General features: G+C 67.0%; 99 protein-coding genes, 3 tRNA genes and 3 pseudogenes (2 of these 105 running past the window's edge). 52 read left to right on the top strand and 53 right to left on the bottom strand.

What is annotated here, in order from left to right:
* The 3 genes in view from ACIUM1_RS14425 to ACIUM1_RS14415 are tightly spaced (at most 48 nt apart) and all read right to left on the bottom strand, a layout consistent with a single transcriptional unit that may run on beyond the window.
* On the bottom strand, positions 1-326 hold the 5' portion of the coding sequence (locus tag ACIUM1_RS14425; RefSeq protein ID WP_406813366.1) for a DUF4226 domain-containing protein. 37 nt of this gene lie to the left of the window's left edge; only the first 326 of its 363 coding nucleotides appear in the window; its start codon is at positions 324-326; the stop codon falls past the left edge of the window.
* A gap of 48 nt (positions 327-374) precedes the next feature.
* Positions 375-1,196, bottom strand: coding sequence for a C40 family peptidase (locus ACIUM1_RS14420; RefSeq protein ID WP_406813365.1), 822 nt, complete (start codon positions 1,194-1,196; stop codon positions 375-377).
* Positions 1,193-1,975 carry a helix-turn-helix domain-containing protein gene (locus tag ACIUM1_RS14415; RefSeq protein WP_406813364.1) on the bottom strand — a complete coding sequence of 261 codons (783 nt, stop codon included), beginning with the start codon at positions 1,973-1,975 and terminating at the stop codon, positions 1,193-1,195. The genes ACIUM1_RS14420 and ACIUM1_RS14415 overlap by 4 nt, the downstream gene beginning before the upstream one ends.
* A gap of 143 nt (positions 1,976-2,118) precedes the next feature.
* On the opposite strand from ACIUM1_RS14415, the gene ACIUM1_RS14410 reads away from it, so the two are divergent.
* The 4 genes from ACIUM1_RS14410 (at position 2,119) to ACIUM1_RS14395 (ending at position 5,384) form a co-directional block, all read left to right on the top strand.
* Entirely contained in the window at positions 2,119-2,535 is a 417-nt protein-coding gene (locus tag ACIUM1_RS14410) for a WhiB family transcriptional regulator (RefSeq protein ID WP_406813363.1), read from the top strand.
* 92 nt (positions 2,536-2,627) lie between these two features.
* Positions 2,628-4,010 (top strand): acyl-CoA dehydrogenase family protein, encoded by a 1,383-nt coding sequence (locus tag ACIUM1_RS14405; RefSeq protein ID WP_406813362.1) that lies wholly within the window; start codon positions 2,628-2,630, stop codon positions 4,008-4,010.
* 62 nt (positions 4,011-4,072) lie between these two features.
* A complete protein-coding gene (locus tag ACIUM1_RS14400; RefSeq protein ID WP_406813361.1) occupies positions 4,073-5,068 on the top strand; it encodes a pirin family protein in 996 nt (331 codons plus the stop codon).
* Complete coding sequence (locus ACIUM1_RS14395) at positions 5,055-5,384, top strand: GNAT family N-acetyltransferase (RefSeq protein ID WP_406813360.1); 330 nt, start codon at positions 5,055-5,057, stop codon at positions 5,382-5,384. The genes ACIUM1_RS14400 and ACIUM1_RS14395 overlap by 14 nt, the downstream gene beginning before the upstream one ends.
* A gap of 98 nt (positions 5,385-5,482) precedes the next feature.
* Here the strand turns inward: ACIUM1_RS14395 and ACIUM1_RS14390 are convergent, their stop codons facing one another.
* Positions 5,483-5,944, bottom strand: a complete 462-nt coding sequence (locus tag ACIUM1_RS14390) for a hypothetical protein (protein WP_406813359.1) — start codon at positions 5,942-5,944, stop codon at positions 5,483-5,485.
* Between the two features lie 19 nt (positions 5,945-5,963).
* Positions 5,964-7,880, bottom strand: coding sequence for a TNT domain-containing protein (locus ACIUM1_RS14385; protein ID WP_406813358.1), 1,917 nt, complete (start codon positions 7,878-7,880; stop codon positions 5,964-5,966).
* Positions 7,881-8,172: 292 nt separating this feature from the next.
* Between ACIUM1_RS14385 and ACIUM1_RS14380 the strand changes: the two genes are divergently transcribed.
* Together ACIUM1_RS14380 and ACIUM1_RS14375 are read left to right on the top strand one after the other, a co-directional pair.
* Positions 8,173-8,670: a DinB family protein gene (locus tag ACIUM1_RS14380; RefSeq protein WP_406813357.1), complete on the top strand. Its 498-nt coding sequence runs from the start codon at positions 8,173-8,175 to the stop codon at positions 8,668-8,670.
* Between the two features lie 54 nt (positions 8,671-8,724).
* Positions 8,725-9,054, top strand: a pseudogene (locus ACIUM1_RS14375) (nuclear transport factor 2 family protein); the annotation flags it as partial.
* Positions 9,055-9,182: 128 nt separating this feature from the next.
* Here ACIUM1_RS14375 and ACIUM1_RS14370 read toward each other — a convergent pair.
* A tRNA-Leu gene (locus ACIUM1_RS14370) sits at positions 9,183-9,265 on the bottom strand.
* 252 nt (positions 9,266-9,517) lie between these two features.
* Here ACIUM1_RS14370 and ACIUM1_RS14365 point away from each other — a divergent pair.
* The 7 genes from ACIUM1_RS14365 (at position 9,518) to pknB (ending at position 19,285) form a co-directional block, all read left to right on the top strand.
* Positions 9,518-11,149: a DUF3662 and FHA domain-containing protein gene (locus ACIUM1_RS14365; RefSeq protein ID WP_406813356.1), complete on the top strand. Its 1,632-nt coding sequence runs from the start codon at positions 9,518-9,520 to the stop codon at positions 11,147-11,149.
* A 125-nt stretch (positions 11,150-11,274) separates the two neighbouring features.
* Positions 11,275-11,742 carry an FHA domain-containing protein gene (locus ACIUM1_RS14360; protein ID WP_007771646.1) on the top strand — a complete coding sequence of 156 codons (468 nt, stop codon included), beginning with the start codon at positions 11,275-11,277 and terminating at the stop codon, positions 11,740-11,742.
* Positions 11,739-13,247, top strand: a complete 1,509-nt coding sequence (locus tag ACIUM1_RS14355) for a PP2C family protein-serine/threonine phosphatase (RefSeq protein WP_406813355.1) — start codon at positions 11,739-11,741, stop codon at positions 13,245-13,247. Before ACIUM1_RS14360 ends, ACIUM1_RS14355 begins: the two co-directional genes overlap by 4 nt.
* Positions 13,244-14,653 carry an FtsW/RodA/SpoVE family cell cycle protein gene (locus ACIUM1_RS14350; RefSeq protein WP_406813354.1) on the top strand — a complete coding sequence of 470 codons (1,410 nt, stop codon included), beginning with the start codon at positions 13,244-13,246 and terminating at the stop codon, positions 14,651-14,653. The genes ACIUM1_RS14355 and ACIUM1_RS14350 overlap by 4 nt, the downstream gene beginning before the upstream one ends.
* A complete protein-coding gene (pbpA, locus tag ACIUM1_RS14345) occupies positions 14,650-16,128 on the top strand; it encodes a D,D-transpeptidase PbpA (RefSeq protein ID WP_406813353.1) in 1,479 nt (492 codons plus the stop codon). The genes ACIUM1_RS14350 and pbpA overlap by 4 nt, the downstream gene beginning before the upstream one ends.
* The gene (locus ACIUM1_RS14340) at positions 16,125-17,408 is read left to right on the top strand and encodes a serine/threonine-protein kinase (protein WP_406813352.1); all 1,284 of its coding nucleotides are present in this window, start codon (positions 16,125-16,127) and stop codon (positions 17,406-17,408) included. The genes pbpA and ACIUM1_RS14340 overlap by 4 nt, the downstream gene beginning before the upstream one ends.
* Positions 17,405-19,285, top strand: a complete 1,881-nt coding sequence (gene pknB / locus ACIUM1_RS14335) for a Stk1 family PASTA domain-containing Ser/Thr kinase (protein WP_406813351.1) — start codon at positions 17,405-17,407, stop codon at positions 19,283-19,285. The genes ACIUM1_RS14340 and pknB overlap by 4 nt, the downstream gene beginning before the upstream one ends.
* Here the strand turns inward: pknB and ACIUM1_RS14330 are convergent.
* Together ACIUM1_RS14330 and ACIUM1_RS14325 are read right to left on the bottom strand one after the other, a co-directional pair.
* The gene (locus ACIUM1_RS14330; protein ID WP_406813350.1) at positions 19,263-19,949 is read right to left on the bottom strand and encodes an aminodeoxychorismate/anthranilate synthase component II; all 687 of its coding nucleotides are present in this window, start codon (positions 19,947-19,949) and stop codon (positions 19,263-19,265) included. The two genes, pknB and ACIUM1_RS14330, sit on opposite strands and share 23 nt — an antisense overlap.
* Positions 19,950-19,996: 47 nt before the next feature.
* Complete coding sequence (locus tag ACIUM1_RS14325; RefSeq protein ID WP_406813349.1) at positions 19,997-20,740, bottom strand: DUF881 domain-containing protein; 744 nt, start codon at positions 20,738-20,740, stop codon at positions 19,997-19,999.
* A gap of 129 nt (positions 20,741-20,869) precedes the next feature.
* Between ACIUM1_RS14325 and crgA the strand changes: the two genes are divergently transcribed.
* Together crgA and ACIUM1_RS14315 are read left to right on the top strand one after the other, a co-directional pair.
* A complete protein-coding gene (gene crgA / locus ACIUM1_RS14320) occupies positions 20,870-21,151 on the top strand; it encodes a cell division protein CrgA (protein WP_225329889.1) in 282 nt (93 codons plus the stop codon).
* 155 nt (positions 21,152-21,306) lie between these two features.
* Positions 21,307-21,732 carry a PH domain-containing protein gene (locus ACIUM1_RS14315; RefSeq protein ID WP_406813348.1) on the top strand — a complete coding sequence of 142 codons (426 nt, stop codon included), beginning with the start codon at positions 21,307-21,309 and terminating at the stop codon, positions 21,730-21,732.
* A 24-nt stretch (positions 21,733-21,756) separates the two neighbouring features.
* Here ACIUM1_RS14315 and ACIUM1_RS14310 read toward each other — a convergent pair whose 3' ends face one another.
* Entirely contained in the window at positions 21,757-22,305 is a 549-nt protein-coding gene (locus tag ACIUM1_RS14310) for a peptidylprolyl isomerase (RefSeq protein ID WP_406813347.1), read from the bottom strand.
* A gap of 171 nt (positions 22,306-22,476) precedes the next feature.
* Between ACIUM1_RS14310 and cwsA the strand changes: the two genes are divergently transcribed.
* Positions 22,477-22,911 carry a cell wall synthesis protein CwsA gene (cwsA, locus tag ACIUM1_RS14305; RefSeq protein ID WP_406813346.1) on the top strand — a complete coding sequence of 145 codons (435 nt, stop codon included), beginning with the start codon at positions 22,477-22,479 and terminating at the stop codon, positions 22,909-22,911.
* A 26-nt stretch (positions 22,912-22,937) separates the two neighbouring features.
* On the opposite strand, the gene ACIUM1_RS14300 is transcribed toward cwsA, so the two are convergent.
* From ACIUM1_RS14300 to dnaA, 9 genes are all read right to left on the bottom strand, one after another.
* Positions 22,938-23,010, bottom strand: a tRNA-Ala gene (locus ACIUM1_RS14300).
* A 148-nt stretch (positions 23,011-23,158) separates the two neighbouring features.
* Positions 23,159-23,232 (bottom strand) — tRNA-Ile (locus tag ACIUM1_RS14295).
* 70 nt (positions 23,233-23,302) lie between these two features.
* Complete coding sequence (locus ACIUM1_RS14290) at positions 23,303-24,169, bottom strand: DUF3566 domain-containing protein (RefSeq protein WP_406813345.1); 867 nt, start codon at positions 24,167-24,169, stop codon at positions 23,303-23,305.
* A 146-nt stretch (positions 24,170-24,315) separates the two neighbouring features.
* The gene (gene gyrA, locus ACIUM1_RS14285) at positions 24,316-26,835 is read right to left on the bottom strand and encodes a DNA gyrase subunit A (protein WP_406813344.1); all 2,520 of its coding nucleotides are present in this window, start codon (positions 26,833-26,835) and stop codon (positions 24,316-24,318) included.
* Between the two features lie 42 nt (positions 26,836-26,877).
* Positions 26,878-28,911, bottom strand: a complete 2,034-nt coding sequence (gene gyrB, locus ACIUM1_RS14280; RefSeq protein WP_406813343.1) for a DNA topoisomerase (ATP-hydrolyzing) subunit B — start codon at positions 28,909-28,911, stop codon at positions 26,878-26,880.
* Positions 28,912-29,168: 257 nt separating this feature from the next.
* Complete coding sequence (locus ACIUM1_RS14275; RefSeq protein ID WP_406813342.1) at positions 29,169-29,726, bottom strand: DUF721 family protein; 558 nt, start codon at positions 29,724-29,726, stop codon at positions 29,169-29,171.
* Entirely contained in the window at positions 29,723-30,880 is a 1,158-nt protein-coding gene (gene recF / locus ACIUM1_RS14270) for a DNA replication/repair protein RecF (protein ID WP_406813341.1), read from the bottom strand. Before recF ends, ACIUM1_RS14275 begins: the two co-directional genes overlap by 4 nt.
* On the bottom strand, positions 30,881-32,080 hold the full coding sequence (gene dnaN, locus ACIUM1_RS14265) for a DNA polymerase III subunit beta (RefSeq protein ID WP_406813340.1): 1,200 nt from the start codon (positions 32,078-32,080) through the stop codon (positions 30,881-30,883). It lies immediately after the preceding gene.
* A gap of 569 nt (positions 32,081-32,649) precedes the next feature.
* Positions 32,650-34,185: a chromosomal replication initiator protein DnaA gene (dnaA, locus tag ACIUM1_RS14260; RefSeq protein ID WP_406813339.1), complete on the bottom strand. Its 1,536-nt coding sequence runs from the start codon at positions 34,183-34,185 to the stop codon at positions 32,650-32,652.
* Positions 34,186-34,781: 596 nt separating this feature from the next.
* On the opposite strand from dnaA, the gene rpmH reads away from it, so the two are divergent.
* From rpmH to ACIUM1_RS14215, 9 genes and pseudogenes are all read left to right on the top strand, one after another.
* Positions 34,782-34,925 carry a 50S ribosomal protein L34 gene (gene rpmH, locus ACIUM1_RS14255; RefSeq protein WP_003874369.1) on the top strand — a complete coding sequence of 48 codons (144 nt, stop codon included), beginning with the start codon at positions 34,782-34,784 and terminating at the stop codon, positions 34,923-34,925.
* A 23-nt stretch (positions 34,926-34,948) separates the two neighbouring features.
* Positions 34,949-35,308 (top strand): ribonuclease P protein component, encoded by a 360-nt coding sequence (rnpA, locus tag ACIUM1_RS14250; RefSeq protein ID WP_406813338.1) that lies wholly within the window; start codon positions 34,949-34,951, stop codon positions 35,306-35,308.
* Complete coding sequence (yidD, locus tag ACIUM1_RS14245) at positions 35,305-35,640, top strand: membrane protein insertion efficiency factor YidD (protein WP_406813337.1); 336 nt, start codon at positions 35,305-35,307, stop codon at positions 35,638-35,640. The genes rnpA and yidD overlap by 4 nt, the downstream gene beginning before the upstream one ends.
* Positions 35,582-36,718, top strand: coding sequence for a membrane protein insertase YidC (gene yidC / locus ACIUM1_RS14240; RefSeq protein ID WP_406813336.1), 1,137 nt, complete (start codon positions 35,582-35,584; stop codon positions 36,716-36,718). The genes yidD and yidC overlap by 59 nt, the downstream gene beginning before the upstream one ends.
* Before the next feature lie 81 nt (positions 36,719-36,799).
* On the top strand, positions 36,800-37,366 hold the full coding sequence (locus ACIUM1_RS14235; RefSeq protein WP_406813335.1) for a protein jag: 567 nt from the start codon (positions 36,800-36,802) through the stop codon (positions 37,364-37,366).
* 81 nt (positions 37,367-37,447) lie between these two features.
* Positions 37,448-38,188, top strand: coding sequence for a 16S rRNA (guanine(527)-N(7))-methyltransferase RsmG (rsmG, locus tag ACIUM1_RS14230; protein ID WP_406813334.1), 741 nt, complete (start codon positions 37,448-37,450; stop codon positions 38,186-38,188).
* 12 nt (positions 38,189-38,200) lie between these two features.
* Positions 38,201-39,186 (top strand): annotated as a pseudogene (locus ACIUM1_RS14225) (ParA family protein).
* A gap of 23 nt (positions 39,187-39,209) precedes the next feature.
* Positions 39,210-40,196: a ParB/RepB/Spo0J family partition protein gene (locus ACIUM1_RS14220; protein WP_406813333.1), complete on the top strand. Its 987-nt coding sequence runs from the start codon at positions 39,210-39,212 to the stop codon at positions 40,194-40,196.
* A 265-nt stretch (positions 40,197-40,461) separates the two neighbouring features.
* On the top strand, positions 40,462-41,226 hold the full coding sequence (locus tag ACIUM1_RS14215; protein WP_406813332.1) for an acetyltransferase: 765 nt from the start codon (positions 40,462-40,464) through the stop codon (positions 41,224-41,226).
* Here the strand turns inward: ACIUM1_RS14215 and ACIUM1_RS14210 are convergent.
* The 8 genes from ACIUM1_RS14210 to ACIUM1_RS14175 all read right to left on the bottom strand — a co-directional run bounded on the left by ACIUM1_RS14210 (position 41,223) and on the right by ACIUM1_RS14175 (position 52,309).
* Positions 41,223-42,443 (bottom strand): N-acetylmuramoyl-L-alanine amidase, encoded by a 1,221-nt coding sequence (locus ACIUM1_RS14210; RefSeq protein ID WP_406813331.1) that lies wholly within the window; start codon positions 42,441-42,443, stop codon positions 41,223-41,225. The two genes, ACIUM1_RS14215 and ACIUM1_RS14210, sit on opposite strands and share 4 nt — an antisense overlap.
* Before the next feature lie 125 nt (positions 42,444-42,568).
* Entirely contained in the window at positions 42,569-42,922 is a 354-nt protein-coding gene (gene trxA / locus ACIUM1_RS14205) for a thioredoxin (RefSeq protein ID WP_406813330.1), read from the bottom strand.
* Positions 42,919-43,929, bottom strand: coding sequence for a thioredoxin-disulfide reductase (gene trxB / locus ACIUM1_RS14200; protein ID WP_406813329.1), 1,011 nt, complete (start codon positions 43,927-43,929; stop codon positions 42,919-42,921). Before trxB ends, trxA begins: the two co-directional genes overlap by 4 nt.
* 93 nt (positions 43,930-44,022) lie before the next feature.
* Entirely contained in the window at positions 44,023-44,793 is a 771-nt protein-coding gene (locus ACIUM1_RS14195; protein ID WP_406813328.1) for a hypothetical protein, read from the bottom strand.
* A 71-nt stretch (positions 44,794-44,864) separates the two neighbouring features.
* Positions 44,865-45,452, bottom strand: coding sequence for an RNA polymerase sigma factor SigM (sigM, locus tag ACIUM1_RS14190; RefSeq protein WP_406813327.1), 588 nt, complete (start codon positions 45,450-45,452; stop codon positions 44,865-44,867).
* Between the two features lie 79 nt (positions 45,453-45,531).
* On the bottom strand, positions 45,532-49,173 hold the full coding sequence (locus tag ACIUM1_RS14185) for a lipid II flippase MurJ (protein ID WP_406813326.1): 3,642 nt from the start codon (positions 49,171-49,173) through the stop codon (positions 45,532-45,534).
* Positions 49,170-51,578 carry a hypothetical protein gene (locus tag ACIUM1_RS14180; protein ID WP_406813325.1) on the bottom strand — a complete coding sequence of 803 codons (2,409 nt, stop codon included), beginning with the start codon at positions 51,576-51,578 and terminating at the stop codon, positions 49,170-49,172. Before ACIUM1_RS14180 ends, ACIUM1_RS14185 begins: the two co-directional genes overlap by 4 nt.
* The gene (locus ACIUM1_RS14175) at positions 51,575-52,309 is read right to left on the bottom strand and encodes an NUDIX hydrolase (RefSeq protein WP_406813324.1); all 735 of its coding nucleotides are present in this window, start codon (positions 52,307-52,309) and stop codon (positions 51,575-51,577) included. Before ACIUM1_RS14175 ends, ACIUM1_RS14180 begins: the two co-directional genes overlap by 4 nt.
* Positions 52,310-52,550: 241 nt before the next feature.
* On the opposite strand from ACIUM1_RS14175, the gene ACIUM1_RS14170 reads away from it, so the two are divergent.
* From ACIUM1_RS14170 to eccCa, 10 genes are all read left to right on the top strand, one after another.
* Positions 52,551-53,993: a CCA tRNA nucleotidyltransferase gene (locus tag ACIUM1_RS14170; protein ID WP_406813323.1), complete on the top strand. Its 1,443-nt coding sequence runs from the start codon at positions 52,551-52,553 to the stop codon at positions 53,991-53,993.
* 24 nt (positions 53,994-54,017) lie between these two features.
* The gene (locus ACIUM1_RS14165; protein WP_406813322.1) at positions 54,018-54,527 is read left to right on the top strand and encodes a pullulanase; all 510 of its coding nucleotides are present in this window, start codon (positions 54,018-54,020) and stop codon (positions 54,525-54,527) included.
* A gap of 42 nt (positions 54,528-54,569) precedes the next feature.
* The gene (locus tag ACIUM1_RS14160) at positions 54,570-56,537 is read left to right on the top strand and encodes an alpha/beta hydrolase (protein ID WP_406813321.1); all 1,968 of its coding nucleotides are present in this window, start codon (positions 54,570-54,572) and stop codon (positions 56,535-56,537) included.
* A 127-nt stretch (positions 56,538-56,664) separates the two neighbouring features.
* Complete coding sequence (locus tag ACIUM1_RS14155) at positions 56,665-56,994, top strand: DUF2563 family protein (protein ID WP_406817677.1); 330 nt, start codon at positions 56,665-56,667, stop codon at positions 56,992-56,994.
* Positions 56,995-57,578: 584 nt separating this feature from the next.
* Complete coding sequence (locus tag ACIUM1_RS14150) at positions 57,579-58,130, top strand: hypothetical protein (RefSeq protein WP_406813320.1); 552 nt, start codon at positions 57,579-57,581, stop codon at positions 58,128-58,130.
* Positions 58,131-59,532: 1,402 nt separating this feature from the next.
* Positions 59,533-60,264 (top strand): DUF5631 domain-containing protein, encoded by a 732-nt coding sequence (locus ACIUM1_RS14145; protein ID WP_406813319.1) that lies wholly within the window; start codon positions 59,533-59,535, stop codon positions 60,262-60,264.
* Between the two features lie 175 nt (positions 60,265-60,439).
* A complete protein-coding gene (locus ACIUM1_RS14140; protein WP_406813318.1) occupies positions 60,440-61,291 on the top strand; it encodes a hypothetical protein in 852 nt (283 codons plus the stop codon).
* A 263-nt stretch (positions 61,292-61,554) separates the two neighbouring features.
* Positions 61,555-62,421, top strand: a complete 867-nt coding sequence (locus tag ACIUM1_RS14135; RefSeq protein WP_406813317.1) for a transglycosylase — start codon at positions 61,555-61,557, stop codon at positions 62,419-62,421.
* Between the two features lie 2 nt (positions 62,422-62,423).
* Positions 62,424-63,911 (top strand): type VII secretion protein EccB, encoded by a 1,488-nt coding sequence (gene eccB, locus ACIUM1_RS14130; protein ID WP_406813316.1) that lies wholly within the window; start codon positions 62,424-62,426, stop codon positions 63,909-63,911.
* A 3-nt stretch (positions 63,912-63,914) separates the two neighbouring features.
* On the top strand, positions 63,915-68,138 hold the full coding sequence (gene eccCa, locus ACIUM1_RS14125; protein WP_406813315.1) for a type VII secretion protein EccCa: 4,224 nt from the start codon (positions 63,915-63,917) through the stop codon (positions 68,136-68,138).
* Positions 68,139-68,179: 41 nt separating this feature from the next.
* Here eccCa and ACIUM1_RS14120 read toward each other — a convergent pair whose 3' ends face one another.
* From ACIUM1_RS14120 to ACIUM1_RS14090, 7 genes and pseudogenes are all read right to left on the bottom strand, one after another.
* Complete coding sequence (locus tag ACIUM1_RS14120; protein ID WP_406813314.1) at positions 68,180-68,440, bottom strand: hypothetical protein; 261 nt, start codon at positions 68,438-68,440, stop codon at positions 68,180-68,182.
* 184 nt (positions 68,441-68,624) lie between these two features.
* A pseudogene (locus ACIUM1_RS14115) lies at positions 68,625-68,779 on the bottom strand (aromatic ring-hydroxylating dioxygenase subunit alpha); the annotation flags it as partial.
* Positions 68,780-68,812: 33 nt separating this feature from the next.
* The gene (locus ACIUM1_RS14110) at positions 68,813-70,573 is read right to left on the bottom strand and encodes an amidohydrolase family protein (RefSeq protein ID WP_406813313.1); all 1,761 of its coding nucleotides are present in this window, start codon (positions 70,571-70,573) and stop codon (positions 68,813-68,815) included.
* A 134-nt stretch (positions 70,574-70,707) separates the two neighbouring features.
* Positions 70,708-71,844 (bottom strand): phosphotransferase, encoded by a 1,137-nt coding sequence (locus tag ACIUM1_RS14105; protein WP_406813312.1) that lies wholly within the window; start codon positions 71,842-71,844, stop codon positions 70,708-70,710.
* Between the two features lie 102 nt (positions 71,845-71,946).
* The gene (locus tag ACIUM1_RS14100; protein WP_406813311.1) at positions 71,947-72,567 is read right to left on the bottom strand and encodes a TetR/AcrR family transcriptional regulator; all 621 of its coding nucleotides are present in this window, start codon (positions 72,565-72,567) and stop codon (positions 71,947-71,949) included.
* A 135-nt stretch (positions 72,568-72,702) separates the two neighbouring features.
* On the bottom strand, positions 72,703-73,173 hold the full coding sequence (locus tag ACIUM1_RS14095; protein ID WP_406813310.1) for an ATP-binding protein: 471 nt from the start codon (positions 73,171-73,173) through the stop codon (positions 72,703-72,705).
* A 32-nt stretch (positions 73,174-73,205) separates the two neighbouring features.
* Entirely contained in the window at positions 73,206-73,583 is a 378-nt protein-coding gene (locus ACIUM1_RS14090) for an STAS domain-containing protein (protein ID WP_406813309.1), read from the bottom strand.
* Positions 73,584-74,059: 476 nt separating this feature from the next.
* On the opposite strand from ACIUM1_RS14090, the gene ACIUM1_RS14085 reads away from it, so the two are divergent.
* Positions 74,060-75,091: a catalase family peroxidase gene (locus ACIUM1_RS14085; RefSeq protein ID WP_406813308.1), complete on the top strand. Its 1,032-nt coding sequence runs from the start codon at positions 74,060-74,062 to the stop codon at positions 75,089-75,091.
* Positions 75,088-75,660 (top strand): cytochrome b, encoded by a 573-nt coding sequence (locus tag ACIUM1_RS14080; protein ID WP_406813307.1) that lies wholly within the window; start codon positions 75,088-75,090, stop codon positions 75,658-75,660. The genes ACIUM1_RS14085 and ACIUM1_RS14080 overlap by 4 nt, the downstream gene beginning before the upstream one ends.
* A 94-nt stretch (positions 75,661-75,754) precedes the next feature.
* Here the strand turns inward: ACIUM1_RS14080 and ACIUM1_RS14075 are convergent, their stop codons facing one another.
* Both ACIUM1_RS14075 and ACIUM1_RS14070 read right to left on the bottom strand, forming a co-directional pair.
* The gene (locus ACIUM1_RS14075; RefSeq protein ID WP_406813306.1) at positions 75,755-77,125 is read right to left on the bottom strand and encodes a PPE family protein, SVP subgroup; all 1,371 of its coding nucleotides are present in this window, start codon (positions 77,123-77,125) and stop codon (positions 75,755-75,757) included.
* Between the two features lie 56 nt (positions 77,126-77,181).
* Positions 77,182-78,582, bottom strand: coding sequence for a PPE family protein, SVP subgroup (locus tag ACIUM1_RS14070; RefSeq protein WP_406813305.1), 1,401 nt, complete (start codon positions 78,580-78,582; stop codon positions 77,182-77,184).
* Between the two features lie 835 nt (positions 78,583-79,417).
* On the opposite strand from ACIUM1_RS14070, the gene ACIUM1_RS14065 reads away from it, so the two are divergent.
* Positions 79,418-80,311, top strand: a complete 894-nt coding sequence (locus ACIUM1_RS14065) for a fructose bisphosphate aldolase (RefSeq protein WP_406813304.1) — start codon at positions 79,418-79,420, stop codon at positions 80,309-80,311.
* Position 80,312: 1 nt separating this feature from the next.
* Here ACIUM1_RS14065 and ACIUM1_RS14060 read toward each other — a convergent pair whose 3' ends face one another.
* Both ACIUM1_RS14060 and ACIUM1_RS14055 read right to left on the bottom strand, forming a co-directional pair.
* The gene (locus tag ACIUM1_RS14060) at positions 80,313-81,386 is read right to left on the bottom strand and encodes a DUF190 domain-containing protein (RefSeq protein ID WP_406813303.1); all 1,074 of its coding nucleotides are present in this window, start codon (positions 81,384-81,386) and stop codon (positions 80,313-80,315) included.
* 115 nt (positions 81,387-81,501) lie between these two features.
* Positions 81,502-82,098, bottom strand: a complete 597-nt coding sequence (locus ACIUM1_RS14055) for a TetR/AcrR family transcriptional regulator (RefSeq protein WP_406813302.1) — start codon at positions 82,096-82,098, stop codon at positions 81,502-81,504.
* A gap of 171 nt (positions 82,099-82,269) precedes the next feature.
* On the opposite strand from ACIUM1_RS14055, the gene ACIUM1_RS14050 reads away from it, so the two are divergent.
* The gene (locus tag ACIUM1_RS14050; protein WP_406813301.1) at positions 82,270-84,495 is read left to right on the top strand and encodes an acyl-CoA dehydrogenase; all 2,226 of its coding nucleotides are present in this window, start codon (positions 82,270-82,272) and stop codon (positions 84,493-84,495) included.
* A gap of 298 nt (positions 84,496-84,793) precedes the next feature.
* Positions 84,794-85,639 (top strand): DUF4436 domain-containing protein, encoded by an 846-nt coding sequence (locus tag ACIUM1_RS14045; protein ID WP_406817676.1) that lies wholly within the window; start codon positions 84,794-84,796, stop codon positions 85,637-85,639.
* On the opposite strand, the gene ACIUM1_RS14040 is transcribed toward ACIUM1_RS14045, so the two are convergent.
* From ACIUM1_RS14040 to ACIUM1_RS14025, 4 genes are all read right to left on the bottom strand, one after another.
* Positions 85,636-86,646 (bottom strand): LacI family DNA-binding transcriptional regulator, encoded by a 1,011-nt coding sequence (locus tag ACIUM1_RS14040; protein WP_406813300.1) that lies wholly within the window; start codon positions 86,644-86,646, stop codon positions 85,636-85,638. The genes ACIUM1_RS14045 and ACIUM1_RS14040 overlap by 4 nt on opposite strands.
* A 14-nt stretch (positions 86,647-86,660) precedes the next feature.
* On the bottom strand, positions 86,661-88,292 hold the full coding sequence (gene fadD1 / locus ACIUM1_RS14035) for a fatty-acid--CoA ligase FadD1 (RefSeq protein ID WP_406813299.1): 1,632 nt from the start codon (positions 88,290-88,292) through the stop codon (positions 86,661-86,663).
* 401 nt (positions 88,293-88,693) lie between these two features.
* The gene (locus ACIUM1_RS14030; RefSeq protein ID WP_406813298.1) at positions 88,694-89,464 is read right to left on the bottom strand and encodes an SDR family NAD(P)-dependent oxidoreductase; all 771 of its coding nucleotides are present in this window, start codon (positions 89,462-89,464) and stop codon (positions 88,694-88,696) included.
* 59 nt (positions 89,465-89,523) lie between these two features.
* Positions 89,524-90,354 carry an alpha/beta fold hydrolase gene (locus tag ACIUM1_RS14025; protein WP_406813297.1) on the bottom strand — a complete coding sequence of 277 codons (831 nt, stop codon included), beginning with the start codon at positions 90,352-90,354 and terminating at the stop codon, positions 89,524-89,526.
* 67 nt (positions 90,355-90,421) lie between these two features.
* On the opposite strand from ACIUM1_RS14025, the gene ACIUM1_RS14020 reads away from it, so the two are divergent.
* Positions 90,422-91,030: a TetR/AcrR family transcriptional regulator gene (locus ACIUM1_RS14020; protein WP_406813296.1), complete on the top strand. Its 609-nt coding sequence runs from the start codon at positions 90,422-90,424 to the stop codon at positions 91,028-91,030.
* Between the two features lie 50 nt (positions 91,031-91,080).
* Here the strand turns inward: ACIUM1_RS14020 and ACIUM1_RS14015 are convergent, their stop codons facing one another.
* The 4 genes from ACIUM1_RS14015 to ACIUM1_RS14000 form a co-directional block, all read right to left on the bottom strand.
* Entirely contained in the window at positions 91,081-91,890 is an 810-nt protein-coding gene (locus ACIUM1_RS14015; RefSeq protein ID WP_406813295.1) for a polysaccharide deacetylase family protein, read from the bottom strand.
* A gap of 260 nt (positions 91,891-92,150) precedes the next feature.
* A complete protein-coding gene (locus tag ACIUM1_RS14010) occupies positions 92,151-93,551 on the bottom strand; it encodes an alpha/beta hydrolase (protein WP_406813294.1) in 1,401 nt (466 codons plus the stop codon).
* A gap of 174 nt (positions 93,552-93,725) precedes the next feature.
* Positions 93,726-96,017, bottom strand: a complete 2,292-nt coding sequence (locus ACIUM1_RS14005; protein WP_406813293.1) for a heavy metal translocating P-type ATPase — start codon at positions 96,015-96,017, stop codon at positions 93,726-93,728.
* A complete protein-coding gene (locus tag ACIUM1_RS14000; protein ID WP_406813292.1) occupies positions 96,014-96,226 on the bottom strand; it encodes a heavy-metal-associated domain-containing protein in 213 nt (70 codons plus the stop codon). Before ACIUM1_RS14000 ends, ACIUM1_RS14005 begins: the two co-directional genes overlap by 4 nt.
* A gap of 169 nt (positions 96,227-96,395) precedes the next feature.
* On the opposite strand from ACIUM1_RS14000, the gene ACIUM1_RS13995 reads away from it, so the two are divergent.
* A complete protein-coding gene (locus ACIUM1_RS13995) occupies positions 96,396-96,866 on the top strand; it encodes an SRPBCC family protein (protein WP_406813290.1) in 471 nt (156 codons plus the stop codon).
* On the opposite strand, the gene ACIUM1_RS13990 is transcribed toward ACIUM1_RS13995, so the two are convergent.
* A complete protein-coding gene (locus ACIUM1_RS13990) occupies positions 96,867-97,424 on the bottom strand; it encodes a pyridoxamine 5'-phosphate oxidase family protein (protein ID WP_406813289.1) in 558 nt (185 codons plus the stop codon).
* Positions 97,425-97,589: 165 nt separating this feature from the next.
* Here ACIUM1_RS13990 and ACIUM1_RS13985 point away from each other — a divergent pair, with 165 nt between their 5' ends.
* Complete coding sequence (locus tag ACIUM1_RS13985) at positions 97,590-98,204, top strand: TetR/AcrR family transcriptional regulator (protein ID WP_406817675.1); 615 nt, start codon at positions 97,590-97,592, stop codon at positions 98,202-98,204.
* A 70-nt stretch (positions 98,205-98,274) separates the two neighbouring features.
* Entirely contained in the window at positions 98,275-98,760 is a 486-nt protein-coding gene (locus ACIUM1_RS13980) for a DUF417 family protein (RefSeq protein WP_406813288.1), read from the top strand.
* Here ACIUM1_RS13980 and ACIUM1_RS13975 read toward each other — a convergent pair.
* Positions 98,722-99,354 carry a TetR/AcrR family transcriptional regulator gene (locus ACIUM1_RS13975; protein WP_406813287.1) on the bottom strand — a complete coding sequence of 211 codons (633 nt, stop codon included), beginning with the start codon at positions 99,352-99,354 and terminating at the stop codon, positions 98,722-98,724. The genes ACIUM1_RS13980 and ACIUM1_RS13975 overlap by 39 nt on opposite strands.
* A gap of 127 nt (positions 99,355-99,481) precedes the next feature.
* Between ACIUM1_RS13975 and ACIUM1_RS13970 the strand changes: the two genes are divergently transcribed.
* Genes ACIUM1_RS13970 through ACIUM1_RS13960 form a run of 3 tightly spaced genes read left to right on the top strand, consistent with a single transcriptional unit; the run spans position 99,482 to position 103,531 of the window.
* Positions 99,482-100,099, top strand: a complete 618-nt coding sequence (locus tag ACIUM1_RS13970; protein ID WP_406813286.1) for a TetR/AcrR family transcriptional regulator — start codon at positions 99,482-99,484, stop codon at positions 100,097-100,099.
* Between the two features lie 52 nt (positions 100,100-100,151).
* A complete protein-coding gene (locus ACIUM1_RS13965) occupies positions 100,152-101,951 on the top strand; it encodes a flavin-containing monooxygenase (protein ID WP_406813285.1) in 1,800 nt (599 codons plus the stop codon).
* A 38-nt stretch (positions 101,952-101,989) separates the two neighbouring features.
* On the top strand, positions 101,990-103,531 hold the full coding sequence (locus ACIUM1_RS13960; protein WP_406817674.1) for a flavin-containing monooxygenase: 1,542 nt from the start codon (positions 101,990-101,992) through the stop codon (positions 103,529-103,531).
* A 60-nt stretch (positions 103,532-103,591) separates the two neighbouring features.
* Here ACIUM1_RS13960 and ACIUM1_RS13955 read toward each other — a convergent pair whose 3' ends face one another.
* On the bottom strand, positions 103,592-105,094 hold the full coding sequence (locus ACIUM1_RS13955; protein WP_406813284.1) for a DUF2252 domain-containing protein: 1,503 nt from the start codon (positions 105,092-105,094) through the stop codon (positions 103,592-103,594).
* Positions 105,095-105,141: 47 nt separating this feature from the next.
* Here ACIUM1_RS13955 and ACIUM1_RS13950 point away from each other — a divergent pair, with 47 nt between their 5' ends.
* From ACIUM1_RS13950 to ACIUM1_RS13940, 3 genes are read left to right on the top strand one after another with little or no spacing between them, the layout of a single operon-like run.
* Positions 105,142-106,215, top strand: coding sequence for a sulfate ABC transporter substrate-binding protein (locus ACIUM1_RS13950; RefSeq protein WP_406813283.1), 1,074 nt, complete (start codon positions 105,142-105,144; stop codon positions 106,213-106,215).
* An 18-nt stretch (positions 106,216-106,233) separates the two neighbouring features.
* Positions 106,234-108,009: a SulP family inorganic anion transporter gene (locus tag ACIUM1_RS13945; protein ID WP_406813281.1), complete on the top strand. Its 1,776-nt coding sequence runs from the start codon at positions 106,234-106,236 to the stop codon at positions 108,007-108,009.
* Positions 108,010-108,052: 43 nt separating this feature from the next.
* Entirely contained in the window at positions 108,053-109,138 is a 1,086-nt protein-coding gene (locus ACIUM1_RS13940; RefSeq protein ID WP_406813280.1) for an IS630 family transposase, read from the top strand.
* On the opposite strand, the gene ACIUM1_RS13935 is transcribed toward ACIUM1_RS13940, so the two are convergent.
* The 4 genes from ACIUM1_RS13935 to ACIUM1_RS13920 form a co-directional block, all read right to left on the bottom strand.
* Positions 109,135-109,971 (bottom strand): SDR family oxidoreductase, encoded by an 837-nt coding sequence (locus tag ACIUM1_RS13935; protein WP_406813279.1) that lies wholly within the window; start codon positions 109,969-109,971, stop codon positions 109,135-109,137. The two genes, ACIUM1_RS13940 and ACIUM1_RS13935, sit on opposite strands and share 4 nt — an antisense overlap.
* Before the next feature lie 66 nt (positions 109,972-110,037).
* Complete coding sequence (locus ACIUM1_RS13930) at positions 110,038-111,342, bottom strand: sodium/calcium exchanger protein (protein ID WP_406813277.1); 1,305 nt, start codon at positions 111,340-111,342, stop codon at positions 110,038-110,040.
* Between the two features lie 249 nt (positions 111,343-111,591).
* A complete protein-coding gene (locus tag ACIUM1_RS13925) occupies positions 111,592-112,410 on the bottom strand; it encodes an SDR family NAD(P)-dependent oxidoreductase (RefSeq protein ID WP_406813276.1) in 819 nt (272 codons plus the stop codon).
* Positions 112,411-112,824: a nuclear transport factor 2 family protein gene (locus ACIUM1_RS13920; protein ID WP_406813275.1), complete on the bottom strand. Its 414-nt coding sequence runs from the start codon at positions 112,822-112,824 to the stop codon at positions 112,411-112,413. It abuts the gene before it with no gap.
* Positions 112,825-113,029: 205 nt separating this feature from the next.
* On the opposite strand from ACIUM1_RS13920, the gene ACIUM1_RS13915 reads away from it, so the two are divergent.
* Positions 113,030-113,908 carry a helix-turn-helix domain-containing protein gene (locus ACIUM1_RS13915; protein WP_406813274.1) on the top strand — a complete coding sequence of 293 codons (879 nt, stop codon included), beginning with the start codon at positions 113,030-113,032 and terminating at the stop codon, positions 113,906-113,908.
* A 59-nt stretch (positions 113,909-113,967) separates the two neighbouring features.
* On the opposite strand, the gene ACIUM1_RS13910 is transcribed toward ACIUM1_RS13915, so the two are convergent.
* Positions 113,968-114,540: a carboxymuconolactone decarboxylase family protein gene (locus ACIUM1_RS13910; RefSeq protein WP_406813273.1), complete on the bottom strand. Its 573-nt coding sequence runs from the start codon at positions 114,538-114,540 to the stop codon at positions 113,968-113,970.
* A 130-nt stretch (positions 114,541-114,670) separates the two neighbouring features.
* On the opposite strand from ACIUM1_RS13910, the gene ACIUM1_RS13905 reads away from it, so the two are divergent.
* Positions 114,671-115,343: the 5' portion of a LysR family transcriptional regulator gene (locus tag ACIUM1_RS13905; protein ID WP_406813272.1), read on the top strand. 284 nt of this gene lie beyond the right edge of the window; the window shows 673 of its 957 coding nt (coding positions 1-673); the start codon lies at positions 114,671-114,673; its stop codon lies off the right edge, out of view.

Below are 115,343 nucleotides of genomic sequence, written 5' to 3'. Positions count from 1 at the left end.
TCCAATACAGCCCTTTTCGCGTGACCGATTTCGCGGGCGTCGGCCACCACCGACGCGATCTCACGTTGCTTGGCCATCAAGAACTTCTGAAACTCGCGCGCGCCCAAGGGTGTATCAAGCGCGAGGTCCGCCTGGTTCGCGGTCGCGTGGTCGATCTGTTCGGCGATGGAGTCCAGCCGCCGGACACTCTCACGCGCTGCGTCGTGAGCGCTGCTCAGCACCTCGTTGAGCACCCGATCGGCTTCGGCCGAGGCGCCGTGCTGACTCGCCAGCGCCGACCGCCGCGCCTCGACGGCTTCTAACGAGGGTCCGGGTTGTTCCGGCATCGGCTCACCTCATTCGTTGTGCCCGTGGCACCGGGCGGTGTCGGCTTGTCATATCGGTCGGCGGATCGCTACGTTGTTGCCCAGCCGGCTTATTCGCACGGTGGCACCCGAGTAGGGCGCCTCCACAACGAGGTTGTTGCCGATGGCCAGCTGCACATGTCCGGCGTGCGGGAACACCAGATCACCGGGCCGCACCAGGGCACGGGGCACCGGGATGCCGTCGTTGATCTGCTGATAGGTGGTGCGGTTCAGGTGAATACCGGCCTGCGCGTAGCTCCATTGGACCAGCCCGGAACAGTCGAACTGGTCGGGTCCTGTTGCGCCCCAGACATACGGTCGGCCCAATCGAGACAGCGCGGCGCGCACCGCCAGGCCCGCGCGGTCGCTCGACAGTCCTGGCGTCCAGAGCCGACGGTCGTGCCGCAGCCGGTAGCGCAGGGCCAGCAGTTCCGCGTAGCGGCGTCGCGCGCGCAAGCGCGCCGACACGACGTGCGCCCGCTGCGTCCGCAGGCGAATCACCCGCCGCCGCAACGCCTCCCGCTGGGCCAGGGGCGTCGTGGGTGTAGCGGCATCCGCACGGGCCGCGTTTAGGACACTTCGGGTCAGGTCGCCGGCCTGTGCTCGGTCGCGGTGCGCCCCGGCGATGATGTCGGTCGCCGCGGCGTCGGTGCCTGCCGCCGCCGTCAGGCTTTGCCGGCTGTGGTCCACCGCGAGTTGGTAACCGCCGTGCGCCATCTTGTCGCTCAGCCGGCTGGACCGCTGCAACAGGCTGCGGTAGTGCTCGGTGCCCGCGTCTATGGACGACGGCGGTGTGCTGCCCGCGAAAAGTCGATGGGCGCGGCTCAGCGCCTCTACTTCGGCTTGATTCACGGCGCCCCCTCGTCGTCTTGGCTTGCCTCGTCGTGCCCCGATTCGACCGCGTCGGTGAACGCGCGGACGCGGGGCAAAGCACCAGGCGGGATCACCCCGCGATTACGGATGTCCCACATCTCGTCGACATCGACGCCGACCAATGCGGCGATGACGGTCTCCGGTAACGACGACTGCGCGCATGCCCGGTCGAAACGGGCGCTCAGGCTGTTGGGCATCCGCTTCAGCAGCGCCGCTCGCGTCGCCTCCAGGGCTTGCAGATGCTCCATCAGCCGGCCGGTCGAGTCGGCGCCGGCGTTCACCGCCACCCGCCAGGAACTGGCGGCGAGCATCTCTGCCTTCACGCACTGCGCGATCACAGACAGAATATACGTCTCATATTCGTTTGATGTTGTCGCAGGCAGTCGATCGATGACGGATTTGAGGGCGTCGAGCTGCGCTTCGGCATACCCTTCCAGCACGTCTGTGTCGCTGTGACGGTCGACCACCACCGGTCCGCTGCGTCGCGCCGGCACGGGGTCCGGCGGTGGCGCGGCCATCAATCGCGCCAGTTCGGCATCGGGATCGGCGGCCACCAACAGCCGCGAATAGGTGCCTGGCGGCAGGCCGAGGCCATTTTCGATCTTCTGAACTGTGCTTTTGTGTGGCTTGCGGGCACCCCGCTCCAGAAAGCTGAGTCCCATGATGCTGACCCCGGTCGCGGCTGCGAGGTCGGCTAGCGACCAATCGCGTGATTCACGCAACGCGCGGATGGCCGCACCGGCCGATTCACGGGTCACCGCACGCTCCGGCCATGGGCCGGATATTACACAGCCCGCGACTTCCCTAACGGAATATACGTTTCTGTCACGTTTCTCTTGCGCTGCGCGGTTACTTCCGTATACGCTTCCGTCTACGTTTCGCGTTCGACAAGGAGACCGACATGGGACACCCCTGCGCAGCCAACCCGGAACTTTGGTTCGGCTACCCCGACGACGACGGCGGTGACGGCGCCGCGAAGGCGCGCGCATACGAGCGGTCGGCCACCGAGGCGCGGATCCAATGCCTGCGCCGCTGCCCGCTGGCGCAACAGCGCCGCTGCGCCGCGCACGCCATCGCGCACCGCGAGGAGTACGGCGTGTGGGCCGGCGTGAAGCTGCCGGGCGGCCAATACCGCAAGCGCGATCAGCTCGCTCACGCCCACGACGTCCTGCGGCGTATCGCCTCCGGGGAGATCAATGCCCGCCAGCTGCCCGAGAACGCGGCGCTGCTGGCACGCCACGAACACGAGGCGGTCGCGGTGCCCGCGGTGGTGCTGCACCTGCCGCTGGCGCAAGTCAAACCCCGTTCGGCCGCCTGACATTTCGTTCGAAAACCGGACCGGCAGTTTGCTGTGCCGGTCAACGGGGTAGTCCGGGTCGGCAACCAGTCTGTCGACCTGAAGGCGCACCCATGACGTTCGACCTGACCCCGACGGCAGCACAACACGACCTTGCCCGGCGCACCCACGAGTTCGCCGAATCCGTAATACGGCCAGTCGCGCTCCATTACGACCAGAGGCAGGAGTTTCCCTGGGCCGTGCTCGAGGAGGCGGCCCAGCGCGGTTTCTACAGCCCCCTGTTCTACCGCGATCTGATCGGTGACCCGACGGGCATCTCCCTACCGATGTTCATGGAGGAGCTGTTTTGGGGCTGCGCGGGGATCGGGTTGGCCATCGTCATGCCGGCGCTGGCCCTGTCCGCGATCGGCCAGGCCGCCTCCCCGGAGCAAATGCTGGAGTGGGCGCCCGAATGTTTCGGCACACCGGGAGATCTCAAGCTCGCCGCGCTTGCCATCTCCGAGCCCGAGGGCGGTAGCGACGTGCGTAACCTACGCACCCACGCGCGCCGCGACGGCGACGACTGGATCATCGACGGCCACAAGATGTGGATCGGCAACGGCGGCATCGCGAACGTGCACGTCGTCAACGCGGTGGTCGACGAGGAACTCGGCCATCGGGGGCAGGCGCTGTTCGTGGTGCCCGGCGGCACCCCCGGGCTGAAGCTGGTGCGAAAGCTGGACAAGCTGGGCTGCCGGGCCTCCCACACCGCCGAGTTGCTCTTTGAAGGCGTGCGCGTTCCGGGGTCCAATCTGCTTGGCGGACAAGACAAGCTCGAACACAAGCTCGCCAAAGCGCGGGAGGTGGTGGCGGGCGGAAAGCGTTCGGGGTCGGCGACGCTGGGCACCTTCGAGCAGACCAGGCCGATGGTCGCCGCTCAGGCCATCGGCATCGCACGCGCGGCGCTCGAGTACGCCACGGCGTACGCCACCGAGCGCGAAGCGTTCGGCGGACCCATCATCGATAACCAGGGCATCGCCTTCCCGCTGGCCGAACTGGCCACCCAGATCGACGCGGCTCGGCTGCTTACCTGGCGTGCGTCGTGGATGGCGGCCAATAACGTTCCCTTCGACCGTGGCGAGGGTTCGATGTCGAAGATGGCCGCCAGCGAGGTCGCGGTCAAGGCCACCGAGCGCGCTATCCAAACCCTAGGTGGCTGGGGCTACATCACCGATCATCCGGTCGAGAAATGGTATCGGGACGCCAAGCTGTACACCATCTTTGAGGGAACCAGCGAGATCCAGCGGATGGTCATTTCCAACGCGCTGGGCGCCGCCGTCGACACCCCACCGCTGCATGTGGTGCTCGAGCCGTCCGGCGGACCGCTGAACCGGGTATTCGGGCGCGGCACCCCGCTGCGATCCCGTGCCGCCGAAAGCGCTCTGTCGATGAAAGATCGGGTGCCCGAGCCCGTCATGCGGCTGGCCATGAAGGCGCTGCGGCCCCCGCGCAAGTAGGCACACCGGGTACGGTCGCGAAGGACGGTGCTGCAAGGAGGCCTCGCGACGGAGGGTGAACGATGAGCAACCTTGAGGCCGCGCCGGCCGAAGTAGCCTGCGCTGCTTCGCAACACCCAAGCGCGTCACCGACCGTGGAAGTGCTGCAACCGCGCGAGGTTCCGTTGGGCGGGCCCCGGGCGATCCGCGTGCAGCGTACCCTTCCGCAGCGCCAGCGCTCGCTCATCGGGGCGTGGTGCTTCATCGACCATTACGGCCCGGTCGCCGCGCGAATGGACGTCCCACCGCACCCCCATACAGGACTACAAACCGTCAGCTGGTTGTTCAGTGGGGGAGTGGAGCACCGCGACAGCGCCGGCGTGCACGCGGCAGTCCGGCCCGGCGAGCTGAATCTGATGACCGCTGGGGCCGGCATCTGCCATTCGGAAGTCTCCGTCGATTCCGGCGCCCTCCTGCATGGCGTCCAGCTCTGGGTTGCGCTGCCCGCATCGGAAAGTGGCACCGGGCGCGACTTCGCCCATTACGTCCCGGCGCCCCTGGCGCTCCCCGGCGCGACGGCGCGCGTCTTTCTCGGCGAGCTGGCCGGCAGCAGTTCACCGGTGCCGACGTTCACGCCGTTGCTGGGGGTCCAGCTCGACTTGGCCGCCGGGGCCACACTGGACCTCGATGTGGACCCGGCCTTCGAGCATGGGGTGCTGTGTGATTCCGGGGTCGTGCACGTCGACGGGACGGCCCTGACGGTCGCCCAATTGGGATACCGAAGCCCCGGCCGGTCCCGGCTACAGCTACACAATGCGGGGGAGGCACCCTCGCGGGTGCTGCTGCTCGGCGGTCCGCCGTTCACCGAAGAGCTGGTGATGTGGTGGAACTTCGTGGGGCGAAGTCACGAGGACATCGTCACCTACCGACAACTGTGGGAGGACGCCGACGACCGATTCGGCGCCGTCCAGGGATACCGGGGAGCGCTCGCGCGACTGCCCGCCCCGCCGCTGCCGACCGCTCGGCTGCGGCCCCGCCCTACACCGCAGAGAAAGGAAAGCACAGATGGCAACCGATAAAACCGGCGCCGAAGCCACGGTCAGCCTGCAGGATGGCAAGTACACGATCGCCGTCGAGGGTAAGACGGTGGGGCTGGCCGATTTCGCCGACCGCGGCGACCAGCGCGTCTTCTACCACACCGAAGTCGATCCGGCGTATGGCGGACGCGGACTGGCCACCATCCTGGTCGAGGAGGCGCTCAACGAGGCGCGGGACGAGGGCAAGCGCATCGTTCCGGTGTGCTCGATGATCGCCACGGTGCTCAAGAAGCACCCCGAATTCGACGACATCACTGACCCGGTCACCCCGGAGATTACGCAGTGGGTGCGCTCGTAGGGTCGGAGCACCTTCGGACATCGATTCGGAAGTTAGCAAGCGGAACGCCTTTTGACGCGCACCTAAGCGACCAAACTAGTTTGATCCGTTAGGCGCATTCAAAGGCCTGCCTGTCTAGCGATCTTTAAAAGCTCCTCCACCGACATTTGCATGACGTGGCTGAAAATTGTGGCATCACCAACAACCAGCACGGCACATTCGCCATGCTGGCACAACTTTATATTTCCTTCCTCCAGCTCGGAAACTTCGATGCCGGCGGCGTACCCCAACTTATAAAGGTTGGTGCCTAATGGACCAGACGCCAAGCCCGAACGAGCGAGCGTTGCCCAATCCCAAATTAGATACTTCTCAACCAGGTCAAAGCTCGAAAATCTGGCCACATCATTGCGTCTGTGTCCCCGGTCGTCGATCAGATCGATCGACCAGCAATTACGGTCATGGCGAACATGCACCGAGTAGTCGCTGGCCTGGAATATAACTTTGCAATCAACGCATTCTGACGAAACAGACGCGCCAGTCAGTCCGGCTTTAGGTGCCCACTCCAACCAAATGCTTGCCAAGCGTGAAAAATTTACCATTTCACCGTATCCGCCGTACTACGCCAAAACGTTCCAGCTGTTCTACAGTACCATTTGTGCCATCCGGTCTGATGATTCGGTATTGCTGACCTCCACCAGGCTGATGGAACCACGGCGCCACCGTCGATTCTTCTATATGCCAGCCGGGCGGAAGCAAGGAAGGATCTTCCACAACATATTGGTAGAAGGGCTTGGCAGCACTTTCCGGGGGCAGTGAAAGTTGAGCAAAAGGCGTCCCTTCAGGAGCCATATACGCACCTCCCGGATGGCCGAATCGGCTAAGAACGGAGCCTGGGGAGAGATGAGCGTCCGGGACGACCGTACCGGGTACTGCGTACGGCTTCGTCGGCAGCATGTCGTCGGGATAGAACAGACTTCCATCGGCATTTGTGAACTGCGGACCAGGGTCAACCGGGTGGTAGCCGTGAAATACGGGGTGATCCGACGGAAGCGGTGGAGGCGGCGGCTGATCCGGCGGTAGAGGCGCCGGGCTATCGGGCAGCGCAGGTACGTGGGGTTCACCCGGAGCATGTTCGACGGGCGCGCCGGCGTGCGGTGCGTGCTCAACAGGAGGCGGCTCAAGCGGATGGGTGCCCGGAACAGGTTCCCCGCCCGCGGGCAGCGGGGCATGTGAGGTGAGGTTGCGCTCGGCGGCCTGGAAGTGCTCTTCGGCTCCGGCGAGTGCGCGGGGGAGCACGTTGTCGGCTGTCACGCCCTCCAGCGCTTCACGGCTGAAAAGCGTCTTCAAACCTTGCCAAGCCGCTGCGCCGCCCGCTTTGAGCTCTGCTCCCCCCACCGCCAGCGTGACGGCGGTGAACAGCGGTTCGGAGGTAGCTTCGACCTTCCCGGGATCCGGTGTGCGCATGCCGGTCAACTTGCCGCCGTTGAACGTGTAATACGTGCCAGTGGCCTGGTCGAAGAATTCGCCGGTGCCGTTCTTGAGTTGGCCCATGACCTGGACGGGCTGTCCGTTGAGGTCGTAGGTGAACATGAAGTGCCCGTCGGGGGTGGTGCTCACCGAAGCGGGGTCGATGCTGTTGTAGTCGGGGATCTTGCCCAGATCGTCAAGAGCATGGGCGAGATCGGCCTTGAGCTTGGGCAACTTGGCACTGGCGGCCTCGCCTTCCGGCGAGCCCGGGCCGTGGGTATAGAGGTCGGCCATGGCCTTATCCAGCGCCTGCTGCGCTGCTCGCACCTTAGCCATTTGGTCCACGACGGCCTGGTTGGTGGCTTGGCGAATGTCAGCCAACGCGGCCTGTTGGGCAGCAGACGGCGGAGCGACACCGTCAGCGTCGGCGCCGTGGAGCGGCGCGCCGTCATACCCTTCGGCGTGCAGGCTATTCAGCGATTTCTGCAGGCCGTCGGAATAGCCGTTGCGAATCGCTTCCAGGTCAGCGAGCGCGGCCTTGGTGTCGCGCAGGGCGTCGCCTTCGAGCGTGTCGACGAGGGCATGCAACGCCTGTTGGTCCGCCGGACTGAGGCTCTTGTCCTGGTTCAACATGTCGACGGCCTCGGTAACCAAGTCCGAAACGTTCTTCAACTGCGCATCTAAGGTGGCGATCCGCGCGGCTCCGGCCCTTTGCGCGTCGGCCAACGCCGCCGCGATGCCCTCCAGGTCCGCGGCGATCTTGGGCAGTTGCAAGGACTGCGCCCCCAACGCTTTCGTCACCCGCTGCACTTCGTCGGAGTCGTTGATCGGGTGACCGCCGTCCTGGTGATTCCAGGCCGCTTGGAAGCGGCTGCGGGCTTGCTCGAAGGCGTCGTTGGCCTCCTGAGTGCATCGGCCCGCCCGATGAAACGCTTCGGCCAGATTAGAAATCTGCAACGGGCTGCCCGCCTGCAAACTTGCGTTGATCGCCCACGGGTCACCACCGGCTTCGGCGATCAGCGCCTGCTCATCTATATAGGGAAGACCCACGGCTCCGCCTCTGGCGGCACATCCGCAACCGTCCGCGCCGCGGATCGCGTCCCGAGCATTCTCAACCCTTCCTGAGCTGGTCATCAGGGTACTGACGCCGACACTCCCGTCAATTCACTTTCGCCGTACCCGGCCGCCCGGGAAATCGGACACTACAGAGATGGAGCCGGCACGGTGTCCGTCGAATGAAGCGATCTGCCATCTGTCACGTTCCGTTGCGCCACAACCAGATCCGGCCCAGTCGCGCGCCGTCGCCTTCCGCACAGCTATCAGAATTTGAGAAGATGGTCCGGTGACAGATCCGTGTGCGGGTTGCGGCTTCGTCTATGACCTGCGTCGAGCCGAGACCGCGGGTGATGACATCTGCGCCCGAGCGGCGGCGGTCGTTGAAGTACTGCGCGACAACGTAATTGATGTCCGGTGCCGCCCATGTCCCGACGTGTGGTCTCCACTGGAGTACGCCTGCCATCTGCGAGATGTGCTGCTGGTGCAGCGGGAGAGGGTGCTGGCGGCTCGGCGGGCGAATGGGGCCGACTGCGCGAGCATGGGTCGCGAGGAGCGCGCCGAGCATGACGGATACAACGAACAGGATCCCACCGACGTCGCGCGCCAACTTAGCGATGCGGCAGCACTATTCAGCAATGTACTGGCTCGACTGTCCCCGGAGGACTGGGACCGCACCGTCATCTATCACTACCCGGAGACCTGCGAGCGACCGTTGCGCTGGGTTGCGGTGCATACCGCACACGAGTTGCGTCACCACCTTCGCGACATTCGCGGCCAACTGTGAGCGGGCGCGGCGAGCGGCCGGGCCGCTGAATCCGCCTGCGCTACTGTGCCGACCATGAACGTCGACGCCGTCGCCTTCTCCCAACGATGGGAGCGGAACTGGAACGCGCACGACGTCGATGCCGTTCTCGACGACTTCCATGACGACGTCGTCTTCACGTCGCCGGTGGCCGCCAAACTCCTCCCGGAAACCCAGGGCGTGGTTCGCGGCAAGGCGGCGTTGCGGCGGTATTGGACCGAGGCCGTCGCGCGCATTCCGGATCTGCGGTTCACCGTTGACGGCGTCTACCAAGGCATCGACACGCTCGTGATCGCGTACCGCAACCAGAACGATGATGCGGTCAGCGAGGTCCTGACCTTTCGCGACGGCGCGGTCATCGAGGGCCGCGTTCTCAGCGGCCCGATCAGCCGTTTCGTTCGGGGATGTCTGGCAACAGCCCGACATCTGCCTCGGCCCAAACAAAAAGTCACGACCCCTCTCAAGGTCGTGACTTTTTGTAGAACCGCTCAGTGTGGGCGAAGGGGGACTTGAACCCCCACGTCCCGAAGGACACTGGCACCTGAAGCCAGCGCGTCTGCCATTCCGCCACTCGCCCGGAAAAACAACCGATGGACCATATCACTCTAATGGCCGGATCCCCGAACCGCCGAGGTGGGCCCCGAAGCCGCACCGCGCCGTCTGCCCATCGGCCCACACAGGTTGAGCTGGGCGGATGCAATTCTCACCATTTCGAAAGTGCCACGGCGACGCAACGTCCCGATACCATGCGAGAGTGGGCCAGCACCCGTGTGATTCGTTTGCCGTCCAGCGGCAATACCTCATGGCAACTGCACGCGAACGGTAGGACATGAGTAGCCAACGGGGGCTGGTTGCGCGGATCGAGCGCAAACTCGAGGCGACGGTGGACAACGCCTTCGCCCGGGTATTCGGTGGATCGATCGTCCCGCAAGAGGTTGAGGCCCTGTTATGCCGCGAAGCGCGTAGCGGTGTTCAGAAGCTTCAGGGAAATCGCCTTTTGGCCCCCAACGAATACATCATTACCCTCGGTATGCACGACTTCGAGAAGGTGGGCGCCGATTCCGATCTCACGTCGGGCGCCTTCGCGAGGTACTTGGCTGACTACATCCACGAACAGGAGTGGCAAACGTATGGTGAGGTGGTCGTTCGGTTCGAGCAATCGTCGGACCTGCGCACCGGCCAGTACCGCGCCCACGGTGCTGTCAACCCCGATGTCCAGCCCCGCCCGACGGTCAACCACCCCGTCCGGCCACAATCAAATAATGCGTTCGGCGAAGAACGAGGAGTAGCACCAATGACTGACAATTCTGGCTACCGCGGGGCTCAGGGGCCGGGCCGATCCGGCGACGAGTACTACGACGACCGCTACGGGCATCCGCAGGACGACGCGCGCGGTGGCCCGGACCCGCAGGGAGCGCCCGACCAGCGTGGTGGCTATCCACCCGAGCAGCACGGCTACCCGCCCCAGCAGGGCTACCCGCCGCCCCGCCAACCCGAGCAGGGTGGTTACCCCGAGCCGGGACACGGCGGCTACCCCCAGCAGGGCTACCCGGAACAGGGTGGTTACCCCGAGCAGCGCGGCTACCCCGACCAGCAGGGACAGGGCGGCTACCCGCCTGCGCAGGGCTACCAGGACCAGCGCGGTTACCCCGAGCAGGGACAGGGCGGCTATCCGCAGTCGTATGAGCAGCGCCCGCCCGCGGCCGGCGGCTACGGCGGCCAAGGCTACGACCAGGGCTACCGCCAGGGCGGCGGCTACGGCCCGCCCGGTGGTCAGCCGGGCGGCGGCCAGCAGGGTTACGGCGGATACGGCGATTACGGTCGCGGTCCGGCCCGCCAGGACGAGGGCGGCTACGCCCCGCCCGAACAACGACCCGGCTACCCCGAGCAGGGTGGTGGCTACGACCAGGGCTACCCGCAGGGCGGGGGATACGGACGCCAGGACTACGGCTCCCCCGAGTACACCCAGTACTCCGAGCACGTGCAGGGCGGAACGTACGGCGGTCCAGCCGGCGGCTACCCCGACGCGGCCAGCCCCGAGTACGAGTACGGCCAGCAGCCCGAGTACGGGCAGCAACCGGAATACGGGCAACCCGCCGACTACGGCCAGCCCGCCGACTACGGGCAGCAGGGTGGTTACGGCGGCTACGGCCAGGGCGGCTACGGCGCCGGCGGAACCACGATCACCCTGCAGCTTGACGACGGCAGCGGCCGCACCTACCAGCTGCGCGAGGGCTCCAACATCATCGGGCGTGGACAAGACGCCCAGTTCCGGTTGCCCGACACGGGCGTGTCTCGGCGTCATCTCGAGATCCGCTGGGATGGACAGGTCGCGCTGCTGTCGGATCTGAACTCGACCAACGGCACCACGGTGAACAACGCACCGATCCAGGAGTGGCAGCTGGCCGACGGCGACGTGATCCGCTTGGGCCACTCGGAGATCATCGTCCGGATCCACTAAAGCCACTGGGCTTAACGCTGCCGTGCTTCGCCCCGTGTCGTCCGCCGTCCAAGTATCGTGACGTAGCCGATGTGCTCGGAGTCACGGGCGCGAGGAATGCGACGCTAGGACGGAAAGGACGCCAGATGCAGGGACTGGTACTGCAGCTGACGCGCGCCGGCTTTTTAATGCTGTTGTGGGTATTCATCTGGTCCGTTCTTCGAATCCTTCGGACCGACATCTACGCGCCCACCGGTGCAGTCATGGTGCGACGTGGTTTGGCCCTGCGCAGTACGCTGCTGCCTTCGCGCCAGCGCCGGCATGCGGCCCGCTATCTGGTGGTCACCGAGGGCGCACTCGCCGGCGGACGCATCACCCTCAGCGGACAGCCGGTGTTGATCGGGAGAGCCGACGACTCCACGCTGGTGCTCACCGACGACTACGCCTCGACGCGGCACGCCCGGCTGTCTCAGCGGGGCTCGGAGTGGTACGTCGAGGATCTAGGATCGACCAACGGTACTTACCTTGACAGGGCGAAGGTGACGACTGCGGTACGAGTTCCAATAGGAACGCCGATTCGAATCGGTAAAACGGCGATTGAGTTGCGCCCGTGACCCTGGTTTTGCGATACGCCGCCCGGAGTGATCGTGGCCTGGTACGCGCCAACAACGAAGATTCTGTCTATGCCGGCGCACGACTGCTCGCGCTGGCCGACGGCATGGGCGGTCACGCCGCCGGCGAGGTGGCATCCCAGCTGGTGATCGCCGCGCTGGCCCACCTCGATGACGACGAGCCGGGCGGCGACCTGCTGGCCAAGCTCGACAACGCGGTGCGCTCCGGCAACGCCGCCATCGCCGCACAGGTGGAAGCCGAGCCCGAGCTGGAGGGGATGGGCACCACTCTCACGGCGATCCTGTTCGCGGGCGACCGCATCGGGCTGGTGCACATCGGCGACTCGCGCGGCTACCTGCTGCGCGACGGAGAGCTGACTCAGATCACCAAGGACGACACGTTCGTCCAGACCTTGGTCGACGAGGGCCGGATCACCCGGGAAGAGGCGCACAGTCACCCGCAGCGGTCGTTGATCATGCGGGCGCTCACCGGTCACGAGGTCGAGCCGACGTTGACCATGCGCGAGGCCCGTGCCGGCGACCGTTATCTGCTGTGCTCCGACGGGCTGTCGGATCCGGTGAGCGACGAGACCATCCTCGAAGCCCTGCAGATCCCGGACGTCGCCGAGGCCGCCTACCGCCTCATCGAGTTGGCGCTGCGCGGCGGCGGCCCGGACAACGTGACCGTCGTGGTGGCCGACGTGGTCGACTACGACTACGGGCAGACCCAGCCGATTCTCGCCGGCGCGGTGTCGGGTGACGAGGATCAAATGACCCTGCCCAACACCTCCGCCGGACGTGCCTCGGCGATTCGACCCCGCAATGAGTCCGCCAAACGTGTTGCGCCGCAACCAGAACCGACGCATCGGCCGCGCTGGTCGCGGCAAAGGATGTTCGTTGCCGTCGGCCTGGCGGTGCTGTTGTTGTTCGCGGGCCTCACCGTCGGATGGTGGGTGATCCAACGCAACTACTACGTCGCGGAATACAGCGGCCGGGTCTCCATAGTCCGCGGAATCCAGGGCACCCTGCTGGGTATCCCGTTGCAGGAGCCCTATCTGGTGGGCTGCGTCAACACCCGCAACGAGCTGTCCCTGATCAGTTACGGGCAATCCAGTGGCCACCCGAATTGTCAGTTGATGACCGTGCAAGACCTGCGCCGCCCCGGGCAAGTTCAAGTGCAAACCGGACTGCCGGGCGGCAGTCTGGACCAGGCCGAGTCGCAGCTGCGACAACTGCTGGCCGAGTATCTGTTGCCGATCTGTCCGCCGCCGCGCGCCACGTCTCCGCCGGGCGCACCGAGCACCCGCAGCGGAACACCGGAATCCGGCTCCCCAGCACCGCCAGCACCACCGACCACCAGCTCTCCGAGCGCCAGCCCCATACCGGGCACCAGCGCCAACGGCCCCGCGAACTCTGCGCCGGCAGGTCCGACAACCACGTCGCAGACAGTGACCGCGCTTCCCGGGCCGCCACTTCAACCGGGCATCGATTGCCGGACGGTGGCATGACGACACAGCTTCAGCCGCCGGTCGCGGTCACGCCCCCGTTGCCCACCCGGCGCAATGCCGAGTTGTTGCTGCTGGGCTGCGCCGCACTGATCACCGTCGCCGCGCTGCTGATAGTCGAAGCCAACCAAGAGCGCGATCTGCACTGGACCGCGATCAGCTACGGGCTGGTCTTCCTGGTGGTCTTCGGGTCGGCGCACATGGCCATCCGGCGCTTCGCGCCCTACACCGATCCGCTGCTGTTGCCGATCGTGGCGTTGCTCAACGGCCTTGGCCTGGTGATGATTCACCGGCTCGACCTGGTGACCAATCAGCTCAGTGGCCGGCATCACCCCAGCGCGACCCAGCAGATGCTGTGGACCCTGATCGGTGTGGTGACCTTCTCCCTGGTCGTCACGTTCCTCAAAGACCATCGGCAACTGGCGCGCTACGGCTACATCTGCGGACTGGTCGGGCTGATCTTCCTGGTGATTCCCGCGCTGTTGCCGGCATCGCTGTCCGAACAGAATGGCGCCAAGATCTGGATTCGCCTTCCCGGCTTCTCCATTCAGCCCGCCGAATTCTCCAAAATTCTGCTGCTGATCTTCTTCTCCGCGGTGCTGATCGCCAAGCGGGGCCTGTTCACCAGCGTCGGCAAGCATTTCATGGGGTTGACCCTGCCGCGTCCCCGCGACCTCGCACCCCTGTTGGCGGCGTGGGTGATCTCGGTCGGCGTGATGGCCTTCGAAAAGGACCTGGGCACTTCACTTTTGCTGTACGCGTCGTTTCTGGTGGTGGTCTACCTCGCCACCCAACGCTTCAGTTGGGTGGGCATCGGCCTGGTGTTGTTCGTCGCGGGAAGCGTTGTCGCGTATTACATTTTCCCCCACGTCCGGGTTCGGGTGCAGATGTGGTGGGACCCGTTCTCCGACCCCGATGGCAGCGGTTACCAGATCGTCCAGTCGCTGTTCAGCTTTGCCACCGGCGGGATCTTCGGGACCGGCCTGGGTAACGGTCAGCCCGACACCGTGCCAGCCGCCTCGACCGACTTCATCATCGCCGCGTTCGGCGAAGAATTGGGGTTGGTCGGCCTGGCCAGCATCTTGATGCTCTACACCATCGTGATCGTGCGGGGCCTGCGCACGGCTATCGCCACCCGCGACAGCTTCGGCAAGCTGCTGGCCGCCGGGCTGGCGTCGACGCTGGCCGTTCAGCTGTTCATCGTTGTCGGCGGGGTCACCCAGCTGATTCCGTTGACCGGGCTGACCACTCCGTGGATGTCATACGGCGGCTCGTCTCTGCTGGCGAACTACGTGCTGCTGGCCATCCTGGTGCGCATTTCGCACAGCGCCCGTCGTCCCCTGCGCAGCCGCGCACGCAGCCAGCCGCCGATCGCGGCGGCCGGCACCGAGGTGATCGAGAAAGTATGAACGCCTCCCTGCGCCGGATCTCGGTGACCGTGATGGCGTTGATCGTGCTGCTGTTGATCAACGCCACCATGACGCAGGTCTTCGCCGCGGACTCGCTGCGCGCGGACCCGCGCAACCAGCGGGTCCTGCTCGACGAGTATTCGCGGCAGCGCGGCCAGATCGTGGCCGGCGGCCAACTGTTGGCCTATTCGGTCGCCACCGACAACCGCTACCGCTTCCTGCGTGTCTACCCCAACCCCGCGGAATACGCGCCCGTCACCGGCTTCTACTCGCTGCGCTATTCCAGCACCGGTCTGGAACGCGCCGAGGACCCGTTGTTGAACGGCTCCGACGAGCGGCTGTTCGGGCGCAGACTGGCCGACTTCTTCACCGGCCGCGACCCGCGCGGCGCCAACGTCGACACCACGATCAAGCCGCGGGTCCAGCGCGCCGCGTGGGACGCGATGCAGCAGGGCTGCGGCGGACCGCCGTGCAAGGGCGCCGTCGTGGCCCTCGAGCCGTCGACCGGCAAGATCCTGGCGATGGTGTCATCTCCGTCCTATGACCCCAACCTGCTGTCGTCACACGATCCCGAGGTGCAGGCGCAAGCCTGGCAGAAGCTGCGCGACGATCCCAACAACCCGTTGACCAACCGTGCGATCTCGGAGACGTACCCACCCGGGTCCACCTTCAAGGTGATCACCACCGCGGCTGCGCTGCAGGCCGGCGCCTCCGACACCGAGCAGCTGACCGCAGCTCCCACCATCCCGCTGCCCAACAGCACCGCAACTTTGGAGAACTACGGTGGGGAATCGTGTGGAAACGAGCCGACGGTGTCGTTGCGGGAGGCCTTCGCCCTGTCATGCAACACCGCATTCGTCCAACTCGGCATCCTCACCGGCTCCGACGCGCTGCGCAACATGGCGCACGCGTTCGGGCTGGACAGCACACCCAGCGTCATCCCGCTGCAGGTCGCGGAGTCAACCGTGGGGATCATCCCGGACGCCGCGGCGCTGGGAATGTCGAGCATCGGCCAAAAGGACGTCGCTATGACACCCCTGCAAAACGCCGAGATCGCCGCGACCATCGCGAACGACGGCGTCACCATGCAGCCCTATCTGATCGACAGCCTCAAGGGGCCCGACCTGACCACGATCAGCACCACCGCACCCTATGAGCAGCGGCGCGCCGTGTCGCCGCAGGTCGCCGCTAAGCTAACAGAGCTGATGGTCGGCGCCGAGAAGGTCGCACAGCAGAAAGGGGCCATTCCCGGCGTGCAGATCGCATCGAAGACTGGTACTGCAGAGCATGGCAGCGACCCGCGGCACACACCGCCGCACGCCTGGTACATCGCTTTTGCGCCCGCACAGACCCCGAAGGTCGCTGTGGCGGTGTTGGTGGAGAATGGCGCCGACCGCCTGTCCGCGACGGGAGGTGCACTCGCCGCGCCGATCGGACGGGCTGTGATCCAGGCAGCGCTACAGGGAGGACCATGAGCCCGCGAGTTGGTGTGACGCTGTCTGGCAGATACCGCCTGCAGCGCCTGATTGCCACCGGCGGCATGGGTCAGGTGTGGGAGGCGGTAGACAGCCGGCTGGGCCGGCGTGTCGCGGTCAAGGTGCTCAAGCAGGAGTTCTCCCAGGACCCCGAGTTCATCGAGCGGTTCCGCGCCGAGGCGCGGACCACCGCCATGCTGAACCACCCCGGCATCGCCCAGGTGCACGACTACGGCGAGAGCCAGCTCGACGGGGAAGGCCGGACCGCCTACCTGGTGATGGAGCTGGTCAACGGCGAGCCGCTCAACTCGGTGCTCAAGCGCACCGGGCGGCTGTCGCTGCGGCACGCGCTGGACATGCTCGAGCAGACCGGCCGCGCGCTCCAGGTGGCGCACGCCGCCGGCCTGGTCCACCGCGACGTCAAACCCGGCAACATCTTGATCACCCCGACCGGCCAGGTGAAGATCACCGACTTCGGTATCGCCAAGGCCGTCGACGCCGCGCCGGTGACCCAGACCGGAATGGTGATGGGCACCGCCCAATACATCGCACCCGAACAGGCCCTGGGCCACGACGCCACTCCGTCCAGCGACGTCTACTCGCTGGGAGTCGTTGGCTACGAGGTTGTTTCGGGCAAGCGACCGTTCACCGGTGATGGCGCCCTGACGGTGGCGATGAAGCACATCAAAGAGCCGCCGCCGCCGCTGCCGGCCGAGCTGCCGCCCAACGTCCGCGAGCTCATCGAGATCACGCTGGTGAAGAACCCTGCGATGCGGTACCGCAGCGGCGGACCGTTCGCCGACGCCGTGGCCGCGGTGCGCGCCGGGCGTCGGCCGCCGCGGCCCAGTCAGTCGCCGCCTCCGGGCCGCGCATCACCGGCAGCAATCCCGTCCAGCCCGACCACCCGCGCCGCCGCGGTGTCGCCGAGCCGAAGCGCGCCGCCCCGCCGGTCCCGGCCGACCACCGGCGGGCACCGTCCGCCGCCGGCCCGTCGCACCTTCTCGTCGGGTCAGCGCGCGCTGTTGTGGGCAGCCGGCGTGCTCGGCGCCCTGGCGATCATCATCGCGGTGCTCATCGTCATCAATTCGAAGGCCGATCAGCAGCAACAGCCACCGACGGTGACCGACACCGGGACCCCACCAGCGTCGGCGCCGCCGCCGAGCAAGACGCCGAGCGGTTTGGGCGCCCGGCCCGAAACGCGACTCGATTGGCCAGATGACGGGACAATAGGGACCTCCGGCTTCTACAAAGTGCCGGTCCGACACGGAACACCGCAATGACCACGCCGCAGCACCTGTCCGACCGCTATGAACTCGGCGAGATCCTCGGCTTCGGGGGTATGTCCGAGGTTCACCTGGCCCGCGACGTCCGCTTGCATCGCGACGTCGCGGTCAAGGTGCTGCGCGCGGACCTGGCCCGCGACCCCAGCTTTTACCTACGCTTCCGGCGCGAGGCGCAAAACGCCGCCGCCTTGAATCACCCGTCCATCGTCGCGGTTTATGACACCGGCGAGGCCGAGACACCGACCGGGCCGCTGCCCTACATCGTCATGGAGTACGTCGACGGCGTCACCCTGCGCGACATCGTGCACACCGACGGCCCGCTGCCGCCGCGCCGGGCCATCGAAATCATCGCCGACGCCTGCCAGGCCCTGAACTTCAGCCACCAGAACGGCATCATCCACCGCGACGTCAAGCCGGCCAACATCATGATCAGCACCACCAATGCGGTCAAAGTGATGGATTTCGGTATCGCGCGCGCGATCGCGGACAGCGGTAACAGCGTCACCCAGACCGCCGCGGTGATCGGAACGGCGCAGTACCTCTCGCCCGAGCAGGCGCGCGGCGACGCGGTCGACGCCCGTTCCGACGTGTATTCGTTGGGTTGCGTTCTCTACGAAGTCCTCACGGGCGAACCACCTTTCACCGGTGACTCGCCGGTTGCCGTTGCCTACCAACATGTTCGGGAAGACCCCGTGCCGCCATCGCAGCGGCACGAAGGGATTTCCGCCGACCTCGATGCCGTCGTGCTCAAAGCGCTGGCGAAAAATCCCGACAACCGCTATCAGACGGCGGCGGAGATGCGCGCCGACCTGATCCGGGTGCACAACGGCGAGAGGCCCGAAGCGCCCAAGGTGCTCACCGACGCCGACCGCAGCTCGCTGCTGTCTTCCGGCAGCGGCGGCGCGGGTCCGTCACGCACCGATCCGCTGCCGCGGCAGGTTCTCGCCGACGCGGGCGAGGACCGCAGCGTCGGTTCGGTCGGTCGCTGGATCGTCGCGGTGGCGGCGCTGGCAGTCCTGACGATCGTTGTCGTCATTGCGTTCAACTCATTCGGCGGCGGTGCCCGCGATGTGCAGGTGCCCGACGTGCGCGGGCAGGTGTCCGCCGACGCCATCGCGGCGCTGCAGAACCGCGGCTTCAAGACCCGCACCCTGCAAAAGCCGGATTCGACGATCCCACCCGACCACGTCATCGGTACCGACCCCGCCGCCAACGCGTCGGTCAATGCGGGCGATGAGATCACCATCAACGTCTCCACCGGGCCCGAACAGCGCGAGGTGCCCGACGTGTCCTCGCTCAGTTACTCCGACGCGGTCACCAAGCTCAAGGCCGCGGGATTCAGCAAGTTCAAGCAGGCCAACTCGCCGTCGACCCCGGAACTGCTGGGCAAGGTGATCGGGACCAACCCGCCGGCCAATCAAACGTCTGCGATCACCAACGTCGTCACCCTCATCGTCGGGTCCGGGCCGGAAACCAAGCAGGTTCCCGACATCGCCGGCCAGACCGTCGACATCGCACAGAAGAACCTGGCCGTCTACGGCTTCAACAAGGTCACCCAGGTACAGGTGGACAGCACCCGGCCTGCTGGTGAGGTGATCGGCACCAATCCGCCTAAGGGACAGACGATTCCGGTCGATTCCGTGATCGAGCTGCAGGTGTCCAAGGGCAACCAGTTCCTGATGCCCGACCTGTCCGGCATGTTCTGGACCGACGCCGAACCCCGGCTACGCGCACTGGGGTGGACGGGGATCTTGGACAAGGGTGCCGACGTCGACGCCGGTAGCTCCCAGTCCCATCGGGTGGTGTATCAGAACCCTCCGGCCGGCTCTGGCGTCAACCGGGACGGCATCATCACGCTGAAGTTCGGTCAGTAGCTTCCGGGTCGGCCGGGAAATACGGTCGCACCGCGGCGTGCACGTCATTCTCGAGCCGGCGCACCAACGTGTCGTCGCGCTCCCACCCGCAGTCGGCGAGCCAGTTGGCCAGCATTCGGTGGCCTCCCTCGGTGAGGATGGACTCTGGGTGGAACTGGACACCGTGGATCGGCAATTCGGTGTGCCGCACACCCATGATCACGCCGCTTTGGGTGTGGGCCGTGACCTGAAGCACCGGCGGCAGCGATTCGGGCAAGATGGTCAGCGAGTGGTAGCGGGTTGCGGTGAAAGGATCCGGAAGACCTTGCAGCACACCGATATTGCCGTGATGGACGCTGCTCGTCTTGCCATGCAGCAGTTCGGGAGCGCGGTCCACGACGGCGCCGAAGGCGACGCCTATGGCCTGGTGTCCCAGGCAGACCCCGAGCAGCGGGGTCCGCTCGGCGGCACACGCGCGCACCATCGGTATGGACGCGCCTGCGCGTTCCGGGGTGCCCGGACCCGGGCTGAGCAGCACCCCGTCGAACTGGCGGGCGACGGCGGCCTCGTCGGCGAGCCGGGTGTCGTCATTGCGCCAGACTTCGGCGTCCACACCCAGCTGACCGAGGTACTGCACCAGGTTGAACACGAAGCTGTCGTAGTTGTCGACAACCAGGATGCGCATCGTGTCAGGTTACCGTCGCCGGCGGTCGCGCTGCTGGTCAGTAGGCGTCAGTAGCCGATCGGGCCGTTGGGCTGCGCGAAATGCAGCCGGTCGGGCTCGAAATGACCCACCAGCTGCACGTCGGGCTTGACCTCTTCCTGGTAGCCGAGGCCGAACCGAACGACGTACTGCTTGTAGAGGATCACCAGGGGGGCCGCGGCGAGGGCGGCCTGCATGGCCGTCGCGTTGCCGATCGCGGTGATCGTGTACGGCGGGCTGTAGGTGCGCCCGTTCAGCAGCAAAGTGTTGCCGACGCAGCGGGGCACCGAGGTGGCGATGATCCGCTGGTCTTGCATCTGAATCGCCTCGGCCCCGGCGCTCCACAGCGCGTTGAGCACGGCCTGGATGTCTTGTTGGTGCACCACCAAGTCGTCGGGGGATGCATCGCGGGGGAAACGGCCATTGGCGTCACGCTGCGCATCCGCGAGGGTGACCGTCAGGCCCGGCCCGTGCACCGGGCTCATCCCCGCCTCCCCGGCGAGCTGGCTGGAGCGGCGCAGCATGGCCGCCAGCGCGGCGTCCGACGACCGCCCGTGTGCGGCGTCGATCTTGCCCGCCAGCTGCTCGCGCTGGGCGTTGAGACGGTTCACCGAGGCCTGGGTTTCGCGGACCAGGTCCACCAGCCGGGGGGCGTCGCTGCGCCGGATTTCCGCGCCGCCGGAGACTCCGTGGGTGGCGGCGAGCAACAGTCCGGCCAGCAGGCACACGACCGGGACGCCCAAGCGCCATGGCGACCGGCGCGTCTGGCTCATCGCCTCTCCATTTCCTGGTCATCGCCCCGAGTGAGTTAGTCTCGTAGCCAAGCTATGGGTGCAGCTGCAGTGTTTATCGTTGCACCCCGTCCCGCTCACCGTGTCGTTGAGGTAATCCGCGAGGTAATCATGCCCAAGTCCAAGGTCCGTAAGAAGAACGACTTCACCGTCAGTGCGGTCAGCCGCACTCCGGTGAAAGTCAAGGTCGGACCCTCGAGCGTGTGGTTCGTCGCGCTGTTCATCGGTCTCATGCTGATCGGCCTGGTGTGGCTGATGGTGTTTCAATTGGCCGCCGTCGGGACCCAGGCACCGACCGCCCTTAATTGGATGGCGCAGTTGGGTCCGTGGAACTACGCCATCGCGTTCGCTTTCATGATTACCGGCTTGTTGCTCACGATGCGCTGGCACTGAGCAGGACGGTCAACGAAATGAATTCATTTTTGGCCCGGTTCGTCGCTGCGTCAGCAACTTTGTAACCACCCAATCACACGCGTGTGATTTATCCCCACTGTTGATAGCTGATGTGGATAACTGCATAGGCCGTGGTGGGAGGGGCTAAGGAGCTCATGCAGCAAACACAATGGGAACCGCACACGGCCGGAATCGCTGGTTGTGGCGCCGCGGGCCTTTTGATGGCTATCGCCGCTGTGACGGTGGTCACAGATGCGCCGGGGCGGATTCTGGCCGGCGTTGCCGCGGCGGGTCTGATCGTGTTTGCCGGCGTGTCGTGGCGGGCGCGTCCCAAGCTGGCAATCACACCCGGCGGCCTGCTGCTCCGCGGCTGGTTTCGGACGCAGGTATTGCAGCATTCCGAGATCAAGATCATCCGCATCATCGAGTTCCGCCGCTATGCACGCAAGGTGCGGATGCTCGAGGTCGAGACGGCCGACGGCGATCTGGTGCTCTTGTCCCGCTGGGACCTTGGGACGGATCCGTTGGAGGTACTCGACGCGCTCACGGCTGCGGGCTACGCCGGCCGTCAGCAGGGCTGATCTGACCGCGACGTCCCGCCGGGGTCAGGAGATGGTGATCGACTCGATCACGACGGGCTCGGTGGGCCGGTCGTTGCCGTCGGTGCCCGTCGTGGCGATCGCGTCGACGACCTTCTGCGACTCCGGGTCGGTCACCTCGCCGAAGATCGTGTGGCGCCGGTTCAGGTGCGGGGTCTGGCCGACCGTGATGAAGAACTGGGAGCCGTTGGTCCCCGGGCCCGCGTTCGCCATGGCCAGCAGGTAGGGCTTGTCGAATTGCAGTTCGGGGTGGAACTCGTCGGCGAACTTGTAGCCCGGGCCGCCGCGACCGGTTCCGGTCGGGTCACCGCCCTGGATCATGAAGCCCCGGATCACCCGGTGAAAGACCGCGCCATCGTAGAAGGGGCCGGAAGAGCCTCCCGATGCGTTCTGCGTCGAGTACTCCTTGGTGCCCTGCGCGAGGCCAACGAAGTTGGCGACGGTCTTGGGCGCGTGGTTACCGAATAGCGCAACCTTGATGTCGCCGCGGTTGGTGTGGAGCGTCGCGGTCGCAGTCTGAAAGGGGCTGTTAGTCACGGCATCAAAGTGTGCCACTACGCGCGGGCGTCCCCGCACCCGGTGTCACCCAAGACGAACGCCCATGGAAAACGCGGCGGGCGCACCCGCCGGACCCCGACGTCCCTATGCTGGCAGTCTGTTCGGATACCGGATTAGTCGTGGGCCGGCTTCGCGGCGGGCTCTACCAGCGGGACAGAAAGGCGACAGATGCGCGCAAAGACCGAACCCCGGCTAACCCCGCGGCAGCGGCTGACCCGCGGCCTGAGCTATTCGGCGCAGGGACCGGTGGACGTCACCCGCGGAGTGGTCGGTCTCGGCGTCCAGTCCGCACAGTCGACCGCCTCGCAGCTGCGTCGCCACTACCAAGAGGGGCGCCTGGCCCGAGACTTGGCCGCGGCCCAGGAAACCCTGGCCCAGGAGCTGGCCGCCGCGCAGGAAGTGGTCACCAGCCTGCCCCAGGCGCTGCAGGACGCGCGCCGGGCCCAGCGCCGCAACAAGCGGCCGTTGGTCTTTGCCGGGGTCGCCGTCGCGGTCCTCGCGGGGGGCGCCGTCGCGTTCAGCCTCGTCCGGCGTTCGGTGCGGGCGAAGCCGCAGGAGCCTCAGTCGCGGCCACCCAGCGTCGACGTGCAGCCGCGCCCGTAACCTCAGCGCACAGCTAACCGCATTTGTGGAGCCTAGGGGAATCGAACCCCTGACACCCGCCTTGCAAAGGCGGTGCTCTACCAACTGAGCTAAGGCCCCTCATCGTGACTGAGTGGTTGACCTTGGTCATCCACGGCCACGTGCCAGACCTCGACTCCACGTCGTGACCACGCCACCGCTGCCAATACGGCGATAAGTCCCAGCGGCAGTGCGAGTCTTACGCAACGTCTTGACGGGCACATGGTTGTGGGCCTAGGAGGACTCGAACCTCCGACCTCTTCGTTATCAGCGAAGCGCTCTAACCGCCTGAGCTATAGGCCCGTACTCGCGTACGGCCGAGCGACGAGATTACCGCAATCCTCGCCCGACTCCCAAAAGCGCAGCATCGACGCTAGTCGCGGTCCGCCAATGTCACCTCGACGCCGCCGATCAGGTCGGTCGTCAGGTTGTAGACGAACGCGGCGATGGTGGCCATCGCGGTCAGCAGCACGATGTTGACCAAGCCGATCAGGACGGCGCCGCCGAAAATCGTGCCGCTGGATACCAGTTCGCCGCTGCTGCCGCTGGTGTTGTTCAACAAGTCGCCGACGTTGCTGTTCAGCTTCGACCACACCCCCATGCCGCCGAGCACCAGGTAGAGAAACGCGACGGCGATCATCCAGACGAAGAACAACGCCACCGAGAGCAGCAGCGACACCTTCAACGTGCTCCACGGGTCGATGCGGCGGATCTGCATGCTCGCGCGCACCGGGCCCCGCGTGCGCCGGGACACCTGCACCCGGTTGTCGCGGCCGTCGCGGCTTTCGGCCGCACGCCCGGCTCCCGACGCGCCCGACGACTCCGCGGGCCGGTCCGGGGCGGGCTTGCGGTGCGGGCCGCGCGGCGAGGGACCGGACAGATCCGGCAGCTCGCTCGCGTAGGCCTCCGTCGTCGATCCTTCGCCACGCCCGGGCTCCGGCTCCTTGGCATGTGCCGGCGAGCCCGGCGCCGCGGTGCCGGAGATGAACCGGTTCAGCCGGGCTTCGACGCCGCCGGCCTGGCCGGATGGCCGCTTCTCGGTCGGCGGTTCATGCTGTCGAGGGCCCGGCGGCTGGGGCCGGGCACCGCCGCGCTGCCAGGGTGGTCCGTCGCCGCCCTCCTGGGTGCGGCCACCCTGTGCGGGCGGCGCCGCGCGGCGCACACCGGCACGCTCGACCGAACCATCCCCGTTGGGGCCGTCCCCCTTGTTGGGGGCGCCCGGCTCGTTCGGTGAGGTCACCCCGACTCCTTCAGTCTCCTACCATGGCCGCAAACGCGGTGGCAGTCGCATTATGTCTGGTCGGGCTGAGTCTAATTGCCCGGCTCCTTCGCGGGCCGCGCAGCGGCCCGCATCGTCATCGGGCTGAGTCTAGTGGCTCGGCGCCACTAGCTGTCCGACTCCGCGGAGCCGGCGCTTTCCTCGACGACTTCGTCCGCGTTTTCCTCGGCGTTGCGCGCGATAGCCAACAGTGTGTTCTCCTCACCCAGGTTCATCAGGCGCACGCCCTTGGTCTGCCGTCCCGCCTTGCGGACCTGGCCCGCTGTGGTGCGGATGACGCCGCCCCCCGAGGTGATTGCGTACAGCTCGCTGTCCTCATCGACGATCAACGCACCAACCAGCCTGCCACGCCGGCGGTCGTACATCACCGTCAGGACGCCCTTGCCGCCGCGGCCCTGCACCGGATACTCCTCGATCGCGGTGCGTTTGGCGTATCCACCCGACGTCGCGACCAGGAGGTAGGTGCCCTCGCGGACGACGTTGAGCGACAACAGGTAGTCGTCGGCGTTGAACCGCATGCCCTGCACGCCCGAGGTGGCGCGGCCCATCGGTCGCAGCGCTTCGTCGGTCGCCGAGAACCGGATGGACTGGCCGTTGGCCGAAACCAGCAGCAGATCCTCGTCGGCGGAGCAGAGCACCGCGCCGACGAGCTCGTCGTTGTCGCGCAGGTTGATCGCCACGATTCCGCCCGAGCGGTTGGAGTCGAAGTCGGTCAACTTGGTCTTTTTCACCAGACCGTTACGGGTCGCCAGCACCAGGTAGGGGGCGTCCTCGTAGCTGCGGATCTGGATGACCTGCGCGATGCGCTCCTCGGGCTGGAACGCCAGCAGGTTGGCGACGTGCTGACCGCGAGCGGTTCTCGATGCCTCCGGCAGTTCGTATGCCTTGGCGCGGTAGACGCGGCCCTGCGTGGTGAAGAACAGGATCCAATCGTGCGTGGAGCACACGAAGAAGTGCCGCACGATGTCGTCCTGCTTGAGACCCGCGCCCTGTACGCCCTTGCCGCCGCGTTTCTGACTGCGGTACAGGTCGGTCTTGGTGCGCTTGGCGTAGCCCGTTTCGGTAATGGTGACGACGACGTCCTCGCGGGCGATCAGGTCCTCGTCGTTGACGTCACCGTCCGCGGCGATGATCCGGGTACGACGCTCGTCACCGTGCTTGTCGACGATCTCGGACAACTCGTCGTGCACGATCCGGCGCTGCCGCTCCGGCTTGGCCAGGATGTCTTCCAGGTCCGCGATCTCGGCTTCGATCTTGGCCAGGTCGTCGATGATGCGCTGGCGTTCCAGGGCCGCCAACCGGCGCAGCTGCATGTCCAGGATCGCCTGGGCCTGGATTTCGTCGATATCCAGCAGCTCGATCAGGCCTGCGCGGGCGATCTCGACGGTCTCCGACGCGCGAATCAGGGCGATGACCTCGTCGAGCGCGTCGAGCGCTTTGACCAGACCGCGCAAGATGTGCGCGCGTTCGTTGGCCTTGCGCAACCGGTAGGTGGTGCGCCGGACGATGACGTCCAATTGGTGCGCGACGTAGTAGCGGATCATCTGGTCGAGCCGCAGCGTGCGCGGCACCCCGTCGACGATCGAGAGCATGTTCGCGCCGAAACTGGTCTGCAGCTGGGTGTGCTTGTAGAGGTTGTTGAGCACCACCTTGGCGACGGCGTCGCGTTTGATCTCCACCACGATGCGCAGACCAACGCGGTCGCTGGACTGGTCTTCGATGTTGGAGATGCCGGCCAGCTTGCCGTCGCGGACCTGTTCGGCGATCGAGGTGATGAAGTTGTCGTGGTTCACCTGGTACGGCAGTTCGGTGATCACCAGCGAGGTGCGACCGCGTGAATCTTCCTCCACCTCAACGACTCCGCGCATCCGGATGGACCCGCGGCCGGTGGTGTAGGCGTCGTGGATGCCTTGCGAACCGACGATCAGGCCGTGAGTTGGGAAGTCCGGACCCTTGACCCGCTCGCAGACCGCGGCCAGGGTGGCCTCTTCGTCGGCCTCGTGATTGTCCAGGCACCAGTACACGGCCTCGGCCAGCTCGCGCAGGTTGTGCGGTGGGATGTTGGTCGCCATGCCGACCGCGATGCCGCCCGACCCGTTCGCCAGCAGGTTGGGGAACCGGCTGGGCAGCACGGTCGGCTCTTGCACACGACCGTCATAGTTAGGAATGAAATCGACTGTCTCCTCGTCGATTTCACGCAGCATCTCCATCGCGAGCGGCGTCAGCCGCGCCTCGGTGTACCGCATGGCTGCTGGCGGGTCGTTCCCGGGGGAGCCGAAGTTGCCCTGCCCGTCGACCAGTGGGTAGCGCAGCGACCAGGGCTGCGCCATCCGCACCAGGGTGTCGTAGATCGATGCGTCGCCGTGCGGGTGGTAGTTACCCATCGTCTCGGCGACCGAGCGCGCCGACTTGGCGTGGCTGCGGTCCGGGCGGAACCCGGAGTCATACATCGCATAGAGCACCCGGCGGTGCACCGGCTTGAGACCGTCGCGCACCTCGGGCAGCGCGCGGCCGACGATGACGCTCATGGCGTAATCGATGTAGCTGCGCTGCATCTCCTGCTGGATGTCGACAGGCTGGATCCGGTCGACGGAGTCGTCACCTGGCGGCAGCGTGGTGTCAGTCATGTATTCCTCGTTGGTTGGTCAGCTCCTGGCCGGTCTGATCGCTCAGACGTCCAGGAAGCGAACGTCCTTGGCATTACGGGTGATAAAGCTGCGGCGCGCATCGACGTCCTCGCCCATCAGGATGGAGAACAACTCGTCGGCGGCGGCGGCGTCGTCCAGTGTCACCTGGCGGAGCACCCGGACGGTGGGATCCATGGTGGTTTCCCACAGTTCCTTGGCGTCCATCTCGCCGAGACCTTTGTAGCGCTGGATCCCGTCGTCCTTATTGATCTTCTTGCCGGCCTTCTGCCCGGCCTCCAGCAGACCGTCGCGTTCGCGGTCGGAGTAGGCGAATTCGGGATCGCTGCGCTGCCACTTCAGCTTGTACAGCGGCGGTTGCGCCAAGAACACGTGCCCGTGTTCGATCAGCGGCCGCATGAAGCGGAACAGCAACGTCAACAACAACGTCGAAATGTGCTGGCCGTCAACGTCGGCGTCGGCCATCAGCACGATCTTGTGATAGCGCAGCTTGGTGATGTCGAACTCGTCGTGAATGCCGGTGCCCAGCGCGGTGATGATCGCCTGGACTTCGGTGTTCTTCAGAACGCGGTCGATGCGCGCCTTTTCGACGTTGATGATCTTGCCGCGCAACGGCAGGATGGCCTGGAACATCGAGTCGCGGCCGCTCTTGGCCGAGCCGCCGGCCGAGTCGCCCTCCACCACATACAGTTCGGACTTACGGGGATCGGTGGAACGGCAGTCGGCGAGCTTGCCCGGCAGCCCGCCGAGATCCGTGGCGCTCTTGCGGCGCACCAACTCTCGCGCCTTGCGCGCGGCGATACGGGCCTGCGCCGACGACACCGCCTTGTTGACCACAACCTTCGCGTCGGCGGGGTTGGCCTCGAACCAGTGCGTCAGTTGTTCGTTGCAGACCTTCTGCACGAACGACTTCACTTCGGTGTTGCCCAGTTTGGTCTTGGTCTGGCCCTCGAACTGCGGTTCGCTGACCTTCACCGAGATCACCGCGGCCAGGCCCTCGCGGATGTCGTCTCCGGTGAGGTTCGGATCCTTGTCCTTCAGCAGCTTCTTGTCTTTGGCGTACTTGTTGACCACCGTGGTCAGCGCGCTGCGGAATCCCTCTTCGTGGGTGCCACCCTCGTGGGTGTTGATGGTGTTGGCGAAGGTGTGCACCGATTCCGAGTAGCCACCGTTCCACTGCATCGCGATCTCGACCTCGTGGCCCGGACCCTTGCCGTCGAAGTCGATGATGCTCTGCTGAATTGGGCTCTTGGTCCGGTTGATGTGCTTGACGAAGTCGACGAGCCCACCGGGGTAGTGGAAGGTGCGGTGCTTAACCTTATGCGGCGCAGTGGATTCCGCGGCTTTCTCCTCCGCAGTCTTGGGAGCCTCGGCGGTGTCGCTGACCACCTCGTCGACGACCTCTTCGTTACTCACCCGCTCGTCGGTGAGGTTGATCGTCAACCCCTTGTTCAAAAACGCCATCTCTTGCAGCCGGCGCGCGACCGTCTCGAAGTCGTACTCAGTGGTCTCGAAGATCTCGGGATCGGCCCAGAACCGGATCGTGGTGCCGGTGCGCTTGGTGGCCTCACCCTGCTTGAGGGTCCCGGGCACGGCGCGGTCGTAATACTGCGACCACTCGTGGCCGTCGCGGGCGATGTCCACCTCCAACCGGGTCGACAGCGCGTTGACCACCGACACACCGACGCCGTGCAGACCACCACTGACGTTGTAACCACTGTTCTCGCCACCGAACTTGCCGCCGGCGTGAAGCTGCGTCATCACCACGTCGACAGTGGGGGCGCCGGTCGCGTGCATCGCCACCGGGATGCCGCGCCCGTTGTCGGAGACCTCGACGCTGCCGTCGCCGAGAATGCGGACGTCGACCCTGTCGGCGTAACCGGCCATCGCCTCGTCGACCGAGTTGTCGACCACCTCCCAGATGAGGTGGTGCAGACCACGCTCACCGGTAGACCCGATGTACATACCGGGGCGTTTGCGGACGGCCTCCAGGCCTTCAAGCACGGTGATCGCTGAAGCGCCGTATTCGTCTTGCGCCTTCTTCTTCTGGGCAGCCACGGTCGGAATGCTCTCCTTGGGGTTTCATGCGGGCGGTTCCAGTCACCGCTACAGTCGCATACTGCCAGTCTAGCGTGACCAGCGCTCCGCACCGATTTTCTGGGCGCGTTTCTACCCAGCTAACCGCGCCGTGCGCACGATTTCTTTATTCTGGCCGCGTCCCGACGTGCGTCGAGGGGGTCCGCGTCGTCCTGGCCGATTTCAGGGGCTGTGGATGAACCGCTGGCCGGGGGTATCGGCAGCGGGCATCGAACTCCCTACCCGTAGGTGTCGCGGGGGCCCCGTCCAGCGATATGACGCGGCCCTTTGCGCCAGGACGGCGCAGCCGGGCCGGTGATTTTCAGCGACGTCACCACTCCGTTGCCGACGGCGGCGGCGATCTTGGCCAGTAACTGCGACTGAATCATCCGCAACTGGGTGGCCCACGCCGTCGATTCAGCGGCCACACTCAGCACGCCGTCGTTCAGCGCGGTCGGAGAGGCATGATCGGCGATCTGATGGCCGACGACCGTCGCCCAATTACCCAGCACCGTACCCTCGGCGACCTGCGCGGACCATCCCCGTTTTTTCGCCAGGTCACGCGCCAGGCTCCCGAGGGGCTGCGGGTCGCGCATGTCGGGCCCTGGCCCCGACCAACTGCGCCGCTGGCCGGCCACACGGCGCGGGGCGGGAGCCGCCGCGCGGCCACGACCGGCGTCTTTCCCCTGCGCCCGGGCGGCCGCACGCGCCTCCTCGAGGGTGCGCCTGACCAGATCGATCCCACTCAACGAGCTCGTCGCCTCGATCGGACGTGGGTTGTCATCCGTGCCGGTCACGAGCTCATCTCCGATACCCGGCCGGAGTCACTGTCGCGTAAGTCGACGTGAACCTGACGGGCTTCCCATCCGGTCGGAATATCTTCGAGCACCGCCGCGGTGACCAACACTTGTTCGGCCGACTCGGCCACCGTGGCCAGGGCGCGGCGCCGGGCGGTGTCCAGTTCGGCGAACACGTCGTCGAGCAACAACACGGGTTCGCTTTCTTCGGCCCGCAACAGTTCGTAGGCGGCCAGCCGCAGCGACAGCGCGAACGACCACGACTCCCCATGGCTGGCAAAGCCTTTCGCAGGCTGGTCGCCGAGCCACAGCTCCAAGTCGTCGCGGTGCGGGCCGACCAGGCACATGCCGCGTTCCAACTCCGCATCGCGGCGCGCCGACGATGCCGCCAGCAAGGCGGCTTCCAGAAATTCGCGATCGGCGCCGGCGAGCTGAGCCGCGACCTCAGCGCCCAGGCTGGATCGATAACTGATGGAGGCGGCCCGTGACCCCGGCGCCAGCAGCTGATAGGCCTTCTCCACCTGCGGTGCCAACTGATTCACCAAATCGATACGGGCGGCCATCAATTGGGCGCCGTGTTCGGCCAGACGGCTGTCCCACACGTCCAGCGTGTCCAGCGCGCTGCGGTCGCCGCGGTAGCGGGCACCGGACAGGGATTTCAGCAGCGCCGTGCGCTGCCGCAGGACTTTGTCGTAGTCCGCGCGCACCGCGGCCACCGCCGGGCGGCGCACCGTCGCCAAATCGTCGAGGTAGCGGCGCCGGTCGGACGGATCACCCCGCACCAGGGACAGGTCTTCGGGAGCAAACAACACCGCGCGCAACACGCCGATCACTTCGCGCGTACTGCGCACCGGTGAGCGGTTCAGCCGCGCCTTGTTGGCCCGGCCGGCGGCGATCTCCAGATCGACCGCGCACTCCCTGCCCTCATTGACCACGATCGTGGAGACCACCGCGCGGTCAGCTCCGTTGCGGATCAGCGGCGCATCCGTTCCCACCCGATGCGAACTCAATGTGCTCGAATACCACAGCGCCTCAAGCAGATTCGTCTTCCCGAACCCGTTTGATCCGATGAACACCGTCCGACCAGGCTGCAACTCGAGGTCGGCGTGTGCCCAGGACCGGAAATCGCGCAGTCCCAAATGACGGACGTACACCTAGCCAGGCAACCGGACGGGCATCAACAGGTAGACGTAATCGGTCGGCAGGGCGCTGTAGGGGCCCGCGCCGGTCGGGTGGCTGTCGTCATTGAGCGCCGGGCGCAGCAACGCCGGCTTGCCCGGAGTGGTGAAGCCGAACGACACTCGCTCGGAATGGACCGATCCCAATCCGTCGGTCAAATAGGTCGGGTTGAAGGCGATCGTCAACGGCTCGCCGACAAAGTCGACCGCCAGGTCTTCCTCGGCCCGGCCGACATCATCGGCGCCGGCCGACAGCCGCAGCGACCCCTCGCTGAATTCCATCCGCACCTGGGCACCCCGGTCGGCTACCAGCGCGACCAGTTTGATGGCCTCGGTCAGCTCCGCCACGTTGATGGTCGCGACCGCGGTGTGCTCGGCGGGCAACAGCTGGCGGAACTTCGGGAATTCCGCGTCGAGCAGACGCGTGGTGCTGCGCTTGCCGTTCCCGCTGATGCCGAGCAACCCGTCTTTTCCGACGCCCGAACCCGCGCCCAATGACAACCGGACCTCGGAGCCGTCGGCGCCGGTCCGGGCGGCTTCGGCCAGCGTCTTGGCCGGGACCAAGACCGCGGCTTCGATGTCGGGCGAGGCCGCCGACCAGGTCAGCTCGCGGACCGCCAAGCGGAACCTGTCGGTCGCGGCCAAAACCACCGTGTCACCCGAAATCTCAACCCTGATCCCGGTCAGCATCGGCAACGTGTCATCACGCCCGGCCGCGATGGCGACCTGGCTGATCGCCTCGGCGAACAGATCGGCGGGCAGGGTCCCGGTTTCTTCCGGCAGCGCCGGCAACGTCGGGTAATCCTCGACCGCCATCGTCGGCAACGAGAACCGGGCGTTCCCGCAGTGCAGCGCCACCCGGTTACCGTCGACGTAGAAGTCGATCGGCTTGTTCGGCAGTGCCCGCACGATGTCCGACAGCAATCGACCGGATACCAAAACGCTTCCCGGAGAAGCTATTTCGGCTGCAACCTGCGCTTCGGCGGAAACCTCGTAATCGAATCCCGAGATGGTCAGGCCTTCATCGGTTCCGGACAACAGGACACCGGAAAGCACCGGCACCGCAGGCCTGGACGGCAGGTTCTTCGCCACCCATGACACCGCATCCGCGAAAGACTCCCGCACCAAACGAAATTTCAAGTCGCTGAGGCCAGCCGTTGTCGTCGCCGCGTCCATAGCGTCCCTTCACCTACTCAGCGTTTTCGAATCCCTTGGCTAGCCTCCCCCCGCTAGCACGGGGCTCCGCTACGAGACGCCGATGACAGGTGATGCCAACGACGACCGCAACGGCAGTCGAAGAACAACCGTAGATCCTCCGACGCCATCTTGAAAGCTAATCGCAAACCCCGACAACCCGGGCTGACCGTGGCTGAGACCACGGGTGTGCACCGCGCGTCCCCAAGCCTGTATTTCAAAGAAGAACCGATGAAGAGATCTCAGTACCAGTATTAAGGCCTGTGCATTCTGGGGACAGCACCGTCTCGGCGCAGCTAGCGGCGCGATCGGGCTGTGCATCGCGGGGTGAATGCCTGTGGGTGATGTGTTGGGCGGGTGGGGACGAATGACGCTTGTGCACGCAAACCGTGTTACTGCACCGGCGTTTGATTGCGTTGTGCACAGTCCTGCACACATGCCATCGGTGTGGCGGATGTGACAGGTGGGCGCGAAGTTTTTCGAAAAAAATTGCAAGCCGGGCCGGCGAAAGCCCGAAAAACGGCGCTCGAGCGTTGCGGGAGCAGCTGAACTCAGCGCTTGGAGCGCTGGCGGATGCGAGTGGTGAGTTCCTTGACGTGATCAAAAACCTCACGGCGCTCGGCCATCTCGGAGAGGATCTTGCGCTGCGCATACATGACCGTGGTGTGGTCGCGGCCGAATGCCTGCCCGATCTTGGGCAGTGAAAGGTCGGTGAGTTCGCGGCACAGATACATGGCGATCTGGCGCGACTGGGCCAGCGCCCGGGTCTTGCCCGGGCCGCGAAGCTCTTCCACGGTGGTGTCGAAGTACTCGGCGGTGGCCGCCATGATGGTCGCCGCGCTGATCTGCATGGTGCTGGCGTCGGCGATCAGGTCGCGCAACACGATCTCGGCCAGCGACTTGTCGATCGGCGTTTTGTTCAGCGAGGCGAACGCGGTCACCCGGATCAGGGCGCCTTCGAGCTCGCGAATGTTGCGTTCGATGCTGCTGGCGATCAGCTCGAGGACGTCGTCGGGGACGGCCAGCCGCTCCATCTGGGCTTTTTTCCGCAAGATGGCGATGCGGGTTTCCAGCTCCGGGGGCTGCACATCGGTGATCAAGCCCCACTCGAACCGCGTTCTGAGCCGGTCTTCCAGCGTGGCCAGCTGTTTGGGCGGGCGGTCCGAGGAGATGACGATCTGCTTGTTGGCGTTATGCAGCGTGTTGAAGGTGTGGAAGAACTCTTCCTGGATGCCTTCCTTGCCCTCGATGAACTGAATGTCATCGACCAGCAGCACGTCGACATCGCGATAGCTGCGTTTGAACGCGACCTTGCGGTCGTCGCGAAGCGAGTTGATGAAATCGTTGGTGAATTCCTCGGTGGAGACGTACTTGACCCGCATCCCGGGGAAGAGCCGCTGCGCGTAATTGCCGGCGGCGTGCAACAGGTGCGTCTTGCCGAGACCCGACTCGCCCCAGATGAACAACGGGTTGTAAGCCCGGGCCGGCGCTTCGGCAATGGCCAGCGCGGCGGCGTGGGCGAACCGGTTGGAGGCGCCGATGACAAACGTGTCGAAGGTGTAGCGCCGGTTGAGGCTCGTGCCGGCGGCGACGGCCGGATCGATCGCGTGTGGCCGCTCGGTGAAGTAGTTGGGCCAGCCCGGCTGGTTGTCGCTGACGGTCTCGCTGTTCTCGAAAGCTTCCTCGGTGTCGACGGACGCGGCGTCGACGGGGAAGGAGGAGTCGGTTCCGGGAAAGGGTTCCGCCGGCGGGATGAGTGCGTCGTCAACGTCGTCGGGCGGGGGAGCGATGCGCACGCCGAGTTGGATCTGCTGCCCGAGCCGGCGGCTGAGCGCATCGGTGATCGGGGCCCGCAGGTGTCGTTCGATCTCGTTTTGCACGAAACTGCTCGGCACCGACAGCAGAGCAAATCCCTCGACGATGGTCAGCGGGCGGACCAGATTCAGCCAGGCCCTTTGCTGCGGCGTGAGGGGAGTGACCAGAGTCGTGCGGTTGGCGGCCATACCGTCCGCGGTGGTCTCCCCGTTGAGCTCGGAAACGACCGCATTCCACACTGTCGTGAAACTGGAACCGGGGTCATCGGTCAACGACGCATCTCCCTGGTTCTCGAACGTCCCGACCCGAGTCACACACACTTGGCGACAAAGCAACTGTCCACATAGTTATACACAGGTGTGGACAGGATGATCTTCGGTGAGCCACAACCTACCGGCGACGGCTCGCGATCTGCGGGCTGGAAGAGAACCTCGAGAGGTTGTCTAGGCAGCTAGTAGATCCACCATCCTCGCTTCGTTGTCGAGCGCTGCTTCAGTCTAAAACGACTTCGCAGAAGCTAACAGTTTTCCGTTCGGCTGCCAACAGTTCTGCTGCATTCCAATCGGGTCGTTTGGGGTACATAGGGCTTGCTTCGGCTCGTTATGGTAGCCACGTCCGCGGCGTGTGTGACCGAAACGGAAATCTTCGTGATGGCTCTGCGGGGCTTCGTTGCGCCAGGCCAGGTTTGACCAGGCGAAGCCTCGTCAGTACCCTCAAACAGTCGCCCGAAAGTCGGCGATACGGCTGCGACCCGAAACACCTGGGGACCGCGCCGGCCAGCAGCACCAAGACCACCTCCGGTCGAACCGCAGACGAGCCCGATGCGAAACGTCTGAGCGGCCGGTGGCAACACAACGAGGAGAACGTCGTGGCCAAGGGCAAGCGGACCTTCCAGCCGAATAACCGGCGCCGAGCCCGCGTGCATGGCTTCCGCCTGCGGATGCGCACTCGTGCCGGACGCGCGATCGTGTCCGGCCGGCGCCGCAAGGGCCGCCGCGCGCTCTCTGCCTGATCGCAACGTCAGGTCTGTCGGCGGTGCTTCCCGCACGCAACCGCATGACGCGGTCAATTGACTTTGACGCGACGGTGAAGCACGGGATTCGTCTGGCACAGCCCGACGTCGTCGTGCACCTTCGCCGCGGAGAGGAACACGGCGAGCACAGCGCGCCGCGCGTCGGATTGGTGGTGGGCAAGCCCGTCGGATCCGCGGTGGAACGCCACCGGGTCTCGCGTCGGCTGCGGCATGTGGCCCGCGCCCTGCTCAGTGACCTGGGCGAATCCGATCAGTTGGTGATCCGCGCACTGCCCAGCAGCCGCACCGCGTCCTCGGCCCGGCTCGAACAGGAACTGCGCCGGTGCTTGCGCCGCGCGGCCGCGGCCGGGAGGAAGTCGTGACGGCACCAGCGTTCACCCGGACGGCTGGAAGAACCGCGGCGCAGGGCGTGATTTTCCTGATCCAGCTGTACCGGCATATGGTGTCGCCGCTACGTCCGGCGACGTGTCGCTTCGTTCCAACCTGCAGCCAGTACGCGGTCGACGCGCTCACCGAGTACGGCTTGATTCGGGGGAGCTGGCTGGCTGTCGCCAGACTCGCCAAATGCGGACCATGGCATGACGGCGGATGGGATCCGATACCGGACCGCCCCGAAAGCCACGTGAATTGCCAAGATGCCAGCGGCGCCCGGACTGTCCGGACGGCGCGAGGGGAGAGTGTATCTTTTGTTTGATTTTTTCAGCCTCGACTTCGTCTACTACCCGGTGTCGTGGATCATGTGGGTTTGGTACAAGTTGTTCGCCGCCATGCTGGGGCCGTCCAACTTCTTCGCCTGGGCGCTGTCGGTGATGTTCTTGGTCTTCAGCCTGCGCGCCCTGCTCTACAAGCCGTTCGTCCGGCAGATCCGCACCACACGGCAGATGCAGGAGCTGCAACCGCAGATCAAGGCCCTGCAGAAAAAGTACGGCAAGGATCGCCAGCGCATGGCGCTCGAGATGCAGAAGCTTCAGCGCGAACACGGCTTCAACCCCATCCTTGGCTGCCTGCCGATGTTGGCGCAGATCCCGGTGTTCATCGGCCTGTACCACGTGCTGCGCTCGTTCAACCGAACCACCGGCGGCTTCGGTCAGCCCCACCTGTCGGTGGCACAGAACCGCCTCACCGGAAACTACGTCTTCACCCCGACCGATGTCGGGCACTTCCTGGACGCCAACTTGTTCGGCGCACCGATCGGCGCCTTCATGACCCAGCGCACCGGGTTGGACGCGTTCACCCACTTCAGCCGGCCGGCCGTGATCGCGGTGGGCCTGCCGGTGATGATCCTGGCCGGGGTCGCCACGTACTTCAACAGCCGGGCATCGGTGGCGCGGCAAAGCCCGGAGGCGGCGGCGAACCCGCAGACCGCGATGATGAACAAGCTCGCGCTGTACGTGTTCCCGCTCGGCGTGGTGGTCGGTGGGCCGTTCCTTCCGCTGGCGATCATCCTGTACTGGTTTGCGAACAACATCTGGACCTTCGGGCAGCAGCATTACGTCTTCGGGATGATCGAAAAAGAGGACGAAGCCAAGAAGCAGGAAGCGATCCAGCGCCGGGCCGCGAACGCTCCGGCACCGGGAGTCAAACCCAAGCGCAACCCCAAGGCGGCATCACCGGGCGGAAATGGTTCCGCCACGGCCGGCGGCGGCACCGACTCAATTGGTTCCGCGACGACGGAGTCCGATGCGGAGGCCGGACCGGCGGGCGGCGCCAGCGACGGCCCGACCAACCGGACACCGCGGCCCGGGGCGCGACCGAAAAAGCGCAAACGCTGATACGGCGGGGAATAGCTATCGGGGCCGCCCGGACCGGGTGACCCCATTTGGGCTGGGGCCCATGGAATGAGGGAGAAAAGCATGGCAGACGCTGACACCACCGAGCGCGACGTTGACACAGACCTGGACCCGCAATCGAGCGCGGAAGATGCTGCGGACTCCGGCACGGAGGAAATCGACGACCTGGAGGAGAGGTTGGTCGCAGAGGGCGAGATAGCCGGCGACTACCTCGAAGAGTTGTTGGATCTGTTGGACTTCGACGGCGACATCGACTTGGACGTCGAGGGCAGCCGCGCCATCGTGAGCATCGATGGCAGTGACGACTTGAACAAGTTGGTGGGCCGCGGCGGCGAGGTGCTCGACGCGCTGCAGGAACTCACCCGACTGGCGGTGCACCAGAAGACCGGAGTGCGGAGCCGGTTGATGCTCGACATCGCGAGCTGGCGCCGGCGGCGCCGGGAGGAACTGGCCGCGCTGGGCGACAAGGTCGCGCGCCGGGTGCTGGAATCCGGCGAACGCGAAGAGCTCGCGCCCATGACCCCGTTCGAACGCAAGATCGTCCACGATGCCGTCGCCGCGGTGTCGGGTGTGCACAGCGAGAGCGAAGGCGTCGAGCCCGCGCGCCGCGTCGTCGTCCTGCGCGACTGACCGCAGCCCAGAGTTACAGCCGTGTAGTTCCTGTCGTCCGCCCGGCCTCCGAAGGTTGAAAGTGCACGCTCCAACTAGAGGATGTTTCACGTGAAACATGTCCGTCCTCTCGATGCCGAGGTGGGCCCGCCAGGAGAGGCTGCCCGGCTCGGCGCCGCCCCGGGCCCCCCGGCCGGTGTCTTCGCGGAGCGGCTCGGAACCGCGCAGCGGTATGCGGAGCTGCTCGCCACGGCCGGGGTGGAGCGAGGGCTGCTCGGCCCACGGGAAGCCGACCGCATTTGGGAGCGTCACGTACTCAATAGCGCCGCGCTCGCCGAGCTGCTTGGACGGGGCGAGCGCATCATCGACATCGGCAGTGGGGCGGGCCTGCCAGGGATTCCGTTGGCGATCGCGCGGCCCGACCTCGACGTCGTCTTGCTCGAACCCCTGCTGCGGCGTAGCGAATTTCTCAACGAGGTCGTCGACGAACTAGGGTTAGCCGTCGAGGTGGTCCGAGGCCGGGCGGAAGAACCGGCGGTGCGCAACCGGTTCGGGGAGCGGGATGCTGCGGTGTCGCGAGCGGTTGCGTCATTGGACAAGCTGACGAAGTGGAGCTTGCCGTTACTTCGGCCCGACGGGCGGATGCTTGCCATCAAGGGGGAGCGGGCAATCGACGAAGTTGAACAGTATCGGCGTGTGATGGCAGCATCGGGCGCCACTGATGTCAGGGTGGTGACATGTGGCGCGAACTATTTGCGTCCCCCCGCAACCGTAGTTTCAGCGCGCCGCGGAAAGCCGCCGCACCACAAGCCGGCACGGACCGGGAAGGCCCGAACCCGATGACTTCTTCAGGAGATTGGCCGGTGGCTCCCCAGGCACCGGCGAACGTCGACCGAGCGGCAGCGCCGGCGAGTCCAGACACCTCCGGCGCGCCGCCGATCGAGTCCGCGCCCACCGATCTGCCGAATGTTTCACGTGAAACATCAGACTTTGACACGCCGATCGGGGCGGCCGCCGAGCGGGCGATGCGGGTGCTGCACACCACCTACCCACCGCTGCGCCGGCCGTCTCATCGCCGCGTCTTCACCGTCGCGAATCAGAAGGGCGGGGTCGGCAAGACGACCACCGCCGTCAACCTCGCCGCCGCGCTCGCGCTGCAAGGACTCAAGACCCTCGTCATCGACCTCGACCCTCAGGGCAACGCGAGCACGGCGCTCGGCATCACCGACCGCCAATCCGGCACACCCTCCTCGTACGAGGTCTTGCTGGGCGAGGTTGCGGTGCACGACGCGGTGCGGCAGAGCCCGCACAACCAGCGGCTGTTCTGCGTCCCGGCGACGATCGATCTGGCGGGTGCGGAAATCGAATTGGTCAGCATGGTGGCCCGCGAGAACAGGTTGCGCACCGCGCTGGCCGACCTCGAGAGTCTTGACTTCGACTGCGTGTTCATCGACTGCCCGCCATCGCTCGGGCTGCTGACCATTAATGCTCTCGTCGCGGCGCCGGAAGTCATGATCCCGATCCAGTGCGAGTACTACGCGCTCGAGGGTGTCTCGCAGTTGATGCGCAACATCGAGATGGTGAAGGCCCATCTCAATCCGCAGCTTGAGGTCACCACCGTGGTGCTGACCATGTACGACGGCCGCACCAAGCTCGCGGACCAGGTCGCCGAGGAAGTACGTCGATACTTTGGAAGCAAGGTGCTGCGCACGGTGATCCCGCGCAGCGTCAAGGTTTCCGAGGCGCCGGGCTACAGCATGACCATCATCGATTACGACCCCGGATCACGCGGGGCGATGAGCTATCTCGATGCGAGCCGCGAACTCGCCGAGCGCGATTGACCACCATCCGCGAAGGGACGACCATGACGCAGCCGTTACGCAAGAAGGGTGGCCTCGGCCGGGGCCTGGCATCGCTTATTCCGACCGGCCCCGCGGAGGGTGACTCCGGACCGGCAACGCTCGGCCCGCGGATGGGCGCCGCCGCCGCCGACGTCTTGATCGGGGGACCGCCGGCGCAGGACGCGTCCTCGGTGGGCGCGGTCTATCGCGAGATCGCGCCCGCCGACATCGAACGCAATCCGCGTCAGCCACGGCAGGTCTTCGACGAGGAAGCGCTGTCGGAATTGGTGCACTCCATCCGCGAGTTCGGCCTCCTGCAGCCGATCGTGGTGCGAGCCGTCAAAGATTCGTCGAGCAGCGCGCGTTACCAGATCGTGATGGGGGAGCGGCGTTGGCGCGCGGCTCAGGAAGCCGGCATGGCGACCATCCCCGCCATCGTGCGCGAGACGGGTGACGACGACCTACTGCGCGACGCCCTGTTGGAGAACATCCACCGGGTGCAGCTGAACCCGTTGGAAGAGGCGGCCGCCTACCAACAGCTGCTCGACGAATTCGGTGTCACCCACGATGAACTGGCGGCGCGGATCGGCCGGTCCCGCCCGTTGATCACCAACATGATCCGGTTGCTCAAGTTGCCGATCGCAGTGCAGCGGCGGGTGGCCGCCGGCGTGCTGTCCGCCGGCCATGCGCGAGCACTGCTGTCGCTCGAAGCCGGCCCCGAAGCGCAGGAGGAGCTGGCCACCCGGATCGTCGCCGAGGGACTGTCCGTGCGGGCCACCGAGGAAGCGGTCACGTTGGCCAATCGGGGCGGCGCGGCCACGCCGACGGCCCCGCGGCGCAAGCCGATCCAGATGCCGGGTCTGCAAGACGTTGCCGACAAGCTGTCCACCGCCTTCGATACCCGGGTGACGGTCAGTCTGGGCAAACGCAAGGGCAAGATTGTGGTCGAGTTCGGTTCGGTGGACGACCTTCAGCGGATCATCGACGTAATGTCCCCGCCGAAGGCATGAACTGGGACACCGTGTAATTACGTCACTGTGACATCAGCGACGTTTTTGCCGGAGACCCGGGTTTCGCGGATGCTCCGCCTCGACGAAACAAGATGCGCATCAACAACTTTCGATAACAGGGACGGCGCGGCCGCCGACCGGCGGCCGTGCGGGCGCGTCAAGCCCGGTGGCCAGGTTAAAGCTGGCTTGATCGCGACCACCTCTCCTATCCTGGAGGGGTTGCCGGTGCAGATGGCTGCAGTACCGCACAGGAGCCAGGAGGCTAGTGTCCGCTCGAATCATGCCGCTACGGCTCGAGGCATTCGAGCAGCTTCCCAAGCACGCACGCCGGTGCGTCTATTGGGAGGTCGATCCGGCGACCCTCGGTAATCAGGATCACCTTGCCGACCCCGAATTCGAAAAAGAAGCCTGGCTGTCGATGGTGATGCTGGAGTGGGGGTCCTGCGGACAAGTTGCCACCGCAGTCCCCGACGAGCGAAGCCAAGCCGAGCCGCCGTGCCTGGGCTACGTCTTCTACGCCCCGCCGCGGGCGGTGCCGCGCGCGCAGCGGTTCCCGACCGGGCCGGTGTCTGCCGATGCCGTGATGTTGACGTCGATGGGCATCGAACCCGGGCCAACCGCCGAGGACCTGCCGCACGGCTTGATCGCCCGGGTCATCGACGAACTGGTGCGGCGCGGTGTGCGCGCGCTCGAAGCGTTCGGCCGCACCCCGGCGGCTTCGGAATTGCAGGACCCCCACCTGGTCGGCCCCGATGTGCGCCCGGTACTGGAAGCCGTCGGCGATTGCTCGGTGGACCATTGCGTGATGGACGCGGAATTTCTGAAAGACGCGGGATTCGTTGTGGTGGCGCCACATACGTACTTCCCGCGGCTGCGACTGGAGCTCGACAAGGGCCTCGGGTGGAAGGCCGAAGTGGAAGCGGCCCTGGAGCGCCTGCTGGAGAACGCGCATCTGGAGCAGCCGGTCGGCGCCGGGTCTACGACAGCGAATGCGTTGAAAACCACCCGGGGTGGTCAGGCGAGTGGCTAGGAGCCGCCGAGTTGGCTGGTGCGCTCCACCGACAGTTCGTGGGCCAGCAACTCAGCGAAAGTGAATGTCCCAGTGGGCCGGTCGTTCTTGCCCAGCAAGTAGAGCCGCTTGACCGCGGCGAGGATTCCCTCGGCGATGGCGTCACGGGTCTGGGTCGAGACCAGCATCGAGCGGTCCCGCGGGTTGGTGATGTAGCCGACATCGACCTGGACCGTGGGCATCCGGGTCAGACGCAGCAGATCCCACGTCCGGCCGTGTGTGCGGCAGTCCCGTAAACCAGTGCGTGCCACCACTTCTCGCTGAATGAAGTCGGCAAGATTACGCCCGATGGTGGAGACCGAACCGTGCGAGTTTCCAAAGTGGAAGGAGGCCACCCCATTGGCGGCGGGGCTGGCCTGGCTTTCGCAGCGCAGGCTGATCATCAGGTCAGCGCCGACGTTGTTGGCGGTGGCGGCGCGTTCGGCGTCGAGGGGGCTGCGGTTGACCGGTCGCGACAGGAAGGTTTCCATGCCGATCGCGGCCATTCGCCCTTCGAGCCGGCTGGCCAAGTCCCACAACACATCTGCTTCGCTGACCGGTCCCGAGGGCCCCTGCATGATCGCGCCGTGGTCCGGGCCGCCGCGGCCCGGATCGATGATGATCCGCTTGCCCGACAACTTTGGACCGGATGAGCGAACCAGCTCTTCCTCGCGCAGCGCGTGCGGAGACCCGCCGGTCACCCGAGAACTCAGGAAGTGAAAGGAGCGCAACGTTTCCGGGCCACAGATACCGTCGGCGGACAGCCCGTACTCGCGCTGATACGACATCAACGCGTTGTGGGTCTGCAGCCCGAAGTATCCGTCGACCAAGCCGGTGTAGAACCCGAGATCCTGCAGCCGCGCCTGCAACGTGGCAACGTCATCGCCGAACAGCGGGGCACCGAATTGGTGATAGAGCGTGCGGGCACCCAGCCGGTAGGACGCCTCTTTGAGCGCCCGATAGGTGGCCTCGCCGACGATGCCGTCCACCAGTAGACCGCGATATTGCTGGAAGGCACGCACCGCCTGGTCGAGTTCGGCGTCGAAAACTTCGAGCGCCACCTGCCGCCCGGTGTTGAGATCTTCCTCGGAGCCGGCCAGCAGGCCTAATGTGGCCAGCGTTGCCCGGATCTCGGTCACAGCTGCGCTGCGGTCACCACAGCGCAGCGCGTCGCCGTATTCGCGGCGCGGACTCGACATACCAAGGGCCCTCCGGGACTAACTGACAAGCTGGGCAACAGCTAACCGTATTGTCGCAGACGCTTCGCGAATTCGGGAAAACCCCAGGCCATGCGCGGGGCGTGGTGCGGTGCTGTTATTGACGATCAGCTGAGGTTGGGAACCGCATCCGAGAGCTCGCGCAGTAGCGCCGCCTTGCCCTTCGCGCCGACAATCCGCTTCACCGGCTGCCCGTCTTTGAACAAGATCAGGGTGGGGATGGAGACAACCTGGAAGTTCTGCGCGGTTTCGGGGTTGGCATCCACGTCGAGCTTGGCGACCGTGAGTTGTTCGCCTCGCTCGCTGGCGATCTCCTCGAGGACCGGCGCCACCATCTTGCAGGGACCGCACCACGTCGCCCAAAAGTCAACCAGCACAGGCTTATTGCTGGACAACACGTCGGTGGAGAAGGACGCGTCGGAGACTTCTATTGTGGCACCGGCTTTTTCGGCGTCGGTCATTGTGGTGCTCCAATCAATGTGTCGGTACTGCCCGGAAATTCGGTGGCATCGCCCTGTGCGGCGGCGCTGGAGTCTTCGTTGTCGGTGAGCCAGCGTTCGGCGTCGATGGCGGCCGCGCAACCGCTGCCGGCGGCGGTGACGGCTTGGCGGTAGGTGCGATCCACCAAATCCCCGGCGGCAAACACCCCATCGATCGAGGTGGCCGTGGTGCGGCCCTGGACCAGCACATAACCGTCGGGATCGGTCTCAAGCACGTCACGCACCAACTCCGAGCGCGGATCATGCCCGATCGCCACGAACACCCCGGTCACCGGCAACGTCGAGACCTCACCGGTGCGCGTGTCACGCAACCGCAAACCCGTCACCGTCTGCTCACCCTCGACCGCCTCGACCGCCTTATTAGTCAAAATCGTGATCTTGTCGTTGGCCTTCGCACGCTCCAGCATGATCCGCGACGCCCGAAACTCGTCTCGCCGATGCACCAAGGTCACGCTGCGGGCAAACCGGGTCAAAAACGTGGCCTCCTCCATCGCCGAGTCCCCACCACCGACCACCGCGATGTCTTGATCCTTGAAAAAGAACCCATCACAGGTCGCACACGACGACACCCCCCGGCCCAGCAACTCCTGCTCCCCAGGCACCCCCAAATACCGCGCCGCCGCACCCATCGCCAAGATCACCGCCCGCGCCCGCACCGTGGAACCCTCGGCCGTGGTCACCGACTTGACCGGACCCTGCAGCGACACCGCTTCGACGTCTTCCATCCGCAGATCCGCACCAAACCGCAACGCCTGCTCACGCATCTGATCCATCAACTCCGGACCCGTGATCCCATCACGAAAACCCGGGAAATTCTCCACCTCGGTGGTCGTCATCAACGCCCCACCAAACGCCGTCCCCTCAAACACCACCGGCGCCAACTGCGCCCGCGCCGCATACAACGCCGCGGTATACCCCGCAGGACCCGAACCAATAACGATCACATCGTGAACCGTGTCGGCGGTCATGAAAACCTTTCAAGCGATTCGTCTCTGGATCTGTGTAAACGCCAGCGTAGGCACCGCTGTTCCCGGCTGTGTCGCACCACCCATGGCACCACATCAGGGGCGGTTGACCTGGGTATTGGCCAACAGTCCGGTATCGGCGGCGCTGCAGTTGGGGGAGACCGCGAACACATCCAGGACGTGGGGGCTGTCGCCGGGTATGACCAGAACGACGCCGGGGCGGGCATTGATTTCGACCTGGCGCGCTCCCAGGACCTGCGTGGACGCGGGATAGCCGAGGCCGGTCAGGCAGGAGGCGCGCCGGGCCGGGTCGCTCAGCGCGCCGTAATCGGGACTGCGGCCCAGCAGGCCAAGGATTTCGTGCTGCGAAAGCGGGATCCGCATCGGCGGCGTCGACACGGTGATGTGCTCAACGTCGCCGGGGGTGTCCGGGGTGGGTTGGGGGGCATGCAAAAGCGCGACCGTGCCGAACCCGATCGCGGCCAGCACCGCGCCCAGACCGGCGATCGCGGCGATGGTGCGGGCGGGACGGGTGTGTGGGCGGGCGGAGTGATCGGCCGTTCGGGCCGCATCCACGGAAGGGGGATCCGCCGAGCGCAGCGCCGCAACAATTCGGCCGGTCAGCTCCGGGGGAGGCTCGGGTGCCGCGTTCGGGTCGGCGCCGACGGCGGCGACGTCGCGGCGAACCCGGTTCAAGGCATTCAGCACGCCGGCGGCGTGCGGGTCGGCGCGGACTTGGCTGCGGACGCGGGCGGCGGCCTCGTCGTCGAGGATGCCGGCTTGCAGGTCGGCCAGCAGTTCGACGGTCAGCGGTGGGTCTGATCCCGCGGGGCGGTCGTCCGCCGCATCCTTGTCCGCTGCACTCATCGGACCCAGTGTCCGTCATGCACGCACGGATGGCCACGCACGGCCTGCGGGCGCGCCTGCCTGTCGGGCGGTCAGGCCGGGCCGGCGGCGCCGTCGGGCAGGGCGTGCGCGCCGGCGTTGAGGTAGCCCAGCAGCTCGGCGAGCCGAACCCGGCCGCGCGCACAGCGGCTTTTGATCGTGCCTTCGGCGACGCCGAGCAGGCGGGCGGTGTCAGCCACCGAGTAACCCTGCATGTCGACGGCCACCACCGCGGCCCGTTGCTCGACGGGAAGCCGCATCAAGGCGCGCTGCACCGCCATCGTGGTCTCCACCTGAGCCGTGCGATCGGCCACCGGATAGATGTCTTCCAGCGGCACGGTCGGGTGGGCCTTGGTGCGGCGTAGCCGGTCCAGGCAGGCGTTGACGACGATGCGGTGCAGCCAGCTGCCGACGGCGGCGTCATGCCGAAACGCCCCGGCGCCGCGGTGCGCCGACAGCATGGCGTCTTGCAGCGCGTCTTCTGCATCCTCGGGGGTGCGGGTGGTAAGCCGGGCAAGTCGGTGCAGATGCCGCTGGTGACGACGAAACAGCTCGCCGAAGGCGTAACGGTCGCCGGCCACATGCGCTGCCAGCAGCTCGGCGTCGCTGCGCTCGTACTCGGCGTTTGTCCCGAAGCCCACGGCCGGACATTAACCAATCGCGTATGGCGCGGCACTTCACTCCGAATGCCTTATGTGAGTGTGTGAAACGGGTCGTAGATCAGGACGCGGCCTGGACGGTGATCTCCGAAAAGCCCGCTTGGCTCTTGCCGTTGGTGGATCCCAGCGTGGAGATCCACACCAGCAGATTCGACGTCGGCGAGCCGGCTTTGACCGGGATCACGTTGTGGCCGGGCTTCAATGTGAAGGCGGGGGCCAGCACCGTGGTGTCGTTGAGGCTGGACGGCGTCGGCGAGGATGCCGCGCGGATCTCGACCTTGGTTCCGCTGCTGGGGGTGTCGATGCTGACCTGGCCCACCACGGTCGGGCTGGGCAGCTGCAAGATCAACCCCTCGCCCTGCTTGAAACTGGGGAAGGGGACGGCGTCGGTGTACACCTCGGTGGCCCAGGCCGTCGAGGGATCGCCGTCGATGGCCTGTCCGGCCGTGCCCGCGTTGTCGGGGTCGCCGTCGGGGGAGAAGACCGTCGCCTTGGTGGGTTTGACGACGCTGCCCGCGGCCGCGGGCGGGGCGCTCGACTCCGCCGACGCGGACGACGACGACGAGGGGCCGTTCAGCCCGAGCTCATCCTTGTTGAGACCACCGCCGACGTTGCCGAAGATCTTGCTCACGATCGACGCCAGCACCAGCAGGGCGACCACGATGACGGCAAGGCCGGCGCCGACGCCGATGAGCACGTTGCGCCGGCGGCGCGCGAAGGTTTCCTGTTCCTGACCGGGCGAGAGCAGGGCCGCCGACGGCGAGGGCGAGTCGTCGATCGGACCGAGCACCTCGGTGCGGTCAGCGACCGCGGTGGCCTGCTGGAGCAGGTTCAAAAGCGTTGAGGCGCTGCGTATTCCGCCGTCTTCCTGAACCGCTCGGACGGCGACCGCGGAGATCTGGAAGGGGATGTCGCGGTCCACCGACATGGGCTCGACCGGGTTGCCCGAGGCGTCGCGTTCGGCCGCCGCGAGGCCGCTGCGCACCCCGCTTTCCAGGATCGGCCACCGATTGACCAGCAGCGCGTACAGCGCGGCGCCGATGCCACGGATGTCGTCTTGGGGATTGGCGTCGGGCATGGTCGCCGGGTAGGCCAGGACGACGTCGCCTTCGATGCTGACCCGGACCCGGCTGGGGTGGTCGATCGACAGGGCGACGCCGGCGCGGTGGGCCGCGTCGGCGGCGGCGGCCAGCGACTGCATGGCCCGCACGGCGCCCACCGGCGAGGGTGCGGTGTCCGCCACCTCCTGCAACGAACCGCCCCGGATCCACTCGGAGACCACCAGGCCGCCGGAGCCGGTGTGCACGACGTCGAGCACCCGGGCGATGCCGGGTTTGTCGATGCGGCTCAGCCGCAGGGTGCGCGACAGGATCTCCTGAAGAACCTCTTCCGGCAGGGCACCGTCGGGGTCGACGAAGGTCAGCGCCACCTGCCGGTCCAGCGCGGTGTCCAGCGCCTGCCAGAACTGCAGCGGTGGGGCGCCGCCATGGAACACCAGCAGGCGGTACCGGCCGCCGGCGATACGGGCGCCCGGCACCAGGTGCACGTCGTCGCCGCCGGAGTCCGCGGGACGCTCGCGCGGCGCCTCGAACGGGGTCGTGGTGCGGCGGGGGTCACCCGCGGGGTCGCCGTCGGCCTGGTCGGACGGCCGAGGGGCGGACCGCCGTGCGGCGTCGGCGGGAATGTCGGGCTGGAAGTCGTCGGCGACCGGCCGCGGCTGCGGAGTACCGGAGCCTGCGTTAGGCCCAGCGCTGGGGGCTGCGCTCTCCATCGGGCGGTCGGTCACCTCCGGTCCTTTCGCTAGCCGGGCTCGGTTTGCCCGCTCCGGAGGCCTGCGCCGGATCGGCTCCTGGACCGCACTTACCCCAGGCGGGGACGAATTCCTCTGCTCAGGGTACGTGACCGGGCGCCGGTGGGACGATCCATCCTTGGCACGCGGTTGGCGCGGGCGCGGTCCGCGGCCCGTGATGCGGTAGCGGAGGGCGTCCAGCGCGGCCCGCGCCTCGGGTACCTGAGCGCGCAGCATGACGGCGGCCGTGATCGGCAGCATGATCAGCCCCAGCACGAACAGGCGGAGCAGGGAACCGGCGCCACCGTGCTCGGTGAGTCCGTCCAGCCCGAGCAGCCGGTCGACCACGTGGGCGATCAAGCCGGCCAGCATGGACGCGGTGAGCGTCACCAGGATCGTTCGGATCTCGCCGACACCGACCAGGTGGCCGCCGGCGGGCAGCAGGGTGCGGCGCAGCAGCACGTAGCCGATGACCGCGCCGGCCAGAAATCCGGCCCCGTTGGCCAGCCCCAGATAGCCCGCCACCAGCTTGGGGTCGCCGGTGAGGTGCGGGGCCAGCACCGAGCCCAGGATCTTGACGGCCGTGATGACGAGGATGATGACGATCGGCGTCCACGGCTGCTCACGTGCGTAGAACACCCGCAGCTGCAGGAGCACCAGGCCGTAGGGGATCAGCGTGAAGGCCGAGAGGGTGATCGCGGCACCCAGATATCCGGCGTCGACGTTCCCGAAATGGCCGTAGGCGAACAGGGCGCTGCCCATCGCGGGACCGCCGACCGTCATGAAGGCCACGATCGGGATCAGCGTGATCAAGGTCAACCGGGTGGCCAGCGACAGGTCGCCGAGCACGGCCGCGGTGTCGTCGGCGGCGGCGTTGCGGCTCAGCCGCGGCATCACCACGGTCAGCACCGTCACGCCGATCATGCCGAACGGCAGCATCAGGACCAGCCAGGTGTAGTTGTAGATCGCGGGGCCGGACGCCGCCGCGCTGCTGGCGATCTGGTTGCCGACCACCAGGCCGAGCTGGCTGATCAGCACGTAGAGCACCATTGCGGCGGCCATGGTGCCGAAACGCTTGAGCCGCTGGTCGATTCCCCACAGGGGGCGCAGGTCGACGCGCTGGCGTCGCAGCGCCACCAGCAGCAGCCCGGTTTGGGCGAACACACCCAGCGTGGTGCCGACGGCGAGCACCAGCAGCTTGGCGTTGCCCATCCGGACGGGATCGACCGACAGCTCACCGGGAACCAGCGCGTAGACCGCCAGCGTGACCAGTGCGACGACATTGTTGAGGACCGGCGCCCACGCCGTGGGGCCAAATACGTTGCGGGTGTTCAGGATTGCCATGAACACCGACGTCAGCCCGTAGGCGAGGACCTGGGGGAGTAGCAGGTAGGCGAACGCGATGGTCAGCGGCTCGTTGACCTGTGGGTGGCGGCCCAGCATCAGCCGCACCAGCAGCGGGGCGGCTACGACCGACAGCGCGGTGGCGAAGACCAGCAGCGCCGTGGTCAAGGTGACCAGGCGACGCACGAACGCCGCGCCGCCGTCGGGATCGCTCTGCTCGGCGCGCGCCAGCACCGGCACGAAGATCGCGGTGAAGGTCGCCTCCAGCACCAGCGCCGCCACGAGGTTGGGCAACTGGTTGGCCACCGAGAACGCGCTGGACAACGCGGCCCCCAGGATTGCGGCCAGCAGCACCACGCGGGCGAAGCCGGTCAGCCGGCTGATCAACGTGGCGAACGCCATCCCCCACGACCGGGATACCAGCGCGGCGTCGGACAGCTCGGGTCGTCGACGGTCGATCTCGGCCGCGACGGGCGGCAGCGGACCGGTGGGCGGTGAGCCCGTCACCCGGGGATGCCGCGGCGTGGGCGGGCGGTGGTGTGGTTGGGCCTGCCGATAGGCGGGGGTCATACGCTGTGCTCTTGTTCGACCGGCTGGTCGGCGTCCTCGCCCCGGCGGGCTTCAGCGGCATGCCGGGCATCGGGCGGGTCGGGGCGATCCAGGTCGGCGGGGTCGGGCTGGCCGCGGAATCGGTGCCAGAGCCGGCGGCCGGCCAGTAGGACCAGCACAGCGGCGGCCGACAGCGTGATCGCGAACAGGACTTTGCCGTAGGCGTTGGAATGCACCGAGAGCCGCACCGGCTCGCCCAGCCGCAGACCATCCGGGGTGCGCAGGGTGACGTCGACGGCGACGCGTTGGGTGAAGTTCACCTCGATCGGGATACGCAACGGCAGGTAACCCGGCGGCAGTTCGATCTGACCGACGTCGGTGACGTTCATGCCCGGCGGCGCGTCGACATGCAGCCGCACCCGGATCGGGACGGCCAGCCCGTTGTGCAGCGCCAGCGGCAGCGGGCTGTGCTCGGTGGCCAGAGTGTAGGAGCCGCCCGGGTTGACGATCGTCACGGCGCCGAACAGGTCGTTGATTGTCTTTCCGACCACCGCCAGCCGCTGCTGGGCTAACCCGTTGCGGGTGTCCGGCGATTCGGACTGGCTCAGCGCGCGCAGCATGTCTTCGCGCAGCGGCGCGGTGTACTGGACGCCGGTCAGGCCGGTGCGGTCGTCGGTCATCAACGATGACGTCAACCCCCACAGCCGGCCGACCTGCCCGGCGATGCCGGCGGTGACGTCGTCGCTGAACTGGCCGCGAGCGGAGCTGTAGGACCGGACGCCTTCCGAAGGGTCTGTGCGGGCTGGCGGAGCCTGGTTGGCCTCGGCAATGACCGCCGGCAGCGGGCGCGGTACCGCCAAACCGGAGCGGATGGTGGTGGTCAGCGCGGTCAAGATGACTTGCGCATCGTCGGCTTGGAGGCTCCACGTCGTCGGGGGGACCAGGACCTGGGTGCGCGGGTCGTCACGGCGGAGCGCATGCCAGAAGATCGAACCCAGGGCGTCCTGGCGGCGCGCGGTCGCCGAATCGTGTCCCAGTCGAACCGTCAGCGACGGATCCAGGTAGGTCGGTGCCTCGGGGGTCGCTCCCGCTCCGGCCAGCGCGGCGCCGACGGCCGGGTCGAACGGCGCGACCGTCACCTGTGGGGATAACCGCCGGGGCGCGGTGTCGACGGCGGTCTCAGAGGAGTCCTGCGCCTCGGCGGCCGACAGGTTGGCCGCGGCGATCGCGACCGTGTTGTCGTTGGCGTTGAGCAACTTGACCGCGCGGCTGGTCAGCGGGCCGTCGGGCAGCAGCGTGGCGCCGCGGACAGAGGAGACGTCCAGGATCTTGTCGATGATGCCGTTGGCGCTCGTGGTGGCGATGGCGCTCAGGCCGGGATCGTTGACGCGCTGCAGGGCATCGAGGTCGGCTTGCGCGTAGGGGAGCGGGGCCACGCAGGTGCGGTGCGCCAGCGCCCGCAGGCGGTTCAGCCATTCGACCGCGGTGGCCTGCCCGGCGCCGGGGTGGGTGGGGGTGCCGGGCAGCTGCGCCGGGCCGTCGGGGGAGTTGGACACGACATAGCCGGCGGTCATCGCGTTGACGGTGACCAGCAGATCCGGGTCGATGGCAAGACACAGCGCGCGGCCGATGGCACCGTCCGGGTCGACGTCGTGACTGGTGGCGACTTCGGCCGAGGCCAGCAGGATGTCGAGCCGTCCGCCGCTGGCCAGTGAGGTGGCCAGGTCGTCGTCCACCAGCCGCACCGGAATGGTTCCCCCCGGCACGCCGGGAGCGAGCCTGGGCCGGTCGGCCAGCGGCCACAGCATGGTGATCAGCACCGGTTTAGAGGTGTCGGGTGCGACGGTGGAGCCGATGTCGTCGGCGCGGTCGGGCGGCACCCCGATGACGGGCAGCAGGAATCGCGCATTGTCCAGCCGGGCGGGCGCGCCGTAGTCGGGGGTGCCGTTCACGTTGACCAGGACGGGGTAGATGCCGGGTTTTTCCACGCCCAGCGAGGGCTTGGCCAATGCCCGCAGCGGGGCCGACAGGGTGAAGCCGACTTCCTGCCCGCGCTGCAGTTCGGGCGCCACCGTGAGGAAGTCCGCGGCGGCCTGGTACCCGTCGGTGTCGCCGTCCAGCGTGGTGCGCAACCCCGCGGAGGCGGTGACCGCGCCGGCGTGCTCGAGGCGGACCATGACATCGCGGACCGGACGGTCGCCGATGTTGGTCACCATGCCGCTGACGGTCACGACGGGCGGACTGGTCGTGGTGACGACGTCCGGGGTGACTTGATCGATGCGGACCCGGACAAACGGCGTCACCCCGGGCTCGCCCGCGGCCGCGGGCGGCATCACCGGCCCGGTGAGTACCGCGAGTACGGCCACGATGGCAAGCACGGCGGCGATGCGCGCCGGGCCGGCCCAACGCAGACGCGGAGCTGTCACGGCCCCGGTCCGTGGCCGTTCTTCCGGCTGGCGGCCGGTTTGTCAGAATGCCGAGTCCGCGAGTGCGTCTGCGGGCGGCGGCGCGGCGAGGTGGGCGGCAGCGGCGGAAGCGCGGCCGGACCGTCGCTTTGCAGCTTGTCGATGAGCTCGTCGGCCACCCGGGCCAGGCGGCGCTCGTCGGCGTAGGCAAGCCGGGACGGTAATTCCTTCATCGGCACCCAGGCCACCTCGGCGACCTCGAGGTCGTCGTCGGATAGTTCGCCCCCGGAGAAACGCATCAGATAGTGGTGCACGGTCTTGTGCACCCGACGGCCGTCGGTGACAAACCAATAGTCGATGCGGCCCAATGCGGCCAGCACGCTGCCCCGGATGCCGGTCTCTTCGGCTACTTCTCTAATGGCGGTCTGCTCGGCGGTCTCACCGAGTTCGATGTGTCCTTTGGGCAGCGACCACAGCATCCGCCCGCGCCGGTCAATGCGTCCGATCAGGCCGGCGACCTGCGATTCGCGCGGTCCGTCGAGACCGTCGATGACCAACCCGCCGGCCGAGGTCTCGTGGACGGTGCGCAGCTGGTCCGGCTCGCGGCGAGACGCGCGGGACCGGCGCGATTTGGTGGCCGTCGAGTCACCGGTCACTTGACCGGCGGTCTGGTTCTCGGACGGAGACGCGGCGCCACGGCCCCGGCGCCGTCCCCGGCGCCGACGCGGTTTGCCTTGTTCGCCGTCCGACACCCAAGCGATAGTAGCTGGCACGGCATGTTCTCCCGGAGATACTCGCCGCTGGGTGAGTGCTCGACGTCGCGGCGGAATGCGTCGCTTCAGAGCGGGCCGACCGCCCGGGCGATGACGAAGCCGGGGATGAAGATGAGCAATGAGAGTGGACCCGACAGGGTGCCCAGCAGCATTCCCCGGCGATGACGTGCGGGGCTCCTCACGGGGGCTTTTCGTCTACGGCCGACTAGGCTGATCGAACGTGCCAGACGTCGCCCAGGATGCCGAACTGCTGACCGCCGCCGCGGTCGCCCTGAATCGCCATGCACCCATGCTGGCCGAGCTCGGCTCCGCGTTCGACGCCGCCGGCCACGAGCTCTACCTCGTCGGCGGTTCGGTACGGGATGCATTGTTGGGCAGATTGAGTCCCGACCTGGATTTCACCACCGACGCGCGCCCCGAGCAGGTGCAACAAATCCTGCGGCGGTGGGCCGACAACCTGTGGGACACCGGGATCGAATTCGGCACCGTGGGCGTCGGCAAGGGCGATCACCGCCTCGAGATCACCACCTTTCGCGCCGACACCTACGACCAGGTGTCCCGCAACCCCGAAGTGCGCTTCGGCGATCGCCTCGAAGACGATCTGGTGCGCCGGGACTTCACGGCCAACGCGATGGCCGTGCGCATCACGCCGGAGGGCCCGGGCGAATTCCTCGACCCCCTGGGCGGCCTGGCGGCACTACGCGCGCGGGTGCTGGACACTCCCGCCGCGCCCGAGGTGTCCTTCGGCGACGACCCGTTACGGATGCTGCGCGCGGCGCGGTTCGTTTCGCAGCTCGGCTTCGGTGTCGCGCCGCGGGTGCGCGAGGCGATCGACCGGATGGCCCCGCAGCTGTCCCGAATCAGCGCCGAACGGGTGGCCACCGAGCTGGACAAACTGCTGCTCGGCGACGACCCGACGGCCGGCATCGATCTGTTGGTGCAGACCGGCATGGGCGATGTGGTGCTGCCCGAGGTCGGCGGCATGCAGATGGCCATCGACGAACACCACCAACACAAGGACGTCTATCAACATTCGCTGACCGTGCTCCGCCAGGCGATCGCCTTGGAAGACGACGGCCCGGACCTGGTGCTGCGCTGGGCCGCGCTGCTGCACGACATCGGCAAGCCCGCCACGCGCCGCCACGAACCCAACGGCGGGGTGAGTTTTCACCACCACGAGGTCGTCGGCGCCAAGATGGCCCGAAAGCGGTTGCGGGCGTTGAAGTATTCCAAGCAAATGGTCGAGGACATCTCGCAACTGGTGTATTTGCATCTGCGGTTTCACGGCTACGGCGACGGCAAGTGGACGGATTCCGCGGTGCGCCGCTACGTCACCGATGCCGGCCCGCTGCTGCCCCGGCTGCACAAGCTGGTGCGAGCCGACTGCACCACCCGCAACAAGCGGCGGGCCGCGCGGCTGCAGGCCAGCTATGACCGGCTGGAGGAGCGCATCGCCGAACTGGCCGCCCAAGAAGACCTCGCCCGCGTGCGCCCCGATTTGGACGGCAACCAGATCATGCAGCTGCTCGGCATCCCGGCCGGCCCGCAAGTCGGTGAGGCGTGGCGATTCCTCAAGGAGCTGCGGTTGGAGCGCGGCCCGCTGGACCGCGACGAGGCGACCGCGGAGTTGTTGGCGTGGTGGGAATCTCGGGGGAACGAGTAGCGGTAGGCACGCGTCCGAATACGCATGGATTACTGTTTGGCCGGCGACGACGGTGCGGCCGCCATGTGGCATGGGCAACCCGATCTCGACTTGGACCACGACGGCCGCTTCGAATCGATCGGGCTCGATTTCGACCACGACGGGCTGCGTGACGACGCACTCGCGGATCTCGACGGCGACGGTCTCGTCGACCACGTCGTGCTGGACCTCGACAACGACGGCAGTCCCGAGGCGTATTTCACCGACGACGGTTCCGGAACGTGGGCGGTGGCGACGGACCGGGGCGGCCAACTGCGCTGGTTCGGCCTGGATGGCGTCGAGCACACCGGCGGTCCGTTGGTCGACTTCGACGGCCATGGGCGCGCGGATGCCCGTCTTGTCGATACCGATGGCAACGGGCTGGCCGACCGGGTGCTGCGCTCTGACGAAAACGGTGTGACCGGATACGTCGACACTGACGGCGACGGCAAATGGGATGTCCGGCTGACCGATTCGGACGGCGACGGCCTGGCTGACGGCGCGAGCGCGCTCTGAGGACGGGTTGGTGATGTAACTTCGCGTGTCACCGCGAACGCGATGCAACTTCGCTACCTGAGCGTTTCGTTTCTCGTTGCCGAGGCCGGTGGCGATCCCTGGTCTGTCGACGCCGGCCTGCAGGCCGGACGGCCGGCGCAGATCTCCGCTCTGGCGAGAGCTTTCCGCGACGCCGGCGTGAGCACCGCCGAGGCGGCCATCGCCTTCGAGGCCGCCCGACGGCGTTTCGAGGCATCGTGGAATCACCGCGACGGCGAGCACCCGATCAACGGCGCCGACGAGGTGCAGCGCGTGACGCGGTCGCTGGGGTTGCAGGCTGCGCAATTACCAGTGATCGCAATCGATTTGGAGAACATCGCGGCGGTGCTGGCCGAGGCGCAACGAACCTCCGCGGGGTACCTGGCGGCATTGGAGTACGACCTGGAGGACATCGACGACGAGATTTGCGAGATGCTCGCCGACGACGATATGTGTCGTGCCGACGCTCTACGCGGGGACGCAGTCACCGAAACGCAGGCAGTCGTATTCGCGGTCCGCCAGATACGCGACCAGTATTCCGGCGCGCTGGCCGCTGGCTTATCTGCTCTGCGTGTGGAGGGGGCCGACCCGGCGGAGATCCAAGGCGTCGACGAGCTGTCGATTCCGCTGCCGGACAGCGATCCTGGGCGGGTCGCACGATGGTGGGAATCGTTGAGCGCCAGTCAAAAACAGCTACTGATCGAGCAGCACCCTATCGAGCTGGGAAACCTCAACGGCATACCGGCCGACGTCCGTGACCCGGTCAATCAGGCGGTGATGAAAGACGATCTGCGCAGGGTCGAAGATGTCGCCGGTCGGCGTGCGCTGGTTCCCTCGGCGCTTCGGGACAGCGCGCTGAACAACCGGGACGTCGACATCTTCACCCATCCCGGCGATTACGGGCTGTGCGCTACGGACATCACCCGGTACCAGAACGCGGTGAAAACCAACGACTTCCTCCAGCGCGACAAGGGGCCTGATGGGCTCCGCGTCATGCTGTGGGCGTACGACCCGCTGGCGTTCACCGGCAAGGGCAGGGCGGCCATCGCGATCGGCAACCCGGACAAGTCCCGCAACACGGCCGTCATCGTCCCGGGCACCAATAGCAGCGTCAGGGGAGGATGGATGTCCGACGGGACGGACGACGCCATCAACCTCTACCAGCAGGCTGCGAGGGCCGACCCCCAGCATTCCACCGCGGTGGTGGCCTGGATGGGTTATGACGCACCCGAATTCGAGACACGTTGGCAGCAGGCCATCACCGACCCGTCGAACCTGGAACAGGTCGGTACCCCATGGCGAGCGCGACAGGCGGGGGCGTTGCTGGCCGCCGACGTCAACGGCCTTGCCGCCACGCACGACACGTCGACGCCGAAGCATGTCACCGTTCTCGGGCATTCCTACGGTTCCACGACCGTGGCCGACGCATTCGCCCACAGCGGCATGCATGCCGATGACGCCGTGCTAACCGGTTGCCCGGGAACCGATTTGGCGCGCACCGCGGCAGACTTTCATCTTGACGGCGGCAGGTTGTACGTGGGCGCCGCTTCGACCGATGCGATCAGCTGGATAGGCGCGTCGGGCAGTGGCCTTCCGAACGGACTGAACGCGGCGCTGCACCAGCCGCTGGGCCCGCTGGCCGGGCTCGGCACAGACCCGGTTCATTCGGGATTCGGGTCGGTGCGGTTTCACGCCGAAGTCGCCGGCTCACGCAGCGTCATGCCGTGGTTCACCGACCACTCGCATTACTACGACGTGGGCAGCGAATCACTGCACAACATCACCGAGATCGTGACCGGGCGCGGTGATCAGCTGGCCGGGGAAGGCATGCTGGCGCCCCAACGAGCCGCGGCGCGTGTCGCCATTCCGCTCCAGTTGCACACGCCATTGGGGACGGTTTCGTTACCGCATGTCGGGGTCCAGCTGCCCGTCACTGTCGATCCAGAATGGGATCGGCCGGCGCGGTCGGTCACCACTGGTCATGGGTTTTAAGCGGCGCCAGCCGGGACAGCAATGGTGAATTGACCGCCCGGTATTCCGCATTTAGCCTGATCAAAGCGACTGTGCGCTGAAGACTATGTAGGCAACGCGCATGGATTGAAATTTGGAAGGAGTGCCGATGTTCGTCGATACGGATCTTTTGCACTCCGGGGGTGACCAGTCACACCGCGCGGGCGGGCACGCCCAGGACGGGGCGGATCAGCTGGCTGGCGGAACCGTGGCATCGGGGATGTTCGGTGATTTCGCCGCGGCCGACGCCTTTCACAGTGCGGTCGCCGCCGCACATGACCAGCACGTGAAAACGCTTCAGGGACATAGCGAGACGCTCACGGGAGTGGGCACCAAGGCGCACACCGCGGCCAACGGGTTCACCAATATGGATAAAAACAACGCCGCCGAAATGCACGCGCTGCGACCGAGTTCCGGTCCTTCAACACAGAAGTTCTAAGGAACGCCCGTGACGGAGGGCTGACACGAGCGGCAGTGACCAAGCCTTGGCTCGGGTCGCACACACGGATGGCGCTGCAATGCTCTACAACGCAGCTGCCGAGCCGCCTCTTGAAGCGTAGTACCGGGATGCAGTTCGCGCGTTAGCAATCGCCTACGAAAGCCTGTCGCCCATGGGAAGCAAAGGAGTAACCAGCGATCAGAATCGCGCGCTGTTCTTGACGACGCCAACGCGCGGGACGCGTCCATGAAGCAGCTACGCAACGGTGGCTGAGTGCAGTGCTGCGGCACAAGATTCGCGCGACCTACAAGCTTCACCGGAGTAACGGTTATAGGGGGCAGGCGCGCAACGCCTACCCGAACGGCTGCGGCGGTAGCCCTGTCGCCCGCTTGCCGATCTGCTCCTCAGGACGACTTAATCACTGCGTCCGGAGCAGGTTCATTGTGTTCGGATGCGGCGAAATCGCGGCGCGCGGTGAATTGCTTGCTGTCTGATCGCCTGCTCCACTATTGATTAGGGAGCGGGACACCGGAAAGGTTTGGAAGGTGTCGTGTAACGGGGTTTGCGGGACATGAGGAGGACCTGTGGTGGGAGATCTGCCTTCGAGCCATCGTGAGGGGCAAGCTGGCCCACCACCCGCGGGCAGTTGGCCGCCACCGCATTTCCCGCAACCAGTGTCTCGTCCACGCCCATGGTTGGCGATCGCGGTAGTCGTTACCGCCGCAGTGGCTGTCGCCGCGTTAGTCGTAGCACTGATGCGACCGACCACTGTGCACTCGTCAGCGACCACCACTGCGACGCCTACCCACACGCCAGCGGAGACCGCCGCAGCTCAGCAGCAGTTGTGTGACACATACAACCTGGCGGCGCGCGCCGTGCAAGTTGACACCAATGGCAGCGATAAAGCATTGGCGCGCATCGCACTTACGAATTCGGCCAGCCTGCTGTTCAACGTATCGAAGGATCCAGCCCTCGACGAGCAACACCGTAGCGCTGCTCAGGCTCTAGCGATGGCATACCTGACGGACACGGCGAAAAGCAGCGAGGGAGCCGCTACCGCGGCGGAATTTCAAGAGGCGGTTGCCGATGTGAACGCTAAAGACGCCGCAATGAAAAAGGTCTGCGGTGGCGGTTGATCTCCCTCCTGGCACGTGGACTGCGGCGCTGATCGGGCCATGGTGGCCAGCACCGTCGACAGCTCTTCGGGCTGGCGCCCAGCACTGGAGCCAAGAGTGCGGAGAGCAGCAGCTGTATGCGCAGAACCTGCGCACTCAGTGGACAGCTTTCGCCGCAAATAATAAAGGGCATACAGCAGACGACCTGATATCCAGATTTCAGCAAGGAGAAAAGCTTCATCTGGATCTCGCCGAGAAGTACCAGACCAAGGCGTCGGCGTTTAATTCCGGTGCCGACGCCATTGACTATGCGCGAAGTCGCTTATCGGACATAGCGAATGCGGGAAACAAAGAGATCAATGACATCCTGGCATCAAAAAAGCTTCCCCCGGAGAAGTTAGCGGAGATACAGGCTGTTCAGGCACGCTGCAACGCCGACGCCGCGAATGCCAGTCGGGACGCGACTGACAAGATGATGGCGGCCACGCAAAAGATTCTCGATGCTGAAGGCATTGGCGGTAACGCCCGCAGCTGGGCGCAAGCAAACGGATTCGATGTTGGGGATGCCAAAGCGCCGAACCCGATAAGTCAGCAGGACTTGAATCCGGGGGGCGGCGGTGTGGGCGGTGCCAATCGCGGTGGCGGCGGTGGTGCCGAGGGGCCTCAACGAGCGCCGGCGGCGGGCGTCGTCAATAGGGGAGGGGCTGGAACCAAACCAGGCGGCGTCCACGGTGCGGGCGGCCAGCAGGCGGTTCCCGCAGCAGGCACTTCTAACTGGAATGGTGGCGCACCCCTGCCAGGCGCACAACCAGTGGCTCCGACGGGCCCGTCACTGCCAAGCGGCGGCGGACCAGTATCGCCCGCAATGCCAGGCGTACACGGCGGCGGAATGCCAATGTCGCCGGCCGCTCTGGGTCAAAGCGGCCAACCTGGACTAGGGCAAGCCTTCACGTCCGGCCTCGCGACCGGGCAGGCGACGGGGCCTGGCGGGCAAGCGTTTACGGCGGGCCCGATACAAGCGATGGAGGCCGGGGGACCTCAAACGCCTCAGGCGGTACCAGCGGGGACGCCGACCATCCCCAGCGCGGGGGCATTCATCCCGACAGGCACGCCAGTAGACGCACCCCCAGCCGCGGCCCCCGCGGCGACGACCATCGGGGCAGGCACCTCAGTTGCGCCGGTGATGACCGGTGGCTCATGGTCGTCGCCCGCGCCGACCCTGGGCGGCGGATCTTCCATTCCCTCAGGGTCGTTGCCCGCCTACGGTTCCGACCTGCGCCCGCCGGTGGTTGCGCCTCCATCCGTGCCTTCTGTACCGGCCGGCCCCGTCTCGGGTGCACCGGTAGTTTCTTCGCCGGCATCATCCCCATCCGCGGGCGGACCGCTTGTTTCTCCGGTAGAGCGGACGGCCTCCGGGACCGCCGTGGGCCAGGCCGGTGCGGGTTCGTCGACGATGGCCGGCGCATCGGCAGCGTCTGCGGCTACCGGTGCGACCGCCGGCGCGGCGTCCGCTAGGACGGCCGAACAACAGCGGCTCCAGCGTTTCGTCGACGCGGTGGCCCGGCAGGAGCCGCGGCTGTCGTGGGCGGCGGGGCTGCGCGACGACGGCGCCACGACGCTGCTTGTCACCGACCTCGCTGGCGGCTGGATTCCCCCGCACGTCCGGTTGCCCGCCCACGTCACCCTCCTCGAGCCGTCGGCACGACGCCACGATGCCAACGTGGTGGATCTGCTCGGCGCCATCACGGTCGCCGCTGCCCATCACGCCAACACATATGTTGGTGAGCCCGGCCCCGACGAGCCCGCACTCAGCGGTGATCGACCTGCCCGCTCGGCCGCGCCCGAAATCGATGAGCTTGGGCCCACCCTGGTGGATGCCGTGCGCCGCCGGGACGGCCTTCCGCGTATCGCGCAGGCTTTGGCCGCGCCGGCGGTGCGAAAAACGGGTGTCCTCGACAGCGAAACGGCGCTGCTGCGCGAATTCGTCGCCGATATTCAGCACTCGGTGCTGAGCGCATACCCTCATCACGACCCAGCTGTCGTCGGCGATTGGATGCTTTTGGCGGCCATCGAGGCGCTGATCGACGAGCATGAATACCTTGCGAATTACCACCTGGCTTGGTTTGAGGCGATCAGTCATAGGAGCGGTTCGTAGTTACCCGCAGTAGTTGGGTGAATAGCTTTGCCGAAGTTTTGTGCCAAAATTGCCGTACCAGCGCTCGACCGCACCAGCATGAAGCGTTCGGGGGCTTTGCGACCGGGGTGGAGGTGAGATTGTGAATCAGCCGATCAGTCACGACTTTGCGACTACTACCGGGTTGACCAGTGGAATGCCATTTCCACCCCCGCAGCCGGGCCCCGGTCACCCACCCGGCGCGTCGCCTGTGGACGGCGCCGGCGGCGCATTAACCGGAGTCGGCAACGCCGGTGTCCCAAAAGACGCAGCAGATGCTGCGGAAGCCGACGCTGACCGCCGCGCCCACGCCGCCGACGCCGCGGCGAAGTTCCCGGCCAATGAGGCGAACGGGCAGCAGGAAATGCAGATGATCCAGCAGATGCTGCAGAGCGTTACCGGAGCGCTCGGCGGCGCGATAGGTGGCGTCATGGGTCCCATGACGCAGCTCCCGCAGCAGGCGATGCAGGCGGGTCAGAGCGCGCTTCAGCCGCTGATGAGCGCGGTGCAGGGCGGCGCCCACGGTGTCGGGCTGGCCAGCGACGCGCACCTGGTCGACAGCGTCGGCAGCGGCGGCGGCTCCGGACTGGGGACCGGCGCCGGCGGCGGCGGTGGTCTTGGCGGTGGCGGCACGACCCCGGCCAGCTCGCTGGGCCCGCCGCCCGTGCCGACGTCGTCCCCGCCGACCACACCCGCGGGCGCCAAGGCGGCGATGATGCCGCCGATTGGTGGAACGCCCGCCGCGACCGGGCAATCCGGTATGACCGGCATGCCGATGATGCCGCCGGGCGCGATGGGCCACGGCGGCGAGGGCGGCACTAAGGACAAACCGGTCGAGAAGCGGGTCACGGCCCCCGGCGTGCCCAACGGCCAGCCGGTCAAGGGCCGCTTGACCATCCCGCCCAGCGCCCCGGGCAGCAAGTCCGGCGAGGCGAAGCCGACCGTGGTCACCAATAGGCCCAACCGCCGGATCGTGATCATGCCGTCCGAGGACGAGCCGAAAGAATAACTTCTCACCCCATCGAAAGGTGAGTGGTAGGGCAGTTCGCGCGGCAGTAGTGTCGCTACGTAAATCGCGGCCGACCGGTGCCAGTGTGCGGGTCAATTGGGTTGCTCGTTATTGACAGCAGAACCGTCGATGCGGGCATGCTATTGGTACGTCTGCAGCGACCGCGGAATACGCGGCCAGAAGGGTGTGGGAGTACTAGCGCGAGTGTCCGGCAAGGATGCGGCGCCGCGAGGGCGCATAAGTGGATCAGGGCGGGGAGGCCGGTGACCGATCCCCTCAAAGTCCAAGCGGTCACGGCGTTGTCTCGCGCCCACAATCTGTTCGCGGGAGCCGTCACGGGCGACGGCATCGTTGACACACCGGCGCAGGTGCAGGCTCAGGCGGAGGCGGCAACGCGCCGCACCGGTGACCTGCCGGGCGCGGCGGCGACGCGGTCGGCCGCCTCGATAGCGCAGTTGGCGCGGTTGGCGCATTCCGACCGTGCGCTAGGACAGCTCATCGCCGCCGCGAGGGCCGACCATGCGCAGGGCCACGCGGCGACGCGGACGGTACTCGACTCGGCCTTGACGGACATGACGCCGGCCGCCGATACGCCGATGGGCCGCCGCGAGGCGGGCGCCCGCATGGCGGCCCGACTGCGGGCCCAACATCGTCATGTCGCGGGATCGCGTCGGCGGGCAAGGCTGCTCGCGCGCAGGTTCCGACGCTTGCACTACCTACGAGGGCGGTCGATGCACAGCAACCAGGCCGGCGGCCGCCCGGCGGTGTTGGCGGCTATCCGTAAAGCCTTGGATATCAAGGGAATTAATGATCCGGCGGCACGCGCTCGCTGGGAACGCGGCATGGACCTGGTGGCCCGCCGCGAATCCAGCTACGACGCAACCGCGGTCAACGGCTGGGATTCCAACGCGGCTCGGGGCACGCCGAGTAAGGGTGCCTGGCAATTCATCGCGCCGACGTTCGCGGCGTATCACCAGCCGGGGACCTCGCGCGATATCCACAATCTGGTGGCCCAGGCGTGCGCGTTCATCAACTATGCGATGGGCCGCTACGGCGTGGCCGTCGACGCGTCGAATTTGGCTGATCGGATTCAGCAGGCCGATCCTCACCGAGCTCCCAAGGGGTACTGAGCATGCCGCTGAGTTTGTCTAACCGCGACCAGAACTCTGGGCACCTGTTCTACAACCGGCGGCTGCGCGCGGCGACCACTCGCTTTTCGGTGCGCATGAAACACGACGACCGCAAGCAGACCGCCGCCTTGGTGTTGTCGGTGCTGCTGGTAGCCATCGCCTGCGGCTGGATGCTGCTGCTGAACGTACTGAAACCCACTGGCATTGTGGGAGATTCGGCGATCATCGGCGACCGCGATTCCGGGGCGCTCTATGCCAAGATCGACGGCAGGCTCTACCCGGTGCTGAATTTGACATCCGCGCGGCTGGCGACGGGCACGGCGAATCAGCCGACGTGGGTGAAACCCGCCGAGATAGCGAAGTATCCGACGGGGCCGCTGGTCGGCATCCCGGGCGCGCCGGCGGCGATGCCGGTACATCGGGGTGCGACGTCGGCGTGGGCGGTGTGCGACACGGCGGGACGGCCGCGCAGCCCGGAACGACCGGTGGTGACCTCGATCGCCGGCGTACTCGACGGGTTCGACCGCGCGACCCCGCTGAGTGACGACGCCGGAATTCTGGTCACGTTCGAGGGCAACACCTTTGTGATCTGGGGCGGCAAGCGCTCGCAGATCGATCCGTCGAACAGGGCTATCACGCTGAGCCTGGGGCTCGACCCGGGAGTGACGCTGCCGGTAGAGATTTCGCGGGCCCTCTATGACGCGCTGCCCGCGACCGAACCGCTCGGCATACCCGCGGTGCCCCTGGCGGGCACGCCGTCGACGTGGGTTTCGGGATCACAGGTCGGCGCGGTGTTGCAGGCCCAGACCGCCAGCGGCGGCAAGCAGTTCTACGTGCTGTTGCCCGACGGGGTGCAAAAGGTCACCAGCTTCGTCGCCGACCTGTTGCGCAGCGCCAACTCCTACGGCTCGACCGCACCCCGCGTGGTGGCGCCCGACGTGCTGGTCAACATCCCCGAGGTGTCCTCGCTGGCGGTGGACTACTACCCGACCAAGCGTCTGAATTTCGTTGACACCGCGGCCGATCCGACCACCTGCGTGGGCTGGCAGAAGGGCTCGACGGATCCGCAGGCGCGGGTTGTGGTCTACAACGGACGGGGACTTCCCACGCCGTCGTACCTGGACAACCGCATTGTCCATCTGGTGCGTGATGACCGGGACCCGGCGTCGGTGGTCGCCAACCAGGTGCTGGTGCTGCCGGGGGCGGCGAACTTCGTGACGTCGACCAGCGGCGTGGCGACCTCGGACTCCCGGGAGTCGCTGTTCTGGGTTTCCGACAACGGGGTGCGGTTCGGCATCAACAACGACGACACGACGTTACGCGCGCTCGGGCTCGACGCGGGTTCGGCGGTGCAGGCGCCGTGGCCGCTGCTGCGAACCTTCGCCGCGGGCCCGGCACTGTCAAGGGACGCGGCGCTTTTGGCGCGGGACACCGTGCCGGCGCTCGGCCAGGTGGCTGTGGTGACGACATCGGCGAAGCCGGGAGGCTAGAGAATGTCCAAGAAAGCGTTCCCCATCAACCGCGTCAAAATCGAGCCGCCGAAACCGGTTCGGGTAGCACCGAGCGCGCCGATCGCGTTGCCGGAACGCGAGCCGCGCAACATCTGGGTGATGATCGGTGTGCCGGCGCTGATCGTCGCGCTCATCGGCACCATCGTCATGCTCTATGTGTCCGGTGTGCGCAGCCTGACCACCGGCTTCTTCCCGCTGATGGGCATCGGCGCCTTTAGCATGCTGGCCTTCTCCGGCCGCTTCGGCCGCGCCCGCAAAATCACCTGGGGCGAAATGGAAAAGGGCCGTCGACGCTATCTGCGTGACCTCGACGGCAACCGCGACGAGATCCAGACCGCCGTGTGCGCCCAACGGGAATGGCAGAACTTCGTGCACGCCGACCCGCGCGGGCTCGGCGCCATCATCGGCGGCCCCCGGATGTGGGAACGCGGCCGCGGCGACGCGGACTTCCTCGAGGTGCGGCTCGGCACCGGCGTGCAGCACGCTCCGGACTCGGTGCTGTCGGTGACCTGGCCCGACATCGCCTCGGATGAGGAGCTCGAACCCGTCACCGGGCAGGCGCTGCGCGATTTCATCTTGGAACAGCGCAAGATTCGCGACATCGCCAAGGTGGTCAACCTGCGCTCGGCGCCCGGCTTCAGCTTCGTCGGCGAGGACCTGGACCGGCTCCGGTCGCTGATGCGCTCGGTGCTGTGCTCCCTGGCGGTCTTCCACAACCCGCGCGACGTCAAGCTGTTGGTGGTGACCCGCAATCCGGAGGTGTGGTCGTGGATCGTGTGGCTGCCGCACAACCTGCACGACGAACTGTTCGATGCGTGCGGGTTTAGGCGCCTGGTCTTCGCGACGCCCGAGGAACTCGAAGAGACCCTCGGTGCCGAGCTGCACATGAAGGGCAAGCGCGGCGCATGGACACCGCTGGCTGCGGCCAGCCCCACCGCCATGGGTTCTGCCCTGGAAACCGGCACGGACACAGTCGATCTGGGCCCGCACCTGGTGATCGTCGACGACAACACCGGCAGCCCTGACGCGTGGGAGAGCGTGGTCGGTCAGGTCGGCAAGGCGGGGATTACGCTGCTGCGCATCGCTTCCCGGATCGGCACCGGCGTGGGCTTCGCCCCCGACCAGGTATTCGACCTCAGCGAACGCCACAGCTCACCCAACGGCTCGACCAATGGCGAAATCGCCCTGCACCGCAACGGCTCCGACGCCGACGGTGAAGACGACCGCCCGGCGCCCCTGCTGCGGGTACGCAACAAGTTCTTCGCCCACGCCGACCAGCTATCCGTGCACCGCGCCTACCGCTACGCGCGGGCGATGGCCCGGTGGTCGCCGACCAGCCGCAGCGAGATCGACGACTCGGTCAGTGGCGCAACCGAATTGCTGCGAGCCCTGGGCATCAACGACCCGCGCGAATTGGACGTCGATCGACTGTGGGCCGAGCGGCGGGGACGCGGCGACGAGCGCTGGTGCGAGGTCCCGGTCGGCGCCAAACCCAACGGCGAGCTGCAGAACATCATCATCCGCGCGAAAGACTTCGGCGGCTTCGGGTTTCACTCCGTGGTGATCGGTACCAGTGGCTCGGGTAAGTCGGAGTTCTTCCTGTCGTTGGTCTACGGCATCGCGCTGACCCACTCCCCGGAGACCTTCAACGTCATCTTCGTCGACATGAAGTTCGAGTCGGCGGCACAAGACATCCTGGGCATCCCGCACGTGGTGGCCGCGCTGTCGAACCTCGGCAAAGACGAACGACACCTGGCCGAGCGGATGCGCAGGGTCATCGACGGCGAGATCAAGCAGCGCTACGAGCTGTTCACCTCGGTGGGCGCCCGTGACGCCAACGACTACGAGGAGATCCGGCTCGCCGGGCGCGATCTGCCGCCGGTGCCGGTGCTGCTCGTCATCGTCGACGAGTACCTGGAGCTGTTCGCCAACCACGAGAAGTGGATCAACCTCATCATCCACATCGGCCAGGAGGGCCGCGGCGCCAACGTCTTCTTCATGCTGGGCGGGCAGCGCCTGGATCTGTCTTCGCTGCAAAAGGTCAAGTCCAACATCGCCTTCCGCATCGCCCTGCGCGCCGAGTCCGGTGACGACAGCCGCGAGGTGATCGGCTCCGACGCCGCCTACCACCTGCCGTCGAAGGAAAACGGTTTCGGTCTGCTGAAGGTGGGACCGCGCGATCTCGAACCGTTCCGCTGCTTCTATCTGTCCGCTCCGTTCGTGGTACCGAAGACCAAGGAGGTCGCTACCACTGTCGACATGACGTTGACCAAGCCGCGGTTGTACAACTGGCAGTTCCAGCCGCTGGACGCCTCCGACGCCACGGCACTGGAGGCCGCCGCCGCAGTCGACGCCGAGCCCGACGAATTCCTTTATTACGACGACGGTTTCAAGCGGAAGAAGATCGTCGACGTCCTGCGGGAGTCGCTGCACAACGTGCCGCACCGCTCGCCGCGCCGTCCGTGGCTGGAGCCGCTGGAGGAGCCGGAGACCATCGACGCCCTGGTCGCGGGCTACCGGGGCAAGCCCTGGCACGTCGACTACGGCCGCAATCCCGGGCTGATGTTCCCGGTGGGTGTCATGGACATCCCCGAAGAGTCCAAGCAGGTCGTGCATGCGGTGGATGCATTGCGCAGCAACGTGATCGTGGTGGGGGCCAAGCAGCGCGGCAAGACCACCACGCTGATGACGCTGATGTGCTCGGCCGCAACGATGTACAGCCCGTCGCGCGTGACGTTCTTCTGCATCGGCGGGGCGACTCTCGCCCAGGCCGCCTCGCTGCCGCACGTCACCGACATCGTGTCGCCGAAAGACGCCGAGGGCATCGAGCGGATCTTGAGCAGCATGGACGCCCTGATCGACGCCCGCGAGGATTCGTTCCGGCGCCTCAAGATCGATCTCGACGGTTTCCGCGAACGCCGGTTCGGTCCGGGCAGCGACGGCCTGGGCGGCACCGACGCCAACGACCCGTTCGGTGACGTGTTCGTGGTGGTCGACGACTACGACGACCTGTACTCGAAAGACACCGTGCTCGGCGATCGCATCATCTCGTTGAGCAGCCGCGGCCCCGAATACGGGGTGCACGTGATGTGCAGCGCCGGTGGCTGGATTCACGGGCAGCGGCAGAGCCTGCTGCAAAACGCCACCGCCCGAATCCAATTGCGACTGGCCGACCCGAGTGAAAGCCAGATGGGCCACTCGTCGCTCGAGTCGCGGGACGCGGCACGGCGGACGCTGAACCGGCCCGGCTTCGGCCTGACGGACAGCTTGCACGAGCTGCGGGTGGGTGTGCCGGCACTGACCGATCCCGCCACCGGCGCCGTGGTCAGCATCGTCGACGTGGGCGCCCGCATCGCGGACGTCGCCGGGGTCACCAAGCACGCCACCCTGCAGCGACTGCCGCAGCGGGTGGCGCTCAGGGCGATTCTGGACTACGAGGCCGCCCACCCCAGCGCCCTTCCATCCCAAGACCTCTCGATCAGCTTCGCCATCGGCGAGCGTCACGAACTGGGCCCGGTCCCGATCAAGCTGCGCGAGAGCCCCGGATTGATGATCCTGGGACGGCAAGGGTGCGGAAAGACCATGTCGCTGGTGGCCATTGGCGAAGCCATCATGAACCGATTCAGCCCCGAAGAGGCGCAGCTGACGCTGATCGACCCCAAGACCGCACCGCATGGACTGCGCGATCTGCACGGACCCGGATACGTCAGCGCGTACGCCTACGACCAGGACGAGATCGACGAGGTGATCACCGCCCTGGCGCAGCAGGTACTGCTGCCCCGGCTGCCCCCGAAAGGCCTGAGCCAGGAGGAGTTACGGGCGCTCAAGCCGTGGGAAGGTCCGCGGCACTTCGTCCTCATCGACGACATCCAGGACCTGCGCCCCGACCAGAGCTACCCACCCAAGCCGCCGGTGGGCGCGGCGCTGTGGAAGCTGATGGAACGCGCACGGCAGATCGGCTTGCACGTCTTCACCACCCGCAACAGCGCGAACTGGGCGACGCTGCAGATGGATCCGTGGATGCGCTTCCAGAACTCGGCGAAAGTGGCCCAGCTCTACATGGACAACGACCCACAGAACCGGATCAACCGGAACGTCCGGGCTCAGACGCTGCCGCCGGGACGTGGCTTGCTGGTCGGCGTCGACGGCGACGTCGAAGGTGTACTGGTCGGGCTGCCCTCGTCGGTCCTACCGCCGCAGCAGTAAGCAACTGCGCCACGATGCGCCGCGCTGACGATCGAGTGGCCCTATAAAGGCGCTGCCTGCTCCGTCAGGTTCAGCAGAACGTAGGCCATGCACATCAGGAAGTTGATCACCACCATGATCAGGCCCGCGAACATCAGCGAACGGGTGCCGCGTTGCTTGAGCCGCTTATAGCGCGCGGCGCGCGATTCGCGGTCGAGCCGGATCGCGATCAACGCGAAGTTCACGTTGATCAATTCGTGAGCGGCCAGCGGCGCGCCCTCCAGCATCTGCCGCAGCCGCTCCGGTGCCGTTCGAACACCCACCCGTTCGAAACTGTGGCACAGACGTAGCGCCCGCCGTCGGCGGAGCGCGTCGGATGGCAGCCGAAGCCGCCGCGCAAGTTGCCCTCGATCGTCCCCCCAGGGGTAAGACGGGGTCATCACAAGCGGGATTCTAAATCGCCCGGCGCGATCTTCGCGCTGCGGACACCGATGATGTCGGGAGGTATCACGTCGGCGCTCCGCCGCTCATTTGCTGAGACGTGGGCAGCTCGAAATTGTGATGCATGTTGATCACTCGGCGTTCTTCGCTGGACGACACCAGGTGGGTGAACCGGGTTGGTGCATGCCGCGCTGCAAGCCGGGAAGCACCGCGATGTCCTGGGGGCGGGCCGCCGTTGCCATGGACCGAAGCCCTTAACGCGCCCCGCGGACCAGGCGGCCGGGGCGGGCCCCGGTGTCCACGTCATTGCGGCGGGTCACCGTCCCACTGACGATGGTCGCGGCATAACCAGTGGCGCCCTGCAGGATCCGGTTCCCACCGGCGGGCAGGTCGAACGCCATCGCCGCCGGGTGCAGGGTCAGGGCGTCCATGTCGATGACGTTGATGTCGGCCTTCTTGCCCGGCTCGATGGTGCCGCGGTCGGTGAGGCCGAACAGATGCGCGGTGTCGCGGGACTGCTTGCGGATCACGTACTCCAGCGACAACTTCTCGCCCCGCCGCCGGTCCCGCGCCCAGTGCGTGAGCAGGAACGTCGGGTAGGAGGCGTCGCAGATCATCCCGCAATGGGCACCGCCGTCGGACAGCCCGAGCACGCCGGCGGGGTGCAGCAGCATTTCCCGGATCGCGTCGCAGTTGCCGTCTGCGTAGTTGAACAACGGCAGCATCAACATGTTGGTCGCGTCGGACTCGAGCATGAGGTCGTACAGCGTGGACAGCGGGTCCTCGCCGCGGTCCTCGGCGATGGCGGCGACGGTGCGGTCCGGGGTCGGCTCGTAGTCCGGCGGATTGCCGAGCGCATACAGCCTGCCGAGCGAGTGCTGCACCAGGGCGAACATCCCGTCGAACAACAAGGTGGGGTCGACCGGCAGGTCGTCCTCGGACAGGATCGCCGCCTTTACCGCGGGGTCGGCCAACCGCTGCGCCAGCTCGTCGCGGGCGCACTCGGCCTTCAGCCGGCGGTAGGTGGGCCGGTGGCTGAACCCATGGTGGCCTTGGAAGCCGATCATCATGCCGAATGGGCGCGCGGCGATCTGCGGGTACAGGCGAGCGCCCGCGGCGTGCGCGTCCGCCGAAAGGTCGAGCATCTCGCGCCACAATTTCGGGTCGGCGTCCACCTGGATCAGCGCGAAGGACACCGGCCGGTCGATCTCGGCGCTGAGCCGCCGCATCCAGTCCAGTTCCTTTTTGGGACCGATGATGTCCTCGCCCGCGGCCCCCTGGGGGGCCAGTTCGAACACCGCTTGACCGCCGGCCGCCATGGCGCGCCCGAGGCCGAACAGTTCTTCCTCGGCCGCGAACGTGCCGGGAACCGGTTCGCCGTCCATGGCGCGGTGGCCCATCGTGCGGGATGTGGAGAAGCCGAGCGCGCCGGCCTCGATCGCCTCGCGCACCAGTCGGCCCATCGCCTCGATGTCCTCGGGGGTCGCCGGTTCGTTGCGCGCGCCGCGCTCGCCCATCGCGTAGGCGCGGATGGCGCCGTGCGCGACCTGGCTACCCACGTCGATGGCGAACTTCTGCTTGCCGACCGCGTCGAGATACTCGGGATAGGTCTCCCAGCCCCAGGTGATGCCCTCGGTCAGGGCGGTACCGGGGATGTCCTCGACGCCCTCCATCAACTCGATCAGCCACTGCTCGGTGCCGGGCCGCACGGGCGCGAAGCCGACGCCGCAGTTGCCGGTGACGATCGTGGTGACGCCGTGGCCGCTGGACGGCTCCAACAGGCTGTCCCAACTCACCTGGCCGTCGTAATGGGTATGGATGTCGACGAAGCCGGGAGCCACCACATGCCCTGTCGCATCGATGGTTTCGGCCGCGTCGCCGCTCATCGCGGGCTGGTCGGCGGATCGGCGAACGACGTCGACGATCTTGCCGTCCTTGATGCCGAGGTCGGCTTGGTAGCGTTCCGCGCCCGTGCCGTCGACGACGGTCCCACCGATGATCTTCAGGTCGAACATGAGACTCCTCTTCGCCGTCGCGGGCTGTCTCCGGGGGCGGGCGGACGCGGTAAGGCGCTCGCAGCATTTCGCTACGGTAGGTAGCGTAACTCTTGGCGCGACGATGGCAATAGCCTCGGCCGAATTGGGCCGGCCTACAGGGAACCCTTGAGGGCGGCCACCGTCTCCAAATCATCGAGCGCCGCCACGCCGCGTCGCAGGCCTTCCACGGCGATCTCTTCGACCTGCATTCCGCCCATTCCGGTGGTGATCAGCGGGGCGACGTAGGCGTACAGCGCGGCCTGGCGGAACCGCAGCCACAGGTCGTCGCCGTCCAGCTCGGGTCCGCCGGCCGCGACCAGCGCCCGCCGGTAGTCGTCGAGGAGATCGTGCTGGGTGGCCTGGCGGTCTTCCGGAGTGAGGGCCGTGATCAAGGTGTAGGCCAATTCTCGGGAGGGGTGTCCCCGGCGCACCGCCTGCCAGTCCAGCAGCCCGCCCTTGCCGCCGTGAAAGTACATGTTGCCCGGGTGGGCGTCACCGTGCAGCACGGTGTGCGGGGGAGCGTCGATGAGGGCGGCAACGGCGCGGTAGTTGTCGGCGATGAAGGTGCCGCTGTCCAGCGGCAGGGCGGTGCGCTCGGCGAGCCGCTTGATCGACGCGTGCATGAGCGGGCCGGTCAATAACGAGGTGACGTCGCCCGACGGGGTGTACAGCCAGCCCATCGGCCCGCGCCCGTCGCGGCGCAGCCGACCCCACAAGGTGGCGTGCAGCTCGGCCAGCAGCTCGATGATCAGGCTGGCCTGGTCGGGTGACAGCGGGTGCAAGGTGTCCGGGAATTCGCACGACTCGGCCGGCAGGTCCTCCAAGACCAACAGGTACCGGCCGGTCCAGGCGTCGAACGCCGCGCCGTAGCAGTAGGGCACGCCGAAGACCTGCGGGGCCAGCTCACGGTAGAAGCGCACCTCGGTGTGTCCGAGACGTCCGAGCTCGCCCATCAGCCGGGTCGCGGCGGTCTGCGCTGCGACCTTGACGAACACCGACTCCGGGACCTGCGTGCCGGTCAGCACCAGCCGGCCGCGCGACGACGTGCCCGCGTCCCGGCTCAAGATGCGGATCGACCGAACGGTGGTTCCCATGACCCGGGACAACACCGCGGGGTCGATCTCTTCGACCGCCCGAGGCAGACCGAACCGGCCGCCCACCACCGCATCGGTGGCCACCCGGCCCGCGCCCCGGCCCAAATGAGCCGCCAGGCCGAGGATGGAGAACGCCTGTCGCACAGGGGTTTTCATGTCCATCCATCCCCGTATGCCCGGAGGTCATGGTGCTGCGCTTTTAACACCGGTGCCGGCAGGCACAACGAATCGAACGTCTGGGCATCAGACAATATACGATTATTGTCTGATCTGCGGCACCAAAGCCCGCACCACGAACTGCGCGACAAATTCTCGTTTGTCCGCAGCGGCGCGATATCGCCACGAAGGCGCCAGTAAAAACAGGGTCGTGGTGTGCAACCACTGGACGATCGACCGGAAATCGACGTCCGGATAGAGCAGTCCCGCCGCTTTCCATCGGGTGAGCAACGGACCGTAATGCCGCATCAGCAGCTCCACGAGGGGCTCGGACCCCTTCTCCAGCGCCGAGGCCACCGCGGTGCTCTCGGCGGCGAACAACGCTTCGTTCAGCGCATTGCCGTCCACCGATTCCACCCGGGCCAGCACCATCTCGGGCACCGATCGAACCGGGTCATCGGGAGCGGGCAGCGAACGCACCAATTCCGACAGCGCGCTGTCCACCCGCGTCAGGATCAGGCCCAGCAGGACATCGTCGCGCGCGGGGAAATACCGGTACACCGTCGACCGTGAAACCCCCGCCTCGTCGGCCACTTCGCCCATCCGGAATTGGGTGTTGCCGCGCCGGACGATGCAGCGGCCCGCGGCGTCCAGGATTCGGCTGCGGGCCTCCTCGTCGTCGAGGATCGCGCGGTCGTCGCCCCACCGCCGGCTCGGTTCCATGGCGGCGATGCTACTTCGATGCCTTGCGCTGCTTCGTTATTTGACGCAGACGGAATCCGGCCCGCATCGCTTCAATAGTGAATCCTGTTGCAGCGCAGGGCATTAGGCAGCCAGGAGCGGACGCCGTCCGGCTGATCAGGCGTTGCAGCCGGGCCGCGTCAGGCCGCGCCAGGTCAACGTGACGCGGGTGCCTTGCGCAGTGCGGTCGATGGCCACGTCGTCGGCGAGCGTCTCCATCAGCGGGATGCCGCGACCACGCATCTGCTGTTGGTACTGGGCCGGCTTCTTCTGTCGCCATCGGCCGCGGTCATCGACGATCACCGCCAGGATGTCCGCATCGCCGTCGTAGGCCGCCCGCACGTCGACCGTCCCGCGCTCGGCGGCGTCGACGTAGGCGAATTCCGCGGCATTGGCGATCGCCTCGTTCACCGCAAGCAGCAGATCGTTGAAGCGGTCGGCGTCGAGCGAGAAATACCGGTCGAGCCACACCCCGAACTCGACGCGGGTCCGCGCAGCGCTGCGTGCGTCGGCGGCTACCCGCGTCCGTACGAAGCGGGATCCGTCATCGATTTTCGACACGTTCTGCGGCTGATCAGAGCGTCCCATCGTCCCCAGGTGCGTCTTCATCCGGTCGCGGCTCACTCACCAGCGATACCGCTCAGCGCACCGTCGAGGCTGCTGTAGAGCGATAGGACGCTGTCGATTCCCATCAGTTTGATCGGTCGGCTGGTGGCCGACCCGTTGGCAACCACGGCGAACTGCGTCGGCGGCTCGATTTCCGCCTGCGCCGTCACCAGGACGGTCATCCCGGCGGAGGCCAGAAAGCCGACTTTGGTCAGGTCAACGATCAGCGCCGCGGGCTTGGTGGCCAGCGCGGTCTGGATGGCGTCGGCCAGCAACGGCGAGCTGAGCATGTCGACTTCGCCGGAGACGGTGAGCACAACCGCCTGATCTACCTGGTGTTTGCCCACTTCAAAAGCGGTTGGATCGACGAATTCGCCGGTTTGTTCGCCCATGGTCTATCACTCACATTCGGTCCCGTGCGGGACACCGCTAGCTCTCGAACAGCCACTGCCACGACCGGGGGCTGTTGATTCAACCCCTCGGAACACGCTTGCCTACGGAGGAGTCGCACCCCGTCGATCTGCGCTACTGAATGCAGATACAGCTACAAGTGTTTAGCCAATGGTAGGACACGCGGCGTACCCCGCTCAAAATGCTGAACGATTTTCGCCGCCGCGACGTACTCCGGATGTGCGTGACAACCGGCGCGGAAGTGGCACCGGACATCGGTCCGTGCGGGATAGGCTTCCACCGAGTTCGTTCTCGCCCTTAGGGCCGTGGCCTGCGCAAACGGGAAGGACGGTGGGCGGTGGATTCCAGTGATCGCGGAGGCGAGCCAGCCGGTGTCGAGGGGCCCGAGGAGCCGTCACAAAACAGTCAGAGGCGCTCAGTTCTCAGCGGGCTGAATCGGCGGCGGGCGCTTGTGGGCATGGGGGCGGTGGCCGGTATCGCCGCGGTCGACGTCGGCGGCTTCGCCTATGCCGGCGGCTGGCTGCGTCCCGACGCTCTCACCCCGGCCCGATTCGCGGATCGCTTCGAGCACGCCTACGGCCGCCACGATGGTTTCCGGCGTAACCACGCCAAGGGCCTGAGCGCCGCGGGGACGTTCGTGAGCGACGGTGCGGCCGCGACCATCTGCCGGGCCGCGGTGTTCCGCCGCGGAAATGTTCCCCTGATCGGCCGGTTCTCGCTGTCCGGCGGGCTGCCCGACCAGGCCGACAAGCTCGACACCGTCCGCGGGCTGGGGCTGCTGTTCGACGGCCCGGGCGGCCAGCAGTGGCGCACCGCGATGATCAACATCCCGGTGTTCCCGGACAGCACGCCTCAGGGCTTCTACGACCGGCTGCTGGCGTCCAAGCCACTGCCCGGCACGGGCAAGCCCGACCCGCAGCAGATGGCCGCGTTCCTGCAGCGCCATCCCGAGACCGCGGCGGCCATGCGCATCATCAAGCAGACGCCGCCGAGCGCGGGATTCGCCGATAGCGCGTTCCACGGGCTGAACGCCTTCCGGTTCACCAGCGGTGCCGGTGTGACGGTGCCGGTGCGGTGGTCCGCGATTCCACAGCAAGGCGCCGACGTCACAGTCCCGCCCTCCGGGCCACCGGCCAAGGACTACCTGTTCGACGGCCTCATCCGCACGCTGGCGCACAGGCCGTTGAGCTGGCGGCTGGTGCTCACCGTGGGTGAGCCGGGCGATCCGACCAACGACGCCACCAGACCCTGGCCGTCGAGGCGGCGCACCATCGACGCGGGCATCATCACCATTTCCGCCGTCCAGACCGAGGAGGCCGGCAACGCGCGCGACATCAACTTCGACCCACTGGTCCTGCCGGACGGCATCACCGCCTCCGACGACCCGCTGCTGGCCGCAAGGTCCGCCGTCTACGCCCGCTCGTTCACGCGTCGCGCCGAGGAACCCAAAGCTGCCAGCGCCGTCGACGTCGAGGCGATCCTGCAATGACGCCTGGATCCGCGCGGTTCACCCTGCCGTCGCGCGTTCTGCACTGGCTGATGGCGCCGATGGTCATCGCGCAGTTGCTGATCGGCGTGACCATGGTCGCCGCCCTGAGCTATTACCCGCTGCTGCTGGCGATCCATCGGCCCCTGGGCCTGCTGATCCTGACCTTCGCCGTGGTCCGGCTGGCGAACCGGCTCACCCACCGGCCACCGCCGTTCCTGGCCACCATGAGCAGAAGCGAACGCCGCATCGCGACGTGGTCGGAGTACCTGCTGTATGGCCTGCTGCTGGTGCAGCCCCTATCCGGGTGGGCCATGCTGTCGGCGACGCGAGTGCCGATCACCCTGGTGGGGCCGTTCGCGCTGCCCGGCATCGCGCCGCACGACATCGACGTTTTCGCGGTACTCCGGCAGGCCCACAACGTGTTCGCCTTTCTGCTTTTCCTGACGTTCACCGCCCACGTCTGCGCCGTCCTGTTCCACACGCTCGTTCTGCGCGACCGGCTCCTCGACCGCATGGCGCTGTGGCCCACCAGTCACGCCGCACCCGGGCCAGAGCAAGCCGAGGTGTGACGGGCTGCGGACGTCATGAGGCCTTTTTTCGGAATCACGCGAAGGGGCTGAGCGCGTTCGCAACTTTTGCCAGCAGCGGGGCCGACTGACTGACCTACTGTCCGAACGAGATCTGGAGCAGTTGCTTTTTCTGCTCGTTGTATTCCTGTTCGGACAGCCGCCCCTGCGCCCGCAGCTTGGCGATGTCGCGAATCGCGGCCGCGACGCCGGTCATGACGGTGCGGGGTGCGGGTGTCGCCTCGACGTCGTCGGCGGCCGCGGTGTCGTCAGAGCGGCCGGTCAGGCGAACCGGCCTGCCGTCCTGCCCAGCTTCGTTCGCGGCGGGCGGACCGGCCATCGCTTGCCCGGTCATCCCCGCGATGCCCATCTGGTTGAAGCGACTCGCCGAACCCGCCTCCAGTGGGGTCGCCGCGGCGGCCGGAGTCGAGCCGGGCAGCGGCGATGTCATTGCGGCGGAGCGTATCTCGGGCGCGGACACGGCCCACCCCGACGGCACCGACAACCGCCCGATGGTGCCGGCCCGGCCCACACCGGCGGACACGCTCGGCACCGATCCCGCCAGCGGACCCGGGTTGGTGATGACCGCGGGGAATTCCTCGGGGGTTTTCAGGCCGGTGCTCGGCCAGGACTCTTCTCCCGCCCAGCCGGCGACGATGTCATCGGTGTGCAAACCAGTCCCGGTGCCTATGAGCGCGAACGGGTAGTCCGCCGGGCCCCCCAGGGCGTCCAGCGGAATGAAATAGAAAAAAACCAACAAGTCAACTGGCGCACCGAGGAAGATGCTGATCAAGTCGGCCAACGTGTTCAGCCCGTTACCCTGGGCCGGCGCCGCCGCCCCCGACAACGCCTGCGGGACCGCCGAGATGATGTTCTGGGCGTCGCCGGCGGCGACACTGCCGGCTTGGTTGACCGCGGCCGCTTGGCTGCTGGTCGCGCCCGGATCGGTGTTCTGGTGTGGTGAGCTGAACGGCGTGAGCGTCGTCGCTGCGGCTGACCAGCCCGCGTAGCCGTACATCGCAGCCGCATCCTGCGCCCACATCTCGGCGTATTGGGCCTCGGTGGCTGCGATCGCCGGCGTGTTCACTCCCAGGAAGTTCGTCGCGACCAGCACGCTCAGCAGACTTCGGTTGGCTGCGATCTCCGGTGGCGGCACCGTCATCGCGAACGCTGCTTCATAACCGGCGATCGCGGCCTGGGCTTGTGCGGCGGTCTGCTCGGCTTGGGCGGCGCTGGCGCTCAGCCATGCCACGTAGGTCTGGGCGGCGGCCGTCATCGCCGTGGACGACGGGCCCGACCAGGCTTCGGAGGTCAGTTCCGATACCACCGACTGGTAGGCAGACGCGGAGGTGTACAGCTCGTCAGCAAGGCTGCTCCAGGCCTGCGCCGCTGCCTGCATCGGCCCCGATCCCGGACCGGCATACATCCGGCCGGAGTTGATCTCCGGCGGATAGATCCCGAAATCCATTGCTGCGCATTCCTTATCCAGGCACAAGACTTCCGCCGCACGGCGGCGGGCAGGGTTTAGCGACCGAGCAGGCGGTTCTTCTGCTCGGTGTACTCGTCGTCGGTCAGAATTCCTTCGTCACGCAGCTTGGCGAAGTCGCGCAATTCGGCCGCGACGCCGGTGACCACGGCGCGAGGTTTGTCCGGAGGCGCTTCGCCGGTGGCGCCGGTGGCCGCACTGCCGCCGGCTCCCGACGCCCCCGCCGGGCGAGCCGCCGCCTGTGTCCGGTTGGCCGCCGCCTTGCCGGTGCGGCTGACGCCGGCTTTAACGGTCCCGGCCATGGCGCGTCCCGCCATGGCCGCCAGAGCCATTTCGCTGAACGTGCTCGACGAACCGGCTTCTGCGGCCGGGGCGGCACTGGCCGACGTTTGCACCAACGCGGGCAATGAGTAGGAGACGGGTCGAACCGCAGGGGTGGCGACTGTCCACGTCGGCGGGACGGACAACGCCCCGACCGCGTTGGCTTCGCCCAGCCCCGCTGACAGCGCCGTCGTCGCAGGCCTGATCGGCCCGGTGATGGGGGCCGGGAAATTGGCCGGAGGGATCTTCTCGTTGCTCGGCCAGGTTTCTTCGCCGTTCCAGTGGCTGACGACCCGGTCGGTGTTCAGACCGGTGCCGGCACCGATGATGTCCAAAGGGAACGCCGTCACGCCGATCGCCGCGAACGGTATGTCGGCAAAGAAGGTCGCGAGGGACGCCGGCGCGTCCAGGAAGATCGCGATCAGGTCGCTGATGGTGCCCAGCGGGTCGGCGGCGGCAGCCGGGGCGGCAGCTGCGCTGGATAACGCGGACGGCACCGCGGAGAATGCCTGCTGGACGGTGTTTTGCGCGTTGCCGGCGGCGGTTGCGGTGGCCTGGCCGACGGCGGCGGATTGGCCGGCCGCGCCGGTGGGGTTGGTGTTCTGCGGGGGAGTGTTGAAGGGCGTCAGCTGCGTCGCGGTGGCAGAGGAGGCCGCGTAGCCGTACATCGCTGCGACGTCTTGGGCCCACATCTGGCCGTACTGTGCTTCATTGGCCGCGATCGCCTGGGTGTTTCTGCCGAACACATTGGTCGCGATCAGGGTCGTCAGCTGCGCGCGGTTGGCGGCGACCGTCGGCGGTGGCACCGTCGCTGCGAAGGCAGCCTGGTAGGCGGCTGCCGCCGATCTGGCCTGGGCGCCGGTCTCCTCGGCCTGTGCGGCGGTGGCCTGCAACCAGCTCACGTACGACGCGGCCGCCGCGCTCATCGACGCCGACGCCGGGCCTTGCCACGCGCCGGCGGTCAATCCCGACACCACCGACTGATAAGAGTTGGCCGTCGCGTGAAGCTCGGCGGCCAGTGCGTCCCAGGCTTCGGCGGCGGCGAGCATCGGTCCCGCCCCGGCACCGGCATACATCCGGGCCGAGTTGACCTCCGGCGGATAACTGCCGAAATCCATCGCTAGCAAACCCCTCTAAATCAGCGCGGTCGAGTCAGCAGTGCATCCCGCACCGGACATGACATCGACCGATGAGTTAAGCGTGGCACGCATGGTGACCCTTGTCGCATCAGCCCGCGGTGCGCAGTCAGCTAATGACCGAGTCATCGTCGCGGCCTGATTGAGTGCGTCTGCGTCGCCAGCCGTGCCGAGCGCCGATAAGGCCTCCGTTGGGTGATCGCGGCATTCGGGCGCAGCGGTCCCCGAAAGCATGGTTTCCCTTTCCGGCAGTGCTCGATTAAGCCGCCCAATTCGTGGCTCTGGGTGGTGCTGATCGCGCGTCCACCGGCGGGCTCCCCGCGTCTTCGCCACGGGGTTGGATGATCGGGGGCCAGTTTAGAGTCTGACCTGCGCGCTCTCACTCCGGCAGGGTGATATCCAGCTAATTGCCAGGTTCCTTCCAGGAGTTCGTACGGGATCTCACAGTGCCCCCAGGGCGATCACCCACATCGCGCTTGGCGGCTATCTGCTCTACGCCCTGGTGCTGGTGCAGCCGCTGACCGGGTGGGCGCCGCACAGCATCGATGCTTTCGCGGTGCTCCGCGAGTGCCACGACGCGTTCGTTCCTGCTGTTCGAGACGTTTCCCGCCCACATGTGCGCGGTACTCTTCCACACGCTCGTTCTGCTCGCCCGGCTCCTTGGTCAGACCGCCGCACCGCAGCCAGACCAAGCCGAGCTGTGACGGCCCCCATTCTGGGGCTTTGATCGGCCGAATATGATCGGCACGATTATTTCCAGGGTGCAGCACCGCAGAGGCCGTGACCGTACGGGACCACGAAGGAGTGGAGAACTTCCATGCCAAACGAGAAGCAAGCCGAGCGGATGACCTCGGGCAAGGGGTTCATCGCGGCGCTCGATCAGAGCGGTGGCTCGACGCCCAAGGCCCTGCGCCTATACGGCATCGAGGACAGCGCGTACTCCTCCGAGGAGGAGATGTTCGATCTCATTCACCAGATGCGCTCGCGGATCATCACGTCGCCCGCCTTCAACGGTGACCGCGTGCTGGCGGCGATCCTGTTCGAGCAGACCATGGACCGTGAGATCGCGGGCAAGCCGTCGACCACCTACCTGTGGGAGACCAAAGGCGTGGTGCCCTTCCTCAAGATCGACAAGGGCCTGGCGGACGCGTCCGACGACGTCCAGCTGATGAAGCCGATCCCGGGTCTCGACGAGCTGCTGGACCGGGCCGTTGGCCTGGGCGTCTTCGGCACCAAGGAGCGGTCGGTGATCGGCGGCGCCAACCCCAAGGGCATCGCCGCGGTGGTCGCCCAGCAGTTCGAGCTGGGCCAGCAGGTCCTCTCGCACGGTTTGGTGCCGATCATCGAACCCGAGGTCACCATTTCGATTTCGGATAAGGCTGAGGCCGAAAGCATCCTGCGCGACGAGATCACCAAGCAGCTCGACTCCGTGCCCGAGGGCCAGCGCGTCATGCTCAAGCTGAGCCTGCCCACCGAGGTCAACTTCTACCGTCCCCTGATCGAGCACCCCAAGGTGATGCGGGTGGTTGCGCTCTCCGGCGGTTACTCCCGCGAGGAAGCCAACGAGCTGCTGGCGAAGAACACCGGATTGATCGCCAGCTTCAGTCGGGCGCTCACCGAGGGCCTGTCGGTCGACCAGTCCGACGAGCAGTTCAACGCCACCCTGGACAAGGCGATTCAGTCGATTTACGACGCCTCCGTCGCCGGCTGAGCTAGTAGGGGTGCCGGGCCAAGCGCGGCGGTCCCGCGTCGCCGTCGTCGGACACCAGAGCGGGCACCATCTCACTGGTCACCAGGCCCTGGTCGCGGGTCAATTCGTCGATGACGGCGAAGGATTCGACGATGTTGGCCGGGGTGTCGACCACGACGGTGACGACGGGCACCCGCCGGGTCAGCGAGAACAATCCGTCACCGTGGGGCGGGTGATCGCCGTGAAAGCCCCAAACGCCGCGCAGCACCGTCGCGCCGTCGGCGGTTCCGGCCTGGCGCAGCCGTTGGACGATTGCGCGGTGGATCGGCACACCGTTGTGCTGTGCCGACTCGGAGGTGTAGATCGTCAGCTGCTGGAACATCGGCAAGCCGCGCTCGTCACTGCCAGGCAGGGCGTGCGGCCGTCCCAGCAACTGGCCGTCGCGCTTGCACACCTGGACCCGCTCGAGGGTGAACAGGGGGCGGCGAAGCAGCTCACCGATTTCCGGCAGCACCCCACCGATGTGCTCACCGGATCCGACGACCACGATCATCATCGGCACGTCGGCGTTGCGGCCAAAGAAGTTGGCGCGCTGCCGTTCTCCATGTGTGACACCGTCCACCCCGAGCAATACCGTCGCGCCGGCCAGGCCGCGGCGGTGCATCAAATCGCAGAGGGCGATGTAGGCGGGTGACCCGTTCACGCGTTGCTTGCGGCCCACGTAAATCGTCAACTTGACGGCGTCGCGGAAATCCTCAGGCAGCTCCGGTGACCCGATGTCGTTGTGCAGCAGCCGGGCCCGCTCCAGGGTGACCAGGCCGCGCTGTTTGACGGCCAGCACCGGGCCGAGCAGGGCCTCGATCTTGGTTCTCGTGTCGACCGCGATGATCGCCACCGGCGGATCCTCGGACAACGTCAGCGACTCGTCCGTGCGCAGATAATGCCCGGTGCCGAATCCACCTATGCCGCGCAGCAGTACGCCGCAGGCGATGCGGTGCTGTGCGTACATGCCGAGCAGCACATCGGAGACAAAGCCGTCCCCGGTCCGCCTACGCTCGGCCATATAGGCGGTGAGCTTCAGGCAATCGTCGTCCATCGCCGCTCCCGTCGACCTGCGGTGAGCCTACTCGCTCGCAGACGTCAAGCGCCGCAGCGCTGTTGGACGGTGCTACGTCAGCGCGGCCGTCCGGGTGGGCGCGGAACCGGGCCGGTCAGCTACCAGCGAGGGCCGCCACGATGAGCCGGGTGGTCCGTTCTGCGCGCCGGCGCGAATAGGGCTGTGCGCCGGACAGGATCGGGTACACCACCCCGCCGACGATCGCGTCCGCCGCCGATTCGGCGGTGGCCTGGTTGATGCCGTCGGCCAGCAGCCGGGCCCGCACGCTGTCATGCAACGGCGCACTGAATCCCGCGCGGAGTTTGACGGCGGTGTCCTCGTGTTCCATGCAGGCGACGGTGAGGGTTCGGAGCATGGCCGAGCCGCGCGGAGTCGTCAGGCTGGTGAACAGCTTGTCCACCCAGGCCACCAGGTCGGCGGCGAGGTCGCCGCTGTGGTTGACGGATGCGACCAGCTTGTCGGCGTCTTCCAGCATGACGTCGGCGACGAGCGCTGGGCGGGTGGGCCACCACCGGTAGATCGTTTGCTTGCCCACCCCGGCGCGTGCGGCGACCGCCTCGATGGTCAGCCCGTCGAACCCCCGCTCGAGCAGCAGTTCGCGGGTGGCGGTGACGATCGCCGTGCGGGACTTCTCGCTGCGTCTCCTGGGCGAGCCCGCCCGTGCGTTGACCCCGCTCAAATCGGTTGGCATCTGCTGGTCCTCGCTTTCGCGAACTCAGATCGACAGCCGCTCGACGGGGATCGGGCGCGCTTTACATATCCTGATTCGCGCCGGTAGTCTTCCACAAGACGAGACGGTCCGTCTTGTAACGAAAGGATAGCAGTCCGTGCGGCCAACGCCAGTTATCTCTCGGCCGTCCTGGTGAGCCTGGGACTGAGTCCGGAGCAGCAGGAGCTCAGCGACGCCGTGGGGCAGTTCGCCGCCCGCCACGCTCCCATTGCCGCGACGCGGGACAGCTTCGACGATCTCGCGGCCGGACGCGTCCCTGAATGGTGGAATGCTCTGGTCGCCAACGGCTTTCATGCCGTGCATCTACCCGAAGACCTCGGCGGCCAGGGTGGGCGGCCGATCGATGCCGCTTGCGTTCTGGAATCGGCGGGCAAGTCGCTGCTGCCCGGACCGCTGCTGCCGACGGTGGCCACCGGTGCTGTCGCGCTGCTCGCCGATCCGACGCCGAGCGCACAGTCGTTGCTGCGCGACCTTGCGTCCGGCGTCACCGCGGCGGTGGTGCTTGCCGGGGACGGCGGCCTGCAGGCGCGCGCCGATGGTGGGGACTGGTTGATCAGTGGTGCCTCGGAGGTTGCCTCGGGCGTGTGCGCGGCGCGGGTCATCCTGGTCGGGGCCCGGACCCGGGGCGGTGACACCGTCTGGGCGCTTGTCGACAGCGAAAAGCCCAGCGCCACCGTCGAACCGATCTCCGGCACGGATCTCGTCGCGGACGTCGGGAGGCTGCGCCTCGACGACTACCGGGTGGCCGGCGCCGACCTCCTCACCGGCATCGATCCGGACCGCGCCCACTGCGTGGTCCTGGGACTGGTCGCCAGCATGACCGCGGGCATCGTCCAATGGTGCGTGCAGGCCGTCACCGCGCACCTACGCATCCGCGAGCAATTCGGCAAGGTGATCGGTACCTTCCAGGCGCTGCAGCACAACGCGGCAATGCTGTTGGTCAACAGCGAGCTGGCCGCCGCCGCGGCCTGGGACGCGGTCCGCGCCGTGGACGAACCACTCGACCAGCACCGAATCGCCGCCGCCGGCGCGGCTGTGATCGCGATCTCGCCGATCCCGGACCTGGTACTCGACGCCCTGACGATGCTCGGCGCCATCGGATTCACCTGGGAACACGACGTGCACCTGTACTGGCGGCGGGCCATCAGTCTGGCCGGATCGATAGGTCCGGCCAATCGCTGGGCGCGACGGCTCGGGCAGCTCACCTGCACCCAGACGCGCGACATGTCGGTGAATCTCGGCGACGCGGAATCCGAATTCCGTTGCTGGGTGGCCCAAACGCTGGATGCGGCCCTGCAGCTGCGCAACGACAAACCCGCGCCGCACGGCGATTACGAGCACCTCGCCACCGGGCCGCAACGCACCTTGATCGCCGACGCCGGTCTCATAGCGCCGCACTGGCCGGCGCCGTGGGGCGTCGATGCGGGCCCGTTGAAACAGCTCATCATCGACGAGGAGTTCGCCAAGCGGCCCGGCCTGGTCCGGCCCTCGCTGAACATCGCCGAATGGATCCTGCCCTCGGTGTTGGCAGCCGCACCAAAGGACTTGCAGGAGAAGCTTATTCCGGCGACACAACGCGGCGACATCCTGTGGTGCCAGCTGTTCAGTGAGCCTGGCGCCGGCTCCGACCTGGCGTCGCTGGCAACCCGCGCGACCAAGGTGGACGGCGGTTGGCGGATCAACGGCCACAAGATCTGGACGTCGTTGGCGCAGTACGCCGACCTCGGTGCGCTCCTCGCGCGGACCGACCCCGAAGCCAGCAAGCATCGCGGCATCGGCTATTTCATTCTCGATATGCGGTCCCCCGGGGTGGAGATCCAGCCGATCAAGACGGCGACCGGGCAGGCACACTTCAACGAGGTGTTCCTCAATGACGTCTTTGTGCCCGACGAGATGCTGCTGGGTGGCCCGACCGACGGTTGGAGCCTGGCGATCGCCACCATGGCCGAAGAACGTTCGGCCATCAGCGGATACGTCAAGTTCGACCGGGCCGTCGCCCTGCGCCGGCTCGCCGCTCAACCCGGGCCCGATCGTGACGACGCCTTGCGCGAGCTGGGCGAGCTCGACGCATACACCAACGCGATCAGGGCGCTCGGGGTGCGGGAAACCATTCGGCTGCTCGACGGACAGGCGTCCGGTCCGGCATCCAGCATCGCCAAGGTCGCGATGAATGTGTTGCTGCGGCGCACCTTTCAGGCCACGTTGCAGTTGACCGGGCTGGTCGCGATGGTCGACGACCCCGACGCTGCGGTCGTGGAACCGTATCTGCATCTGCCGGCCGAGCTGATCGGCGGCGGAACGAGGGAGATCCAGCTCAACATCATCGCCCAGATGATTCTTGGTCTGCCCCGAAAGTAGAGTTGTGGGCCCGCCGTCCGATACCGACTTGTGGTTCGGCGCCGCTGAATCGCACCGTGTTCAGCACGGCTGAGGCGGGTTGTGCTGCGGCAGGCTAAGCTGTCGCATTGCTTGGAAGCCGCTGCAGGAATGCTGTGGTCCGCGCTTCGGTCGTTAGCATGAACCGAGGTTGTTGAACGGGAGGCAAACGGTGCGAGAGCGGTCGGCCGAGCGGTCTGACCGCGAATTCGCGGTTACCGGTCGTACATCACACATCAAAGCCGGTGTTGTCGTGTTGCTGGCCGTCATAGTCAGCGCGATGATCACGTCGATCGCCCTCTACATCGATGGTGTTGTCACGCACCGTGTTTCCAGCGCTGGGCCTCAGGCCGGTAGTGGAACCACCGTGACGCTCGATGTCGAAGGCATCCGCTCTGACTACAGCGCGCTGGAGGGCTACCTCGCCGTTTCACCCGGACCCGCGCTGGTGGATCCGGCCACCGAAGGCCTCCGGCAAGACCTCACGGTCGAGGTCACCTCGGCCGCGACGCCGGTCAAACGCACCTGGTCCAAGGGCATGCTGCCCGGCGTTTTCCCCGTGCCGCTGACACTGGTGCGTGATGTGGCGGGCTGGCCGTTCGACCGCTATTACGCGGGGCCGATCACGGTCGAACTGTTTGTCGGCGGTGCGCAAACACCCGAACGCGCCCACGTCGCGATCGTCGACCGGCTGCCCGGCTGGCATGTCCATGCGACCGGACCCACCGATGGCCGACCGCGTGCGCCTTACCACGTGGAGATCGAGCGATCGGCGAGCACCATGGTGTTCGCGGTCGTCGTTCTGTGCATCCTGGTCGCGATTGCCGGCGCGGCGGTGTTTGTGGCCGTCCAGACGCTGCGGGACCGGCGCAAGTTTCAGTCGCCGATGATGACCTGGTATGCGGCGATGCTGTTCGCGGTGGTCCCGTTGCGCAACGCACTTCCCGGCTCGCCGGCATTCGGCAGCTGGATCGATATGACGATCGTTCTGTGGGTGCTGGTCGCTCTGGTGGTCTCGATGCTGCTGTACATCGCCTGTTGGTGGCGGCATCTGCGGCCCGATCCGGCCGTTTGGGACCCAGCGGCGCCGCAGGCACCCGAGAATTTCCCGGGTCGAAGCGGCTAGGTCGACGACCGCACCACCAGCTGGGCGATGTCGGTCAGTTCCGGAGACGTCTGCGCGGGGTGCCCCAGCCGCTCGAAAATCGCGGCCAGCGCGGCGCCGGCAACCGCGCACGGATCGAATTGCACGGTGGTCAATGGCGGCGTGCTCACCATGCCCATCGGGCTGGCGTCGACGCCCATCACCGCGAGGTCCCCGGGACAGCGCAGCCGTGCTTGATGGATGCCGTACAGAACCAGGCAGGCGATCTCGTCGCTTTGCGCGCACACGGCGGTCACCCCGTCGCCCACCCAGCCGGTGACCACGTCGGCGGCGTTGTCCAGGGTGACCTCGTCGACCCGCACCGGCGGAAGGCCGCGCAACTGCGCCGCCCGCGAAACGCCCTCGAACCAGTAGTCGCCCAGCGGACGCCACCGGGCAATCCCGGTGTAGGCGAACGCGATCCGGCGATGCCCGCGCTCGACCAGGTGGTCGACCCGCATCTCACCCACGGATAGGTGCGGGTCGTTGAGGGCGGGCAGTGTGCCGATCTCGATGTGGGGAATGCCCGCCGTCGTCAGCGCTTGACGGGCGGCCGTGCTCAAGGGGAACAGGCTGGTGATCGCGACGGGGTCGAGATTCTCGATCGCATCGACCAGGTGCTGGTCGTCGTCGGTCTCGAAGATCTGCACCTGCAGCAAACCCTCGCGGGCCAAGGCGGCGGTCATCCGGCTGCCCGCCTGCATCGGCATCTCGCCGACGGCCACGTGCGGTACCACGTAGAGCACCACGCCGCTTTTGCCGCGCGCCAGATTACGGGCAGCCAGGTTGGGGCGGTAACCCAGAAGCTTGGCCGCTCGGTACACCGCGTCGCGGGTTTCCGGGGAGATGCGGCGGCCCTGCGCGTTGTTCAGCACATAACTGACCGTGGCGGTCGACACGCCGGCCAACCGCGCCACGTCGGCGGTGGTCGGACGCGCAGCTTTATTGGTGCTCAACTTGCGTACCTTCCGGGCCCGGTCATGCCCCATGGTGGCACGCCGGGTCACCCACCTGGTACGCGACCACCAACGCCGGCCTCGACGCCCTTGCGCCCACCGCTGACCGTGTAGGCGGTCCCGCGTGGTTCGCGCTCCCACAACACTTCTCCTGGCCCGACGGCGGTTCCCTGAGCGATCAAATGACGCTTCAGCACTTTGTGAGTGGCGGTGCTGGGCAGGTCGGCGGCGACGCGGACGTAGCGGGGGCGCGCCTTGGGGGACAGGTCGGGCTGGGCGTCCAGGAACGCTTCGAATTCGGCGGGGGCAAGGGTGCGACCGTCGTTGAGCACCATCGCGGCCATCACCTGATCACCGACGTGTCCGTCCGCGACGGCATACACCGCGACCCGGCTGATCGCGCTGTGGCGCAACAAGATCCGCTCGATCGGCGCCGCGGCGAGATTCTCACCGTCCACCCGCATCCAGTCGGCGGTGCGCCCGGCCAGGTAGATCCAGCCGTCAGCGTCCCGGTAGGCCAGGTCCCCGGACCAGTACATGCCGTGGCGCATGCGTTCGGCGTTGGCCTCCGGATCGTTGTAATAGCCGGTGAAGAAACCCGAACCCGCCGTGTTGACCAACTCGCCGACCGCTTCGTCGGCGTTGACCAGCGCCCCGTCTGCGTCGAACCGGGCCACCGCGCATTCGGTGACGGTGTCGCTGTGGTAGATCGCGATCCCGTCCATGCCCTTGCCGATCGAACCCTTGGGGGTGCCTTCTTCGCGGATGACGATGACGGCGTTCTCGGTCGAGCCGAAGCCGTCCTCCACCTGCACGCCGAAGCGGCGGGCGAACTCGTCGATGTCCTTGTCGTTGGCCTCATTGCCGAAGGCCACTCGCAGAGGATTGTCGGCGTCGTCGTGACGTTCGGCGGTGGCAAGGATGTAGGCGAGCGGCTTCCCCACGTAATTCATGTAAGTGGCGCCGTAACGGCGGATGTCGTCGAGGAAACTGCTCGCCGAGAACTTCGCCGGCACCATGGCGGCACCGGAGCACACCGCGGGTGCCCAACCGGCGACGACGGCGTTGGAGTGAAACAGCGGCATCGAGATGTAGCAGGTGTCCTGCTCGGTGAGGGCGAAGCGCTGGACCAGGTTGAGACCGGCGAATGTCGCCATCAGGTGTGAGACCTGCACCGCCTTGGGATTTCCGCTCGTCCCCGAGGTGAAGATCATCATGAAGGCGTCCGTCGCGGTGACCTCGCGGTGTGGCTTGAGCTCACCGGCGGCGTCGACGAAATCGCTCCATTGCGGTGTCGAGGAGTCGAGGATCTGCGCGGCACCGACGTCCAAACCGTCCAGCAGCGGCCGATGTTCGGCGTCGGTGACGACGAACTGGCAGTCCGCGCGCCGAACGTCGGCGGCCAGCGCCTCGCCGCGCCGGGTGGTGTTCAGTCCGCACAGGACGTAGCCGCCGAGCCCGGCCGCCGCCATCTGGCTGACCATCTCGGGGGTATTCCCCAGCAGGGCGCCGATGTGCATCGGTCGCTGCGGGTCGGCGGCGGCCAGCAGGGCGGCGGCTCGCGCCGCGGCGCCTGCCAGGTACTCATGCCAAGTCCATTGCACGTCAAGGTATTTCACCGCGACGCCAGGATCGGAGAAGCGCTTGCGCAGCAGTGCCTGAATCGTGTCGTCAGCCATCGGTCGGATTCACCTTCGCTCTGCCGGTAGTACGAGACGAGACGGTCCGTCTTATAGTAGCCGGTTGACACCGCCGAACCGCGGCGGCAGGCGGCGGTCGGATGCATGCACCGCACCACCTCGCGTTGTGGAAATTTTCATGCCTATTTCGCCCAGGATTCCCGATCGGGGACCGCGTGTACAGCCGTTCCGTTCGCATTCAACGGCGATCATGGGACCCATGCTCTTTGAGTTGCACAGGTCGTTGATCCTGCTCAGGAATCGCGCGCGCGAGTATCGCCTCGAAGTCGCACAATCGCGTTCGATGGGCGTCTCCGGGCGGCGGCGCCGCCGTCAGCCTGCCGCGCCGAAGCACGACGACCAAAGCTGATGCCCTCGAGCGCGTTTCGTCTGCCGGCCGCCTAACCGCCCACCATCATCAGGCCGCCGTCCACCGCGAGCAGTTGACCGGTGATGAAGCCGGAGCCGGGGCCGGCCAGGAAAACCAGCATCGGACCGACGTCGCGGGCGGGCTCGCCCAACGTGCCGCCCAGCGGGATCATCATCTGCATCTGCTGATCGATCAGGGCCGCGGCGTCGGGACCGAGGAAATCGCGCAACCGGTCGGCACCCGGCGTCTGGACCGCGGGCGCCAGGGCGTTGACGGTGATGTTGTCGGAGGCCCAGGCCTTGGCGGCCGACCGGGTCCACGCCTGCACCGCGCCCTTGGTGGCGGCGTAGACGGCCGAGATCGGGCTGCCCATCACGGCTTCGGATGACCCGAAGTTGATGATGCGACCGCCCTTGGGGTCTTGGTCCTTCATCACCGCGTAGGCGGCCTGGTTGGTGAGTACCGTCGCCTTGACGTTGGTATCCAACAGAAATGTGATGTCGTCGGCGCCGATGTAGCCGGGGATCCCCGGCTGCCACAGCCCGGCGGCGTTCACCAGCACGTCGAGGCCGCCGAGGCGCTGCGCGGCCTCGGCGACCATCGCCGAGACGGCCTCGGCCTCCCGCACGTCGCACTGCAGCCACTGCGCCGTCAGGCCGTCCGGTGGCGGCGTCTGGTGATAGGTCGCGACGACCGTGGCTCCCGCCTGCGTCAGGACCGAAACGGCGGCCGCGCCGATACCGGTGGCCGCGCCGGTGATTAGGATCCGCCGACCGTGCAGGGGAGACGTCGCGTCTGACATGCCAAGACGCTACCGCGGGCGGCGGCTGCCGCCGCGGTGGCGTCGTGCAGCCCGGTGGGTCAGGTGCGCACTGCGATGGTCGAGAGCAGATCGGTGAGCCGGTCGGGCTGATCGACCATGGAAAAGGTTTTGGCCCCCGCGATCACTTCGAGGCGGGCGTTGGGGATGGCCGCGGCCAGCCGTACCCCGTCTTCCTGCTCGAAGAACACGTCGTCGGCCGACCACGCGATGAGCGTCGGCTTGTCGAAGTCGCACAGCCCGGCCGCCACTGTCGTCGTCACCTCGGTGCGCATCGAAAGCGTGAACTGCCGCAGGTCTTCGGCGACCGCCGCAATCGACAGCGCCGGGCGCACCCAGACTTCGGTGAGGTCATCGATGTTGCTGTGCGCCAGGCCGTCGAACGCGCGCCTGCGCACGGCCGGCGCGCGTACCGCCTGAATTGCGGTGCGGAACAACGTCTTCGACTTGGCCGCCAGGAGCAGCGGCCGCAGGATCGGCGGCGGAAAGTGTTCGAACGCATCGCAACTCGTGAGCACCAGCGCGCCCAGCCGCTCGCGATGATGCACGGCCACCAGCTGGGTGACGACGCCGCCGGTGTCGTTGCCGACCAGCACCACGTCCCGCAGGTCGAGCGCCTCGAGCACCTCGGCGACCATGCCCGCAACACCGGCGATGGTCTGGTCTGCGCCGCGGCGCAGCGGCTGCGGATGCGCGCCCAACGGCCAGGTCGGCGCGATGCAGCGCAGACCGCGGGCGGCCAGGCGCTCACTGACCTGGCGCCACAGTTGCCCGCCCATCATGTATCCGTGCACGAAGACCACCGGCCTGCCGTCCTCGGGTCCGGTTGCTTCGTAATGAATAGTTCCGGCACTAATGTCGATCGTCGACATAACAAACTCCTACTTCAGAGATACACTTACAAACAGGCTGCCTGTTCGTAAGTTACCAACAGGTTGTATGGAAAGCAAGAGACGGACTCAGGAAGAACGCTCCGCGGCGACCCGCGACGCGCTGATCGCGGCTGCCCGCAAGCTGTGGGGCCTGCGCGGCTACGCCGACGTGGGGACGCCGGAGATCGCCACCGCAGCCGGGGTCACCCGGGGAGCGATGTATCACCAATTCGCCGACAAGGCAGCGTTATTCCGCGAGGTCGTCGAGGTCGTCGAGCAGGATGTGATGGCACGGATGGCCGTCGTGGTGGCGGAGTCCGGGGCCACCACGCCCACGCAGGCGGTCCGGGCCGCGGTCGACGCGTGGCTCGAAGTGTCCGGTGACCCCGAGGTGCGCCAGCTGATCCTGTTGGACGCGCCCAGCGTCCTCGGGTGGGCAGAATTCCGTGATGTCGCGCAGCGATACAGCCTCGGTATGACAGAGCAGATGCTCACCGAGGCGATCCGGGCCGGCGAACTGGCCGAGCAGCCGGTGCGGCCGTTGGCGCACGTGCTGATCGGCGCGCTCGACGAGGCGGCCATGGTGATCGCCACCGCCGATGACCCGCAACGGACCCGGCGGGAGATCGGTCAGGTGCTGCACCGCCTCATCGACGCGATGTTCGCCGCTCGGTGACGGCCGTAATTTCTTGGGCGCAGCGGCCAAATCGGTTGACTAGCCGCCCGTTACGGCGTCTTGAGAAAAACGTCGTTGAGCGTGACGGTGCGCAAGTTGCGGTCGCGGATGATGTCGACAAGCTGCGGATAGACATGCGTCACCGGGGGATGATTGAGGTGCCCGATCACGATCGCCTGCGGGGTGAAGTACTGATCGGCCATCTGCACGATGTACTCCTCGGTGATCAACGTCGAGTCCGACAGGGAGCCCGACCACAAGGTGGGGACCTGGTAACCGAAATCGTTTGCCACGGCGTCGACCGCGGCGTTGCGCTTCCCGTACGGCGGCCGCCAGTATGGCTTCGCGCCGATGCCGTACGTGTTCTTCAGGAAGGCATCATTGCGCGAGAGCTGTTCGGCGACTTGCTCTTTCGAGAGCGTGGTCAAGTCCGGGTGCGACCAGGTGTGGTTGCCGAGCTGGATCTGCCCGCTGTCCACCAACGGCCGAAGCATGTCCAGGTTGTCGGTCCACGAATCGTAGATCCCGTTGACGAAGTACGTCAGCCGGATGCCGGTGTCCTTGGCGAACTGCGTGTAGGCGCGCACCACTTCGCTGTTGACGCCGTCGTCGACGGTCAGCGCGAGAAGATCCCCTTCGCCGGGGATCTTCGTCAGGGCACCGCCGCCGGGAAGTGGGATGCGGGCGCCCGGCGGCGGGGGCGGCAGCAGGGCCTGCGGGGCGGTCGGGCCGGAGGTGGGTATGTCGGCCGCAGGGGTCTGGGCGAACGTGCGCGGCTGCGGATCGACGATCAGGCGCGCAGCGCCGACGCCCGCGACGACCGACGCGGCGAGCGATCCGAGGAACTGACGACGGTTCATAGCTAACAAGTGAGGGCGTCGAAGAAACGATCACGCGGTAATGGAAATGGCGAATTCGGCCCGAGTATTCGCACATTTAATGTGGCGCGCGGCGCAACGAGCAAGCCCCCGCAGGAGCCGCCGTCGGCGCACAACATCAAGGCCACAGCAGCGAACCGTACCATTCGCCGTGCTCATATGGCGGCTGCGTTACGGGAGGGTCAGCTGTGAATTACCGGGAAGCCCGATCAGCACCGTGACTGCCGGACAAGCTTTGAGGATCAATGCTGTTCCCCGGCGGCCCGTTGCGGCAGCTGCACCGGTTCGGTATTGGGCGTGCCGATCGTCGAGGCCAGCCAGGGCAGCGCCGTGGCAAACGCCTGCGCGGCGAACGGCCAGTCGTGCTTGCCCGGCTGGGTGACCACCGCGCAGGCGATGCCGTTGGCCGCGCCGACCGCACACAGCGAGTGCGCCGCGATGTCCTGGCCCTCGGGGTTGGCGGCGGGATCGCTGCTGGACGCGACGAGGGCGGGATTGCCTTCCTGTCCGACGTTGTGCGCCCCGTCCGATCCGGGTACGTCGAACCATCCCGACAGGCCGTCGTAGTGACCATGCTTGGTCATCACGGTGACCGGGTCGAAGGCGGCCCAGGCGTCGTGATTGCCGCCGAACAAGCGGGCCACGGTCTGGTCTTTGGAGCCGCCGTTGGGCCCGCGGTCACCCGCGATGTCCACGAACGCGCTGAACAGCTCCGGATGCATGACGGCCAGAGTCACGGCGCAGGTCCCGCCCATCGACCATCCCGCCACCCCCCAGTTGGCCCGATCAGCGCTGACGCCGAAGTTCGACACCATGAACGGCTGGATGTCCTTCGTCAGGTGGTCGGCCGCATTGCCGCGGGTGCCGTTGACGCACTCGGTGTCGTTGTCGAAGGAGCCGGTGGGATCGACGAACACCAGCACCGGGGAGAACCCGTGGTGCGCGGCGGCGAAGTTGTCGACGGCGGTGAAGGCGCCGCCGGGGCCCAGCCAGTCGGCCGGGGTGTTGAAGGCGGAGCTGATCATCATGACCGACGGCAGCCGGGGTGGCGGGTTGCTGTTGAACCATGCGGGCGGCAGATAGACCAATTCCCGGCGGTGGGCGAAGTGCGAGCCAGACGGGCCGTTGCCGTCGATGTCCACCGGCACCACCACGCCCTTGGTCGGCCGGGTGCCGGCGACCTGCATCTCGGTCACCCGCAGCCGGTCGATCTGATCGGGCAACGGTACGGACGTCAGTTGGTTCCACGCTGCGAGTGCGGTGGGGAAGTAGCCCACCCAGCCGTTGAGCGCCATGGCCGCGCACAGCACGCACAGCGGTATCGCGAGCACCGCCACCCCGCGCCGCCACCAGCGGACTCCGCGCCATCCCACCAGGAAGACCGCGGCGGCCAAACCGCTCATCGCGATCCACAGCCACAGCGCCGTCGGTGCGGGGTCGCCGGCCACCCCGAGCGAGGTGATGTACCACCGGGCCAGCAGGGTCACCGCGACGGCCGCGATCACCGCCACCGGCAGCACCCGTTTGAGCCAGCTTCGCGCGCGCCACTGGATCGCCACGATCAGCACAAGCAGCGCCAGGCCCTGCACGGCGGGCGGAAACCAGCCGTGCAACAGGGACAGTCGTCCGAAGAACTGCTCCAACGGTCGTGACCTTCGCTAGATCGATCGCTGCGCGCGGGTGAGGTGAGTATCCAAGGGCCGGTCGGGGTCACCGGAGACGGCGGCCGGACCCACTATCCCATACGATCGCGGCCCGTCAGGCGACCGTTTCCGCGTGTGGGGCGGACCAGCTGAGCGAGACCCGGGCTCCCCGGGTCATGCGTCGTTGATGACGCTGGTGAACGAGCGCAGCCGCAGACTGTTGCCGACGACGAGCAGGCTGGAGCCCGCCATCGCCGCGCCGGCGAACATCGGATTGAGCATGCCGAGCGCGGCCAGGGGGATCGCGACGAGGTTGTATCCGAAGGCCCACAGCAAGTTGGTCTTGATGGTGGTCAGGGTTCGCCGGGAGAGCCGGATCGCGTCAACAGCGGCACGCAGGTCACCGCGGATCACGGTGAGGTCGGCGGCCTGGATCGCGACGTCGGTGCCGGTACCCATGGCCAGGCCAAGGTCGGCGGCGGCCAGCGCCGCGGCGTCGTTGACCCCGTCACCGACCATGGCGACCACCTTGCCCTGCGCTTGCAGGCGTTCGACTGCGGCCACCTTGTCCGCGGGGGTCGCGTCGGCGACGACCTGCGGGATGCCGAGTTCGTCGGCGATGTGCGCCGCTACGGTGGCGTTGTCGCCGGTCAGCAGCACCGGCGTCAGGCCCAGCCGGGTGAACTGCCGCACCGCCTCGGCGCTGGACGGTTTGACGGCGTCGGCGACCACCAGGACGCCGCGGACCGCGCCGTCCCAGCCGACGGCGACGGCGGTCTTGCCCTCGCTCTCGGCACGGGCTTTGGCCGCCGAGAGGCCGGCGTCGAGGCGGATTCCGCATTCGGTCAGCAGGGTCTCCCGCCCGACGACGACGGTGCGACCGTCGACCGTGCCCCGCACGCCCTCGCCGTTGATCCCGGTGAAGTCGGCGGCCGGTGGGAGAACGCCGAGTTGCGCCGCGGCGCCCCGGGCGATTGCCTGCGCGACGGGATGCTCGGAGGCATGTTCCAGGGCGCCGGCGTAGCGCAACAGCGTGGTGCGGTCGGATCCGGTCCCGACGATCACGTCGACCAGGGTCATCTTGCCGGTCGTGACGGTGCCGGTCTTGTCGAGCACGATAGTGTCGATGCTGCGGGTCGACTCCAGCACCTCCGGCCCGTTGATGAGGACGCCGAGCTGAGCGGCGCGTCCCGTGCCGACCAGCAGGGCGGTCGGAGTCGCCAGCCCGAGCGCGCACGGGCAGGCGATGATGAGCACCGCGACGGCCGCGGTCAGGGCGGTGGTGGGCGAGAAGCCCGCCGCGAGCCAACCGGCCAGGGTCGCCGCCGCCAGCGCCATGACCACGCGCACGAACACCCCCGAGACGCGGTCGGCGAGCCGCTGCACCCGGGCCTTGCCGGATTGGGCCCGCTCGACCAGCCTGGCCAGCTGTGCGAGCTGGGTGTCGTCGCCGACCCCGGTGGCCCGGACGATGAGCCGACCGCCCGCGTTGATGGTGGCGCCCGTGACGGAGTCGCCCTCGCCGACCTCGATCGGGACGGACTCGCCGGTCAGCATGGAGGCGTCCACGGCCGAGGACCCGGCAACGACGACGCCGTCGGTCGCGATCCGTTCTCCGGGGCGCACGACGAACTCGTCGCCGACCGCGAGCCGATCGATCGGGATGCGGGTCTCGGTGCCGTCCCGCAGCACTGCGACATCCTTGGCGCCCAGCGTCAGCAGCGTGCGCAGCGCGGCGCCGGCCGTCCGCTTGGACCGCCTTTCGAAGTAGCGGCCGGCCAGGACGAACAGGGTGACGCCCGCGGCGACTTCGAAATAGACGTGGCACGGGGCGCCGTCGCGCCCGACGGTCAGCTCGAAGTCGTGCCGCATGCCCGGTTGGCCGGCCGTCCCGAACAACAGGGCGTAGACCGACCACAGGAATGCCGCCAGGGTGCCGAGCGAGACCAGGGTGTCCATGGTGGCGACGCCGTGTTTGAGGTTGGACCAGGCGGCCGCGTGGAAGGGCCGGCCGCACCACACGACGACGGGCGTGGTCAGGGCCAGCGAGACCCAGTGCCAGTGGGCGAACTGCAGGGCGGGCAGCATCGCCATGGCGATGACCGGAACGGCCAGCACGATCGCGGCGATCAGACGCCGCCGCAGCGACGTCAGCTCGGGATCATCCGGTGTGGCCCGGTCACAGGTGCGCTGCGGTGGGGGCTGCGGCAGGTCGGCGGCGTAGCCGGCCTTTTCGATCTCGGCGATGAGAATCCGCGGGTCGTAACCGGCGGGGGCCGTGACGGCGGCCTTCTCGGTGGCGTAATTGACGCTCGCCGCGACCCCGTCCAGCTTGTTCAGTTTCTTCTCGATCCGCGCCGCGCAGGCGGCGCAGGTCATCCCGGTGATCTCCAGCTTGATCCTGGACGCAGCGGCCGGCCCGGTGGTGGCGGGGGCCCCGTCGATCTGCGGTGGGGGCGGGCTCATGCGACCAGGACGGCCTCGTAGCCGGCCTCGTCGACCGCGCCGAGGACGGCGTCCGCGTCGACGGGTTGCGCGCTGGTGACGACGAGCATGCCCGTGGCGGCACTGACCGTCACGTCGTTGACGCCCGGAATCTGGGCCACCTCGCTGCGAACCGCGGCCTCACAATGGCCGCAGCTCATTCCGCTCACCCGATATTCGCTGGTGGGCATGCCGCTCCTTTTCGATCCCCGGGCAGGTCTTGACCACACCATTCTGCCTGCTCGCCGGGGCGGCCTACGGCCGCAGGTGCGATCCGCCGCCGAGATACCAGGCCAGTGAACCATTCGGCTTCGTCGGCCGTGGACGGGATTACGCTGCCGGGTAGCGGAAGGAGCCACCATGACCGTCACCGTCGTCGACCGGGGACCCCGCCAGGTGAGTCGGAGGGTCGAGGTGGCCGCACCGGCCGCGGAGCTGTATGCGATAGTCGCTGACCCACGCCGTCACCACGAACTCGATGGCTCGGGCACGGTGCGCGACAACATCCGGGTGCCGCTGCAACTCGTTGAGGGCTCGAAATTTTCGACGCGCATGACGATGTTCGGCCTTCCCTACCGGATCACCAGCACGATCACCGCACTGATGCCGAACGAACTCATCGAATGGCGCCACCCGCTGGGCCACCGCTGGCGGTGGGAATTCGAGAAGCTGTCGCCGACCCTGACCCAGGTCACCGAGACGTTCGACTACCGCGACGCCGGCACGCTCAAGAACAAGCTCAACTACTACGAGCGGATGGGTTTCGCAACGGCGAACGCCTCGGGTATCGAAGCGACGCTGAGCAAGCTGCGCGACCGCTACGCGGGGTGATCAACCCACCGGATCGGCTGCGTCCCAAGGCATCACGCCGGACACCCAATGGCTGAGCTCTTCGACCTGGTCGCTGCGGTGCAGATGGCGTGGCGGCGTGGCAAAGGTGGAGTAGGGCCGACAGCGGATGACGACGCGGTTCTCGCGTTCGCACATTTCCCGGACGTGCGGGCGGGCTTCGTCGCCCAGTGGTTGGCCCGACATCCGGCCGGCGACCGCCATCATCACGTCGACCGCCACATCCGGATCCCGGTCGATGCTGGCATCGGCGTAGACCTGCAGGTAGGTGAACGGCCAGCGCTCGTCAAGCACACACAGGCTCACCTTGGGATCGCGTTCGACGATGCGGGCCTTGCCGCGGCCGGCCATGGTGGAGACCAGCAATTCGCCGGAATCGGTGGGGATGTAGTAGACGATCGACATCGCCGGGCCGTCGTTGCGGCGGCGATAGCCGAACACGCAGGTGCGATGGGTGCGCACGAACTCACGCCGTTCGGAGGGAAGCATGTCGCGGTCGGTGGGAGCGGTGAAGGGCTCGGCCGCCAAGGGGAGGAGCATGGCGAATGTCCTTGCTATCAGGGTGGATGGACCAACTAATATTTATGGATACAGTGTGTCCGTAATATGTCGGGGATGTCAAGCGGCAGGAGTGCCACGTTGCGTGACGTGAGCGACGCCAACGGGCCGCAGCCCCGCCGTCCACGCGGCCGCCCGGCCCTGCCGATGGACCGCATCCTGGCCGCGGCCGTCGACCTCGTCGACGAACAGGGGCCCGAGGCGCTCTCGATGCGGTCGCTGGCGCAGCGCCTGGAATCGGGCACGGCAACGCTCTACCGCCACTTCGCCAATCGGTCGCAGCTGGTCTCCCTGGTGATCGACCACATACTCGGGGAGATAGACCTCGACGCGGAACAGCTGGCCGCACTGCCGTGGCAGGATGCGTGTATCTTGCTGGCGCAGCACATGTTCGACGCGCTGAGCCGGCACGGCAATGTCGCACCCCTGTTGATCGAGTACACCCCGATGGGCCCGCACGCGTTGGCCAATCGCGAACGCTGCCTGGCCGTTCTGCTCGACAACGGCTTTCGGCCCGCGGTCGCGGCCCATGCGTACGCGACGTTGGCCCGCTACGTACTGGGCTTCGCAATCCAGCTGTCCGGGGCGACGGCCGACGATGGCCGACGCGACACCGAACTCTCGGCGGCGTTTCACCGGCTGGATCCGGCGCGCTTTCCCGCGACGGTCACCGTCGCCGATGACCTGCCCGTCCCGTTGGCGGACGAGTTCACCTTCGGCCTACGGCTCATCGTCACCGGGCTCGAGCGGTTACGGCAGTGAACGCGATCGCCGCCTGACTCGTAGGTTGGGAGATGCCCACGTTGCAGCGCCCGAAAGGACTTCGCCCCAGATGATCGATCACACCCTGGCGCCAGCCGCGGCGCCGACGCTGACCCGGTGGGGTCAACTCGTCAGCCGCTACGGCCTGGCGCTCGTCCTGGCGTGGATCGGGGTGGGCAAGTACGTGAAAATGGAAGCCCGCGTGCTGATTCAGCACAGCCCGCTGATGAGCTGGATCTACGACGTCTTCAGCGCCACCTTCGTCGCGCGCGCACTCGGAACGATGGAAATCGTTGCCGCCCTTCTCATCGCACTACGACCGCTGTGGCCGCGGGTCTCGGCGGCGGGCAGCGCGCTGGCGGTGGTGCTGTTCATGGGCACCCTGAGTTTTTTGTTCACCACCCCCGGCGTGGTCCTGACGTACGCTCACGGCTTTCCGGTGCTCTCGGCGCTGCCCGGCCAGTTCCTCCTCAAGGACCTGGTACTGATCGGGGTTGCGTTGTGGACGCTGGGCGACTCACTGACCGCCGCCGGTAAAGAGCGTCCCCCGCAGTAGCGCCTTGGCCGAATCGAGCGTCGTGGCGTAGGCGTCCGGGTCCAGGCTGGCCGCCCGTTCCGTCAGACCGCGCGCCAGCGCATGAACCGCATTCACCGCGGCGACCGGATCGATGCCGGCAGGCAGCACGGCCCGCGCCTGGGCGTCGCCGACGATCTCAGCGATGATGTCGCGCAACGCTTTCGGCCCGGACTGCAGCAGCCGGTCGCCGCCGCGGTGTTCGTGTCCGACCAAGCGCATCGCCCGCTCGAAGGGGGCCAGGTCGGGATAGTCGCGCATCAACCGGCTCGACTCGTCGAGCACCGCGGCGAGGCGATCGGCCACGTTGCCGGACCGCGCCGCGGCGGCTCGCAACCGAGGGACCGCGATCCGGTCCATCTCGCTCACGGTGGCCTCGAGCAACTCGGACTTGTTCGCAAAGTAGTGATACAGGCTGCCGCTGGTCATGTCGGCGGCCCGGGCGATCTCGCGAATCGTTGCCCGGGCGTAGCCCGACTCGGCCACACAGCGCATCGCCGCGGCGATGATTCTCGCCCGGGTCTGCTCTCCGTCGGCGCCCACCGGCCGGCCCAATTGCGGCGCAGTTGCGGTCATTCCGCGCCGCGGGTCCGTTGATCGCGCACCGCGCACCTCCGCGCCGATACAAAATTGATCGTCCGATTATATTCGATATGTCGGAACGCCGGCCGACGGACGGGACGCGACCAGTGCGAGCAGCAGCGTGACGCGGGCGCAACGCGGGCGCCCGGTCGGTGCCAGCGGTGCGGAGACTCGCCAGCGGATCATCGTCGCCACCATGCGGTGCGTGGCGACCGCGGGATACGCCCGGGCGACGATCCGTGAAATCGCCCGCACCGCGAAGGTCACCAGTGCGAGCCTGTACAACTACTTTCCCAACAAGGCCGAATTGATAAAGGCCGCGGTGGCGGCACGGACCGACATCGCGGTGCCCCGACTGCAGCAGGCCGCCGCCCGTCCGGGCACTGCGATCGCGCGAATCGAAGCGGTCCTCGACGAATCGGGCCGGCTGATGCGCGAGTACCCCGACCTGGCGGCGTTCGAGTGGGTGATTCGGGCGGAGCACGCGGTGGCCCTCGACGGCCCGGCGACGGGCGGTTTCCAGGCGTTCCGGGAGATCATCGACGGCATCGTCGAGGACGCAGCCCACCAGGGCGGGCTGGCCGGCGGCGCCGACCAGCGTGGCGTCGCCGAGGCGGTCTACGCGCTGATCTACGGCCTGACCGAGTTGGCGGCCACGCTGCCGCCCAAGGACTATCACGCGGCGCTGGCGTCGGCCAGGCAACTGATCGCGGGCACCTTGCTGGGCACGCACCCTTGATATGATCAAGTGATTGATTATATGGTCGAGGCCAGGGAGAGGACCCGAGGCCGTGACCGAGACCGTTGGCCAGGCGTTTGACGTCGACGCGCTGCGACGCAAGTACGCCGAGGAACGCGCGCGCCGTGTGCGTGCGGACGGCATTGACCAGTACGTCGAGACGGTCGGCGCGTTCGCCCGATACGCCGAAGATCTGTGGGCGAACGGTGAGCCGGCCCGCGAACCGCTCACCGACGAGGTAGACGTCGCGATCGTCGGCGCCGGCTTCGGTGGGCTGTTGACCGGGGCGCGGCTACGTCAATTAGGCGTCGACAGGGTGCGGCTGATCGACAGGGCGGCCGACGTGGGCGGCACCTGGTACTGGAACCGCTATCCCGGAATCGCTTGTGACGTCGAGTCGTACGTATACATGCCGCTGCTCGAGGAACTGGGCTACACCCCCACCGAAAAATACGCGAAGGGCGCGGAGATCTTTGCGCATTGCCGGCGCATCGCCGAGCACTACGACCTCTACCGCGACGCCTGCCTGCAGACTGAAGTTCGGGAAATCCGTTGGGACTCGGCGGATTCCCGCTGGATTATTCGCACCGACCGGGGCGACGAAATGCGGGCCAGGTTCGTGTCCATGGCCAACGGGTACCAGGCGAAGCCGAAATTGCCCGGGATCGAAGGACTCGGCGCGTTCCGCGGGCATGCGTTCCACACCAGCCGCTGGGACTACGCCTACACCGGGGAGCAGCTGCAGAACCTGGCCGACAAGCGCGTCGGCATCATCGGGACCGGCGCCACGGCGATCCAGTGCGTACCGCATCTCGGCGCTGCCGCGCAGCGGCTCTACGTCTTTCAGCGCACCCCGTCCTCAGTGGACGTGCGGGCCAACCGGTCCACGGATCCGCAGTGGGCCCGCACATTACAGCCCGGCTGGCAACGCGAGCGGATACAGAACTTCCAGATCCTCACTGCCGGAGGCCAAGCCGACCAGGACCTGGTCGCCGATGCCTGGACGAGCATCACCCGCAAGCTGCCCGTCATGCGGCAGGACGGCGACGGCGTCGTCGATCCCGAACAGCGCAGCCGGGACATCGAGCTGGCCGACTTCGCCAAGATGGACGAGATCCGCGCCCGGGTCGACGCGATCGTCACCGATCCCGCCACCGCCGAGGCGCTCAAACCGTGGTACGGCTACTTCTGCAAACGACCCTGCTTCCACGACGAGTATCTGCAAACGTTCAACCGGCACAACGTCACCCTGGTCGACACCCGGGGACGCGGGGTGCAGCGCATCACCGAAACCGGTGTGGTCGTCGACGGCGTCGGCTACGAGCTCGACGGCCTCATCTTCGCAACGGGTTTCGAGGTGGGCACCGACTACTGCCGCCGCACCGGATTCGAACTGATCGGCCGTGACGGCGTGACGCTCACCGAACACTGGGCCGACGGCGTCCGCACCTTCCAAGGCCTGTGCACGACCAAATTCCCGAACTGCTTCATCGAGAGCATCGCCCAGGCCGGCCTGACGGTGAACTTCCCCTACCTACTCGACGTGCAGGCCGGCCACGTCGCCTGGATCATCGCGACCGCCCTCGCCGAGGGCATCACCGAAGTCGAGGCGGCGCCCGCTGCCGAAGCCGCCTGGGTCGACACGGTGGTGACCCGGTCGGCCGCCAGCGCCGAGCGCGCCAGGACCTGTACGCCCGGGTACTACAACCGGGAGGGCAAGGCCGATGCCAAGACTCGGCAGGGCAGTTTCTTCTTCGGAGCGCCCACCGAATATGCCGACCTGCTGCAGCGGTGGCGCGCCGACGGGGAGCTGGAAGGCATGCTGGTCCGTCGCGCCGGGGGCGCACCGTGACGAGCCGAAAAGCCCAGGCCCTCTATGCTATTGGGCGGATGCGCGCGGCGACCCGGCGCCGCAGCGGGCCGAGGGTGGCGATCATCGGGGCCGGCTTCGGCGGGCTGGGCGCGGCCGTCGCGCTGCGCCGTGCGGGCATCGACGACCTGGTGATCATCGAGCGCGACGACGGCGTCGGCGGCACCTGGCGGCGCAACACCTATCCCGGCGCCGCATGCGATATCCAGAGCCACTTGTACTCGTTCTCCTTCGCCCCCAACCCATCCTGGACGCGCACCTACGCGCGGCAGCCCGAAATATTGGCCTACCTCGAATCGGTGGCCGACGATTTCGACCTGCGCCGCCATCTCCTGCTCGACACCACGGTGCGCTCCGCGCGCTGGGACCCGCGCGCCGGCGCGTGGCATTGCGAGCTGGAGCGCGGCGGGCAGCCGGCCACCCTGACCGCGGACGTCGTCGTGTGTGCTATCGGTCTGTTCGGTGCTGCCAAGCTCCCCGACATCGACGGCCTGAGCGACTTCGCCGGCCCGGTGCTGCATACCGCGCACTGGGACCATGACCTCGACCTGGCCGGCCGGAACGTCGCGGTGATCGGCACCGGCGCCAGCGGCGTACAGGTGGTGCCCGAACTGGCGAAGACCGCCGGGCACGTCACGGTCTTCCAACGCAGTCCACCCTGGATGGTGCCCAAGGACGACCGCCCGTACAGCGCAACCGAATTGGCGCGTTTCCGCCGCAGCGCCCTGGCGCTGCGCCGTACCCGCTGGCAGATCTGGAAATTCCAGCACGACAACACCGCAACTTTTGCCGACGACCCCGTGGTGACGGCGCGCACGCAGATCGCGGCGTCGTTCCTGGGCCGTACCGTGGACGACGAGCCGCTGCGCCTTGCGCTGACGCCGGACTATCCGTTCCGCTGTAAACGCGTGCTGCTGGGCGACGACTACTACCGGGCGTTGCAGCGCGACAACGTCGAGCTGGTCACCGACCCCATCGCGCGAATCGATCAGACATCGGTGATCACCGCCTCGGGCGCTCGAATCGATAGCGACGCCCTCGTCCTGGCCACCGGCTTCGAGACTTCCCGCTATCTGTCCGGCATCGAGGTGCAAGGCGTCGCAGGCCGCCGGCTGCACGAGCACTGGGGTGACGACCCGTGCGCCTACCTGGGAGTGGCGGTCAGCGGATTCCCCAATTTCTTCATGCTCTACGGACCCAACACCAACCAGGGCGGCAACTCCATCGTCTACATCCTCGAGGCCGGGTCGCGACTGGTCGCCAGCGCGGTAACCCGGCTGGCGCGGCGCGGCGGATACCTCGACGTGCGGCCCGAGGCCGAAAAGCGGTACAACGACGCACTTTCCGCAGACCTGGAGCGCACCATCTGGACCCAGTGCGACAGCTACTTCCGATCGCCGTCCGGTCGAATCGTCACGCAATGGCCCTATACCGAGCTGGAGTACGCTCGCCGCACCTGGCGGGTTCGGGGGCGGGAGTGGCTGCACCACGTCGGGGCGCCGAACGACCGGACGACGCCAACCGACACCGAAGCCGATAACCGCGAACCGATTGGCCGGTAACCAGGTCGGGCAACACGATCGGCCGTTTGAACATACGGCGGAGCCACGCCCAGCCGGCCCTCAGCGCGCGGGATCGTCGGCGACCTCGATATCGCCGGCCGCCGCCGCGGCGCGCAACTGGTGAAAGTCGTCAAGGGATTTGTCGGCGTAGGCATACGACCAATCGGCCACCGCGTCGTGCACGGCGCTACTGGTGCCGACATATCCCCGCAGGATGGACGCGTTCGCGCTCTGCGCGTGTGCTCGGGCCAGCAGCACGGCACAGGCAAGGACGTATTCGGAGAAGATCGAGGCCGACATGCCTTCGGTGTCGATGCTGCCCTTCATATCGTGGAATTGCCGGACGTAGTAGTCGCGGCCGTCCTTGCGGGTCGTCCCCAGGAACACATCCGACATCGCCTGCAATATCAGCTGGCCGTCAATCACGCGCACGCCCTGGCCCTTGGCGTTGACCGCCGCGGTGAGGGTGTCCGGTTGCGGCCAACCGCCGTATTCGTCGAGCACCGATCGAGTGGCCTCTTTGATCTGCATGATCAGCGGTGTTCCGTTGGGGCCGACCAAGATGACCAGGTAGCAGCGGGTGCCGACGCTGCCGACGCCGACGACCCGCAGCGCGATGTCGGTGATGCGAAAATGCGACAGCAACAACGCCACGTCGGCCGGAACCGCGGCCAGATATTCCTGAACCGACTCGATCAAGGGAGCTTCGATGTCCTCCTCGACGTGCTGCAGGACGGGAGGATCCTCGCGCAGGCGCGGGGTTCCATCCGCGCCGGTTTCCATGATCTGCTTGAAGACTCGCTCCGACGTTCGCGTGCGCGCCCGGGAGATCGTCTTCTGAATCACCGCCTGCAGACCCTTGGACACTGTCCCGGTGTAGCGCTCGGGTTCCACCCGTAGGTAGTAGCGATCCAGAACATTCATCTCCTCGAGCATCGCCTCGAGGCTGGTTTGATAGCCCGTCAGCGCCTCCTCGACACAGCGGCGGATGGCCTTGCCCGGGTATCCAGCGTGACGGCCACCGATGATCGCGCTGGTGATCAGGCGCTTGACGTCCCACTCCGCGGGTGCGGCGGCGGCCTCATCGAAATCGTTCAGGTCGAAGACGATTGAGCGATGAGGGGCGGCGTACAGCCCGAAATTCGACACGTGCGCGTCGCCGCAGCACATGATTTCGATCCCGCTGGACGGGCTTGCGGCCAGATCGGCGGCCATGACCGCCGCCGAACCTCGGTAAAAGGAAAATGGGTCGGCGAGCATACGGGCAAACCGGAGCGGAACGAGTTCGCTTAGCCGATCGGCGTTTTGGGCGACGAGAATTTCGGTGGCTGTTCGCGTGGCTGGCGTCAGCTGCGCGAGAGACCGGCGAGGGGCGGCCTTGCGCAGCGCCCGGCCTCGTCCCAGGTCCTCGCTCGGCACCTCGACATCGATCAAGCGCTCACGCAACGCCCGTTGCGGCATTTGACCAGCATAATCACCGCGGCAGGCATTTACGTCACGCTGATTCTCACGGCTGTCGCAGGATGGCTCGATCGTTAACATTCTTAAAATGTTCGGTGCCACACGGGGCTGTTTGGCACTCATGGTCGGTGCTGGGAGGTGTGGCGGGCATGGTGAAGCTGCTGCCGCCCGATGCGGGGCGCCCGTCGCGGCGCCTGCCCTGGCTCAGCCTGCTGGGCGTCCTGGCCATCGTCGTCGCCACGACCGCGATCGTGCTGAAAAACCTCCCGTCGGGCGGTGCCAACGAAATCCTCAACGTCTCCTACGACCCGACCCGCGAGTTGTATGCCGCGCTGGACAAGCAATTCGTCGCGGAATACCACACGCATAACGGAACGACCTTGAACATCAAGGAGTCTCACGGCGGCTCGGGCCGGCAGCTCCGCAGCGTGCTCGATGGCAGTCAGAAAGCCAACGTGGTGTCGCTGGCGACGATCAGCGACATCGACACGCTCAGCAAGCGGGGGCTGGTCGCCCCCGATTGGCAACAGCGGCTGCCGAACGCCTCGGTGCCCTACACATCGACCATCGCGTTCGTGGTCCGCAAGGGCAATCCCAAGGGGATTCGCGACTGGCCCGACCTGATCAACCCCGACGTCGCCGTCGTGTCACCCAACCCGCGGACGTCCGGCAACGGCCAGCTCAGCGTGTTGGCGGCCTGGGGCGCGGTCACCACGCGCGGCGGCAGCCCGGCGCAGGCGACCGCCTACGTGAAGTCGCTACTGCAGCACGTCACCGTCTCCGACGCCGGAGCCCGCAGCGCCGCAGACAGCTTCGCGCTGGCCAAAATCGGCGACGTCCAGCTGACATGGGAGAACGAGGCGCTGCGGGAGGTCGCCGCAAACAAAGACGAATTGGAGCTCGTCTATCCGCCGGTCAGCATCCTCGCCCAGCCCGCGGTCGCCTGGGTCGACGCGAACGTGACCGACCCCGCGACGGCGGCCCACGCGAAGGCCTATCTCGAGTATCTGTTCACCGACTCCGCCCAGGAGCTGGCGGCGCGATTCGGGTATCGGCCCTTCCAGCCGGCGATTCTGGCCAGGCACGCGGATCGGCTGCGCCCCCTCACGTTGTTCCCGATCACCGCCATCGCACGGGATTGGAGTGACGCTCGGGAGCAGTTCTTCGGCACCAACGGCATCCTGGACACGATCTCGGCGCCCGGCGCGGCGTCGGGCGCTTAGCGGAAAGACGTCGAAAACGTGGATGTGCGGGCGAATTACGACCTGGTGAAGGGCCGGCATGACGTGATCGCCGGTCTGACCGTCGCCGCCATTTCATTTCCTCAGGCGATGGCCTACGCCCTGATCGCCGGGGTGGACCCGAGATTCGGCGTCTACTCGGCGATCGTCGTGACCATCGTCGCCTCGATCTTCGGGTCGTCCTCGCATCTGATCAACGGGCCCACGAGCGCCATCTCGCTGCTGGTGTTCACCGCACTGGCCTTCATCGACTCAGAGAATTCCACGGAGCTCTTCGAGGCGCTCTTCTTACTGGCCGTCCTGGTGGGCGCGTTCCAGATCGTGATCAGCCTGTTCAAGCTCGGCAACCTCACCCGCTACATATCCGAGTCGGTCATCATCGGCTTCATGGCGGCCGCGGCCTTCCTGCTCGCCATCGGACAGCTGGGCAACGCGCTGGGCGTCCGCGACAAGGGCAACGGCCACATGCAGGTGCTGCGCCGCGTCTGGCTCACCCTGGCCCACGGCGACCACATCAATTACCGCGCACTGACATTGAGCGCGGCGGCGGTGGTCCTGGCCGTCGTGCTGCGCAAGCTGGTCCAGCGCTACGGATGGCCGCAGGTGGACATGCTCGCGGTGCTGATCGTCACCGCGCTCGTCGCCTACCTCGCCGGGTGGTCGACGCCGGGCCCCGGCGGGCACACCGCGGTGTCGGTGGCCGCCAAGATCCCGCGCAGCCTACCCGGACCGCATGTCCCCGAGGTCCGCACCGAGTGGCTGCCGCACTTGTCGACGGGAGCGCTGGCCATCGCCTTCGTCGGCATCATCGAGGCGCTGTCGATCGCCAAAGCCATTTCTTACCAAACACAACAGAAGATCGACTACAACCGCCAGATCATGGCCGAGGGCCTGGCCAACTTGACAGGCGGCTTCTTCCAGAGTCTGCCCGGCTCGGGCTCGCTGTCCAGATCGGCGATCAACTTCCAATCCGGTGCTGCCACAAGGTTTTCCGGGATAGTATCGGCCGCCACGGTTGCCGGTGCCCTGCTGCTGTTCGCCCCACTGCTGCGCTACGTTCCGCAACCGGCGCTGGCCGGGCTGTTGCTCGTCACGGCCGCGCGCCTGGTCGATTTCAAGCGGCTGATCTACACCGTCAAGGCGTCGCGCTACGACGCCGGGCTGGTGGTCGTCACGGCCTTCACCGGCATCGCCGTGGACCTCGACAAGTCGGTCCTGCTCGGCGTGGTCCTGTCCATCCTGCTGTTCGTGCCGCGGGCGGCGAAGCTGAAGTCCAAGGAACTCGTCGTCACGCCCGAGCGTGTGGTGCGCGAACGCATTCCGGGCGATTCAGCGGATCCGTCGATCGTCATCTACGACCTCGAAGGCGAGCTGTTCTTCGGGGCCGCACCGGAATTGGACCGCTACCTGACGGCGATCAGTCAGCGCATCACCGAGGGTGACATCGCTTTCGTGGTGTTGCGGCTCAAGCGGGTGCGCCACCCGGATGTGGTCTGCATCGAACGCATCGAGCATTTCCTGCGCGAGGTCACCGAGCGCGGTGTCACCGTGCTGCTTGCCGGGGTGCGCTCCGACACGCTCGGCGTGCTGACCAACGTCGGCTTCCAGAGTTGGTTCCCCGCCGAGCAGGTCTTCCCCGAGGAGGACGAGGAATTCTCGGCAACGCTCAAGGCGGTCCGCTACGCCCACAACAGGCTGGCCGAGCTCAACGTCAAGGAGCCCTTCACCAGCGCACCCGAAGTCGCCCCGCACGCTGAGCTGTACTACCTCGTCTAGTGTCGCGAGTCGTTAATTCGCGATCACTGGGTAGACTTGGGGTGTGCCGAGTCCGATTGCTGTGCCCGTGGTGTTGACCGATGAGGAACGTGAGCAGTTGCAGGGGTGGGCGCGCCGCCCCAAGAGCGCCCAGGCGTTGGCCTTGCGCTCGCGGATTGTGCTTGCCTGCGAAGGGGATTCGAGTAATACCGCGGTAGCACGCGATCTGGGTATCACGCGGGGAATGGTGACCAAGTGGCGTAATCGCTTTGCCGCTGACCGCCTGGAGGGATTGCTCGACGAGCCGCGCCCGGGCCGGCCCCGGGTGGTCGGTGATGAGCGGATTGAAGCGTTGATCACCGCGACGCTAGAGACCACGCCCCCCGATGCCACGCACTGGTCGACGCGGTCGATGGCCGAGCATCTGGGTTTGAGCCAGTCGATGGTCTCGCGGGTGTGGCGGGCGTTCGGATTGGCTCCGCACAAACAGGATTCGTGGAAGCTGTCCAAAGACCCGCTGTTTGTCCAGAAGGTCCGTGACGTCGTCGGGTTGTATCTGAACCCACCCGAGCGGGCGGTGGTGTTGTGCGTGGATGAGAAAACCCAGATCCAGGCCCTCAACCGCACCGCACCGGTGTTCCCGATGCTGCCCGGCACGCCGGCGCGAGCCAGCCACGACTACGTCCGCCATGGCACCTCGAGCTTGTATGCCGCCCTGGATCTGGCCACCGGCCAGGTCATCGGTGCCCTGCACTCGCGTCACGGCGCCCAGGAATTTCTGGCCTTCCTCAAGAAGATCGACACCGCGGTGCCTGCCGACTTGGACTGCCATGTCGTCTTGGACAATGCCTCCACGCACAAAACACCGCAGGTCAAACGCTGGCTGAACGCTCACCCACGCTTCGTGTTGCACTTCACCCCGACCAGCTCAAGCTGGCTCAACCTCGTCGAGCGCTGGTTCGCCGAACTGACCACCAAAAAACTGCGCCGTGGCACCCACACCTCGGTGCGCCAACTCAACACCGACATCCGCGCCTGGATCGACACCTGGAACGACAACCCGCGCCCCTACGTCTGGACCAAGACCGCCGATCAAATCCTCGAATCCATCGCCAACTACTGCAAGCGAATTAACGACTCGCGACACTAGCTGCCGGCGGCTACCCTGGCCCGTTCGGTCATCGAGGCGATCACGCCGCCGTCGTTGAGAATGTCGGTGCCGGTGAGGTATCCGGCCCTCTCGCTGGCGCAGAAGGCGAGCAACTCGGCCATCTCTTCGGGCTTGCCCCACCGCGGCACCGCGGCGTTGGCAACCATCGCGCCCGCGCCGGCCTGCTCCTCGAGCCGGCCCATCTCGGTGTCGATGGAACCCGGTGACACCGAGACGATGCGCAATCCGCGGGCGTTGAAGCGCTCCGCCTGCGACTGGCTGTACCACTTCACGAAGCTCTTGCTCACGGCGTAGGCCAAGCCGGATCGCGCCTCATCGGGGGCGATGTCGCACGCCGCCAGCATGGCGGCCATGAACGCGTCGGTGTCCTCCAGCGCCCGCGGAAACTGTTCTGTCGGAACGATTTCCGCCGGCAGCATGTGCGCCGCCATCGATGCCACGTTGACGATCACCGCACCTTCGCCGGCGACCGCGAAGAACTCCTCGTTGACGTTGACGGTACCCACGGCGTTGGTCCGGATGATGTAGTCGGCGGCACCCATGCTCGGGCTGACCCCCGCGGTGTGGATGACCGAGACGACCGTCCCGAGGTTGCTCGCGGTGCCCAGCAGGCCTGCCACGGCGCGCCGGTCCGTCACGTCGCAGTCGACGACCGTCGCAGCGATCCCGAGGTCTTGCAGGGCCGTGCCCGCGGCGGCCAGCCGGTCCTGCCGGACGTCGCACAGCACCACGGTGTGGTCGCGGCCGACGACTTTCGCCGTGGCCAGGCCCATGCCACCCGCGCCGCCTGTGATCACCGACACTCGAGTCATACCTGGACGGTATACGCAGAATGATGCCCAACCCGTGGGCGGGGCGGTCTTCGGCGCGACGGCGACCTACCGCTGAGGGGTGGAACCCTCCGCCTCGTGGTGAGGGTGACCGCTGTGCCGGATGGCCCTGCCGAAGAACGGTGCCCGGACGGTGGCGATCACGTGGCGGCGGTTGATGATCAGCGCTATGACGGCCACCGCGACGTAGACGGCGCAGAGCAACAACCGTCCCTGTGTCGAGAAGATCGGGAACTGGACGACGAACAGTCCGAGCAGTGTGCACGCGGCGGCGCGGTTGAACCGCAGCGCCAGGATCAGCGCCACCCCCATCATCGTTTGGGTGGCGGTGAGCAGCACCTCCTCCACCTGACGGGAGTCGAGGTACAGCGAGAACCCGCCGCCGCCCAGCAGGTGGGCGATCGGCAACGACCCGATCAACAGGGTCCATTGATTGACCTTGGAGGAGATCAGCGTGGCGATGGCCGCCGTGCCCTTGCCCCGGCTGGCGAAAATGGTCGCGATGATGAATTCCGGTGCCTCGGAGGCCAGCGGGGCCAGCCACTGCACCAGCAGGAAGCGGTTGATGCCGAGTTCGGTACCGGCGGCCACCAAGTTGTCGGCAAAGGGCTTGGCGCACAGCAGGATCACCCCGCCCGACACCAGAAACAGGCCGACCACCGCGACGCGCCTCCGACCGTCGGGCAGATCACCCAACGCGGCCGCCGTGCCGATCAGGTCGGGCTCCTCGACGTCGCCGTGACTGATCTTGTAGAGGTAAAACCCGAACCAGGCCAGCAACGCCAGCCCCAGACCCAGATGAATCTGGCTGCTCGCCGGTATCACGAAGGCGAGGACGCCGGCGACCAGCAGGAATCCCAGTTCGACACGGTTTGCTGGCTCCAGCGTCAGACCGGTGGTCTTCGCCGAACCGGACTTGCGCGCCACCACGATGCTCACCAGCACCACCACGGGCCACCCCAGACCCATCAACAACCGGTTGGACCCGGTCATGTTGGCGGCGGCGTACTGCGTGTAATCCGCGTTGTGGCCGGACACGTATGCGTAGTAGAGGTCGACGGCGTATTCCGGCAGCACCGCGATCAGAGCCAGCAGCGCCGTCGCCAACCCGCCGGAAACGTCGATCTGCGCGGCCTCGGCCGCCCATGCCAGCAAGAAGCTGGCCGCCACCACCGCTGCCCCGAAGATCAGCAGGGCCAGTACCGCGCCGGGATGCAGGCCGGCGACGCGGACGACCACGGCAGGGAGGACGAAAGCGCCGGTGATCAATCCGGAACGGGTCAGGGTGCGGCGCCGCCAGCGTGCCGTCATCGCGACGGTGGCGGCGGGCCTGTCTATGGCGAGCATCGTCATCCTTCGCAGGCGGTGGCGATCCGGTGGCCACTGCGGCTCGGTCGCTGCGGTGAACCGGTTACCCAAGTTACCCGTGGCGGCCAGCGTCAGCAACGCAGCGGGTCGATTAAGCGGCGGTGCGCCAGGACGCATATTTGCTGTCCAGGCCCATGTGTACGCAAAAGTTAGGCCGCCCTGATCCGCAACTTTGGCAAACCTCGTCACTGGTGGGTATGACGCGCAGCGAACGACGTGAGTTCCCGCCGCTCCCTAACCGCCGGGGCCCATGGCCGCGGCGGCGGCCTGGGCGAACAGCTCGACGGCCTGATTGCGGCTCACCGATGCCAGCAGCTGCGCGGCGGCGCGCATGGTGTCGCCCACCATCAGGGTCGGGCCGTTGCCGAGGTTCTCGAACGCCTCGGCGATGACGTCGGACACGGCCGCCGCGTCCGGGGGCACCTCGTCCGGGGATCCGATCAGGCCCCGGCTGTATTCGAGCTCGCGCAATGCCGGCGTGTTGGTCTTGCCCAGGATGAGGCCCAGGACGTCGACGCCCTTGTCGTGCAGTTCGGCCCACAGCGCCTCGGCGAAGACCATGTCGAACGCCTTCGAGGCGCCGTAGGCGACCATGTTCGGTCCGCCGGCCAGCCCGGCGCCGGACCCGAAGATGACGATGCCGCCGCTGCCTCGTTCCACCATCGCGGGCGCGAAATGGTGACACAACTGCATGGGCACCATGCAGTTGCGTTGCACCATCGCCTCGGCGGCTTCGATCGAATTGGCAAGGAACGGCTTGAAATTCGGGTCGGCGCCGGCGCAATACACGAGCGTTCCGATCTCCAGGTCGCCGGTTGCCGCGGCAACCGCCGCGGCCGCACCCGGTTGCGCGAGATCGATTGCCAGGGTGCGGGTTTGCGCCCCCGTCTTGCCCTCGATGTCGAACGCGACACGGTGGAGAACGGCTTGCCGGCGGGCCAGTAGCACCACGTTGACGCCGCGCTCGGCAAGTCCTTCGGCGAACGCCGCGCCCAGGCCGTCGGATGCGCCGGCCACCACCGCCCAGGGCCCGTACTTTGCCGCGAATGTCATCTACCCGCCCCCGACCGTGGTGATGCGAACCTGGGTGTAACGCCGGCGCGCGATACGCCACCCCGCCGGGGTGCGGACCATGTCGTCGTCGTAGAAACCGATCGCGTTGACACCTGAGTTGTTGTCGCCGGCCATGATCAGCCCGTCGACGTAGGTGCGTGCGGTGGCGCTGTCGCCGTCGAGCGTGATGGCCTGGTTGGTCAGGCGGTGCAGCGTGTGCCCCGCCAGCGCGTGCGCCCGCTCCATGAAGTCGGCGACTGCGTCGACACCGTTCCAGGTGCCGATCTCGCCGTAGTCCAGTTGGCAGTCGTCGGTGAAGACGGTGCGAAACAGTGGCCAATCCCGGCGGTCGATCCCCGTGGCGTAGCGCACCAGCAGCTCGGAGATGTCTTGGCGGTCATCGCGTTCGGTCACCGGAGGTCTCCATTCGGACGGACAACGATCCCCGGCGGGCCGTAACGGGCCCAACCGGCCCCGCCATGATGGCGTGACCGCAGCGCGCAAGACATCAACTCTCTCGAATAATCGATATAAGATCTCGAATGTTCGTCCAACTGTAGGAACCCCGTCGTAAAGGAGTCAAGCGATTCGCGGTTCGACGTCAGCGCCGACCGCCCGGGTGCTCGACGTCGTCGAGCTGCTGGCGCGGTCTGCGAATGCGCGGCTGCGCTTCTCCGATGTGGTGCGGGAGCTGGATCTCACCCAGGCGACCGCGCACGCGATCCTGAAGACGTTGTGCGACCGCGGGTGGGCCAGCCGTGATCCGGTCACAAAGACGTTCGCCCTCGGTCCCGCCCTCGCCGTGGTGGCCGCCCGCACGGACACCGCCCGGCCGCTCGCCCACGCGGCGCGGACCGCGGCGCTGCGGCTGTCCCGCGAAGTCGGCTACGCCTGTTCGGTGGTCGAGAAATTCGGTGATTCCTTGGTGGTCACCGCCTTTGAGGGTGAACCGGCCACGCAGCCGTCGGGGATCCCGGGTGATCGCATTCCCTACGCGCCGCCGTTCGGCGTCGCGATGGCGGCCTGGGACACCGAGGAGGAACAACGCGCCTGGGTCCGGCGGGGTGCCGGCGACAACGCGGACCGCGCCCAGCGCCTGCGACAGGTGTTGGAGCACACCCGTGAACGCGGATTCGACGTCGACTGGACGACGCCGGCGCTCGCGCAGGCGGTGCAGGTGGTCGGCACGTTGGACAGCAGCGAGATGCCAACCCCGGTACGCCACATCGTGGACCGGCTGCTGGTCGAGTTCACCACCATCGGGTTCCTCTCCGACGACAACCCGGGCCGCCGGAAGCAACCCGTGGTGACCATCGCCGCCCCGGTTTTCGACGACCGGGCCCGCGTCACCCTGATGGTGGCCGTGCACCCGCTGTGCGCGCTGAGCGCGCGGCAGATCCGCGACATCGGAAAGCAGCTGACCGACGAGACGGCCGCACTCAGCGGGGCGCCACCGCAGCCGGCCGGGATCGGTGGGGTCGACCACCGCGGCGCCTGAGGCGGCCGCGAGCGGGGGCATTGTGGCCCGGGTTGGCATGATCCTCCGTCGGCTGTCTGCTATGTGTCCCCGCGTCCGGGCACGCCGGCATCGAACGCGTTGAGCGTCACAGCGACCATGGAGAAGCAGCCCACCAGAAACACGATCTCGGCCGTTCCGTGTGCGCCGAACCGGTGTACGGCGGCTCGATAGGTGGTCTCGGAAAGGACTCCGCCGCGGTTGAGGGACGCCGCCATGTCATAGGCGACACCTTCGTCGTCGCTCAGGTCGGCGGGGCGTTCACCCGCGGTGATGGTGGCGATTTTCGACTCGGACAGACCTGCGCGCCGGGCGAAGTACTCGTGACCGTAGATTTCGTAGCGCGCCCCGAATTTCGCGGCGGTGACCAGGATGACCAACTGATGGATATCGCCCGGAAGTTGGGCGTGTTCCCACATCGCCTTGTTGAATGACCAAGCCGGCGCGCCGAATTGGGGAAAGTGCAGCCAACAGTTGAAGGGCCCGATCAGCGCGCCGTCGTCCCGGTATGCGACCAGGTCGCCGAATTCGCCGTCGATCACGGCCCGCATATTGTCGTACAGCTCGCGCTGCGCTGCGGTCAAACTGGGCGGTGGCAAAAGGGGAAGTCGCATCGGGCCCACCTCATCGGATTGCGGTCGTTCACCCCAGCGAAACGCGCGAGCGAGGCGGAGTCCATAACTCGCTGATGAGCACTGGTAAGTGGCGCTTCCTAGCGCAGGTGGGGCCACTTAAGCTCGACATATGGAACTGCGGCAGCTGCGCTATTTCGTCGCCGTCGCAGAAGAATTGCACTTCGGTCGCGCCGCCCGACGCCTGCACATTTCGGGACCGGCGTTGTCGCAACAGATCATCGCGTTGGAACGCGAAGTGGGCACCGATTTGCTGGTGCGGGACCGGCGCAGCGTCCGGTTGAGCGAAGCCGGCCGGACGTTCCTCCCGGACGCGCGCCGGATCCTGTCACTGGCCGACGACGCCAAGCATCGGCTGCAGCGGACCGCCTTACAAAGCTCGCCGGTGCGGCTGGGCTACGTCAGCTGGTTGCCCGACGACATCGGCGCAATGGTGGGCCCCGGAGTGGCCCTGCGCCTGGACGATTGGGTGTTGCCGTCGCACGTGCAAGCGGACCGAGTGGCCGAGGGCACCCTCGACATCGCGTTGGCGTGGATCACAGAAACGCAGGCCAAGCATCGAAAATTGACTGCTCACCTGTTACGCGCCGAACCGCTGAGCGCGGTCCTTCCCGGTTCGACCTCTTCGGAACCGGTTGGCGCACAACATGTCAGCGTTCTCGTCGACGACGACGCGTCGGCATGGTCGTCGTGGAACCGGTTCGCCGAAGACTTCGCCGCCGACAACGGTGCCCGCATCATCGGGATCAACGACGGCGGCATCACCGGTGACGCGTTCTACGCAC

It is taken from the genome of Mycobacterium sp. M23085 (assembly GCF_045343915.1).
Classification (GTDB): Bacteria; Actinomycetota; Actinomycetes; order Mycobacteriales; family Mycobacteriaceae; genus Mycobacterium.
Note: the sequence above shows the minus strand (reverse complement) of the source record. Positions and strands in the feature narration are given on the sequence as shown.

What these genes read in the sequence shown, in the direction of transcription:
- ACIUM1_RS14410 (WP_406813363.1), top strand. Translation starts at nt 2,119, where the DNA reads ATGGGACACCCCTGCGCAGCCAACCCGGAACTTTGGTTCGGCTACCCC.
- ACIUM1_RS14405 (WP_406813362.1), top strand. Translation starts at nt 2,628, where the DNA reads ATGACGTTCGACCTGACCCCGACGGCAGCACAACACGACCTTGCCCGG.
- ACIUM1_RS14400 (WP_406813361.1), top strand. Translation starts at nt 4,073, where the DNA reads ATGAGCAACCTTGAGGCCGCGCCGGCCGAAGTAGCCTGCGCTGCTTCG.
- ACIUM1_RS14395 (WP_406813360.1), top strand. Translation starts at nt 5,055, where the DNA reads ATGGCAACCGATAAAACCGGCGCCGAAGCCACGGTCAGCCTGCAGGAT.
- ACIUM1_RS14365 (WP_406813356.1), top strand. Translation starts at nt 9,518, where the DNA reads ATGAGTAGCCAACGGGGGCTGGTTGCGCGGATCGAGCGCAAACTCGAG.
- ACIUM1_RS14360 (WP_007771646.1), top strand. Translation starts at nt 11,275, where the DNA reads ATGCAGGGACTGGTACTGCAGCTGACGCGCGCCGGCTTTTTAATGCTG.
- ACIUM1_RS14350 (WP_406813354.1), top strand. Translation starts at nt 13,244, where the DNA reads ATGACGACACAGCTTCAGCCGCCGGTCGCGGTCACGCCCCCGTTGCCC.
- pbpA (WP_406813353.1), top strand. Translation starts at nt 14,650, where the DNA reads ATGAACGCCTCCCTGCGCCGGATCTCGGTGACCGTGATGGCGTTGATC.
- ACIUM1_RS14340 (WP_406813352.1), top strand. Translation starts at nt 16,125, where the DNA reads ATGAGCCCGCGAGTTGGTGTGACGCTGTCTGGCAGATACCGCCTGCAG.
- pknB (WP_406813351.1), top strand. Translation starts at nt 17,405, where the DNA reads ATGACCACGCCGCAGCACCTGTCCGACCGCTATGAACTCGGCGAGATC.
- ACIUM1_RS14330 (WP_406813350.1), bottom strand. Translation starts at nt 19,949, where the DNA reads ATGCGCATCCTGGTTGTCGACAACTACGACAGCTTCGTGTTCAACCTG.
- ACIUM1_RS14325 (WP_406813349.1), bottom strand. Translation starts at nt 20,740, where the DNA reads ATGAGCCAGACGCGCCGGTCGCCATGGCGCTTGGGCGTCCCGGTCGTG.
- crgA (WP_225329889.1), top strand. Translation starts at nt 20,870, where the DNA reads ATGCCCAAGTCCAAGGTCCGTAAGAAGAACGACTTCACCGTCAGTGCG.
- ACIUM1_RS14315 (WP_406813348.1), top strand. Translation starts at nt 21,307, where the DNA reads ATGCAGCAAACACAATGGGAACCGCACACGGCCGGAATCGCTGGTTGT.
- cwsA (WP_406813346.1), top strand. Translation starts at nt 22,477, where the DNA reads ATGCGCGCAAAGACCGAACCCCGGCTAACCCCGCGGCAGCGGCTGACC.
- gyrA (WP_406813344.1), bottom strand. Translation starts at nt 26,835, where the DNA reads ATGACTGACACCACGCTGCCGCCAGGTGACGACTCCGTCGACCGGATC.
- dnaN (WP_406813340.1), bottom strand. Translation starts at nt 32,080, where the DNA reads ATGGACGCGGCGACGACAACGGCTGGCCTCAGCGACTTGAAATTTCGT.
- yidC (WP_406813336.1), top strand. Translation starts at nt 35,582, where the DNA reads ATGCCAGCGGCGCCCGGACTGTCCGGACGGCGCGAGGGGAGAGTGTAT.
- ACIUM1_RS14235 (WP_406813335.1), top strand. Translation starts at nt 36,800, where the DNA reads ATGGCAGACGCTGACACCACCGAGCGCGACGTTGACACAGACCTGGAC.
- rsmG (WP_406813334.1), top strand. Translation starts at nt 37,448, where the DNA reads ATGTTTCACGTGAAACATGTCCGTCCTCTCGATGCCGAGGTGGGCCCG.
- ACIUM1_RS14220 (WP_406813333.1), top strand. Translation starts at nt 39,210, where the DNA reads ATGACGCAGCCGTTACGCAAGAAGGGTGGCCTCGGCCGGGGCCTGGCA.
- ACIUM1_RS14210 (WP_406813331.1), bottom strand. Translation starts at nt 42,443, where the DNA reads ATGTCGAGTCCGCGCCGCGAATACGGCGACGCGCTGCGCTGTGGTGAC.
- trxA (WP_406813330.1), bottom strand. Translation starts at nt 42,922, where the DNA reads ATGACCGACGCCGAAAAAGCCGGTGCCACAATAGAAGTCTCCGACGCG.
- trxB (WP_406813329.1), bottom strand. Translation starts at nt 43,929, where the DNA reads ATGACCGCCGACACGGTTCACGATGTGATCGTTATTGGTTCGGGTCCT.
- ACIUM1_RS14195 (WP_406813328.1), bottom strand. Translation starts at nt 44,793, where the DNA reads ATGAGTGCAGCGGACAAGGATGCGGCGGACGACCGCCCCGCGGGATCA.
- ACIUM1_RS14185 (WP_406813326.1), bottom strand. Translation starts at nt 49,173, where the DNA reads ATGACCCCCGCCTATCGGCAGGCCCAACCACACCACCGCCCGCCCACG.
- ACIUM1_RS14165 (WP_406813322.1), top strand. Translation starts at nt 54,018, where the DNA reads ATGGATTACTGTTTGGCCGGCGACGACGGTGCGGCCGCCATGTGGCAT.
- ACIUM1_RS14160 (WP_406813321.1), top strand. Translation starts at nt 54,570, where the DNA reads ATGCAACTTCGCTACCTGAGCGTTTCGTTTCTCGTTGCCGAGGCCGGT.
- ACIUM1_RS14155 (WP_406817677.1), top strand. Translation starts at nt 56,665, where the DNA reads ATGTTCGTCGATACGGATCTTTTGCACTCCGGGGGTGACCAGTCACAC.
- ACIUM1_RS14140 (WP_406813318.1), top strand. Translation starts at nt 60,440, where the DNA reads ATGCCATTTCCACCCCCGCAGCCGGGCCCCGGTCACCCACCCGGCGCG.
- eccB (WP_406813316.1), top strand. Translation starts at nt 62,424, where the DNA reads ATGCCGCTGAGTTTGTCTAACCGCGACCAGAACTCTGGGCACCTGTTC.
- eccCa (WP_406813315.1), top strand. Translation starts at nt 63,915, where the DNA reads ATGTCCAAGAAAGCGTTCCCCATCAACCGCGTCAAAATCGAGCCGCCG.
- ACIUM1_RS14110 (WP_406813313.1), bottom strand. Translation starts at nt 70,573, where the DNA reads ATGTTCGACCTGAAGATCATCGGTGGGACCGTCGTCGACGGCACGGGC.
- ACIUM1_RS14105 (WP_406813312.1), bottom strand. Translation starts at nt 71,844, where the DNA reads ATGAAAACCCCTGTGCGACAGGCGTTCTCCATCCTCGGCCTGGCGGCT.
- ACIUM1_RS14100 (WP_406813311.1), bottom strand. Translation starts at nt 72,567, where the DNA reads ATGGAACCGAGCCGGCGGTGGGGCGACGACCGCGCGATCCTCGACGAC.
- ACIUM1_RS14095 (WP_406813310.1), bottom strand. Translation starts at nt 73,173, where the DNA reads ATGGGACGCTCTGATCAGCCGCAGAACGTGTCGAAAATCGATGACGGA.
- ACIUM1_RS14090 (WP_406813309.1), bottom strand. Translation starts at nt 73,583, where the DNA reads ATGGGCGAACAAACCGGCGAATTCGTCGATCCAACCGCTTTTGAAGTG.
- ACIUM1_RS14085 (WP_406813308.1), top strand. Translation starts at nt 74,060, where the DNA reads ATGGGGGCGGTGGCCGGTATCGCCGCGGTCGACGTCGGCGGCTTCGCC.
- ACIUM1_RS14080 (WP_406813307.1), top strand. Translation starts at nt 75,088, where the DNA reads ATGACGCCTGGATCCGCGCGGTTCACCCTGCCGTCGCGCGTTCTGCAC.
- ACIUM1_RS14075 (WP_406813306.1), bottom strand. Translation starts at nt 77,125, where the DNA reads ATGGATTTCGGGATCTATCCGCCGGAGATCAACTCCGGCCGGATGTAT.
- ACIUM1_RS14070 (WP_406813305.1), bottom strand. Translation starts at nt 78,582, where the DNA reads ATGGATTTCGGCAGTTATCCGCCGGAGGTCAACTCGGCCCGGATGTAT.
- ACIUM1_RS14065 (WP_406813304.1), top strand. Translation starts at nt 79,418, where the DNA reads ATGCCAAACGAGAAGCAAGCCGAGCGGATGACCTCGGGCAAGGGGTTC.
- ACIUM1_RS14060 (WP_406813303.1), bottom strand. Translation starts at nt 81,386, where the DNA reads ATGGACGACGATTGCCTGAAGCTCACCGCCTATATGGCCGAGCGTAGG.
- ACIUM1_RS14055 (WP_406813302.1), bottom strand. Translation starts at nt 82,098, where the DNA reads ATGCCAACCGATTTGAGCGGGGTCAACGCACGGGCGGGCTCGCCCAGG.
- ACIUM1_RS14045 (WP_406817676.1), top strand. Translation starts at nt 84,794, where the DNA reads ATGATCACGTCGATCGCCCTCTACATCGATGGTGTTGTCACGCACCGT.
- ACIUM1_RS14040 (WP_406813300.1), bottom strand. Translation starts at nt 86,646, where the DNA reads ATGGGGCATGACCGGGCCCGGAAGGTACGCAAGTTGAGCACCAATAAA.
- fadD1 (WP_406813299.1), bottom strand. Translation starts at nt 88,292, where the DNA reads ATGGCTGACGACACGATTCAGGCACTGCTGCGCAAGCGCTTCTCCGAT.
- ACIUM1_RS14030 (WP_406813298.1), bottom strand. Translation starts at nt 89,464, where the DNA reads ATGTCAGACGCGACGTCTCCCCTGCACGGTCGGCGGATCCTAATCACC.
- ACIUM1_RS14025 (WP_406813297.1), bottom strand. Translation starts at nt 90,354, where the DNA reads ATGTCGACGATCGACATTAGTGCCGGAACTATTCATTACGAAGCAACC.
- ACIUM1_RS14020 (WP_406813296.1), top strand. Translation starts at nt 90,422, where the DNA reads ATGGAAAGCAAGAGACGGACTCAGGAAGAACGCTCCGCGGCGACCCGC.
- ACIUM1_RS14015 (WP_406813295.1), bottom strand. Translation starts at nt 91,890, where the DNA reads ATGAACCGTCGTCAGTTCCTCGGATCGCTCGCCGCGTCGGTCGTCGCG.
- ACIUM1_RS14005 (WP_406813293.1), bottom strand. Translation starts at nt 96,017, where the DNA reads ATGAGCCCGCCCCCACCGCAGATCGACGGGGCCCCCGCCACCACCGGG.
- ACIUM1_RS14000 (WP_406813292.1), bottom strand. Translation starts at nt 96,226, where the DNA reads ATGCCCACCAGCGAATATCGGGTGAGCGGAATGAGCTGCGGCCATTGT.
- ACIUM1_RS13995 (WP_406813290.1), top strand. Translation starts at nt 96,396, where the DNA reads ATGACCGTCACCGTCGTCGACCGGGGACCCCGCCAGGTGAGTCGGAGG.
- ACIUM1_RS13990 (WP_406813289.1), bottom strand. Translation starts at nt 97,424, where the DNA reads ATGCTCCTCCCCTTGGCGGCCGAGCCCTTCACCGCTCCCACCGACCGC.
- ACIUM1_RS13985 (WP_406817675.1), top strand. Translation starts at nt 97,590, where the DNA reads ATGGACCGCATCCTGGCCGCGGCCGTCGACCTCGTCGACGAACAGGGG.
- ACIUM1_RS13980 (WP_406813288.1), top strand. Translation starts at nt 98,275, where the DNA reads ATGATCGATCACACCCTGGCGCCAGCCGCGGCGCCGACGCTGACCCGG.
- ACIUM1_RS13975 (WP_406813287.1), bottom strand. Translation starts at nt 99,354, where the DNA reads ATGACCGCAACTGCGCCGCAATTGGGCCGGCCGGTGGGCGCCGACGGA.
- ACIUM1_RS13960 (WP_406817674.1), top strand. Translation starts at nt 101,990, where the DNA reads ATGCGCGCGGCGACCCGGCGCCGCAGCGGGCCGAGGGTGGCGATCATC.
- ACIUM1_RS13950 (WP_406813283.1), top strand. Translation starts at nt 105,142, where the DNA reads ATGGTGAAGCTGCTGCCGCCCGATGCGGGGCGCCCGTCGCGGCGCCTG.
- ACIUM1_RS13935 (WP_406813279.1), bottom strand. Translation starts at nt 109,971, where the DNA reads ATGACTCGAGTGTCGGTGATCACAGGCGGCGCGGGTGGCATGGGCCTG.
- ACIUM1_RS13930 (WP_406813277.1), bottom strand. Translation starts at nt 111,342, where the DNA reads ATGACGATGCTCGCCATAGACAGGCCCGCCGCCACCGTCGCGATGACG.
- ACIUM1_RS13925 (WP_406813276.1), bottom strand. Translation starts at nt 112,410, where the DNA reads ATGACATTCGCGGCAAAGTACGGGCCCTGGGCGGTGGTGGCCGGCGCA.
- ACIUM1_RS13910 (WP_406813273.1), bottom strand. Translation starts at nt 114,540, where the DNA reads ATGCGACTTCCCCTTTTGCCACCGCCCAGTTTGACCGCAGCGCAGCGC.